This is a genomic window from Candidatus Omnitrophota bacterium (assembly GCA_028693815.1).
Lineage (GTDB): Bacteria > Omnitrophota > Gorgyraeia > Zapsychrales > Aceulaceae > Aceula.
In genome coordinates, this window is sequence record JAQUUP010000005.1 from 1 (window position 1) to 81,070 (window position 81,070).

Genomic DNA, 81,070 nt, shown 5'->3' on the forward strand with positions numbered 1-81,070 from the left:
TTTGGGCAAGACGGTCGACGCGCGAAACAATGTGATCAAGATTTCTTCGAATGGACCATTAAAAGATAAAGCAGATTATGATCTTGTTTCAACAATGAGAGGATCGTTTTGCGTTTTAGGTCCTTTCGTATCAAGGCTGAGACGAGCAAAAGTTTCTTTGCCGGGAGGCTGTGTCATTGGGGTCAGGCCTGTTGATTTGCATCTCAAGGGACTTAAAGCACTGAATGTTAAAATTAAAATTGAAAATGGTTATGTTTTTGCCAAAGCAAAGAATTTAAAAGGTGCGCGTATTTATTTGGGTGGGGTTTTTGGATCGTCGGTTTTAGCAACAGCAAACATTATGATGGCAGCGGTGATGGCTGAAGGAAAAACAATTATTGAGTCTGCTGCTTGTGAGCCAGAAATTGAAGACTTAGCAGATTTCTTGATTAAAATGGGCGCAAAAATAAAAGGACAGGGAACACCACGGCTTATGATCACTGGCGTTAAGAAGCTTCATGGGGCTGACCATCGCATCATTCCTGATCGCATCGAGGCAGGGACGTTTATTCTTTTGGCTGTCGCAACGAGAAGCGATATTGTTGTTCGGGGAGCTTGTTCAAATCATTTGTTAGCTTTGATTGATACTTTGGAAGAGGCGGGTGTTCAGTTTAGTTATACTGACGATGTGATTCGTGTTAAAGCAAAATGCGCCATAACGCCTGTGAGTGTTACAACGTATCCTTACCCTGGTTTTCCAACGGATTTGCAGGCGCAATTTATGGCGCTGATGACACTGACACCGGGTGTCAGTGTCATTACCGATAAAGTGTATCCTGATCGTTTTATCCATATTGCAGAGCTTAATCGCATGGGGGCAAACATTCGTCGAGAAGGCATTAACGGGATTGTCCAAGGGGTTAAGTGTATTTATGGAGCGCCAGTTATGGCCTCTGACTTAAGAGCATCAGCAGCGCTTGTCATTGCTGGATTAGCCGCTAAAGGAAAAACAGAAATTCATCGTATTTATCATCTTGAGAGAGGATATGAGGATTTGGAGAAGAAGCTAGCACAGCTCGGTGCAAGAATTTCACGACAAAAAGAGTAAAAATGATTTTAATGATTGATAATTATGATTCCTTTACTTATAACTTAGTTCAGTATTTTTCAGAATTAGGAGCAGATCTAAAAGTTTTTCGAAACGATAAAATTACGCTTGATCAGATAAAGAAAATGAACCCAAGTCGAATTGTCATTTCTCCGGGGCCAGGCCGACCAGAAGTTGCAGGCATATCTGTTGATTTAATCAAAGAATTTTCATCCCAAATTCCTATTCTTGGTGTTTGCTTAGGTCATCAAGCGATTGGGTTTGCTTTTGGTGGTAAAATTAAGCATGCCAAAAAATTGATGCATGGTAAAACATCTCTTGTTTATCATGACGAAAAAGAAATTTTTAAAGGATTAACTAATCCTTTTGAGGCAACACGATATCATTCTTTGGTGATTGATTCTAAGACGCTTCCAAAGTGCTTAGAGATAACAGCTAAGACACAGGACAAGGAAATCATGGGCATACGGCATAAAAAGTTTCCTCTTTGGGGTGTTCAGTTTCATCCAGAATCAATTTTGACAAAACAAGGCAAGGCTTTGCTCAATAATTTTCTTACTATTTAAATCTATGTACGATTACATTAATAAAATTCAATGCAAGCAAGACTTAACGTCTGAAGAGATGTCCGGCGTGATGCGACGCATTATGACAGGAAATGTTCCCCGGGAAGAATTGTTGGCTTTCTTGTTTGCCTTACGCGAAAAAGGCGCAGGGATTAATGAAATCACAGGCGCGGCAAGGATCATGCGTGAGTTTGCTATTTCGGTTGATACGGACAAGGATGTCGTTTTAGATACCTGCGGAACCGGTGGCGATCGTGCGGGTACCTTTAATATTTCCACCGTCGCGGCGTTTGTGGTGGCAGGCACAGGGTGCGTTGTGGCCAAACATGGCAATCGATCGGTTTCAAGTAAATGCGGTAGCGCGGATGTTCTAGAATATCTTGGAGTCGATATTAATATGAGAGTGGATCGTTTGGCCGAATGTCTTCAAAAGGTGGGCATCGCTTTTTTATTCGCGCAAAATCTTCATCCAGCGATGCGTTATGCCGCTGCGGTGCGTAAGGAGCTCGGCGTTGAAACCATTTTTAATGTCTTGGGTCCATTAACCAATCCGTCAAAAACTACGCATCAAATGATGGGTGTTTATAGCAAAGATTTAGTGGAACCGATGGCATATGTCTTAAAAAATTTAGGACTTAAAAAAGCATTGGTTGTTCATGGAGTTGATGGTCTTGATGAAATTACTACAACTGCCAAAACTTTTGCTAGCGAATTTAATGGAACAGAAGTTGTCAGCTATGTCATTTCTCCGGAAAAATATGGCATTCCATATGCTTCTCTAAAAGATGTTCTCGGTGGCGATCTTGATGTTAACGCCCAAATTCTTCAAGATGTCTTAGGTGGAAAAAATGGTTTTAAACGAGATATTGTTGTCTTAAACGCAGCGCATGCGCTTTATGTTGGTGAAGTAGCTGATTGTGTGGAGCAAGGCATTGAACTTGCCAAGCATTCCATTGATTCAGGTAAAGCTTTAGAGAAGCTAGAGCTTTTAAAGCAGTACACTAATCAATAATGAATGATTTTCTTAGTAAAATTTTATTGCATAAAAAAGAATTGATCTTAAAAAAGAAAGATTTCTTTAATGCTCTTAAAAATAAATTAAAAGATAAAGAGCATTCATGTTATTCTCTTTTTGAAAAAGCGATTTCTTCTCCTGGAAAAATTAGTCTGATCGCTGAAATAAAAAAAGCTTCGCCATCGAGAGGCCTGATTTGCAAAGAATTTAGTGTTTCTGGTCTTGCAAGAAAATATGTTAAAAGTGGCGCTGCGGCAATATCAGTTTTGACAGAAGAAAAATTCTTCTTAGGAAAACCGTCTTATGTTCGAGAGGTCTCTGATCATTTTGCCATTCCTGTTTTAGCCAAAGATTTCTTTATTGATGAATTGCAAGTTTATGAGGCGTTTGCTCAAGGGGCAAGCGCTATTCTTTTGATTGTAGCTATTCTAAAGGATGAAGAGATTACGCATTTGATGAAAATCGCTCACAATCTCGATATGGATTCTCTTGTTGAAGTTCATGATGAAGAGGATCTTAAGCGGGCAGTTGATTTAGGCGCTAAAATTATAGGCGTTAATAATCGCAATCTTAAAACGTTTGAGGTTGATTTTAAGAATTGTGAAACACTTGTTCCAAGAATTCCAAAAGACAGAATCATTGTTGCGGAAAGTGGCATTAAAACGCACGAGGAAATAGAAATATTAAAAGCCTTAAGGGTCGATGCCGTTTTGATTGGAGAAACATTTTTGCGATCGGCTGATGTTGAGACAAAAATTAAGGAGATTATGAATGGGTAGGGTCAAGATTTGCGGCATAACAAATAAAAGAGATGCGCTTTGTGCCAGTTCGTTGGACGCATGGGCATTAGGATTTATTTTTTATAAAAAAAGTTCACGTTATATCAGTCCTCAGGATGCTCAGAACATTATTGAGGCTTTGCCAAAGAATGTTCTGTCGGTTGGTGTCTTTGTTGATGCGCAAAAAGAAGAAATTGACGCTGTTATTAAAGATTGCAGGTTAAAAGTTGTCCAGTTTCATGGCAACGAAACACCTTTGTTTTGTTCTCAATTTAAAGCTGTTAAGACGATTAAGGCTATTCGCATTAAGAGCAAAGAGGATCTTGTAAAAGCTTTAAAATACAAAACAGATTATTTGCTTTTTGATACTTTTCAAAAAGATGCTTTTGGTGGCACAGGCAAAGTTTTTGACTGGGAGATTCTTAAGAGTTCAAAATTAAAGGGAAGAAAGATTGTTCTTTCTGGAGGCCTGAATCCAAAGAATATTGCTGGGGCAATTTCTTCGGTGAAAGCTTATGCGTTTGATGCTTCAAGCGGGGTGGAACGTAGGCCTGGCAAGAAGTGTCAGAGGTTGTTAAAGAAATTTTTTTCAGAAGTAAATATAAAAAATAAACAATAAAAAACTAACAAATTCCCAGCAATATTCAATGCGCTGGGCTTTGTTTATTTTGCATTGTAAATTCTTGAGAGGAGTTGAAAGAATGAGCAAGATCGTTTTTGATATTGAGACTTTTGGACAGGATTTTGATTCTTTAGATGAGAAATCGCAAGAATATTTCTTGAGGTTTGCAAAGACCGATCAAGAAGCTGAGGACGCAAAAAATAGCCTTTCGTTTTATCCTGTGACAGCTCAAATTATTACAATTGGCATGTTGGATGTGGATACCAATAAGAGCTTTGTTTTTTTTCAAAATGACGGAAAAACTCAGAAGATTCAAGAGGATAATGTTGTTTATATTTCGGGAAGCGAAAAAGAAATCTTAGAGCATTTTTGGAAGCTGATGGACAAGGCTAATATTTTTATTACGTTTAATGGGCGCACGTTTGATTGTCCGTTTGTCATGATTCGTTCGGCTATCAACTCTGTGCGGGCGACAAAGGATTTGATGCCGTATCGCTATAAGCAAGGACCGCATGTTGATCTGATGGATCAGCTTACTTTTTATGATGCAATGCGAAGAAAGTTTAGCCTTGATATGTGGTGCAAGGCTTTTGGTATTCAAAGCCCAAAAGAAAAGGGGATAACTGGTCTTGAAGTTAAAGATTTCTTTAAAGATGGCCGCTATATGGATATTGCGCGTTATTGCGCCAGAGATCTTTTGGCGACCAAAGAACTATATATGTATTGGGATAAATACTTAAAGGTATAGGTGTATTTAGATTTTTTCTTTTTCCGATCTTTCCTTGCCTACCTTGTTATTTGCCAAACCATATGCTATATTTTAATTGAGCCGATAAAGGTAAACTCGGGGAAACCCGAGGGCACAAAACCACAGACCTAAGTTGTCTGAAGCACTTTGCGCCCTTTGTCCGGAGTGGCAGAAGGGTAATCGAACCGATTGGGTAGACGTGGATGGCAAGAGGGTGGCTGGGTTACCGAAGAGTAGTAGAATAGAGGAGAAATCCTAGCTTTTGTCGGCTCTTTTTTCTTAAAACTCGCAATTTCCTATAAATGGCGAGATTTTTTATTTTTAGAGCTAAAACTCTCTATAATTCAATAGGTATATCGCAATAATTTTATGCTCAAGACTTGAAATTCTCTTAAAATATGCTATATTTGATACGAAATTCAGTAAGCTATATAAGTTTTTATTCTATTTCATTTATTCTCGCCACGGAAAAAAGTGTAACCTGTTTTTTAAAAATACGGTATAAATTTTTTTCAACTTATGGCCCTTGCGGCAAGCTAATCTAATGAGGAGAAAACCCATGATTGTGTATTTCGAAAAGTCTCAAAAAAGTCTTGCGTCTAAAATTGTATCTATTTTTATTGCTGTTTGTTTTCTTTTAAGCTCTATCGCGCCTAGCTACGCCCAGAGTCTGTCTGCGCTTCCTGTGCCAGGGACGATTGTTAGCCCAACACCCGGATTCTTTCCTGTGTTGGTCAGAGCTTTAGAGATCAACCCAGAGAATCCTTTGCAATTTGGCTTTATTGTAGACAACGGAGACACTGAGTTTCAAGGAGAAGACCTTACCGAAGAAGCCAAGAAGCTGATTCGCTATTTTCTTGCCTGTCTGACAACTCCTGAAGAAGATATGTGGGTCAACCTTTCTCCTTATGAAGAAAACCGTATTGTTTCTGATAATCTCGGCAAAACTCAAATGGGCCGCGACCTTTTAGCTCAAGACTATATTCTAAAGCAATTGACCGCTTCTCTGATTTATCCAGAGGACGAGCTTGGAAAGAAGTTTTGGGACAAGATCTACAAAACAGTTTATGAGAAGTTCGGTACCACAGACATTCCTCTTAATACCTTTAATAAGGTCTGGATTGTCCCAAAGACAGCTAAAGTTTATGAGCATGATAATAGAGTTTTTGTGATTGATAGCAAGCTTGAAGTTATGATGGAAGAGGATTTCCTCGCGCTATCGCGCTCGCGTGAAATGTTAAAAGTGAAAAGTGAAGCGCACGATTCACGCTTCACGAGCGACGCTTCACAAAACAAATTGGCCTCAGATATTGTCCGCGAAATCCTTATTCCAGAGATTGAAAAAGAAGTCAATTCTGGCAAAAACTTTGCTAATCTTCGTCAGATCTATAATGCTATGATCTTAGCGGCTTGGTACAAGAATAACCTTAAAGAGAGCCTTCTAGGCCAGATCTATGTGGATCAGGGAAAGACCAAGGGTATTGAGATTAAAGATACAGATGCCACCCAAAAAATCTACGATCAATACATCGAATCTTTCAAAAAAGGTGTCTACGACTATATAAAGGTAGAGCATGATGCCCAAACAGGCAAAAATATCCCAAGAAAATACTTTTCTGGTGGTGCCACGGCTTTTTCTTCAAGCGGCATTCCGTTAAGAGGTATGGTTCAGAATGTTGTGCCAGCGAGAAGCGATATGGATGCAAATGGTGTCCATGGCCGAAAAGGTGGCGATTTTACAAAAATTGATATTGGGCTTGGTGAGATTGGGGATGTGGAAGGTCAATCCAGCTCCGGCATTGGAAAGCCATCAAGAAAAGATATTGCCGAAAGCGTTGAGAAAGGGATAACGTTTGTTCTCGAAGAAATAGATGCCGGAGGAGAAGTTGATTTATCTGAGACATTGCGTGGAATGGGATTTGCGACATCATCTGATGCGGAGAGCCTGAGATTTTTTTTGGAAAACCGCTGGACGGTTTCTTTGGGTTCCTGGGAGATGATGGATATTGATCAGACTACTGGTCACATGGTTGTTAATTTAGTAAAGGCTAGTTTTGCCAGCTCGGGTATTCTGACTGTTGATGATTTTATGAATGATATCATTTCAATTATTGGATCTGCAATGTCAGATTTAGAAGGAGTGCATCGTATTTATATTTCTCCAAAAGGAAGCGGCTCTGGGTGGAATTTCTTATCTGTTGAAGAATTTAAAAAGGTAATGGCAAAAGATTTTTCTGGGGTTGGAAATGTTTTAAGTTTGATGTCTAGCCTTGATGTTGGTTTGCTATACGGAAAATCAATTTTTGTTCAATTATCAGAAGGTGAGAATAGATACTTAGCTTCTTATAATGGCAAGAAAATGCCTGGAGATGTAACAATCCAAGAAGCACTTAACAAAAAAGTTCAAGACCTTAACAATCTTCGCAAGTTGGGAGTTGAAGTGACTCAAACCCCACCCACCGCTGCAGCGATCTCATTGCTAAAAACTCCTAGTGATGTTGTAGCATCTGCGGTTGAAGAATATGGCATGTTTCTGCAGAATACTTCAGGAAGATTTGAGGGAGACGATCAAAATACCCCATATCGTGATACTGATGAAAAAATTCGATGGCCTGAAGGTAAATGGCCTTTGTACATTTTCTTAGGGGATTTAACGGCCAATGGGTTGGGGCTTCGTCTTAATGACGAAAAGACAGCTTATGTGGGTGTTCAGTTGGGATCTTATGGAACGTGGACAGATAATTTTCAGGATATTTTCATTCCAGTTGAGATTAAAGTCGTGTCTTCAGGGCTAAAAACTTATCACGATGTCGTAAGTTATTTAAGTGGGCAAGAAGGGGTAAACTTTGATAATATTTTCGGAAAATTTGGTGACGAGAAGATCCCTTATAAGGATTGGGGATCTTATAGTTCTCAGTTGCCATCGGAAATCTTTGCGATTGGAAGAGAGGGCTACGTGTTTCAAAAAGGTCCTGATGGGTATGAGCCAACAGATAGCCCAGGTGATTTCGATGAGCCGGCTGATCCCCTTAAGCAATTGCCAACGGCTACTAGAGCCTCTTCAGACATAAAGACTGATACTAAGCCTTTTGGAGGTGGAAAAATTTTATTTAGCCGTTTTGATCCTCGAGCAAAGGAAACGGTTCATGAGTTTGGGTTTCCTGGCCATGATCCTGATTGGACGTTTAAAGAGTCTGGAAACACTGTTTATGACTCTTCTGCTGAGATTATAGATAGAAGAAACGCATTATTAGGAGGAAAAAAATCCAGCTCAAATGTTACCAATCGTTTGCAACTCGAGAACGCCATTAGACAATTTATCGTTACAGTTGTCAGAAAAGCATCAATTGATTCAATTAGTCAGATTCATATTGATAAAACACCAGTAGGAAATGGTGTGGAGCCTGGGGATTTTATATGGATTCAATCTCGTGTCGAGGAAGCTTATGGAGTTTCTGTTGGCGAGGAGTTTTCAATTTTACCAGTAAGAAATCTTGTTGATTTTGTTGAGAAAGAAAGCCCGATCCTTATTTCTCAAAGAATCATTGAAGATCCTTCTGTTCAGGTTCGCATGATCGATGCTAAAAGGCCACTTGATACAGACCAGATTGAAAAATTGGCATTTGGTGGACAGATTACAAGCCTTTATTCTCCTAAAGAGGAAAAGACATTGCATATTTTGGTTCAAGGAGTTGGAGGGACTCGTGGCGTTGTAAGAGCGTATGTAGAAAACGGGAATACTGTAGACTCTAATGTTACGCTGTATAATCCATCTGAAGACGCAATTCTTCTTAGAGGTTTTAGAGTCTTTGAAGAGATTCGTTTTGCTTTAGTGAAAAATGGACTTGGTGATGCGATGATGGGAAAACATTATCCTAATAATCAAGTTTCGTCAAATACTGGTGGTATTAATCTTGATGCTGGGCTTTTGGATCTTCAAATTGAACGCGATGGAAACGGTATGCCTTTGCCATTTGCGCAACAACCGCTTGGAATAATGAATATCCAAGGATTTTCATTTTATATTATGAGTGTCACAAATGTTCCGAGCATGCTTTTGATTTCAGGGTTGGTGCCTAATAATCAGGATGAGAAAACCGTCTCAGCTGAAAGCACGTTTGAACAAGCGTTGGTTGAAAAGAAGTTCCGATTTGTAGCAGATGACCCACGCAGAATATGTGCTTAACCAAATTCAACCTACGAGGTTGAACGCGGCATCATATTAAGCAGGTATTTATTGAATATTTGTTACCCACGAAGAGTTAGTTTTCTAAGCTAACGGGTAGTAGGTGTAAGAGGGGCCCCCGAAAATTCGGGGGCCCTTTTTTTTGGCTCAACAAGGCAAGTTATGCTAATAAACCAAATTCAACCTACGAGGTTGAATGCGGTTATTCTAAGGTTTTAGCCTAAAAATAAATTTGGCTAGATATCCTTTTATGATATAATGCCATTCATGAGCGAGAAATTAATTCGTATTTATAAGAAATTTCATGTTGATGAAGTCAAAGAGCATGTATTGGTTTGTGGTGATTTGTCGGCTAATTGTTCAAAATGCAATGCCGTTGGCATTAAGACTAACGCAGACAAATGTCCTGAATGTGCAACAAAGTTTAAGTATGTGACCTTCCGAAATGTTAGAGGCAATATGCCAAAGATTCATAAGCTGATTGATGAAAGATCAGATCTAGTTTTTATTGATTATGATGATTTTAATCGTGCGACAGGATCTTTAAAGATCGAAGGATTATTTAATGACTAAACTGATTCAGGCAACCGAATTCAACCTACGAGGTTGAACGCGGTTAAAAAAGATAATATGATGACACATGACAACATTACGTAAAAATCCTTTAGTTAAAGGGAAGATTTATCATATTTTTAATCGAAGCATTGCTAAGTTTGTTATTTTTAATGATGAAAAGGAATTTGCGCGCATGCTTGAAACAGTAAAATATTATCAGTCAAAAGACTGCGGGGACAGTTTGTCACATTTTATAAAAATGAAAGAGTCCGAAGCTGTTAATCGTCAGAATAAAATAAAAATTAAGTTGCTTTCTGATAAGCTTGTCGATATTATAGCTTTTTGTTTAATGCCAACCCATGTCCATTTTGTTTTAAAGCAGCTTAAAGATGGTGGTATTTCAATTTTTATGAGCAATATCCAAAATAGCTATACTCGATTCTTTAATCTTAGACATCAGCGAAAAGGTCCACTCTGGGAAGGAAGATTTAAGAGTGTTTTAGTTGAAGATGATGAGCAGCTGCTTCATTTAACGCGATATGTTCATCTTAATCCGGTTACAGCCGGCTTGGTCGAAAAGCCAAAGGATTGGTTTGCGTCCTCTTATAAGCAATATTTAAAACAAGGCGTGGCAGATTTCTCAATGTGCAACTTTTCTGATATTTTGGATATTGATTCGGGCAGCTATCAAGAATTTGTTAATGACCAAATTTCCTATCAAAGGGATTTGGCAGGAATTAAACATTTAGTTTTTGATTAGAAAGATCGAATTCAACCTACGAGGTTAAACGCGGTTTAAGTATGGCTTAAAAGACCGAATTCAACCTACGAGGTTAAATGCGGTTATAAGCAAGAAAATGGTAAATAATTATGATCGATAAAAAACGCCTAATTAAGTTGACTCAAGAAGTCTTGCAGATTAATTCTGAAAATCCTCCGGGAAATGAGCTTGCCCTTTCAAAATTTATTGAAAAAGATATGCGGTCTTTGGGTCTTAGCGTGAAAACTTATACATTTGCAAAGGCACGTCCAAATGTTGTGGCTATTTTAAAAGGAAAAAATCGCAAACTTGCGGCAAAAAGATCTATTTTGATTACGCCGCATTTTGATACTGTGCCTGCTGGCAAGGGATGGAAATTTGGTCCGTTTTCAGGACAAATTAAAAACGGACGCATTTATGGGCGAGGCGCTTCGGATGACAAAGGAAACTTAGCCTGTGCGATGGAAGCGATGCGTAGCTTGGTTGAGGATAAAGTTAGTTTTAATTATGATATTATTTTTGCAGCAACAGTTGACGAAGAAACTGGTAGCAAAAAAGGCATTATTCCGCTTATTGAAAAAGGTATCATAAAACCAGAAGTGGCGCTCGTGCTTGATTCGGATGAATTTTATTCTATTGTGGCGCAAAAGGGATTGATGCATATGCTTATTCAAGTTTTTGGAAAGAAAGCACACGGAGCTTATAATTGGCGTGGGATCAATGCCATCGAGATTGCCTCAAAAATTATTCAAGATTTAAAAGCACTAGAGTTTCGCTATAAAAAGCATGAATTTTTGCGGCCGCCAACGATTAATATTGGGACAATTCAGGGTGGAGATAAGGTGAACATGGTTGCTGATTTTTGTGAATTTTCTTGTGATTTTCGTTTTTTGCCAGGAATGAAGCATCAAGAAATTCTTAAAGATGTTAAATCTATTGTCTCGCATCATGCAAAAAGATCAAAGATGATTATTGATGATCTTCAGATGCCGTATGAGATCGATCCAAATCATGACTTAGTTAAGCTTTATAGTCAAAGTTGCAAAAAAATGAAAAGGCCTGCAATTCTAAAAGGGAGCGAAGGCGCGACGGTAATTACGTTTTTTCAGAAAAAAAAGATTCCTGCGATTGCGACAGGATATGGAAGTACTAAGACCGCCCATTCGACCGATGAATATGCCGAAGTCAAAAAACTCTACGATGGAGCAAGGGTGTTAGAACAATTTTTAAAGGATTTTGATACGCGATGAAAAAAATAATTATTTTTTTAATTTTATTTGTCATGTGCGCTGTATCTGCTTTTGCGCAAGCATCAGATTCTTCTTATGATCAATTTAACGGAGAACAGATCACCTATTGGATCAAAAGTTTGGGTGTCAACCAAGGGGATGCGACGCTTTCGTTTGATGGAACCGCGACGATTAATGGGCAGGAAGTCTATCTTTTGACATTCAAGGCTACAGCGAGGAATTTCTTGGATGTTGAAAAGATTTATGCTGATAAAAAAGATTTTTATCCGGTTCGTGTTGAACGTGATCTTAATATTTGGGGTTCGAAAGAAAAGATAACAGAATCTTATGATCAGACAAAATTTATTGTTACTGTTGAAAAGAGAACAGAAAGCAGTCCTAATCCAGAAAAGACGGTGATTAAAAAAGAAGGAAGGATTGACAACATCTATTGTTTTATTTATCGATTTCGAAAAAACAAGATTTTTGATATTGGAAATTCGTTTAAAATGAATTTGCCGACAAAGGATGTTTCGATTAAAATAGCAAAGAAAACAAATCTTAAAATTGATGGAAAAAGTTACGAGACGTATTATTTGCACACTGTTCCGACACAGTATCAGCTTTGGTTTGACACTTTAGATGATGTGATTCCGCTTAGGATCGACAAGCCAGCCGTGTTCGGAGGAACATCAATGGTGATGACGGGATATAAGAAAAACTAGAGTTTATAGAGTTTATAGGGTTAGTAGCGTTTATGGTATTAACGCAACAAACCCAACAAACCCAACAAACTAACAAATACAACAAACTTGTTTTATTATGATACAACCTAATAAAAGCGGACATTTTGAGGAGTTTGGAGGACGCTTTGTTCCTGAGACGTTAATGTCGTTAGTTGTGGATTTAGAAAAGACATTGAATGCTCTTCGAAAAGATAAGAAATTCAAGAAAGAATTTGATTTTTATCTTACGAATTATGCAGGCCGGCCAACCAATTTATATTTTGCTTCTCGCTTAAGCGAAAAACTAAAACCATTAAAAGTTTATCTGAAGCGTGAAGATCTTCTTCATACGGGCGCTCATAAAATAAACAACACTCTTGGGCAGATCTTAGTCGCACGGTCTATGAAAAAAACGCGCATTATTGCCGAGACCGGAGCCGGTCAGCATGGAGTGGCTACGGCGACAGCTGCGGCCCTTTTTGGTTTGAAGTGTGATGTGTATATGGGCGCAAAAGATGTTGAGCGTCAGGCCTTAAACGTTTTTCGAATGAAACTTTTAGGAGCAAATGTTATTCCAGTAACAAGCGGAACGCAAACTCTTAAAGATGCGATGAATGAAGCTATTCGTGATTGGGTGACGAATGTTGAAAATACTTTTTATATTATCGGTTCTGTGGCAGGGCCTCATCCGTATCCTACGATGGTGCGTGAATTTCAGAAAATTATTGGTGTTGAGGCACGTAAGCAATTTTTGGCTAAAGAGAAAAAACTTCCTGATTATTTGCTTGCTTGTGTTGGCGGTGGCTCTAATGCGATGGGACTTTTTTATCCATTCTTTGATGATCAAAAAGTGAAGATGATTGGTGTTGAGGCAGCAGGTTTGGGGCTAAATACTGATAAGCATTCTGCTGCTGTTATCAAAGGGGAGATCGGGGTTTTGCATGGAAGTAAAAGCAAGCTTTTGCAAACGCCTGACGGACAAATTCGAGAAGTTCACTCGATTGCCGCTGGCCTTGATTATCCTGGCGTTGGCCCTGAGCATGCTTATTATAAGAAAATAGGACGTGCTGAGTATGTTGGTGTTGATGATAAGCAAGCAATTAAGGGATTGAAATTACTTTGTGAAACAGAGGGTATTATTCCAGCGCTTGAAAGCGCACATGCCATTGGATATTTAGAAAAATTAGCCAAGAAGGTCAAACGTAAGTCAAGTGTGGTTGTTTGTTTGTCTGGGCGTGGGGATAAGGACGTACACGAGCTCAAGGGAATTATTTGAAGAAACCCCACGTCGCTGAGAATCGCCCCTGGGGTAATAGTCAAGAATCAAGACAATTGAAACCCCGATGCCCTTCGGGCACGGGGTAAATTCGCGCTAGATGACTTGACGCTCCTTTTAGTCGCGCAAGTCATGCGCTCATTTAAAGATGTTCATGAGTTGAGGGAAATAATTTGAGAAAATTAATGTCGCTAAAAGATGTTTCTAGGGATTGTGAAAAACCGCGTTTAACCCCGCGGGTTAAACGCGGTTACTAGCGCTTATGTAAAATTGGAGCTCACTTATGAATCGTATTGATCAAAAATTTAAAAGTTTAAGTAAGCAGAAGAAAAAAGCGTTTATTGCTTTTATTACGGCAGGAGATCCAAACTTAAAAACAACCGAAGAGTTGGTGTTGGCTTTTGAAAAATCTGGAGTTGATATCGTTGAGCTTGGGGTGCCGTTTTCTGATCCTTTGGCAGATGGGCCAACCATTCAAGAAGCTTCTTATCGGGCGCTTAAAAATAAGGTCAGCATTATAAAAATTCTTGATTCGGTTAAAAGGATTCGAAAAGTTTCTGAGATTCCAATTTGTTTAATGACGTATTATAATCCTGTATTTCATTTTGGGGATACAAAATTTGTCGCGCAGGCAAAAGCGGCAGGTGTTGATGGTGTTATTATTCCTGATCTTCCGCCGGAGGAGGCCTCTGAATTGATTCAAGAGGCGCGAAAAAAGGATTTTTCAACAATCTTCTTTTTATCACCAACAACAAAAAAAGAGCGTATCAGCATTATCGAAAAAGCTTCGAGTGGGTTTATTTATTATGTTTCGATCGCAGGGGTGACTGGCGCACGCAAGGCTTTGCCTAAGAATTTAAAAGAAAATTTAAAGAAAATAAAGCGTTCAATCAAAAAGCCACTATGCGTTGGGTTTGGCATTTCTAACGCACAACAAGCAAAAGAAATTTCAAAGTGCTGTGATGGTGTTATTGTCGGAAGCGCGATCATCAAAGAGATTATAAAGAATAAGGGCAAAAAGAATTTAGTTTCAAATGTTACCCGTTTTGTGAGTAGCCTTTCTGCAGCTATTAAATAGTATTCGATAGCGTAAAAAAATCATTGAACAAATCAATAAAGGATTAATTAAAATGTATAAACGAACAGATTTAAAGAATAAGTTGAGAGTGATCACACACGAGATGAAAGATCGAAATAGTGTTACTATCGGTCTTTGGGCAGGGGTTGGTGGTCGCTATGAGCACGACGAGAACAAAGGGGCAGCACATTTTTTAGAACACATTCTTTTTAAGGGAACAAAGAATTATCGATGCGAAGCCATTAAAGAAGAGATTGAAGGCATTGGCGGAAGCCTCAATGCGTTTACTTCTGAGGAATGCACATGTTATTTTGCTAAAGTTCCATCTAAAAATGCTGTTAAGACGTTTGATGTTTTATCAGATATGATGATTCAGCCTTTGATTCAAAAAAAGGATGTTGACAAAGAACGCGGTGTTATCTTAGAAGAAATTAAAATGTATCATGATCTTCCTCAGCATTTGGTTCAAGATCTTTTAGATGCGCTTCTTTGGCCAGGTCATCCATTGGGACAAAATATTGCAGGAAGTCTTAAATCTGTGGGGGCGATGAGTTATCAGGATTTAAGGGATTTTCACAAGAATTATTATATTTCATCAAATATTGTTGTCTCTGTGTGTGGCGATATGACGCATAGCAAGGTTCTTAAGTTAGTTGAAAAGAAGTTTGAAGGCGTAATTCGAAGTGGAAATATCTTGTGTCAGAAGGTAAAAAAAACAGAGACAGGGCCAAAGGTAAAGTTTTTTAAAAAAGATATTGAGCAGATGCATCTTGCGCTTGGTGTTTTAGGCTTTGAGCGTGAGCATAAGGATCGATATGCTCTGGGTGTTTTGAATGTGATTTTAGGTGGCAATATGTCGAGTCGTCTTTTTAATGAAGTGCGTGAAAAAAGAGGGCTTGCATATTCAATTTCTTCTGGAGCTAAGTTCTTAAAAGATACGGGTGCCTTTATTGTGCGTGGTGGTGTTCACAACGAAAAGATTGTTGATGCTGTGGATGTTATCTTAAGGGAATTGAAAAAAATTAGTTTAAAAAAAATTGGTACTAGCGAGTTTAAGCGGGCGAAAGATTATCTTTTAGGCCAAACTCTTTTGAGCCTTGAAGATACAGCCGAACATATGTTCTGGTTAGGAGAATCTATTGTTTCAACAAATAAGGTTGAGACTTTGGAAGGTGCGATTAAAAGAGTAAAAAGCGTTACCATGGAAGATGTGCAAAGAGTCGCAAAGACTCTTTTTAAGAAAAATCGCATGAATTTGGCTATTGTTGGGCCGATCAGAAAAGATCAAGAGCAAAAAATTCAGTCTTTGCTTGGAATCTAAATCTTTAGACTTTTTAAAGTGTTTTTTTCCTAAAAATGTTGACTAATCCATAAGTTATCCATCTGCAATGACTTACATCTCAAGGAAAACTCTCAAAAAGTAGTTTTTTTTGATTCATATGCTATACTCTATCCAAGTTAATACGAAAATCTCATAAATTTAATATTTACAAATGGTTCAGAAAATTAAATCAAAAAGACTAAGATCCTTTTTTAGGGGCGCGTCTATTTTCGTGCTTGTGTGCTTTGTGCAGACTTGCATTGTGCCTTTTGGCATTCCGCAGGCTCATGCGCAAGGGCTTTTGAGTCTTCCTGTGCCTGGCGCTAGTGTGTCTTTGACGCCTGCATTTTCTCCTGCTACTTTGATTGGTCTAAAAATTCATCCTGAAAATCCATTAAGAGTTGATTTTGTGGTAGATAGCGGAGATTTTGGGCTTTCCAATCAAGCATTTAAGAGCGAGACCGAAAAATTGATTAAGTATTTCTTGGCAGCACTCACAATTCCAGAAAAAGATCTCTGGGTCAATCTTTCTCCCTATGAGGAAAATCGAATCGTTGCAGACAATTTTGCTCAGACAGAAATGGGCAGAGACTTGCTTGCCCAGGATTATATCTTAAAGCAGATTACGGCGTCATTGATTTATCCAGACGACGAACTTGGAAAAGAGTTTTGGAAACGCATCTATCAAAAGGCTTATGAAGAGTATGGAACAGCGAATATCCCTGTTGATGCGTTTAATAAGGTATGGATTGTGCCCAAAAAGGCTGTTGTTTATGAAAATGGGGATAGGGTTTTTGTGGCGGAATCGTCTCTATCCGTTATGGTGGAGCAAGACTATTTAGCCATGACAAAGCATAGTCAAGGTAGCTCCGACGTTTCAGTCGGAGTCCCGACATCCGACGTTGGTTATAAATCAGGTAAGGAAGTCGGATCGTCGGGAAAGGTGATGCTGGAAACGGACTATGTTGCTTTGCAAGCAAAGCAACAAGTATCTAGTGAAGAGCATCTAGTATATGGTGATAATCAGCAACCAAATACCATATCCCAAATACCAAATACGGATAATAAATTAGCTTCCGACATTGTCCGCGAAATCATCATTCCTGCCCTTGAAAAGGAAGTCAATCAGGGCAAAAACTTTGCCCAGTTACGTCAAATCTATAATGCCGTTATTTTAGCCGCATGGTTTAAAACAAATCTAAAAAATGCTTTGCTCAACGAAGTTTATTCTGATCAATCAAAAGTTTCAGGTGTTGACGTTGAAGACAAAAAGATTACGGATAAAATTTATCAAAGATATCTAGAGGCTTTCAAAAAAGGTGTATGTAATTTTGTCAAAGTCGAATACGACGAGAATGAGCATAAAAATGTTCCGAGAAAATATTTCTCAGGGGGAACGGACTTGGCTCTTTCTTCTAGCGGAATTTTAGAGAAGACGAATCAATCGTCTTCGGTCATTCCAAGCGGGAAGTGTGCTCTTGTTGAGCAGAATTTTAGTGTTTTTTCTTCTACTGTTGTTGAGAAAATTAAGATTAAAGAGGAAGAGCCGTTTTCTGATATTTTAAAGGATGTATCTGATAATGAGCTTTTTATTTTAAAAGATATTCTTCGTAATCTTAATGTTCATTTTGCAGAAAGTGAATCAGATTTGATTAACGTTGAAAAGTTTTCTTTTAAAAATATTATTCTTAAGCTTAAGAAAATTCTGGATAAACATGGTGATGAAAAGAATAAACTAGATCTCCAAGATCCTAGATCTGAAGCATTGATTGGAAGCATTAAGCTTCAGGATGATGGCATTATTTCTATTGTGCACCCGATGTTTACAACTAGTGGTGTTCATGTTGAAAATTATCCTATTGTTGTTTTTGCACAAAATATAGCCGCTGCAAATTATGAGCAAGTACGGATTCGTCATTGGATCAATTTTTTTAGAGAGCACGATAAGAATTTAGATATAGCTATTAAAGATGGAAGATTTGGTACAATAATAAAATTTTGGATTGAAGGCAGCGATGCTCTTGGTTTAAAGAGGCCAAAAGTTGTTGCCAAGCGAAAAGAAGCATATCGAGCAAAGGTATTAGAATTTAAACAGATAGGGGCCTCTGGCAGAAATGGTTCGGGATCAAAGAATTTTAATGCTTTTCAGAGTAATGGAAAGCGGGATATCGATTTTGAGTACGATGATGAATTTGTTGTTAACTCTATTTTAGACATTTCTCCACAAGAACTTGGCAAAGTTTCTCGTGAACAATTGATTCAAAAGCTTGCTTCTTTAATGGCTATGTTAGCGGGAAAAGGTAGTCAGGAGATGGAGCTTTCAACATCAAAGGACAAAGAGCCTTTGTGGCTAGATTTTCGAACGGAATCAGCTATTGAGAGGAATTTTTCATCATTTGAACTTTTTCTTGAAGAAGTTTTTGGGCAGGAAGGAGACAAGGAAAAGATTTCTCCTTACAAAGCTTACTTTTTTTCAAAAGGACATAGAAAAAATGGTTCTAATGGTAAAAGTTTCTTTACTCCTCGAAAAATTGTTTTAACAATTGATAGAAAGCTCTTAAAGAATTTTATTATGAAATATAAAGAAAAACATGCTGGAGAAGGTAACGAGTCTGACCGCGTCTATATAGATGAAGATAATTTGAGAAAATATTATATTCTTTCGCTCTGGCTTGATCGAATGATTGAGCTTTTTGAGAAAGAAAGAGTTGTTGAGCGTTATGGTCGTATTGTTGTTGATAAAGAAAAGTTTGTTGGCGGTCGAGCTTATTCGGAAGACTTTAAATCTTTTGTTGAATTAAAGTCTGAAAAGAATATTTTTATTAATCTGGATGGAACAATTGCTGTTTATGATAGAGAAAGCGATCAGAAAGGTTATCGTTTTTATGATGATGCCGATAAGCTTTATGATGAGCTTAAAACTTTAAAGGACAATGGATTTAATATTATTCTTTGGAGTTCAAATTATGAGTGGTTTATTCGTCATAATTTTGTTCGAGAGTCTAGACATAAAAAATGGATAGACCTCTTTAGTTTTATAATCACTCAGGAAAATTATCGTGCACCAACAGATGTGGAGCTATCTGAAACTTATTTATCAGAAGAGTTTGCGGATGCTAAAAAACTTTATGGAATTTTTGACTCTTTTAAGGATGTCTCTATGTTCGGTCCTTTAAACCGTTTAATCTTAAGGTCAGAACCAATTTATTCGGAGCAGCGAACAGCTATAGAATCAAGGGTTGGTGATAGCACTTGTGTGATTGGTTATCGTGGAGAGGGAATTGATGGTATGGCCCAAAGAATCTTAAGTGAGGTTTTAACTGAGGCAGAAAAGACTCAGATAGAAAAAGCAAAAAAAGAGAAATTAGAAAAAATTGAGAAGGAAAAGGCTGAGCGAGAGCGAGTGGAGAAGGCGAGATTAGAGAAAATTGTGAAAGAAAAGGAGCAGCAAGCGAAGATCGCTGCAGAAAAGAAAGCTCAACGAGATGCAAAAAAGAAAGAAAGAGAAGAAAAAGAGCTAAAAATCAGAGCTTTTTCAAAGGATTATATAAAAGAGGCAGCAGCTGCAGAAATAATTTTAGAGAACATACTTCATAAGTACCCTCAGATGATGTTTGCGATTAGACTTTTTTCAAATGTTTATGAAAAAGCAGTAGGATTAGAGGAAAGTGATGACAATAATCAAATTGTAAGCGTGATTTCTGCTTTTTTTGCGATGCAAATAAAACGTCTTGCTTATAGGTCAGGAAAAACTTTAGATGAATATTTAGAGATCATATCTGGCAATGTCATTGACTCAGAAGGAAAAGTGACGCAACGAGAGGAAGTTGAAGAAATCAAGATTCTTTTGAGAGATATTTTAATTCATGAACTAATTAATGATGAGACGGATGAGTTAATGATTGAAAAGAAAGAAAAGGAATCAATGAGTGGTGACTTGATAATTAAAAAGATGCTAGACAATGGGATTCCGAAAGCTTTGGGAACTTCAGCGATAAATATTGAAGGATTATTAAGCGCATCTCAGGGAAGCGGTCAGGAAAAGAAAGTATCGCTGAACAAACAAGCAGCTCAAGCTGTCTCTTCGCTTCTGGATCAAATTTTTGATGATAAGTTTGATTTAGATGGCATAGAAAATCAGGAAAAACTTAAGAAGGAGATGGACCGCATTGGCTTGTTGATTTTAAGAGATTCGCAGCGAGATATATCTTCTAAAATAAAACATTGGGCGAAAGAGTTTCAAGGGTTTTCACAGGAAACAATTTTAAGTCGGTGGGCGAAATATAAAGAATCACAATTAAAGAATAAAAAAGATCTTTTGAAGTTTCATGTAACTCTTGCTGATGCGCAAAAAGGGTATTTGACGATTGAAGTAGTGCTTAAGCTTATCGAGCAGATGCAAGATATTTATAAAAAACTTGATGCAAAAGAAAGAAAAGAATTTTCTTTTCAAGAATGGATTGATCTTTGGGATATCAAAATTGATTCTTTTGTTGATAATCTTTTTGATTGTTATCGTTTGGCTGATGGGACTTTTTATTTTTCTAAATTGCCAAATTCGCTGCATCCATATTTTGTTAAAACTGGTAATAATTTATATGAATTAAAAGAAGCTTCTCATGGTAATCAGGTTAATTATTTTGACATTTGGTCCAAGTGGGTTTTTCCGGTTTTTCATAATTTTGAATCTGTTCCTGAAGCAAAAGTCCCTGGCATGCTCAATGCTGATGTGACGTTTTTCATGAATGATCCGAAAAGATTGGACAGTACTTTTTATACTTATAATGTGTTTCGCATGTTTGAGAAATTTCTAGCGAATATTTCAGTTGATAAGTTTTTTATTTTTAATGTTGATCATGGAAAAGAAAAGCTTCCAGCACAAGCAACTGGTATTGTGCGTTATAAGAAAGATGGGACGAGGGATTTGGTGGGTCAGACAAAGGATTTTAAAGATAAAATAATAAAACTGTTATCAGAGAAGAGATTTTTACAAAACGCGGATTTAAATGGCTTACTGCTTGCTCTTTATGTTCTAGCTGACGAGACGGATGTTGATCTTTTGCAATGGTATGGACAATATAAAATTGTCGAAGATCTCTTTGAGGGGGACAGGAGTGGAAATGGCCTTAGTTCTGAGAATAATATCGCACGTGCACGTCATTTTGATCGCGGTGTACGCACGTTAGCATTTTATATCTTAGATAAGCTTGCTGGTGGTTTTGAAAAGTTTACAGAAGATTCCTTTGTTGACATAAATAAGATTCAGAGCTCGGATGTTGTTATTTTTAAGGAGATAATTCTTCCGTCCGAATATTATAATCAGACAAAGTTCCCTGTTCTTGAGATGGTGGAGGGTGGATATATAACTTCTGGTGTAGCTGCTCAGATGATACAAATAGAATCTATGTTTTCTCTTGAGCCGCGTGCGTTTAATATTCTTAAGTTAATTCACGGCTTAGGGCAATCGCTTATTATGGAACCATCTCTTGATCGTAGCGTTTATGTTTTGGGTGATCAAATTCGGGCTGCAAGCAAAGGGTTTCATCCTGCTCATTTTGCTGAAGATGCACACCGTTACGTGGATTCTGACGGAGTTGTTTTTACACTAGAAGAGGTTGCGCAGAAGAAAAAAACAAAAGAAGAATTCGTAGCAACTAATACTGATTCAATGGATCTGATCGATTTATCATTAGATGAATATGCTAGGGTTTTTGAGAATTTAACAAGCAAGATTGATTTATCTGTTTTGATTAATTTGACATTAGAGAAGTATGCTGAGACGCTTACTATGGCTGTAAATTTCTCAGTGCAAAGATATTTGCCTTTGATCAAGAAAGTTATTGAAATACGTAATGAATATTTTGAACGATATCAACAATATCCTGCGATTTCTATTGTCAGTAATCGTGATCAAGTTCCAAATGATGCTTTTATTGAGCCAAAAGAAATGAACAATAGGGATATCGCAAATAAAATTTTAGGTACAGGACTTCCTGACATTATCCCTCTTAATGGTCAATTGGTCGAAAATTTAGCCGTAGAGCATATTGAGAGCTTGTTATCTTCTGGGGATGACACACAAGTTTTAAAGCCAGTTGATTCGAATGATAATCGACTTTTTCCTGCGCTGGCCGCAGATCAACTACTCCAAATTTTTGGGATCATCAATGCTTCAAGCAAATCAATGGCAATGATTAATCATATTGCTCGTCAGTTTCAGACGAAAGAAGATCTTGAAGATCTTTTGGCTTGTGTTTTGGGTAATTTTTCTTCCAAGCTTTCTTATCGATCTTCTTTGACCGCTAATTTTATTGTACAAAAAGGTTTTGCCACAAATGAGCAGATGTCAATGGCCTTTGGGCCGGCCTATCGTTATGACTCCTTTAATCCGTATTATTCTTTAGACAATATTCATTTCTTTGATATTCCAGAATACGGAGTTCCTCAGAATATTAATTTTTCATATTATTTTGATTCAAATGAAAAGGCAATTCTTTATCAAATAGCGGAGAATAAGGGTGGGCATGAATTTGTCCGCTATGAATATTCTGGATCTAAGAGGATTAGTAAAGATTTTGTCCGAGATAGAAAAGAAGATCTTAATTCTGATATTGCAGAGGTTTTAATTGCTTTGGATCGTTTGGCAAATAAAACTCTTGATTTTGCAGATAAGAAATATGGGGATTTTAAATTAGATGTAGAAAAAGAATTTGGAGCAAAGATTGATGATAGCAATAAATATTTGTTTCTTGAAAAATTGCTTGATGCTGTGCTTGATGCTTTGCAAGAAACAGAAATATCTAATGATGGTGAGTTTCTTGACATGCTTTTAAAGGTAGAAAGGGGTGTTGTTTTAGCAAAAACATTAATTGAGACACGAAATAGTATGGACGAGCTATATCCGTTTGCTTTAGAAAATCGGGTCGAGAATTTTGAATATATTGAGAAGCGTATTGAAGAATCTAAAGAAGATCAAAAAATAAATATGTATATTGAGCAGAGATTTGCTGGTGCGATTTCAGAGAATTTTCGCGCTTTGATTGAGGGGCTTCTCCAGTCTAGTCCAAGGATTAAGGTGGATCTTTATATTTTGAGTGATGATCCAAATTATGATTTTGTTCCAAGGAATGGAAATCAAATTGTCGATCCTTATCAAGGATTTACGACTACGGTTGTTCGCAGTTTAGATGAGCTTGAAGTAATCAAAAAACAAGATTGTCTTCATGTTGGATTGAATTATGATGATTTTGAAAATCCTCAAGACGAAAATATTTTTGTTGTGGATCTTGCGCATAATGTTCAAGGGGAACTTGATTTTTCACTGAAACGCCAAGAATTATCAACGAGACTCAATCTTGATCTAGATGATCCTTCTGGATCTATTCCGATCAATCCAGCTTTATTGAAACGAAAAAAGATTCGTAACGAAATTTGGTCTTTAGATGATCTCCTGAGACGCAGAGGCGCATTTTTAGATAAAATTTTAACTTCTAAGCAGTTGGAAGTATTGCAATCGAGCGTAGATGCGTTGCCGGACGGCAAAAGCGTTTTTAATGTTAACATGTCTGTTTTGTCATATATGTCACCAAGTAATCTAGAAAAGTTTCTAGAAGAGATGAGTATCTTAAGATCAGCTATTCTTGATGATGATTTGAATGATATTTTTATTAGCGCTGGAGAGGAGCACGGTAAGCAGATTGTTCTTCTTTGGGAGGATTCAGGGTACGTAGCCGAGAGGCTTGATCTTAAGAAGTTAACAGATGACATTGGGATTACAGTTATTGACCAAGCTGGAGAGGTTTATCCCGGATTAAAAGAAAAAAGAATTCCTGTAACAATTATTCGCTGTCATGAGTTGAGTGAAAAACAAAGAAAAGAACTCTTTTCTGAATTGGCTGGAACGGCGAAAATAGTAGAAAAAGATTTGGGTAATGGAAAAGGAAAGAGTAGATTCTTTGTTGATTTCCCGATTTATATTTCTGGTATGTCTTCGAAATTTTTTAATTTATTATCCACAGGGTCGATGTTTATTCACGATAATTTTGTGATCAAGACTGGTGAAATGAAATCTTATCTTCAAAATATTCTTAGAAGGGCTTTTGCTTTTGAATCGAAGGATCGGAATAATGGCCCAGCAATTCATAAAGCAGAAATCCTTGTGCCTGATATGATCATGGGAGGCCAGGCAAAGAATTCTAGGATAGTGATTCAGAAAGGATCTCATAACAACGAAATAAAGACTGCTGCCACATTTGGGCCAATGTTTGCTTTGGGGAAATATTCTGATCTTGTTGGTAGAACACTGCATTCGCAATCGATTGCTGAAACTTTTTCTAATTTTTCAGCTGTTGAAGATTTGCTCTGCGGGATTGCTGGAAGGATTATTGAAGCAGAGGATGTTCCTAATAAATCATCTGTTTTTATTAAATCAAAAGCAGATTCTGATCAATTGGGCAGTGCAGCACAACCCAAAGAACAGCCTTCGTCTTCAACTAAGAAATTTTTTCCCCCGAAAGAACATTCTCTTTATGCAGGGTTTATGTGGTTGCAACAAAATAGTCCGGAATATTTTAATCTTTTTATCAAAAAAGCAAAGAATCCTAATATGGTTATTAAGGATAAAAGTTTTATTGCTGCTGTTACGGATTGCGGGTTGTGGAACGGCAAGGATGGAGAAGCCGGAGATATTTTGCCAGAAGCAAGGCAATTTGTATTGGACAGCATTAAGGCGTCCGAAGATGAGGCAGGTAACTTTGATGAAGGGGCCGATGTATCAAGTAGTGCCATTAGCGATCATTTTAAGGTTGATGATCAAGGACATATAAAATATGTTGATGAAAATTTTAAAGAAAATCCTACTATCAAACTTGATTTTGAAATGATTGGTTTTCGTCATATGATTACGTTTGCGAATGAACAAGGAATTCTGCAAGGGGGGCCTAGTAACGGTGAAGATAATAAGCTAAGTGAAGAAGGAAAAAGGCAGGCCACAGAGGATTTAGCTCCAGCACTTTATGCAATGCTTAAAGAAAAAATTGAGCAAGGAAAGAAAATAGTGATTGCTCTTAGTGAGGCAGACAGGACGATTGAAAGTATTCAGCCCTTTATTAATTTTGTTAAGGAAACACTCGGCATTGATTTAGAGGTTAAGGTCTATCCTCAGTCCAACGAAAGATCTTTTGGCAACTATGAAGGGAAAACATTGAGCGAGTTTCAGGAAAGTGATTCGGAGACTTACATAAAGGTTATTAAAAAGTTTGATTCTACAGCTAAAATAGGAGGAGGCGAAAGCGATATCGATGCTCTCAGCCGTTCTTATGATTTTCTTCAAGCGCTGAAAAAAGAGTATGATAACACGGACACAACCGTTGTCCTTGTAAATCATGGAATGTTTCTTCTTGCTTGCTTGGCTAATTTGGGACACAATCGGGTTGCGGATGAAAACGAAAATATTAATTTCTGGAAATTTGATGGTACATTTCCTGGTCATGGCGAAATTATTAATCTTTCTGACCCTAAGAGCGATTATGAAAAAAAATCTGGCATAATTTCTGCATATGATCCGAAAGCAAGCACAGGCGGTATTGATTTTAGTTCTGATAAACTTGATTTGGAAACTAGAGGCCAGGGGATTGATTTTACGATTCCAGATGAATTGCGTAATATCGATTGGGCGGACGTTGATGGGCTTGTTCCTATGATTATTGAGATTATTCCATTGGTCAATTTCCAGGGATTTGTGCGGGGAGAAGATGAGGCTGAGTTTCTTAAGGAACAAGATTTAGCTTATTTTGATTTGACAAAGTCATAAATATTCGATAAACTCTATACACTTAATTCAGTAAACTAACGAAAGGAGTTTCCATGGAAGAGTTATCTTTCTACGATGTAAAAACAAAGGCAAAATTCAACTCTAGCGAATATGAGGTTAGAGAAAAAAGTGGTCGTTTTTTTGCTGTTACAAAATCACAGCAAGGAACACATGAATGCTGGAGAGTTCTTTCTAAAGATCAAGCAGCAAAATTAAAGAAGTAATCCGGTAAAACGAATTTATTGATCACATGCATAAATTTTTTTACGGGCAAAAGCGTACATTAGGCTCGGTTAAGATTTGACAAAAAAATCTTCTGTTACAAGTAAAAAACCCCAGCGGACCTCAAAGAAAACCATTCAATTGATTGCGGAGCTTGCCTTAAGCAAGAAAGCAGAAGATTTGGTTGTACTTGATATTCGGAAAGTCGCAAATTTTTGTGATTATTTTATTATTTGCTCTGGAAATTCTGATCGTCAGGTTAAAGCCATTGCTGATGGGATGCGTGAGGGCCTTAGTGAACAAGGTACTTTTGTGGCTCGTCCACAAGGTTACCGCGATGCTAAGTGGATTATTATTGATATTGGAGATGTCGTGGTTCATGTTTTCGAAAAACAAGCGCGGGAGTTTTACGGGTTAGAGTATCTCTGGCAAGGCGGAAAAAAAATTGATTGGCAAAAGTAAATTCGCTTATGCTAGTAAATTTCAAGATCCAATTAGAAGATTTCATTAAAAAGTCACTCGAAGGAGCCACCCAAGGCTCCTTTGAGCTTCCTTCCATTGAGTTAGAAAAACCAAAAGAAAAAACGCATGGTGATTTTTCATCTAACGTTGCTTTACGTTGTGCCAAAATTTTCAAAAAAAGTCCTATGGCTATTGCCGAAGAATTTAAAGGGCTTATTATCCAGTCTATTGAAAATTCTCCCTTAAAGAGCAAAATTAAATCTGTTGAAGTTAGCCCGCCAGGATTTATTAATTTCTTTTTATCTGATAAAGTATTCTGCGATATCCTTGAAGATATTTTGCGATTAGGTTCTCAGTTTGGAAAATCAAGTATTGGTAAGGGGCAGAAAATTCAGATTGAATTTGTTTCGGCTAATCCTACAGGGCCTCTGACCGTTGCTCATGCACGTCAAGCTGCCGTCGGAGATGTGCTGGGTAATATTTTAGGATTCTTAGGTTTTGAGGTAAAAAAAGAATATTATATTAATGACGAGGGAAATCAGATTAAGATTTTGGGTCAATCGATTCGGCTTAGAGCACGCGAAATTTTAGGTGATACTATTGAGTTTCCGGAAGATCATTATCAGGGAAGTTACATTAAAGATATTGCCAATGATTTCTTAAGGGAAAATCAAATTAAGGATATCGTTGGGCTTGAAAAGAAAAAAGAAAAAGATTTTGAAGAATTTGGCGTTATATATCTTTTAGACCGAATCAAAAATGATTTAAAAGATTTTGGTGTTCAGTTTGACACTTGGACATCGCAAGCTAAAGTTGCTAATCCAGAGAGCGTTAAAAAAGCTTTGGAGTCGATTGCTGCAAAAGGGCATATTTATACTGAAGAGGGTGCGACATGGTTTCGCACAACCGCATTGGGTGATGACAAAGATCGCGTTGTTAAAAAGTCTGATGGTCAATATACGTATTTGGCGCCGGACATTGCCTATCATAAAAATAAATTTGAGCGGGGATTTAATCGTGTTATTGATATTTTGGGTCCGGACCATCATGGATACGTGGCTCGACTTAAGGCAGCTGTCCAAGCCCTTGGTTATGATTCAAGGAATTTGGATGTTTTGATTGTTCAGCTAGCTACGCTTTATCGAGATGGCAAACCTTTGTCAATGTCAACGCGCAAAGGAGAATTTATCAGTTTGCGCGAAGTTATCGATGAGGTGGGCGTTGATGCGGCTCGATTTTTCTTTTTGATGAGACATATTAAAATTCATTTGGATTTTGATTTAGAACTTGCCAAAGAACAATCTCCAGAAAATCCTGTTTATTATATTCAGTATGCGCATGCGCGCATTAAAAGTATTTTCGCGAAAGCAAAGGAACAAAAATTTAAACCTTCAAAGAAAAACTTCTCATCTTTTCAGGAACCTGAAGAGATTGATTTAATCCAAAAAATGGCAGCATTTGAAGATGCGCTTGCAATCTGTTTGGTTCAGCTTGATCCGTTTGGTATGGTTTCGTATCTTATGGACTTAGCAGGTTGTTTTCATAAGTTTTATGATAAGCATAAAGTGATTGGGGATGACCCAAAATTGTCTTCAGACCGTCTTGTTTTAATTGAGGCGGCGCGCATTGTATTTGCTAATGGATTAAATCTTTTAGGTGTAAGCGTTCCGGAAAAGATGTAGTCATGCCCAAGAAGTGGTTTATTAAAACTCCCAATCCTCACCTGCAAGTTCAGTTAAGCAATGTTCTTAAAATCCATCCGATTGTTTCTCAACTTTTAGTGAATCGTGGTGTCAAAACTCCTGAAGAAGCAAAGCAATTTCTGTTTAGCGATTTTAAAGATTTACACGATCCTTTTTTGCTTAAAGATATGGATAAGGCTGTTAATCGTATCAGGCAAGCAAAAGATAACGGGGAAGTTGTCCTTGTTTTTGGGGACTATGATGTTGACGGAGTGACTTCTTCTGCGATTCTAACAAAGGCGCTAAAGAAATTGGGAATCAAGGTCATTAATCATATTCCGCATCGTTTAACTGATGGGTATGGATTAAATCATGAGATTGCAAAAGAAGCAAAAGAAAAAGGTGTGAGCCTTTTGATTTCTGTTGATTGTGGCATTAGTGCAATCGAAGAGGCTAAGACATTAAAAGATAATGGAATTGATGTGATTATTGTTGATCATCATGAGCCTTTGAAAGAAAACGTTCCAGACGCTGTTGCTGTCATTGATCCAAAGCGCAAAGATTGTCCGTATCCGTTTGGAGGGTTGGCTGCTGTTGCTTTGGCCTTTAAGCTGGCGCAAGCTTTGCATGGAACGCAATATATCGAAGATCTTGATTTGGTAGCCTTGGGAACGATTGCAGATGTTGTTCCTCTTTATGGAGAAAATCGAATTTTTGTAAAATCAGGATTGCCGGCCATTGAAAAAACAAAGAATTTTGGACTTAGGGCTCTTATGGATGGCGCACGGATCAAAAAGAAATTAACGCCGCGCCATGTTGGATTTATTTTAGGGCCTCGTATTAATGCCATGGGTCGCATTGATTCAGCCGAAAAATCTCTGCAACTTCTTTTAAGTGAGAGCGCTGATGAGGCAAGAGGCATTGCGCAGGTTTTAGAGGATCACAATAAGCAACGTCAAAAAATGCAAACTGAAATTATTGATGCGGCGCTTAAAAAAGTAGAGCAAGAAGTGAATTTTAAGACAGATCGAGTTATTGTTGTTGGAGAACAAGGATGGCACAGAGGAGTTGTTGGCATTGTTGCTGCAAGGATTATGGATACTTATTATCGGCCTACCATTGTTCTTTCAATTGAAGAGGGCATAGCTGTAGGATCGGCTAGATCGATTCAAGGATTTCATCTTTTTGATGCGCTTAGCCAATGCTCGTCTTTGTTGGAAAATTATGGTGGACATAAATATGCAGCTGGCTTGACGGTTCGGGAAGAAAATATTTCGGGTCTTCGAGAGAAGATGAACAGAATTGCTTGTGATACTCTTTGTGCAGAAGATCTTATTCCGAGCCTTTCGATTGATTGTGAGATTGCTCTTTCGGATGTTAATATGAATTTGGTTAATCTGGTTAATAAGCTTGAGCCTTATGGGGAAGGAAATCCAGAGCCTATTTTTTGCTCGAGAGCGGTAACCGTGAAAAGTCCGGCTGTTGTGTTGGGTAGAGGGACACTAAAATTTTGGGTTACAGATGGCATTAATGTTTTTTCTGCAGTTGGATTTGGAATGGAAAGTTATCGCAACGTTGTTGAGCAGGGTAAGAAAGTAGATCTTGCCTATAAAGTTTCAATCGATGATTGGAATAAAGAGCCAACAGTCCAATTAGAGTTAAAGGATATCAAGGAAGCTTAAGTTTGCGGAAGCCAAGCGACGCAAATTTTAGCTGATGTTATCCCGAATTTTTTAATGAGGGATTAAAGAAAATTTATAGTGTTCGTAGAGTTTTTGGCGCTTGTAGAGTTTTAGCTCTGTAAGCTCAAAGAATTAAAGAAATTGTTTAGGCTGCTTTTGTAATTTTTCCAGCTTTGATACACTTTGTGCAGACAGAAGTTCTTTTGGTAGAGTTCTTTAAAACAATTTTAACGCTTTGCAGATTTGGGCTAAATCGTCTTGGAGATTTTCCGACAATTTTTTGACCTGCACCGCCTTTTCGGACAGCCATACCACGCCTTTTGTATTTACGTCCAGCGATCGAGGTTTTTCCACATATTTCGCATGATTTTGCCATAATTTTTTCCTTAAATGAGGCCGAAACTTATGGAATTTTTATGATATAAGTTTTTTGGCCGAATTTACCTCATGCCCGAAGGGCATTGGGGTTTCAATTATTTTGATTCTTGAACGTTACCCCATGCCCGAAAGGCATTGGGTTGAAATAGAAGTATACTAAAAAATGGCGTTTTGTCAAGTAGGAAATTGATCGAAAGACACTGCAAAACTAAGGTTTTTTTATTTTAAGATATCTGTTATAATGCCATTTAGAAATTTCAAATAGAAAATTCAAGATAGAGGAGAATATGAAAAGAAAAGTTATTTGGATTTTAATTGGTTTGATTATTATTGGAACGGTTTCAGCGCTTTTGGTTATGCGTTCAATGTGCATGTCAACATGCATTGCAAGCTTTGAAGGAGCTTATCCTGAGATTGCTTGTAAGTATGAATGCGCTATTCTTGATAAATTTAAGAAACCATCAAGATAAGCACTAGTTATGCCTAACGAGATTGCCTCAAAGCTCAATCCTGAGCAAAAAAAATCTGTAATGCATGGCGATGGGCCACTTTTGATTATTGCCGGAGCAGGTACCGGCAAGACAACGGTTATTACGCGTCGCATTGCACATCTGATTGTGGATGAAAAAGTTAAGCCGAGTGAAATATTGGCGCTGACTTTTACAGATAAAGCGGCTTATCAGATGCAGGAAAAAGTCGATATCTTGGTCCCGTATGGTTTTACGGATACATGGATTTCAACGTTTCATTCATTTGGAGATCGGGTTTTAAGAGAAAATGCTTTAGAGATTGGACTTGATCCAGATTTTAAAGTTTTGACTCGACCGCAAGCGGCTGTTTTTTTTCAGGAAAATCTTTTTAAATTTCAACTTAATCATTTTCGTCCGCTAGGAAATCCTATTAAATTTGTTGATGCGATGATTTCTCTTTTTTCAAGAGCGCTCGATGAAGATGTTTCTCCGGAAGAATATCTAAAACATGCAGAAAGCCTTAAAAAGGAGTCTGCGGAAAATCCAAAAGACGATGCTCTCAAACAAGAATCAGAGTGTCAGATGGAACTTGCGATTTGCTATAAGCAGTATCAGGATCTTCTTTTAAAAGAGGGGAAACTTGATTTTGCAAATCAATTTTATTTATCTTTAAAGTTGTTGCGTGAGCATCCGCGTGTTCTAAAGAGATATCAAAATCAGTTTCGTTATATTTTGGTTGATGAGTTTCAGGATACCAATTATGCGCAATTCGAGCTTGTGAAGATTTTGTTATCACAAAACAATAATTTGACTGTTGTTGCGGATGACGATCAATCGATTTATAAATGGCGTGGAGCTGCTGTGAGCAATATTATGAATTTTGTTCAACTGTATCCTGATAGCGAAAAAATTGCGCTGACACAAAATTATCGATCAACACAAAATATCTTGGATGCCTCGTATCGCTTGATTCAAAATAATAATCCTGATCGTTTTGAGGTGCAAGCCAAGATCGATAAAAAGCTAATTTCTCAGAATAAAAAAGGACAGGATCCAAAACATATCCATTTTGATACGTTGTCTTCTGAGGCCGATTGGGTATCTGAATATATTAGCGAGTGCATCGATCAAAAGAAATATGTATATAACGATTTTGCTATTCTTGTCCGATCTAATGCTACAGCGGATCCTTTTATTCGCGCATTAAATATGCGCGGCATTCCATGGCAGTTTAGTGGCAACCAAGGATTGTATTCTCTTAAAGAAGTCCGGCTGTGTATTCATTTTTTGCGCATGATTGCTAATCCTGGTGATTCATTAAGCTTGTTTTATTTGGCGACGTCAAGTATTTATCAGATTCCAGCAGTCGAATTAACGCAAATGATGCATCATGCCAAGAGAAGACAATGGGATTTATTTTATACGTTAAAGCATATAGACCAAATTCAAGAGTTTTTGGAGTTGTCTGATGAATTTCTTGAAAAAAAGGATCAGTTTCTCAAGGATGTCGAGAAGTATATCGATTGGGCAAAAGATTATACAACAGGAAGATTGCTTTATACGTTTTTGACTGACACAGGTTTTATTGCGGGTCTTGTTAGAGAACAAAATATCGAAAACGAAGATACGTTAAGAAATATTGCAAAGTTTTTTGATGTTGTTAAGAATTTCGAACATGTGACTAATGAAGATCGTGTTTTATATTTTATTCAGTATTTGGATATGATGATTAATGTCGGAGATGATCCTGCGGTTGCAGAGGCGGATATTGATACGTCTGCGGTTAATGTAATGACAATACATAAAGCTAAAGGATTAGAGTTTCCAGTTGTTTTTATGGTTAGCTTGATTGAAAAGAAATTTCCGTGGCCAAGGCGGAGTGATCCGATTGAACTCCCTTCTGAGCTTATCAAAGACATTTTACCTTTAGGTGATTTTCATATTCAAGAGGAGAGAAGACTTTTTTATGTTGGAATGACGCGTGCCAAGGAAGAATTGTTTTTGACATCTGCGGTTGATTACGGGACAAAACAGCCTAGGAAAGTAAGCCGTTTTGTTGTTGAATCTGTTGAAGAGAAAAGAGATGCCTATACGATTAAGACAACGGCACTGCAAGCTATTGAGCGAAATGCTCCTAGTGCAGTACCGTTTGTTTCTGCAAAGAAAATTATTGATGACAAAGAGATTCTAAAGTTAAGTTATTATCAGATTGATGATTATTTGACCTGTCCGTTAAAATACAAATATATTCATATTCTTCGCGTGCCGATTATGACGCATCATACGGTTGCCTATGGAAAAGCACTTCATGATGCCGTTCAGCTTTATCATCAGAGAAAGATGGATGGCAAGGATGTTTCTTTGGATGACGTTGTTCAAGCGTTTGAACGTTCATTTCAAAAGCAGGGATTTTTGTCCAGAGAACATATTGAGCTTCGTATTCAAGGAGCGAAGCAGGCGCTGGAAGAGTTCTATTTACAACAAGAGCGACTAAAAATTATTCCGTCGTTTGTTGAAAAAGAATTTTCATTTATGATTGAAAATAATCGCATGGTTGGCCGATGGGACCGTGTCGATGTTGTTGATGGAGTGGCAACTGTTATTGATTTTAAATCGTCGGAAATTAAAAAGCAGGTTGATGCGGATAAAAAAGCAAAAGCAAACTTACAGCTTAATCTTTATAGCCTTGCGTATGAAAAAATGACTGGAACACTTCCTGCTTTTAAGGAGCTTCATTTTCTAGAGACAGGATTGGTTGGGCGTGCAGAAGTTACTCAAAAGGATATTGATAAAATTTTAGCGGCTATCAAAGACGCTTCTGATGGTATTCGAAAGGGAACATTTGACCCTAAACCAGATTTTTTAGCTTGTTCCTATTGCGCATATAATCAAATTTGTCCAAAAGTTAAAATTAATTTGGCATAAATTAATGAAACAGAATTTAGATTTATTTTATTATCATCAGCTGCAAGAAAAGCAGTATCAAGCATGGGAAAATAAGTGCCTTAATTGCGGCGCATGTTGTGGATTGCAAGATGGAGATCCTTGTGAGCATTTAAGGATGAGTACAGAAGGAAAGTCTTCGTGCGATATTTATGAAAATCGTTTTGGGCTTCATAAGACACAGCAGGGCAGAGAATTTCGTTGCGTTCCTATTAGGGATATTTTGCATAAAAGTTGGCCAGGAGACTGTGGCTGCGCCTATAAATATAAAACGGACCCATCTTGACAGAAGGCTATTATCGCCTTAGAATAAGTTTCAATATTATTTAGTTATTTATAACAGGGGGCGAAATACATGTATCGGGAGCAAATTAAAGTTTTAGATTGTACGATCCGCGATGGGGGATTGATTAATAATCATGATTTTGATATTAAGTTTGTCCGTGAAGTCTATAAGGCTGTTTCTCAGTCTGGGGCTGATTATATTGAGCTTGGGTACAAGAACTCTAAACATCTTTTTTCTGAAAAAGAATATGGGCTATGGAAATTTTGTGAAGATGATGTAATCCATCAGGTTGTTGATGGTATCGAATCTAATGCCAAGGTTTCGGTTATGGTTGATATTGGACGTGTTAATATTGATGATGTGAAGCCTGCGGCGGACAGTCCTGTGGATATGGTGAGAGTTGCTTGTTATGTTAAAGATATTGATAAAGCCATTGCTATGGTTAATGATTTTCATGGGAAAGGTTATGAAACAACCATCAATATTATGGCTATTTCACGTGATCAGGGGCCAGAACTTACGCAAGCTTTGCGTCAAGTTGAAAAAGAATGTCAAGCTAAGGCGATTTATATTGTTGATAGTTTTGGCGCTCTTTATCAGGAATCTGTTGAAGATTTAGTCAAGCAGTTTAAAGATATTTTAAAGACAAAAGAGGTTGGATTTCATGGACATAATAATCAGCAGCTTGGATTTGGAAACACTATTGAGGCGATTATTCATGGAGCAAATTTTTTGGATGCGACTGTTTATGGGATTGGGCGTGCGGCAGGCAATTGTCCCTTGGAGCTTTTGCTAGGATTTTTGAAAAATCCAAAATTTGATATTCGTCCACTTTTAGATTTAATTTCTAAAGAATTTATTCCATTGCGTAATAAAATTGAATGGGGATATATTATTCCTTATGCGATTGCTGGCATGCTTAATGAGCATCCTAAGCTTGCGATGGCGTTGCGTGAAAGTGAGCATAAAGAAAATTATCGTGAGTTTTACGAAAGCTTAGTAAGCACGGAAACAGAATAATCTAAAAAACAACGGAGGTTTTCATGCCTGGGAAAAAAGTTGTTATTTTTGATGATGAAATAGACATGTTGACAGTAACGGAAACAATACTGACAAGTCGTGGTTTTGATGTTATAACATTTAGCTCGTCAAAGGATGCGATTAAGGATATTAAGAGAGAAAAGCCAGATTTAATTCTTTTGGATATTAACATGCCTCACAAAGATGGGTATCAGGTGTGTGATGAAGTTAGATGTGACGAAGAAATTAAACATATTCCGATTATTGTTTTTACAGCACAAACGATTGAAAAAGATTTGATTGATAAAGCTCATGCGTTTTATGGGGCCGATGATTATGTGATTAAGCCTTTTGAGGCGAATGATTTAGTTGATAAAATTAATAAAAATATTTTAAAGCATAGTTGATGGACGGAGGAAGGTATGCATAAAATTTTGATTGTTGAGGATGATGTTGACCTTGCGACTGTTTTACAGATGAATCTTGTATCAAAAGGATTTGAAGTTTTTGTGGCACATGATGCGATTCAGGGTACAAGTTTAGCGCATAACAAAAATCCTGATTTGATTATTTTAGATATTAATTTGCCTGCGGGTGGAGGATTAGCGATATTAAGAAATGTTAAGATGTCGATCAATACTAAATTGATTCCGGTTATTATTCTTTCAGGCACAGAAGATGAGCAGCTTATTCATGAAGTTTTGCATGGGGGAGTCGAAGATTATATTAAAAAACCTTATGACCTTGAAGATCTGTGCAAGAGAATTAACCATATTTTGCATGCTACCGAATAGTTTTTTATTAGACGCATCATGTTAAAAAAACTTAAACTAAGACCTAAATTTTTTCTCTCCTTAATTATTATTTCGATTGTCCCTCTTGTTATTATCAGTTTGTTTAACTATCTCTATACAAAATCGGAAATTAAAGAAAGAACTGTTGGGAATTTGCGCGCCCTTAACGATTCGCGCGTTGCGCATATTAATCAATTTATTCGGCTTCGTCAGGAGCAGGCTAAGGCGCTTGCGGGTACCTTTACGATACGTCAGCTTGACCCTCAGGGAGCTAATTCACCTCGAACGGTTCAGATGGTTCAGGCTGATATTGAATCTGTTTATAGTGAAATTAAAAAAACACCTCGAAGCGATTATCGAGATATTGATCTTGCTTCATCGATTGCCAATATAAGTGTTTGGGATATTCATGGCAATATTATCGCAAATACAAATCGTTTTTTAGTCGGAAAAAAAATGCCGTTTAAGTTTTTGCATATTTTATATAGCAAAGGGACTTATTTTATGGGATTTGAAAAGGACTCTTTGACGGATGAAAAATTCTTAACAATTCTAGAAGGCGTTCGAAATTGGGAATCGGGAGAGTATTCTGGTGTTGTTTTTTTAAGAAGCGATGCTAACGTTCTTGATGAGATTACGGCCGCACGCAAAGGTTTGGGAAGAACCGGGGAGACATATATTGTTAACAAGTCAAGGCTGATGATCACTGAATCCCGGTTTGTTAAAGATGCTATTTTAAATTTAGAGGTAAATACACGGGCCGTTGATGCATGTTTTGATTCTGACAAAACAAAAAGTCCAGAAATTTATAAGAATTACAGAGGGGACATGGTTTTAGGCGTTCAAAGATATCTGCCGGATCAGCAATGGTGCGTTATAACAGAAACAGCCACAGAAGAAGCTTTTGATCCAGTGACGGCATTTCGCAATCGTATTCTTGTTATTGGTGGATGTTTAATTCTTTTGATTTTATTTTTAGTGCATGTTGCAGGACTAGCTTTTGTTCGTCCTATTTTACAAATTCGAGATGCGTCTTTAAAAGTGGCAAGAGGTAATTATGATGTAACAACAAAGGTTGATAGCGAGGATGAATTGCATGATCTTTCTCGCTCGTTTAATCAAATGACCAAGGTTTTGGCAAGCACAACGGCACAACTTCATGAAAAGAATAAAATTCTAGAACAGCAAAAAGAAGAGCTTAAAAAACTCAATGAATTAAAATCAGAATTTGTTTCAATGGTTTCACACGAACTTCGAACGCCGATGTCGATTATCAGAGGAAGTCTTTCACAGCTCGCCGATGAAACGGTAGTAAATACCAAAGAAATAAGTCAGCGATTAATTAATATTTCTTTAAACAATATTAAGCGTTTAACAGAAATGATCAATAACTTATTGGATTTATCAAAGATTGAAGCTGGAAAGATTGAATTGCATAAGGAAGATATCGATATTGTTGGTGTTCTTAAAGAAATATGTCAAACATTTGAGCTAAAAGCCAAAGATCATCAAATTCAAATGCGATATCGTTCTTCTTCTGAGAGCATTATAGTTAACGTGGATCGTGATAAAATTATTCAAATATTTTTTAATTTAACGGGCAATTCAATGAAATTTGTGGAAAAAGGTTTTATTGAAGTTTCGGCAGAGGATAAGGGCGATCATATTCTTTGCATGGTTGAAGATTCTGGCCCTGGAATTTCTAAAGAAAGCTTGGACAAGGTATTTAGCAAGTTTCAGCAGCTTGGCCATAAAGCCATTAATGATCCTGGGACAAAGGGAACAGGATTGGGTCTTTCGATTTCAAAAGGTTTAGTTGAGCTTCATGGCGGAACGATTTGGCTCGAGAGTGAAATTGGCGTCGGAACAAAGTTTATATTTACCTTGCCGAAGCAGAATGTTGATTCTGGCGATAGCCAAGAATAAGAATGATTTAAAAAAATGAGTGTGGTAGGCATGCTTTTTTCTTATCTGCGATTTTCTTCTGCATTTAGATTTCTCTTGTAAAAGAAAATAGAATATAGATAATATAAGGATACTTTTTAAAAAGGATTGTCCTATGAATGATATTGTTGCAAATATTAAAAAACTTAAAAAAGAACGCAACGCGGTTATTCTTGTGCATAATTATCAGTTGCCTGAGGTTCAGGATATTGCTGATTTTACAGGGGATTCCTTAGGCTTGAGCATTGAAGCCTCAAAAACAAGCGCTGACGTGATTGTTTTTTGTGGAGTTCATTTTATGGCTGAGACTGCTAAGATTTTGTCTCCACAAAAAACTGTTTTGATTCCAGATTCCAGCGCAGGTTGTCCGATGGCGGATATGATCACTCGAGAACAATTGCAGGATCTAAAGAAAAAGCATCCTAAAGCAAAAGTGATTTGTTATGTGAACACATCGGCGGAGGTAAAGGCAGAATGTGATTATTGTTGTACGTCTGCTAATGCTGTTGAAATGCTTGAAAAAGCATTTGATGAAGATGATGAAATCTTATTTGTTCCTGATAAATATTTAGCTTCCTATGCGGCATCTCAAACAAATCGTAATGTTATTATTTGGCAAGGATATTGCCCGACGCATGCACGAATATTAGCAGAGCATATTATTGATCTTAAAAAGCTTCATCTGAATGCCAAGGTGATGGTTCACCCAGAATGCAGTGGCCCTGTGATCAGGGAAGCGGACGAAGTTTTATCGACATCGGGAATGTTGCGTTATGCTAAAGAATCGGATGCGAAAGAGTTTATCGTTGGAACAGAAGTTGAAATGGTTTATCCGTTAAGCAAGGAAAATCCAAACAAGATTTTTTATCCTGTAACAGAGTTAGCCGTATGTCCGAATATGAAAAAAACAACATTAGAAAAAGTTGAGATTTCTTTAAGGAATATGGTTTATGAAGTTATTTTATCGCAAGAAATTATCAAGGGTGCTAAAAAACCAATTGATAATATGATTAAATTTCGACAGAATGCACAGTTAACAAAGAAATGAAAAATCCAAAAATTTATTTAGATAACAATGCCACAACACCGCTTCATCCGGAGGTCAAGAAAGCTTTGGTTGAGGCAATGGAAGTTTTTGGTAATCCTTCTAGCATGCACGAGTTTGGGAGGGAAGCAAAAACGTTATTGGATAGTGCGAGAGAAAAGGTTTCTTCTTTTATTGGGGCCAATATTGATGAGGTTGTTTTTGTTGGAAGCGGGTCAGAAGCTAACAATACAGTTCTTTCGATGTTGGCTTGTCCGTCAAAACATTGCTGCAGTTTTCAGAGTGCATCGAAAAAAATTATTACAACTAAGATCGAGCATCCGTGCGTTTTTGAGACAGCAAAGTGTTTGCGCGATCGTGGCATTGAGGTCGATTTTTTAGATGTGGACGAATATGGGAAAATAAATATTGAGCAATATAAGGAAATTCTTTTAAGAGGCGGCGTTTCTTTAGTTTCGATTATGACAGCTAATAATGAAATCGGGACAATCCAGGACATCAAAATGTTGTGTCATTTGGCTCATAAGCATGGATCTTTGTTCCATACGGATGCTGTACAGGCTGTTGGCAAAATACCTATTGATGTTAATGATTTGAATGTTGATTTTCTAACACTTTCTGGACACAAAATATACGGGCCCAAGGGTATCGGAGCGTTATATGTAAAGAAGGGAATTAGTTTTTGTCCGCTGATTCGAGGTGGCCATCAAGAAAAAGGACGTCGCGCCGGAACAGAAAATGTATTAGGTATCATTGGCCTTGGAAAAGCTGTTGAGATGCGTTCAAAAGAAATGGCGGAAGAAGAAAAACGTCTTTTACGCTTAAAGAATTTGTTGAAACATGGGATTGAAAAAAGTATTCCTGATATTCATTTTAATGGCCATCCTGATGATTGTTTGGCTGGAACATTAAATGTTTCTTTTTCTGGAGCCGAAGGAGAAGCGATTTTGCTTTATCTTGACATGGAAGGCATCAGTGTTTCAACCGGATCGGCATGTTCCTCAGGATCTCTTGATCCGTCTCATGTTTTGCTCGCAACTGGGGTGGGAGCTGAGCAAGCGCATGGCTCTATCCGTATAAGCCTTGGGCGCGAAACAACACAAAAAGAAATTGAATATTTGCTAGAGGTATTTCCTAAGATAATTAATAAGATACGCGAAATGTCAACGGCATACGTAAGGAAAGATAAATAATGGAATCTAATTGGGTCTATACCGATAAAGTTAAAGAGCATTTTATGCATCCAAAAAATGTTTTAAAGGATGATGAGGGTTTTAAGCCGGATGGTGAAGGAATGGTTGGAAATATTAAATGTGGCGATCAAATGATGATGATGATTAAAGTTAAGGATGATATGATTATTGATTGTCGATGGAAGACATACGGATGCGCATCGGCGATTGCAAGCACATCGGTTCTTTCTGAGATGATTAAAGGAATGAGTCTTAAAAAAGCATTTAAATTAACGCCAAAAGAAATTATGCAGCAATTAGGGTCTCTTCCAGAGCATAAAATTCATTGCTCGGTTTTGGGAGATAAAGCGCTACGTGCTGCGATTAATGATTATTATCAAAAAAATGGCATGACTGATAAGGTTTGCAAGGAAGAGGCAAAGATTATTTGTCAATGTATGAATGTTACTGATCACGAAATAGAAGATGCTGTTTTAGAAGGTGCTCGAACGTATTATGAGCTTCAAGAGCGGACAAAGCTTGGGACGGTTTGTGGTCAGTGTGAAACAGAAGCAAAAGTGATTTTGGAAAAATACATTAAAGAACATTTTAAATAAGAGCGTAACTTAGAGAACTTAGTGAGATAAGTTGTTTGCTTGAATTTATCCTTGACCATCAAAATGTAAAAGGTCAAGGATTTAGCTTATAGCAATTTTAACACAGGAGGGCATATGGCAAAGTTTGATGCGAAAGCTTTTGGAATTAGTTGTGGAGTTGTTTGGGGTGTTGGTATGTTTTTTCTTGGAATTTTCGATATTTTTTCAACGTGGGGTTGCGGGATAACCAAAATGATGTCAACGCTTTATATCGGGTATCAGCCTACAATTTTAGGAAGCGTTATTGGCGCCCTTTGGGGATTTGTGGATGCTGGCATTGGTGGTTTTGTTTTCGCACTTTTGTATAACAAATTAGCGAAATAAAGTAGAGCATAGGTTTAGATGGGCGGCCTTTAAAAAAAAGGCCGCCCATTTTTATTTATTCAATCATTAAAACTTAAGACTTTTTTTGTTAAGTAGCAAAGATTTATGTTATAATCACATATCATTTTTTGTATTTTAAAATAAGGAGATTAGTTTGTCTAAAAAACCAAGAATGACGTCTTTTGAGAAATCATCCTTGATTTCTCAATTTAATATTTTTTTTGTTTTATTTTCTGTGATCCCTTTGGGGGTTCTTTATTATTTTTATCGTCAACTTACTGACTCTGGAAAGATTGAAATTACGATTGAAGATTTTAGGGCAACGCTGACTTTGGTTGTTCTTGGGATTGCGGTTGGTTATTTTGCAATGAATATGGTTTTTAGAAAATTATTGCGTTTAATCAAAAGTAATCAAAGTGCTTTGCAAAATTTCTTAGACGATGACAAGATGGGGGAAATTCAGTCAAATAATAATGAGGTTGCTGTTTTAACGAAAACATTTAGTGAGATTCGTTCTAAATTAGAGCAAAATGTTGAAAAACTTGAGATGGCCAAAAATACCTTGCAGTCTGTTTTGGCTAAAGTTGGAGAAGGGATTTCTTCTGTTCAAAATATTGATGCATTTTTAGAGCTTATTGTCGAAACGCTTGTTGATGCTGTTGGAGCAAAATCTGGTGCATTGCTTTTTTTAGATTCGGAAGCTACAGAGCTGAATGTTCGAACGGTATTAGGGGAGAATTTAAAAATTAAGAGAAATGCCTGCTTTAAGGTTTCTGAATCTATTTTTAAGTCGGTTATTGAATCAAGAGAAAACTTGATTATTTCTCAAAGGGATTCCGCTGCATTTAAGTTGACTGCTAAACACGATTATTTCGAATTTCCGCTGGTGTGCGCACCTCTTTTAGTCCACGATAAAGTGCTGGGTATCATTGTTATCTGCGGACGAAAATTCGATACAAATTTTACACATGATGATGCGTCGCTTTTGACAAGCATTGCAACGCAAACGGCAATAGCGGTTGAAAACGATCAGCTTAATCTTGATGCGGAAAAAACATACTTTGATATCATTTCAGCTTTAGCTTTAGCTGTTGAGGCAAAAGATCCGTATTCTCGCGGGCATTTGGATCGAGTTTCTGATTATTCTTTGAAGATTGCAGAAAAATTTGGCCTGACTGATGATGAAAAGAAATTGTTGCGAGATGCCGCACGATTGCATGATCTTGGAAAGATTGGAATCACAGACGATATCCTTTGTAAAAACGGCCCATTAACAGAGCAAGAATGGGTTGTTATGAGAAACCATCCCGAAATTGGTGAGGGCATTGTAAAATCAGTCAAGTCGCTTTCTGGGCTTTGCGATATTGTTCGTCATCATCACGAGAAGCTTGACGGAACAGGTTATCCAGATGGTCTCAAGGGTGACGAGATAAGTTTGCTGGTGCGCATTTTAGCGGTTGCAGATATCTGTGATGCTTTAATGACTAATCGTCCTTATCGAAGAGCCTTAAGCGCTGAAGAGACAAAGAAAACGTTAAAAGAGATGGGCGATAAAGTTGACCAAAAAATTGTTGATGCGCTTGCTTCAATTCTTTAGGATATCCCTTTTTAAAAATATTTACTACCTTGTAAGGAGTTAGAATGGAAATAGGAATCGTTGGGCTTCCTAATGTAGGAAAGTCAACACTTTTTAACGCATTAACTGGCGCAGGCGTTGCCGCCGAAAATTTTCCGTTTACAACAATTGAGCCAAACATTGGAATTGTGCCTCTGGCAGATGAGAGGTTGATGCATCTGGCTAAAGAATTTCAGAGTGCGAAAATCACACCTAGTGGAATTCGATTTGTTGATATTGCTGGTATTGTCAAAGGGGCAAGCCAAGGAGAAGGTTTAGGAAATAAGTTTTTGGGTAATATTCGCAGCGTGGATGCAATATGTCATGTGGTTCGCTGTTTTCATGATGAGAATATTGTCAACGCTACCGGAGATTTGAATCCAATTCATGCAGCAGAAACGATTGAAACTGAGCTATTGCTGGCAGATTTGCAACAAGCAGAGAAGGCTTATCAGCGATTGATTAAGGTAGCAAAATCTGGAGATCAAAACGCGAAAGATAAGGTGGAAGCTTTAGATATTGCAATTAAAGGTTTCAATGATGGACAATCGGCGCGTTCGCTTAATCTTCCTGATGATGTTATTGGAGAGTTTCAATTTCTAACGATGAAGCCAATTTTATATGTAGCTAATACATCCGAAGGAGATCCTTGCGATGATATGCTTAAGCCTTTAAGAGAATTGGCAGAAAAGGAAAAGACGCAAGTCATTGTTTTGTCAACAAAGCTTGAAGCCGAAATTTTAGAGTTGCCACAAGAAGAGCGAGAGAGTTATTATGAAGATGCCGGTATCACATCGCCGGGATTGGCAAAGCTTGCAAAGGCAGGCCAAGAACTTCTTGATTTGATTTGTTTTTTTACAGCGGGAGAAAAAGAATCGCGGGCTTGGTTAGTTTCTGAGGGGACTAAGGCGCCGCAAGCTGCTGGAAAAATTCATACTGACATTGAGCGAGGTTTTATTCGTGCAGAAATTTTCAAATATGATGATTTAAAACGCGAAGGTAATTATGAAACGGTTAAGCAAAAAAATCTTGTTACTTTGGAAGGTAAAGAATACGTTATGAAAGATGGGGATGTGGCTCATTTTCGGTTTAGCGTATAACTTAAGGAAATCCCGATACCCTTTGGGTACGGGATAAATTCGGACTAATAATTTACGAGCGCTTCGCTCTACAAATTATGTCCTCATTTAGGAGGGAAAGATGAAAAAGATTTTATTAATTTCTGTTATATTTGTTTTTTGTGCGTTTTCTTTAGCGCAGGCTCAGACTGTAACAAAATCTACTATCGATGATCAAATAGGCGTTGAGGTGACGGTTTATAATTCAAACGTTGGGCTTGTTAAAGATACGCGTAAAGTTAATCTTTCAACCGGAAAAGAAAACGAACTTCAGTTTATGGATGTGGCGGCTTCTATTATGCCGGTGACGGTTCATGCTAAATCTCTAAACGCACCGGACAAGTTTATGGTTTTAGAGCAGAATTATGAATACGATTTGATGAATAGCACAAAGCTTTTGGATAAATTTGTTGGTAAGAAAATTAAGCTGATGGAAAATAATCAGTATCAGGATCGTAAGAGCATTGTTGAGGCAACACTTTTGAGTAATAACAACGGTCAGATTTATAAAGTCGGCGATGAAATTTATTTGGGTTATCCTGGCTATCAAGTATTGCCAAAAATTCCAGAAAATCTTATTGCCAAGCCAACTCTAACGTGGATGTATGCTTCTAGCGTGAGGGCTCACGATCTTCAGGTTTCTTATTTGACAAATCAGATTAATTGGAAAGCAGACTATGTTTTGATTCTCGATAAAGCTGATGTAAAAGCAGATCTCTCGGGCTGGGTAACCATCGACAATAAAAGCGGCACTGCTTATAATAATGCTAAGCTCAAGCTTGTTGCTGGTGATGTTAATCGCGTTCAGCAAAATCAGGGGCGTGGAATGCGATATAAAAACGAAGCATTAATGATGGATTCTATTATGGAAGCACCGCAATTTCAAGAACAGGCATTTTTTGAATATCATATTTATGATTTGCAGCGGCAAACCGATATTAAGGATAATCAAACAAAACAAATTAGTTTGTTGGAAGCCAATGGGTTTAACATTACGAAAGAGTTTTTAGTTTATGGTGAGCAAGGATATTACACGCGTCAATATCGAGAAGAGATTCCAAAACAGAAAGCCAAGGTTTTTGTAAAATTTAAGAATGAAGAAAAGAACAATCTTGGGCTTCCGTTGCCCGCTGGAATAATGCGCCTTTATAAGCAAGACGATAAAGGTTCTTTGCAATTTATTGGTGAAGATCGCATTGATCATATGCCGAAAGATGAAGAAGTTAAAATTAAAGTTGGAGAGGCATTTGATGTTGTTGTTGAGCGTAAACAGATCGACTACAAACAGATTACGAGAACGCTTTATGAAACAGAATGGGAAATCACCGTTCGTAATCATAAAAAAGAAGAGATAACCGTTGGGCTTATTGAGCCGCTTTATGGTAACTGGACGATGCTTTCAAGTAGCCATCAATACGAGAAGATAGGAGCCTTTACGGCACGTTTTGATGTTAGAGTTCCTAAAGACGGCGAAGTTACTGTTAAATATCGGATTCGCGTTGGAATTTAATAGAGGTTTTTCGTCTTTAAGGAGTTATTTATAGCGAGGAAGATTTATGAAAAAATTTAAGATTTTTTTTAATTGGCAGGTTTGGTTTGGTATTAGCCTTTTGATGTTTTCGGCTTTCGTTTATTATATTCATTATCTGATTTTTCATGATGCGCATCATATTTTTATTTATTTGATCGGCGATATTGCGTTTGTTTTTATTGAGGTTTTGCTTGTTACGCTTATTTTGCATCAAGTTTTAAGCCGAAGAGAAAAACGTTTGATGCTTAATAAGCTAAACATGTTGATTGGAATATTTTTTAGCGAAGTTGGCACAGAGCTTTTGAGAAAATTTATAGCGCTAGACAAAGAGTCTCAAGAAATAAGTGATAAGCTTTCTTCTGCAAGCAACCGGACGCTTAAGGAGTTTTCTTTAGCGGTTGATAATTTAAAGCACTGCCATCACGACATCGATATAACAACAGAGAGCTTAGTTGAAATAAAAAAACTTTTGGCCTCCAAACGTGATTTTTTGGCAAATCTCTTGGCTAACCCCAATATGTTAGAACATGATGCATTTACAGGTCTTTTGTGGTCTGTTTTTCATTTAATGGAAGAATTGTTGCAGCGAAAAGATCTTGCATTGTTGCCAAAGGCAGATTATGCGCATATTGCGTCTGACATTGACCGCGTGTATCGTTATTTAGTTTCTGAGTGGATTGAGTACATGAAGCATCTTAAAAAATCGTATCCATACTTGTTTTCATTGGCGTTAAGAGCGAATCCATTTGATCCAAATCCATGCGTTGAAATAACATAGAATACAGATGGAAATTATTTCTGTTAAAATTATATTTCTTGACAGATATCTTTAAAAAGAGGTAGAATAAATTTGCCACGGGGGATAAAAAATGTGTAAAATACCACTAGAAGAACTTTTAAAAGATAAAAGAGTTGTCGAGGAAATTCAACGCCATCAATGGTTTGAGAGTGAAAAGAAGGGGCGCGATATTGGATTTAATGCGGCCGCCAAAGATTGGCATAAGCGATTTGCTCAAGAATGGCTTAGATATCACGATTTAGAGATCCCTGCGTAATTTTCAGGTCCTGTTTTGTTTTTCACTTATACCCCTCAAAATAATTTGAAGAAAATTTAGTAAAAGCCATTTTTTATACGCAATGGTTCAATATCCATATTAGTATTAATAATTATAAAGGAATTAAAATGTCATTGAAACTAGAAAAGCTTAAGAAATTTAAAGGACGCCCAGGGCCTCTTTTGTTTATTATTATGGATGGTGTTGGAATTGGAAAACAAGATGAAACGGATGGTGTTTTTAGCGCAAAAACACCATGTTTGGATCAGCTTTTTAAGAGTGATCTTTTTACGACACTTCAGGCTCATGGAACTGCCGTAGGACTTCCAACGGATGATGATATGGGAAATAGTGAAGTTGGTCATAATGCGCTTGGTGCAGGCAGAGTGTTTGAGCAGGGAGCAAAATTGGTTGATGCGTCTATTGAAACAGGAGAAATCTTTAAAACTCCTATTTGGGAGAAATTGACAAAGAATCCATCTGAGGATAAGAGCACAATTCATCTTGTTGGCCTTCTTTCCGACGGTAATGTGCATTCTCACATCAAGCATTTTTTTGCGTTAATTAAGCAATGTGCAAAACAGAATGTTAAAAAGCTTCGATTGCATATTTTGTTGGATGGGCGTGATGTTGGAGAAAAAACCGCATTGGGATATGTTCAGAAAACCGAAGAGCTTTTAAGAACAATTAATGATGAATTTGGGTTTGATTATTGCATCGCCTCTGGCGGAGGACGGATGATTACAACAATGGATCGTTATGCTGCTGATTGGAGCGTTGTTAAAAGAGGGTGGGATGCCCATGTGCTCGGTAAAGCTCGTATGTTTGAATCAGCGACTCAAGCTATTCAGACGTATTATGATGAGGATCCAAAAATTACGGATCAGTATTTAGAGTCATTTGTTGTTGCAAAAGACGGGAATCCAGTTGGGAAAATTAATGATGGAGATTCAGTTGTATTTTTAAATTTTAGAGGAGATAGAGCTATTGAGCTGTCGCGTGCTTTTGATGAAAAAGATTTTAGCGAATTTGATCGAGAATATTATCCGAATGTGATATTTGCTGGAATGATGGAATATGATGGAGATCTCAAAGTTCCCAAGAATTATTTGGTGAATCCTCCTAAAATTGATCGAACGATTGGCGAATATCTTTGTGATGAAGGTATCAAATCTTTTGCGCTTTCAGAAACGCAAAAGTATGGTCATGTGACATATTTTTGGAATGGAAATAAATCTGGATATATCAATGAGCAAATGGAGAAATATATCGAGATTCCATCTGATAAAGTTCGCTTTGAGCAAGCGCCTAAAATGAAAGTTTATGAAATCACTGAAAAAGCGATCGAGCTTTTGAAAAGCGGTGAATATAAGTTTGGACGTATTAATTTTCCAAATGGAGATATGGTCGGACACACGGGTGTCGTTGATGCCATCAAGGTGTCAATGGAAGCTTTAGATGAATGTGTTTGTAAGCTTATCAAGACCGTGAGTTCTCTTGGTGGGATCACGGTTGTATCCGCCGATCACGGGAATGCAGACGAGATGTTTACGGAAAAAAATGGAAAGCACTCTGTTAAGACTGCGCACACATTAAATCCTGTGCCATTTATTATCGTTGATTCTGCATATGACGGTGAATATAAGATGGCAGATCTTGATAAGCGGGGACTGTCAAATGTGGCGGCAACACTGCTTAATTTTCTTGGGTTTAATGCGCCAAAGGACTATGATTCGTCTTTGATTTCGGTTGAATAGTGCTATGCGATAAATTTAATAATTCTCTTTAAACAGCGCCAGTATAAATATATACTAGAAATAAATGCATTACACCTATTATGACTAAAAAGAAGCCTGAACTTCATGATGAGAAATTTCGATTAATTTTTGAGCATTCTCCAGTCTCAATTTGGGAAGAAGATTTTTCGTGTTTTATTGAGTTACGAGATCAACTCAAAGAGCAAGGTGTTGTTAATTATCATAAATATTTAAGTCAACATCCCAGCGTTGCCGCTAAGGCATTTCAGAGTATCAAAGTTTGTGATGCTAACAGGGCCGCGCTTAAGCTTCATGGTTCTAAGAGCAAAGAGGAGCTTATTAAGCATTTTGGGCAAACATTTACTAGGGATGACATAAAAGTTTTAATTGAACAATTTGTTTCTTTGATTAGCGGCGAGAGGATTTTTGAATCGGAGTTTTCGACCAAGGCAGCGAATGGAAAACGCCGCGATTTATGGCTGCGGGCTGCTGTTCCTAATGAGTATGAAGAAACTTTGTCTAGAGTCATTATTACAATTGAAGATATTACAGCGCGCAAAAAGAAAGAAAATTATTTAAAGCGTATTGCGCAAGAAGATAGTTTGACAGGTTTGTTGAATCATAAAACGATTACAAAGCGTGTTGATGAAGAGCTTAATCGATGCCGTCGCTATAATGCGCCAATGGCTTGTTTGATGGTTGACATTGATCATTTTAAGCCCATTAATGATAATTTTGGACATCAAATCGGGGATCGTATGCTTAAGCAGATTGCAGGTTTTCTAAATAAGCTTTTACGAAATACGGATCTTTTGGGCAGGTACGGAGGAGATGAATTTTTAATTATTTTAACAGGAACAGAGCAATCCGGGGCCATTGTGGCCGCAGAGCGCATTAGAGAGACAATTGCTAATAAGCAGTTTAAGCTTAACATTAAGAGTTCAATTAAGACGACTTTAAGTATTGGAGCAACATCTTATCCTGCTAATCAAGCAAAAACGACTAAAGAATTTATTCATTGTGCTGATAAAGCATTGTATCAGGCTAAGGCAGATGGCCGAAATTGTGTTCATTTTTCATAAATATTCAATATTTCAAGGATTTATATAAAACTTGACTATTATATATATAAATAGTATAATGTCCAAAATTTACGTCAGTTGATAATAACGAAGAAGGAGGAAAAGGAATTGGTTTTATTGAAAGAAAAGAAAACAGAGGTAATTGATAATTTTAAAGTTCATGCGAAAGATACAGGATCTTCAGTGGTTCAGGTCGCAATCTTAACTGAAAGAATTAATGATCTTGCAGAGCATTTAAAAGTTCATAAAAAAGATTTTCATTCTCGCCGTGGTCTTTTGGTTATGATTGGTGCCAGAAGACGCCATTTGGCTTATTTAAAGAAAAAAAATCCCCTAAAATACGAAGAAACAATAAAGAAGCTTAATTTACGTAAGTGAGGTTAGTTAATGAATATTGAACGCATTGAGGTTCCTTTTGGGGATCAAAATATTATTATTGAGACTGGAAAATTAGCGAAACAGGCTAACGGAGCTGTTACGGTGACATGCGGAGGAACCGTTGTTTTAGTTACGGCATGTATGGCAAAAGAAGCCCAAGAAGGCGCAGGTTTTTTTCCATTAACAGTTGAGTACAAAGAAAAGACATATGCTGCTGGACGAATTCCAGGAGGATTTTTTAAGCGAGAAGGACGTCCATCAGAAAGCGAGATTTTAATTTCTCGAATTATTGATAGGCCGATTCGACCGCTTTTCCCAAAAGGATTTTTTAACTGTGTTCAGGTTGTTGCTTTAGTTTTAAGTAGCGATTGTGAAAATGCACCAGACATTCTTGCCTTAATGGGAGCTTCTGTGGCTTTATCTATTTCGGATATTCCATTTGAAGGGCCGATTGGCGCTGTTCGTGTTGGATTAGTTGACGATGAATTTATCTTGAATCCAACAAATACGCAAAGAGAAGGTAGTCCTTTGGATTTACTGATTGTTGGATCAGATGATGGTATTGTCATGATTGAAGGCGAGTCCTCAGAAGTTGCTGAGGATGTTGTTGTTAAAGGCATCGCTTTTGGTGCCGAGAAGCTAAAGAACTTGATTGCTGTCCAAAAGGAATTGGTTCGTAATATTGGAATGCCAAAAGCAGAGGTTGTTCTTCAAGAAGTCAATCCTGGATTAGTTAAAAAGGTCAAAGAGCTTGCTTCAAAGAAGATTTCTGAGATTTATAAAATTGCAGAAAAAGAGGACCGTCAAACAGGTATTGATGCTTTAGCGAAAGAGTTGACTAAAGATTTGTCGATTTTTGATGAGTTTAAACCTGAGAAAAAGAACGAAGTTTCTATTTCTGATATTAAAATGGCGCTTGAGCAAATCGAAGAAGAAGAATTGAGACGTATTGCTCTAGAAGAAAACAGGCGAATTGATGGACGCGCTATGGACGAAGTTAGGCCGATTGATTGCGAAGTTACGATTATGCCTCGTACGCACGGTTCAGCATTGTTTACTAGAGGTCAAACTCAAAGCTTATCAATCGCAACGCTTGGGACGCGTAGTGATGAGCAGATGATTGATGCGCTAGAAGGAAAGACTAATAAATCATTTATGTTGCATTATAATTTTCCTTCGTTTAGTGTTGGTGAAACTCGTCCAATGCGTGGACCGGGTCGCCGAGAGATTGGTCATGGCGCCTTAGCTGAGAAAGCATTGTGCGCGATTATGCCAACAAAAGAAGAATTTCCTTATACTGTCCGCGTTGTTTCTGAGGTTCTTGAATCTAATGGTTCTTCTAGTATGGCGACTGTTTGTGCTGGAACGCTTTGTTTGATGGATGCAGGTGTTCCGATTAAAGATCCGGTTGCTGGAATTTCCGTTGGACTTATTACAGGTCAGGGTAAAGAAGTTTTACTAACTGATATTCTTGGTGTTGAAGATCATTTTGGGGATATGGATTTTAAAGTTGCAGGTACACGTAAAGGTGTTACAGCGATTCAACTTGATCTTAAGATCAAAGGAATTAGCGTTGAACTTTTATCAAAAGCGGTTGAGCAATCAAAAAAAGCTCGTTTTGAAATTCTCGATAAAATGCATGCGGCATTGCCATCTCCTAGAGAAGCTGTTTCTGAATATGCTCCTCAGATTATTGAGCTGCATATTGATCCTTCGAAGATTGGTGAAGTTATTGGACCTGGAGGAAGAGTTATTAAGAAAATTATTGCAGATACTGAAGCAGCGATTGATATTGATGATACAGGCACTGTTTTGGTTTCATCGCCAAACAAAGCTGCTTGTGATAAAGCCGTTGCTATTATCAAAGGTATTGTAGAAGAACCTGAAATAGGAAGAATCTACGATGCTGAAGTTAAGAAAATTATGAATTTTGGTGTTTTCTGTGAATTTATGCCTGGCAAGGATGGCTTGGTTCATGTTTCTGAGTTGTCGAGTGAATACATCAAAGACATTGAGTCAGCTGTTAAGGTTGGCGATAAGTTCAAGGTTAAAGTTATTAAAATAGATGAACAGAAGCGTGTAAATTTAAGCAAAAAACAAGCTGAATGAAATCTCAGTATGTTAACGAGATAAAAGGTGTTGTCATTCTGGCTATGGCGTTAATTCTCCTGGCCAGTTTGATTTCTTTCGATCCTGCGGATCTTCCGTGGTATACATCTCATCCGAACGTTCCCGTTCACAATCTTATTCAAATTTTTGGTGCGTATTTAGCCGGAGCATTACTATTTGTTATTGGTTATAGTGCATATTTTATCGCGATTTTTTTATTTTTTTGGAGTTGGAATAAATTTGCAAATCGTGAAATGCAATTTTCAGCTTCAAAGTTAATTAGTTTTGGCGTTATTTTTGTTGTCTTGAGCTCTTTGTTCAGTCTTATCGGTGCACAAGCGCAAGATATGCGTTTTGCACGTTCTGGTATTACTGGTATTTTTGTTTCGAATTTTCTTGTAAAATATTTTGGTTTGGTTGGTTCTTATATTATTTTGGGCGCCCTTACGGTTTTGACTTCTATTGTGATTGGAGAGTTTTTAATCTATCCATTTATTTTAAAAGTAATTGAGGGGGGTAAAGAGGCGTTTGCATTTTTAAAAGAAAGACGTCAGGCAAAAAAAGAAGAAAAAGAAGAAAGTCTGACAACCCGTCTTCGAGAAAAAGCAAAAGAAAAAATGCTTCAAGCTAAAAAAGCGCTTATAAAGGCTGAATCGAAAAAACAAAACAATGATGAAGAACTAGAAGATGATAAGGAAGGCTTATCAATAGCTCAGAAGCCAAGAATTCGCATTGCGAAACCAGAACCTTCAAAGGCAGCTGTTGTAGCTGTGCAGGAGCCTCGTCATGTTGGTGAATATAATTTGCCAAGTGTAGATTTGTTAAAAGATCCACCGGCTATTTCGTCTCAAAAGCAAGAGGAAGATTTGTCAGGCGGGGCAAAAGTTTTAGAAGAAACGCTTGCTCAGTTTGGTGTTTCTGTTCGGGTTGTTGATATTGAGCAAGGGCCGGTGATTACGCGTTACGAACTTGAGCCTTCACCAGGCGTTAAGGTGCAAAAGATCACAACGCTTTCTGACGATATTTCGCTTGCTATGAAAGCGCCTTCGATTCGCATTTTAGCTCCAATTCCAGGAAAAAATCGTGTTGGGATTGAAATTCCAAATATTTCTTCAGCTACTGTATATTTGAAGGAAGTTTTGTCGCAACAAAACTTTATTTCATCGAAACATCGCTTAACGCTTGCGCTTGGAAAAGATACAGCTGGAAAGTCTATGGTTGCAGATTTAGCTGACATGCCGCATCTTTTGATTGCGGGAACAACCGGGTCTGGTAAAACAGTTTGTTTAAATAGTATTATTTTATCAATGCTTTATAAATATGGGCCTGATCAAATAAAATTTTTAATGGTTGATCCAAAAATGGTTGAGTTAAGCCAGTATAATCCTATTCCTCATTGTTTGTGCCCAGCTGTGACAAATCCGAAGAAAGTAACTGCAGCGCTTCATTGGGTTGTTGGTGAGATGGAGACGCGTTATTCGCAGCTTTCAAAAACAGGGTCACGTAATATTGTTGATTATCATAAAAAAGGCAATGGTATGCCGTATATCATTGTTGTTATTGATGAGCTTGCGGATTTGATGCAGATTTGCCCAAAAGAAGTCGAGAGTGCGATTACACGGTTGGCGCAATTGTCACGGGCGGTCGGGATTCATTTAATTTTGGCGACTCAGAGGCCGTCGGTGGATGTTATTACGGGCGTTATTAAAGCAAATTTTCCAGCGCGCATTTCTTTTAAGGTTGCATCAAAGATTGATTCGCGGACTGTTTTAGATATGAATGGAGCTGAGAGCTTAATTGGAAAAGGAGACATGCTTTTTTTAAAGCCTGGCGAAGCAAAACCCATTCGAGGACAATGCTGCTATGTTTCAGATGATGAGATTTCAAATGTTATTGATTTTATTAAAGTTCAGCAAGAGCCTGTTTATGATGACAGTATTATTGCGAAGCAAAAAACTTCTGCAACGGGTGCATCAGAACAGAAAGATGAGCTTTATGATGAGGCTGTGCGTTTGGTGATTGAAACAAATCAAGCATCTGTTTCAATTTTGCAGCGACGTATGCGTTTAGGATATACACGGGCGGCAAGATTAATTGATATGATGGAACAAGAGGGAATTGTCGGCCCATATTGTGGAAGCAAGCCTCGAGAGATTCTTGTGAATCGTGAGGACTGGTTAATGAAAGACATGGAAGAAAATACGGAGAGTGATAATGGATGATCGTGCCCAAAAAGGTTTGATTTTAAAAGAAGCGAGAGAGTCAAGAGGGATTGCTATTGAGACAGTCCATGAAGCAACAAAGGTCCCCTTAGATGCGCTTAAAGCTATTGAAGAGGGGTATCGTGTTCGAAGCATGACAGATTTTTATTATCGAGCATTTATTAAGCTTTATGCGAATTATTTAGGAATTGATATTAGGAGAATTTTAGAGGATTATCATCCTGAAAAAATTCCAGAACCGACATCCTTTCATCGAGGAAAGAATTTCTGGGAAGGAGAAGAGTCAAATATTTTTACACCGAATGTTATTCGCAACATTGTTAAAACTGTTGTTGTTATTTTTGGACTTTTTGTTGTTTTTCGCATTGGAGGCTGTATTTTTAATCGAAAACCTCAAGTGGATTCTAAAAAGACAACAAAGGAAAGAGTTGTTAAGAAAAAACCGGTGGTGGCTGTTGCCTCGAAACCTGTTGTTGATAAAGTTAATCCAGAAGAAAAGGTTTCTAGCGTTTCTGAAAAAAAAGTTAATTTGGTCGTTCGTGCTAAAAAGAAGACGTGGTTGCGCGTATCAGCAGATGGAAGCGAAGTTTTTCGATCTTCATTGTCGAAGGGTGCTGTTGAGTCTTGGAATGCGAAAGAAAGAATTGAATTATCTGGAAAAAATTTGCTAGGTCTTGAATTAGAACTAAACGGAAAAGCAATCAGTTCTTTAACTGATGGCAATCGAGGAATTAATAAAATTATCATAACGCCTAGTGGTTTTACGGTTGAAGAATAATATCTAATCTAATCGTGCAATTTTCAAAAATCCCAATTGTTAATCAAATCCCAAAGTCTTCTAGTGTACGGCTTATTAATTTGGGCTGTGCGCGGAATTTAGTCGATTCCCAGATTATATTAGGCCGGCTTAAGAAAAAAAATCATGCGATTGTCCATAGCCAAAAAGCAGATGTTGTTATTTTAAACACATGTGCTTTTATTGAAACGGCAAAAAAAGAAACAATTGATTTAATCTTAGAGCTCATTGATTTAAAGAAAAGCGGCATTATTAAAAGAATTGCCGTTGTTGGATGTTTTCCAGAGCGTTATCCAAAGCAAATGCGTAAAGAGTTTAAGGAAGTAGATTTCATCGACGGTGTATTGAGTTTGGAGAAAGAGGAGAATGAAAAGAAGGTTGTTCTGACACCAAAATCTTATGTGTATTTGAAAATTTGTGAAAGTTGTTATAATCTTTGCCATTTTTGTGTGATTCCTAAAATTAAAGGAAAGTTTGTTTCGCGTTCGATAGAATCAATCACAAGAGAAGCAAAACGGCTTGATCGAAAAAAGATCAAAGAAATAAATATTATTGGCCAAGATATTACTGCCTATGGGCTTGATCTATACAAACACAAAGCCCTTGTTGACTTGCTTAAGAGTTTGTTAAAAAATACAAGTCAGATTAAATGGTTTCGGCTGTTGTATGCATATCCTTCGCATGTCACAGATGAGTTGCTTGATTTGATGCAGAGCCAAAAGCGTATTTGTCAATATCTAGATATTCCTTTGCAGCATGTAAATGATAAAATTTTACGAGACATGAATCGGCATTTCTTTAAAAAAGAAATTATTGCTTTGATCAAGAAAATTCGTAATAAAATGCCTGAATGTTGCTTGCGAACTTCTTTTATTGTTGGCTATCCGGGCGAGACTGAGGCTCAGTTTAAGGAATTATGCGCATTTGTTCGAAAGTTTCAGTTTGATCGATTAGGTGTCTTCATGTATTCAAGAGAAGAGGGCACTAAAGCTGCTTGTTTGCCAAATCAGATTTCAGAGGATGTCAAACAAAGACGATATGACACCTTGATGAAAATTCAGCAGGGGATTTCAACGTCTAAGCTCAGGCGTTTTATCGGCAAGAAACTTTTTGTTGTTGTTGACGAAGAAATAAAGAATGAAAAGGGATTATATGTCGGTCGTAGTCAATATGATGCGCCTGAAGTCGATGGTGTTATTTATATTGAGACGCGAAAGAAGCTAAAATCTGGTGATTTTTTTAAGGTTGAAATAATAGACAGTTATGAGTATGATTTATTAGGGAAGCCTTGCTAGAGAGTAAAATTTTTAGTAAAACAAATAGTGGCAAGACTTAGGAGTAAAATAAATGAACCTTGCAAACAAAATAACGATATCACGTATTTTTCTAACATTTTTGTTTATTTTTTTTATCGGGCAGGAAAGTTTAATTTTTGCTATTTTGGCAACGGTGACATTTGCTTTGGCATCGCTGACGGATTATTATGATGGGTATGTTGCTAAGAAGTATAATCTAGTTAGCGATTTTGGAAAATTAATGGATCCGATTGCAGATAAATTCTTGATGTTAGCTGCTTTTCTTGCTTTTGTTCGTATGAATATTGTCATTGATTGGATGGTTGTTTTAATTTTGGGTCGAGAAATTCTTGTGACTGGATTAAGAATTTTTGCTTTAACGAAGCAAAAAGTGTTGGCTGCGGAAAGAGGGGGAAAGCACAAAACGGTTTCGCAAGTAGTTGCTATTTTTATTATTTTAGGATTTATTATTTTTAAACGATTGGTTACTATTATTTCTGGCTGGTCTGAAGATATTGAATTTTGGTGGAAGGTTGGAATCAACATCTCGATGCTCATCACGGTTGCATTAACGTTGATTTCTGGACTTTCTTATTTTTGGCGAAACCGTAATTTAATAAAAACACAATGAAAAATATATTGATAAAGACAGTTTCAACTTTCTTTGGGATTGGCTATGTTCCTGTTGCTCCAGGGAGCGCTGCTAGCGTAGTCGCTGGTGTTATGTGTTTTTTGCTTTTTAATAATATGTATCTTTATATTTTTGTTTTTTTTGTTGTGACTATTTGCGGTTTTCTCATTTCTGGAAAAATGGAGGATATTGTTAAGGAAAAAGATCCTTCTTGTGTTGTGATCGATGAGGTTTCTGGAATGATGATTACTTTTTTTATGTTGCCTAGAACTTGGCCTGTGTTGATTACGGCATTTTTTCTGTTTCGTGCATTTGATATGTTTAAAATTTATCCTGTGAGTTATTTTGAGAAAAAACCAGGCGGTATTGGTATTATGATGGATGATGTTGCCGCAGGGCTTTATGCAAATATTGTTATGCAAATCTCTTTGTTTATTTTTAGGTCAAATTAATTTTTAGTAATTTTTAAGGAAGTCCTGACGCGCTTTCACGCGCGGGATAAAGTTCAAGAATCTAAACGTTCAATATCCCGACGCGCTTTCACGCTCGGGATAAATTCGCCCCTGATGCTTTGTTTTGCAAGCAAAGTGAAGCAAAAAAGCAGAGGCTCATTTAAGGAGGTATTATGAGACGATCATCAAATCCAACATTAAATCCAGCTGTATTTTCGAAGCTTCAAGCTGCAGAAGGGGATGGTGTTATGACGGTTCAGGGAGCGGTTAACAAGGTTTTTGCGCTTCTTTTTTTAGTTATGATTACAGCTTCTTGGTCTTGGGGGAAAATTTTTCAGCCTGCTTCAACCCTTGGCTTAAATCAGGAAGGTGTACCGATTTCTAGTACATCGATGGGTCTTGTTATGGTTTGCGCTATTGTTGGCTTTATAATTGCGCTTATAACTATTTTTAAGAAACAATGGTCACCGCTTACTGCTCCTGGCTATGCGTTATGCGAAGGTATTGTTTTAGGCGGGTTTTCGGCAATTTTTGAAATGCAGTATCCTGGCATTGTTCTTCAGGCCGTTTGTCTTACTTTTGGGGTTTTGTTTTCTCTGCTGTTAATTTATAAATCTGGCTTGATAAAGGTGACTGAAAAGTTTCGTATGGGCGTTGTTGCTGCAACTGCAGGAATCGCTGTTGTTTACATTCTAAATTTTGTTTTAGGATTTTTCGGAATACAGTTACCTTTTATTTACGGAGCAAATACCTTTGGAATTGTTTTTAGCTTATTTGTTGTTGGAATTGCCTCATTAAATCTTGTCTTAGATTTTGATTTTATTGACCAGGGTGCTGCACATCGTTTACCAAGATATATGGAATGGTATTCTGCTTTTGGCATTATGGTTACTTTGATTTGGCTTTATATTGAAATCCTTCGGCTACTTTCAAAGCTTCGAAGACGTTAGTAAATAGTTACTCAGACTTACTCAAGATTACTCTTAATATATTATAGATCTATATTCATATATTCCCAGCTTATTATAGAAATAGCTTAGACTTACCCAAACTTACTTTAATTACTATATATCATTACCTAGAATATTATTATTGTATTAATAGAATGATTTTATAGTATTAAATACTTACTCAAACTTACTTATCAATATGTTACTATGCAGATAGATTCATATTTAACAGTATCGAATCATATATATTCATTTTAATACTTTAGAGTAAAGCTTGAGATTTCCTGATAAATTGGACCTGTTTGAGAGAGAGTGGTTTTGAAGAGGGTCAGCGAATTGATGTTCTTTTTGATTTCTTTGTTAAAGTCAAAATCCTGAATATCTTTCTTTAGCTGATCCATCTTTTTTAGGTTTTTAATTCGCCCTAATGTGATATGGGCAGAAAATTCTCTTTCTCTAAGAAATCCAACTTTAGCTAAGGAGATGCTTATGTCATCCGCAAGATTCTTAAGATTGTTTTCTTTTTTGTTGATTCCAAGAGAGATAATCTTTGGGCTTTGCGCAGGAAACATTTCAATTCTGGTTGTTTTGATAAGAAAGGGATGATGATTCTTGGAAATGTTCGTAATAGTTTTTGAAATAATTTCAATTTGACTTTGATCGATGTTTCCTAGAAATTGAAGTGTGATGTGAGTATTCTCTAGGTTAACCCATTTGATATTAGCGTGATATTCTTTGAGTTTATCCTGAGCCTTTAGGATAAGGGATTTTATTTGTTTATTAAATTTAATTGCGATGAAGGCGCGTATTCTTTGGTTATTCATAAAGAAGAACAAAAAGAAGTTCAAGAGCTTTTTTGCAGATTTTTGATTTGATTGCTAGACGAGATCCTTTGAATTGACACTGAATGCAGATGTCTTGTTTTTTTGAACTTCCTGCAATAAAAACAAGACCTACAGGTTTGTTTTTTGTTCCTCCTGTTGGGCCGGCAATTCCTGTGATTCCTATGCCGTAGTCAGCGTTGAGTGCTTGGCGTGCGCCATTTGCCATTTTTATTGCGACTTGGGAGCTAACAGCACCATAAGTTTTAATTAAGCCAGAAGGGACTTTTAAGAATTTTATTTTGGCTTCGTTCGAATAAGCAACAATTCCTGTTTTTAGGAATTTGGAACTTCCGCTGATATTTGTTAAACGATTTGAGAGAAGTCCGCCAGTACAAGATTCTGCAAGAGACAATGTCTTTTTATTTTTGATAAGAATTTTCGCTATTTTTTGTTCTATAGGCATATATCCATTATAGGGAACAGTAAATCGTTTGACAACATAAACATCTTGAATTTTTAGTCAAAAAGACTTATAATTCGTGTTATTCTTTCGAATAACTAATATATATATTTAGATTAATAATAAAAAAGGACGGAGTATTATGAGCAATTCAATAGAGGAAATTATCAAGGATCTTCAACAGGGTAAGATAATTATTGTTATTGATGATGAGGGTCGCGAAAATGAAGGTGACCTTTTGATTGCGGCGGAATTTGTTAGTGCTGAGGATATTAATTTTATGGCAAGAGAAGCCAGGGGACTTATTTGTATGCCAATGGAAGGAAAAAGGTTGGACGAACTTCGGCTTCATCCAATGGTTTCCGCTGGTAGCGATTGGCAGGATGAGGGCAATACTGGGTGGACCGTTTCGGTTGACGCGGCCAATAATTCAACAACTGGAATTTCAGCTGCTGATAGAGCGCAAACGGTAAAAGTTTTAATTGATCCGAAAACAACTCCAAAGGATCTTATTAGGCCAGGACATTTATTTCCATTAAAGGCAAGAGAAGGTGGTGTTTTAGTTCGCGCAGGGCATACGGAAGCAACTGTTGATTTGATGAAGATTTCTGGACTTTATCCAGCTGGGGTTATTTGTGAGATTATGAAACCAGATGGAACGATGGCAAGAACTTCTGAGCTTAAAGAATTTGCAAAAAAACATAATTTAAAAATTTGTACTATTGATAGTATTATTGAATATCGAAGAAAAAAAGATAAGTTGATTGAGAAGTCAGGAGAGGCAAAGCTTCCAACAATACATGGCGATTTTCAAATGATTGGATATGATTCAACTGTTGATGGAGTTACTCACGTTGCGCTCGTAAAAGGAAACGTTTCGGATGGAAAACCTGTTTTGGTTCGCGTGCAATCTGAATGTTTAACTGGCGATGTTTTTGGATCAAGGCGATGCGATTGTCGTGAGCAGTTAGATGCAGCTTTAGAGGCGATTAAAAAAGAAGGTTCTGGTGTTATGCTTTATATGCGACAAGAAGGTCGAGGCATTGGATTGCAAAATAAAATTAAGGCGTATCATCTTCAGGACCAGGGTATGGATACTGTTGAGGCAAATGAAGCATTAGGGTTTGGTGCTGATTTACGTGATTATGGAATTGGCGCTCAAATTTTAGTTGATCTAGGCGTTAAGGAAATTAGACTTTTAACGAACAACCCAAAGAAAATTGTTGGACTTGAGGGTTATGGTCTTAAAGTTTCTGAGCGCGTTCCTATCGTTGTTCCTCATAACGAAAAGAATAAGAATTATCTAAAAACTAAAAAAGAAAAGCTAGGTCATTTTCTAGAGTCTTTGAGATTTTAATATGGCAAAAATAATTAAAGGGGATTTGAAAGGAAAAGGTATCAAGCTGGGCGTTGTTGTTTCCCAGTTTAATGATTTTATTACATCTAAGCTTTTAGATGGATGTCTTGAAGAGCTGTCTAAGAATGGTGTTAAGAAAACTGATGCTACTGTTGTTTTCGTTCCGGGGGCGTGGGAGATTCCTGTTGTTGCTCTTCAATTAGCTAAAAATAAAAATATTGATGGAGTCATTTGTCTTGGCGCTGTGATTCGTGGAGAGACAGCACATTTTGATTTTGTTGCGCGAGGTGCGTGTGATGGTATTCAGAAAGTCGCACTTTCAACAGGCAAGCCCGTAGTTTTAGGTGTTCTAACGACAGATACAATAGATCAAGCGTATAAGCGCTCTAACGAGAATAACAATAAAGGGTGCGATGTTGCAAAAGCAGTTCTCGAAATGGTTGATGTCTTTAAGAAGTTAAAGAAAATATAATCTTAGGTCTTTGATTAGAATTGGATTCTATAAATGCGAAAACGAACATTAGCTCGTGAATTAGTTTTAAAAGTTCTTTATCAGGCTGATATAAGAAAAGAGTCTATGTCACTACTCGCCAAAAGCTTTTCTGACCTTTCTGAAATTAATGATAGCGAAATTAAAGATTTCGCTTCTGTCCTCATCTCAGGTATCGAAAAAAATTTAAAAGACATTGATGCAAAAATTTTTAAATACGCATCTAATTGGGATATAAGCCGCATGGCTTTTATTGATCGCAATGTTTTAAGAATGGGTATTTTTGAATTGCTCTATATGCCGGATGTTCCATCGAAAGTTTCTATTAATGAAGCGATTGAGCTTGTTAAAAAGTATGGGGATATTGAATCTAGCAAGTTTGTAAATGGAATTCTAGATAAAGCACACAAAGAGAATCCCGTTGTGAAAGATAAAAAATCGTGACGTTGTTTGCTGATCTTCATATACATACAAATTATTCGGATAGTAGTTTAACGCCCGAGGAAGTTGTTCAAGAATCTTTGAATGCTGATTTAAAGTGTATTGCCATCACAGATCACGATACCTTTGAGGGTGTGGCTCCTGCTCAAAAGGCAGCTGACTCGAAGAATCTTGAAATTATTTCAGGTATTGAATTTTCTTCGGAGCTAGATGGCAAAGATATCCACATTCTTGGATATTGTCTGGATTGTAAAAATAAAACGCTTTTGGATAAAATTGAAGAAATGCAAAATACGCGAGTTGCTCGTATTGAGAAAATGATTGAGAAGTTAAAAGGTGTTGGTATTGACAATATTTCTTTGGACGAAGTCTGTTCTTTGACAAAAACAAAATCAGTAGGACGTCCTCATTTAGCGTTTGTTTTAAAAGAGAAGAAATGGGTATCTTCAATCAGAGAAGCTTTTGATCGGTTTTTGGCTGACGATGCTGTGGCATATGTAAAAAAGTATAAGCAGACGCCCGTTGAAGCAATTAATCTTATTCGACTATCTGGAGGAGTTGCTGTCTTAGCTCATCCTATGAGTACGCGTTGTGATGAAATAATTCCTGGGCTCGTTAAAGCAGGACTTCAAGGATTAGAAGTGTATTATCCGAATTGGTCTAGGTCTGTAATTGAGTATTACGAAAAGATTGGAAAGAAAAATAATTTAATTTTAACAGGTGGGTCGGATGCGCATGGAGAAGGAAAAGATAATACGTTTATTGGAAAAGCAAAAGTGCCCTATGAAGTTGTCGAGCAGCTAAAGGCAATGGCGGGAAAATAAAATGAAATTAAATTCTGATACAACTTATATGAAAATGGCATTAAATTTTGCGCTTAAGGCGAAAGGTCAGACTTCGCCTAATCCTATGGTTGGGGCTCTGATCGTTAAGAATAATCGTATTATTGCTAAAGGATATCATCGGCGTTGTGGGGCTGATCATGCAGAAATTGAAGCTTTAAAGAAAGCTGGACGTTTTTCTAAAGGGGCAAAGCTGTATGTTACTCTTGAGCCATGTGGGCATTTTGGACGAACGCCGCCTTGTGTTGATGCAATTATTAACAGCGGTATTAAAGAAGTTGTGATTGGGACAGAAGATCCAAATATAAAGAATAACGGAAAATCAATTCAAAAGTTAAATAGAGCTGGCGTTAAGACAAAAGTTGGGATTTTGGCTGATGAGCTTTTTCAGATGAATGAGGCTTTTTTTAAATATATTAAAAAAGGGATGCCGTTTGTTGTTGTTAAATGTGCTCAGACAATGGATGGAAAGATTGCAACATCTAACGGGCATTCAAAGTGGATTACGAGCGAAGAAACGAGAAAATTAGCGCATGAGTTGCGTAATGATTTTGATGCAATTTTAGTTGGAATTAATACTGTTGTTAAGGATAACCCTTTTTTGAATGCAACGAAAGAATCAAAAGAGTTAAAAAAGATTATTGTTGATTCGTCTTTGAGGATTTCTTTAGGTGCGAATTTGTTTAAAAAAACAAATTCTCACAATATTTATATTGCAACAACTGAATCTGCAAGCATAAAGAAAATTGAAAATTTTAGAAAAAAAGGGATCAATGTTTTTGTTTGTTCATCCAAGGACGGACGCGTTGATTTAAAGAAATTCTTTAAAATTTTAGCAGGTCATGAGATTACAAGTATTCTTGTTGAAGGCGGAGCAACTATCGTGGGCAGCGTTTTAAAGCAAGGGCTTGCAGATAAAATGTGGATATTTATTGCACCAAAAATTATTGGAGATCAAGAGGCGAAAAGTGCAATTACTGGGCTTGGAATAAAAAATGTGAATCGTTCTTTAAAATTAGGCGATATGCGTTTAAAATACATGAAAAGTGATATTTTTATTGAGGCTTATATAAAGTAGCTGTTAGGGAAAGGAATTTAATGTTTTCAGGAATCGTTGAAGAAAAAGGCATTGTTCAAAAGATTGAGCGAAAAGAAAATCTTATTGTCTTATCGGTTAAAGCTAAAAAAGTTTTAAAAGGAATTAAAATTGGTGACAGTATCTCGACTGATGGAGTTTGTCTTACTGTTGCGAAGTTAAAGAAAGATGTCTTTACTTTTGATATTATGAAAGAAACAATGGATAAGACGACTTTAAAATATTTAGAAGTCGGAAGCAGGGTTAATCTTGAGGGCGCGCTTCGTGTTAATGATCGATTGGGAGGTCATTTTGTATCGGGTCACATTGATGGAGTTGGGACAATTAAGAAAAGAATATCTTTGCCGAATTATGAAGAATTTCAAATTCTGATTCCAAAGAGTCTTGCACGTTATTTGGCTCCTAAAGGCTCTGTTTGTATTGATGGGATTAGTCTAACGATTGGCGAAGTTAAAGGGAACATGTTTTTTGTTTATATTATTCCGCACACTCTTAAGGTGACAACCTTGGGTTCTAAAAAAGATAATGATAAAGTGAATATTGAAACAGATCTTTTAGCAAAATATATTTTATCTGCACGCGAACAAGATCTTGTTATTGGAAAGTAACAAATAAAATGAAAAAAAGAGTTCTTATTACTGGATTGGGTGTTTTATCAAGCATTGGCAAAGGCCGTGCGGAATATTGGAAATCTCTTAAAGCCGGAAAGCCAGGCTGGGCCCCAGCGACTTTATTTGACACATCTGATCTTTCGGTTCATGAAGTTGGAGAAGTTAAGGATTTTGATCCAAAGGTGTATATGGGTCAAAAAGGTTTGCGATCTCTTGACCGTAGCACAAAATTGCTGGTTTCTGCCGCAAAACTTGCTATTGAGGACAGTCAATTTACAATTACAGAAGAAAATACTGATAGTTTAGGCGTGTCTGTTGGAACAACGCTAGGAAGCGTAAAAAGTATTAGTGATTTCCAGGAAGTCACATTGCGCGAAGGCCCGCGCTATACTAATCCAGCTCTTTTTCCAAATACGGTTATCAATTCTCCAGCAAGTCAGGTTTCAATTTGGCACAATATTAAAGGATTTAACACAACTATTTCAACCGGATTTACAGCTAGTCTTGATGCTATGAAATATGCTTATGATTTTATTCAGCTTAATAGGGTTAAGCTAGTGTATGCGGGTGGAGTTGAGGAAATGTGTAAGCAAACATTTCTCGGTTTTCATGCGCTTAAATTTCTTTCCGGATCAATAGAAAATAGTCAGTTTATTAGCTGTCCTTTTGATAAGAGGCGTAACGGTATTGTTTTTTCCGAGGGTTCATGTTTGTTAGCGATGGAGGAGCATAGTCATGCGATGAAACGAAAGGCACCTGTTTTAGGCGAAGTTTTAGGGTTTGGAACAAGTTTTGATCCGTATCGAATCAATAAGTATAATCCAAAAGCAGAGGGTCTAAGGCGTTCGATTCAATTTGCTTTAAAGGAAGCTAATCTTAAAACAACGGATATTGATTTTATTGTGTCTAATGCAAATTCAACGCCTTCAGCAGATCGAGTTGAGACCTTTGCTATTAAAGAAGTTTTTCAAAGTCATGCTTATAAAATTCCTATTAGTGCGCCGAAATCAATGACAGGTGAATCTTTTAGCGTTTCCGGTGCACTTTCTGTATCAGCTGCTTTATCTGTTTTTGAGGATGATTTTATTTTTCCAACGATTAATTATAAAGAAAAAGATTCTGATTGTGATTTAGATTACGTTGTTAACAAGTCGCGAAAAGCAAGGATTAACAATGTTCTTGTGATTATTTCATCACCGAGTGGAAATAATACATGTATGGTGCTAAGGAGATTTTTAGAATGAATTTAATCAAAGATAAAGTTGCAATCGTAACCGGTGGCTCTCGAGGAATTGGCCGCGCGATTTGCTTGATGTTAGCAAAGCAGGGATGTCATGTTGCCTTTAGCTATGTGAAAAGTATAAAAGATGCTTCTGCGCTTGAAAAAGAAATTAAAAGCTTTGGTGTTAAGTGCAAGGCATCACAGGTTGATATTAAGGATTTTGATAAAGTTAAAGAATGGACCGAGAATATCAAAAAAGAATTCGGCACATTTCATATTTTAATTAATAATGCTGGCATTATTATCGATAAGGCATTGATGCTTATGGCGCAGGAAGATTGGCAGAAAGTTATTGATACAAATTTGACAGGGGTTTTTAATATCACGCGTTGCTGTATTACTACTTTGTTAAAGCAAAAAGACGGTAATATTATCAACATTTCTTCTATTAGTGGAAAAATTGGTCTTCCAAGACAAGTTAATTATTCAGCAAGCAAGGGAGGCTTAGATGCTTTTACAAAAGCTTTAGCCAAAGAAGTTGCTGCGTATAATGTACGTGTTAATAGTGTTGCACCAGGATTTATCGAGACCGATATCTTAAAAGAATTTTCGCCAGAAGATCGCGAGAATATTGATAAGTTAATTCCAATGGGAAGAGCTGGGACACCTGAGGATGTGGCCGGGTGTGTTAAATTCTTGTTGAGTTTAGAGGCGCAATATATTATTGGAGAAAACATTCAGATGGATGGCGGATTGGCCATTCGTTAAAGGAGAGATTTTATGCAATTAAATATTCAAGAAATTAAGAAAATTATTCCTCATCGTTTTCCATTTTTACTTATCGATCGCGTGATTGATCTTGTTCCCAATGAAAAATTGATTGCGATTAAGAATGTTACTATTAATGAACATTTCTTTGAGGGCCATTTTCCAAATGAAAAGGTGATGCCAGGAGTTCTCATTCTAGAGGCGATGGCTCAAGCCGGATGTATTTATTTTTATTATAGCCGCAATCTTCAAGGAAAAAATCTTTATTACTATCTTGGCAAGGCAACTGTTAAATATTTTGCGCCTGTTGTTCCAGGAGATCAGCTTAAAATAGAAGTCACCACTATAAAATTCTTAAAGAATACAGGTATTGTTAGGACCAAAGCTTTTGTGGGAGAAAAACTTGTAACCGAAGCTGAGATTGTTTTTTCAACCAAAGAAGCATAAAACTTCTTTAAATTCCTCGATTGACTTGCCTTTCCTTAAATGATAAACTATTTCAAAACATCGTTATTGTTAACTTCGTGAACATAAAATTGATAAAAACGGGGAGTAGCGCAGTCTGGCTAGCGCGCAACGTTCGGGACGTTGAGGTCGTGGGTTCAAGTCCCACCTTCCCGACTTAATTTAGTTATGGTGCAAGCAAATATTTTTTATTCTGGAATGGTTCAGGGTGTTGGTTTTCGTTATACAACACAAAGAATTGCATTGGATTTAAATTTAAGCGGATGGGTTAGAAATCTTTCGGATGGCCGAGTAGAGGTTTTGGTTGAGGGTCCTAAGGATAAGATCGAGCAGTTAATGGCTGCATTGCAGGAACATTTTTTACAATATATAAAAAACCAACAAGTTAATTATTATTCTGCTACAGGAAAATCGTATAGTTTTTCTGTTGCTCCAACGCTATAGATATATTTAACTGGGTTATTTATGAGATATGCTATTTTTTCCGATATTCACGGAAACCTTGAAGCACTCAATGCTGTTTTAAAAGACCTTCAAGGTCAGCAGATTGATGATTATTTTTGTTGCGGGGATATTGTTGGTTATGGAGCTGACCCTTCAAAATGTATTCAAAGAATTCAAGAGATTAAAGCCGCCAATGTTGCTGGTAATCATGATTGGGCCGTTGCCCAGAAAAGTCAGTCGACTCGTTTGAATGCTTTTGCACGAGAATCTATCCTCTGGACGATTGGAATGATTTCTGATGAGGAAAAGAAATTTTTATCAGAATCAAATTTGGTTCTCAAAAATGATGACTTTGTTTTGGTCCACGGGACTTTGAATAATCCCGAGATGTTTCACTATCTTCTTAGCCTTTTTCATGTTCAGTTAACATTTTCTTTGTTAGATCGATTAGTTTGTTTTGTTGGGCATTCACATGTTCAAGAAGTTTTTGTTGAAAAAGAAGATACGGTTGACCGGATTGATTCGTATTCAATTGATCTTGATCCAGAATGTCGGTATCTTGTAAATGTAGGAAGTGTTGGACAACCTCGGGATAGGCATCCTGATGCAGCATATTGTGTTTATGACACAAAAGAGAAAACGATTGAGCTTAAGCGTGTTTCGTATGATATTAAAAAAGCTCAAGATAAAATTATTGCCGCTGGTCTTCCAGAGGTTTTGGCTTCCCGTTTATTTTTAGGGTTATAGTTATGAGTGATCAAAAAAGAAAAGAAATCGAGCAGTTACGCAAAGATCTTGAATATCATAATTATCGATATTATGTTTTAAGCGATCCTATTATTTCAGATAAAGAGTATGATGATTTGCTTAAAAGTTTGCTTGATTTAGAAAAGAAATCTCCCCAATATTTCTCTAAGAATTCTCCTACTCAGCGTGTTGGCGTTAAAATGGAGTCTTCGGGCGGAGGCGTCACGCATAGTTCAAAAATGTATTCTTTGGATAATACATATTCTATTGATGAGTTACTTGAATGGAAAGCAAGAGTTGAGAAAAATTGTCCCAATCAAAAGATTCAATATACAGTTGAGCTCAAAATCGACGGTGTTAGTGCTTCTTTGAGATATCGGGAAGGACAGTTTGTTCTTGGCGCAACACGTGGTGATGGAGTGATAGGAGAGGACATAACGGCAAACTTAAGAACCATTCGCTCTGTTCCTTTGCAAATTTTATCAGGTGATTTGAAGAGTATTCCAAAGAATTTTGAAGTGCGTGCCGAAATTTATATGACGAAATCTGACTTTGAAAAACTTAATGAGCAGAGGAAAAAAGAAGGGGAACCAATTTTTGCAAATGCCCGTAATGCCACAAGCGGATCGGTAAAACTTTTAGATTCAACGGTCACTGCTAAACGGCGGCTAAGTTCTTTTGTTCACTCTAGGGGAGTTTTTGAAGATAATTTAGAGGTGGCATCTCAGTGGGATTTTTTGAATTTAATGAAAACTTGCGGGTTTTGTGTTGATCCTAATAGCCGATTGTGTAAAAGTTTTGAAGAAGTTGTTTCGTATTGTAAGGAATTTGAGAGCAAGCGAAATAAGATTCCGTATGAAGTTGATGGAGTTGTGATCAAGGTCAATTCTTTTCGTCAGCAGGAAAGCTTGGGCGCGACTTCAAAAAGTCCACGATGGGCTGTTGCGTATAAATTTCTAGCACAGCAAGCGACCACAACAATCAAAGATATTGTTGTTCAGGTTGGCCGCACTGGAGTTTTGACGCCTGTTGCTGAGCTTGAACCTGTGGAATGTGCTGGGGTTACAATTTCTCGTGCAACGCTTCACAATTTTGATGAGATTGAACGACTTGGCGTGCAGCAGGGTGATCGTGTTTTGCTTGAGCGTGCCGGTGATGTTATTCCTAAGATTATTAAGGTCATTGATTTCTCGAAAAAAGAGAGTCGGTTACCGTTTTCTGTGCCTAAAAAATGTCCTGAGTGTGAAAGTGCGGTTATTAGAGAAAATGATGACGAAGTCGCGTATCGTTGTGTTAATTTGTCTTGTCCAAAGCAAGTTGAGCGCAGGCTTATTCATTTTGCATCGCGTAACGCAATGGATATCGAAGGGCTAGGCGAGTCTGTTGTTAAGGAGTTGTTGGAAAAGAAATTAGTTCAAAGTTTTTCAGATATTTATATATTAAAAAAGAAAGACCTTTTAACTTTAAATTTATTTAAAGAAAAGAAAGCAGATAATCTTCTTAAGGCAATCGAAAAGAGTAAGAAACAGCCTCTTGCGCGATTATTGTTTGCGTTAGGTATCGAGCATATTGGCGAAAAAGCAGCCTATGTTTTAGCGACTAAATTCTTGAATATGGAGAATATTTGTAACGCAAGATTCGACGATTTCACTTCTATTGCAGAGATTGGCGACGTGATGGCGGAGTCGTTGATACGTTTTTTAAAACAAGGCGTAACAAAAAAGCTTATATCGCAGTTAAGAAACTTTGGTGTGAATATGGCGCAGCCAGAAGAAAAAGAAAAAGGGACTGTTTTAAGTGGAAAGAAGTTTGTTTTAACAGGTGAGTTGAAGCAATGGACTCGAAATGAGGTAACGGCTATTATAAAAAAATTAGGAGGAGATATTGTTGGATCGGTGAGCAAAAACACAACTTTTGTTTTAACTGGGGAGAATCCTGGATCAAAATACCAGAAAGCCTTGAAGTTAGGCGTTTCTATTTTAAGTGAAACTAAATTTAAGGAGATGATTGATGCGTAAAATAAAAATGAAAAATGTCGGTGTTACTGTTCTTTTGTGGGTACTTGTTTGTTCTATTTTGGTTTCTGGATGTGAGCCACTTAGAAAGAAGTTTACTCGAACAAAAAAGACGAGCGTAGAAAGCTCAGAATTTGAACCGATTTTAAGTCCTATCGAATATCCAGAAAGGGTTTATGATCCTGTTGCAGATTACAAGTATCGTCTTTCGCTTTTTCGCGTTTGGCAAAAAGAATTTATTTCTGGCATTCAAGATAATACGCATACTAAACGGCTTCAGTATTTAATGAATAGCATTCTGACTCAAGTGGAAGAAATGCAAAAGCTTTTAGTTGGCAACAAAGCCGTTGAGTTAGGCAAGGAAATTAAAGTTCTCAAAGAATGCCAGGATGGATTGAATAAGCCAGAAGCTTTTCAGGATTTGCAGGCTATGGAAAGAAAGATGAAAACAGTTTCAAAATCGATTATTGCTAATTTTTCGTTTAAATCTGTGGAAGGTGATATTAAAAAATAAGTATTTCTTATGAAAGAGTATCTTCAGGAGTTTCTTAATCATTTATTTGTTGAGCGCGGATTAGCTAAAAATACAATCATGGCTTATCAGCGTGATCTTATGCAATATATTCAGTATTTCTCTCGCCGAGGTATTAAAGATCCAGATGCCATAAAAAGAAGCGATATTACAGGGTATATGGAAAAACAGAAGATAAGGGGTCTTTCGGCTAGCTCGATTTGCCGTAGTTTGGCGGCAACAAGAATGTTTCATCGTTTTTTGGTTCGAGAGCGATTAGCTAAAGAGGATCCGACACATCTTTTAGAGACACCAAAGATGTGGCAGCGAGTTCCAGACGTTTTAACGTCAAACGAAATTGAAGAGATTATCAAAACTTCTCAGGGACGTAAGTGGCAGCAGATTAGGGATAATGCTATTTTGGAGCTTTTGTATGCAAGCGGTATGCGCGTTTCTGAACTTGTTGATTTAAAGGTGGAGAGTATTAACACAGAAATTGGCTATGTTCGATGTATTGGAAAAGGTCAAAAAGAACGCATTGTTCCCATCGGACGAAAGGCGAGAGATTCTATTATCAAGTATTTAGAAAAAGTTCGAGGCAAGCTTCTCAAAACAGAGTTTAGCTCGTCTTTGTTTGTTAGCCGTTTGGGAAAAAAGATAAGTCGTCAGAGTATTTGGAAGATTATCAAACATTATGCAAAGCTTGCGAACATCAAAAAAGAAATCAAGACGCACACCCTTCGTCATTCTTTTGCGACCCATCTTTTGGAGCATGGTGCTGACTTGAGGTCCGTCCAAGAAATGTTAGGACATTCAGATATATCAACAACTCAAATTTATACTCATGTTGACAGGGAGCGATTAAAAACGGTTCATAAGCAATTTCACCCAAGGCCTTAAGATGACAAAGATTTTATTTCAGAGCTTACCAGATCATATTTTAAAGTTAATTAAGAGCATTGGGGCATACGCTGATCAAAGAAATGTCTCTGCTTATCTTGTTGGTGGAATTGTACGAGATTTAATTTTAGGAAAAGAAAATCTTGATATTGATATTGTTTTAGAAGTGAATGCGATCGATTTTGCAAAAACTTTTGCCAAGGAAAACGGTTTTTCTTTTGTTGCGCATTCAAAATTCATGACCGCATCAATGCATCAAGAAAATAATATTCGAATTGATTTTACAACGGCTCGCAAAGAGAGCTATTCTTCCTCTGGTGCACTTCCAGATGTTTCGCCGGCAACAATTCAAGCAGATCTTTTTCGAAGAGATTTTACCATGAACGCTATTGCTGTTTCTATTAATAAGGGCAAATTTGGCGAAATTGTTGATTTTTATGATGGTCAAGGTGATTTAGAGCAAAGGAAAATTAGAGTATTTCACGATAAGAGTTTTATTGACGACCCAACTCGAATTTTAAGAGCGATTCGTTTTGAGCAGCGTTTTGATTTTGAATTAGACGTAGATACAATGAATATTTTGAAAGATACTCTTGAGCAAGATATTATTTATAACGTGACTCTAGGGAGATATTTTGAGGAGTTTAAGAAAATTTGCGAAGAACAAAGCCCTGCTAAATGTTTAAGGCGATTGTTTAGCCTTAAAATATTGCAAAAAATTTTTCCTGATTTTTCTTTGGATGAAGATCGATTGAAGCTAATTGAATCAATCGAAATATATTTGAGCGTCTCGAAATTAGAGAATTTTCCTGTATCCCGATGGCTTGTCTATTTTATGGCATTTGTTGATGATCTTTCGCTGAAGGATACAAAAAATTTATTAGACAAATTCTTGATTCCAAAAAAGGATCAGAAGAAAATTATTTCACTAAAGACGCAGCGTGAAATTATCGAGCGATTGTGCTATGAAAAAATGAGGCCAAGTCAAATTCAAAAGGTTTTAAGTGATCTAAGTAACGAAGAGATTATCTTTTTTTCTTGTAGAAATAATAATCCATCTGTTAGTAAGTGTATTGACAATTTTCTAGATCACTATCGATGGGCGACACTATCGATAAGTGGTGAGGATTTAAAGGAAATTGGTTTTAAAGATGGCAAAAGGATTGGAGTTATTCTAGAGTATTTATTGGCTAAGAAAATCGATGGTAAAATTAAAACAAAGAAAGATGAGCTTCGAGAAGCGGAAAAGGAATTTTACACTCGTAGCTTGTGAGGGGGTTTTATGGAACGAATTGATCGTGTTAATCAAATGATTAAAAGGGAAGTTTCTAACATTATTCAGCGTGAACTAGAAGATCCTAGGTTGCATCTTGTTTCGATTAGCCGAATCGAGGTTAGCAAAGATTTGCATCATGCGAAGGTATATTTTACTGTTTTAGGTGAAGAAGAAAGAATTGAGAAGGCGCAAAGTGCTTTTGATAGTGCACGCAGCCTTATTCGAAAGCGCGTTGCGCAAAGGGTTCGTTTAAAATTTATTCCGGAATTAGATTTTTATTATGATAAATCGTTAGAATTTAACATTGAACTTACGAAGGAAGCGGAAAGGTTAAACGATGAACATTAAGAGAATCTCTAGCGCAATCAGGAAGTCGCAACGAATTTTAATCACAGCTCATGTTAGTCCAGACTTGGATGCGTTGTGTTGCGAGCTTGTTATGACTGATTATTTAAAATCTATTGGCAAGAAAGTTTTGATTGCTAATGCTGATGGTTTGCCAGATATGTATCAATTTTTAAAAGGTGGTAAACAAATTAAGAAAGTACAGAAAATATCTCGTCAATATGATTTGGTCATTATTTTTGATTGTGGAGATTTAAACCGCATAGGAAGCATCAAAGATATTTTGCCAAAGAATGTTCCGATTGTTAATATTGATCATCATGTGACAAATAAATTATTTGGCACATATAATTTGGTTAAGCCTAAGGCTTCTTCAAGCGCAGAGGTTTTATTTGAGTTTTTAATGAAAGAGAAATTCGCACTTACTAAAAATATAGCGGAACTTCTTTATTTAGGAATTTTAACGGATACAGGTTCTTTTCGCTATCAGACAACAACCGCCTATACGCATGAGATTGCCGCAAGGCTCTTAGAATTTAAGCTCCCGGTTTATCCTTTGTATAATCAGGTTTACGAGAATCTTAGTGAAAGCGATTTAAAGATTTTTTTGGAAGCGGTGAAAAATTTTACGTCTATTGAGAAGGGAAAGATTTTATGCGTTGAATTAAAGAAAAGAATTTTATTAAAGGCAGGGGAAAGATTTGATTTGAGAGATAAGATTTTTTCATTTCTTAGAATGATTAAAAATAATGAAGTGATTGTTATTTTTACAGAAGTTTCTTCTTTATTAACAAAAGTAAACTTTCGATCTTCTGGGAGAATTAATGTGGCATCAATCGCAAGTCAATATGCAGGTGGGGGCCATAAGGCGGCTAGCGGGTGTCGATATCCAGGAAACTTAAAGAGTGCTAAAAAAAATGTGTTAGCGCTTTTAAGAAAACAATTTTAAATGATAAAAAAAGATAGCAGTCCAATCAACGGTATTTTGGTTATTAACAAGCCTTCTGATATGACATCTCATGATGTTGTCGATGTTGTGCGCCGAAAATTTAAAATGAAGCGAGTTGGTCATGCGGGAACTCTGGATCCTTTAGCGACCGGTGTTTTAGTTATGCTGCTTGGAAAAGCAACAAAGCGTTTTGTTGAATTTTCTTCTTTTGACAAAGCTTATTTTGCTACGATGGTTCTTGGGCTAACAACGGATACAGCTGACGTCAGGGGAAAAGTGATTGATAAAAAGTCCTTTGATCATGTGAGCGAGAAATCTTTTAGGGAGGCATTAGCGCATTTTACTGGAGACATTGATCAAATTCCGCCGATGGTTTCTGCGCTTAAGCATAACGGGAAACGATTATATCAGCTGGCGAGAGAAGGCATCAAGGTTGATCTTAAAGCTCGCCGCATACGAATTTCTTTGCTGGAACTTGTTGATTTTTCTCTTCCTAATGCAAAGATTTTCTTGGAGTGTTCCAAAGGGACTTATGTTCGAAAAATTGCTGAAGATATTGGAGAATTTCTAGGTTGCGGTGCTTGTATTACGCAGATCCATCGAACAAAAGTCGGGCCTTTTGATATCAAAGAGGCGAAAGATTTGAATGACGTTTCGATTGATGATGTTCGAAAAATTAATGAAAATGATAAAATCTGTTTGTAAGTTATGAAAATTCTAAATCATTTACCTAAAACAAAAATAAAAAAACCTGTTATTGCTATTGGTGTTTTTGATGGTCTTCATTTAGGTCATCAGGCGCTCATCAAGAAAACTATTAAAAAAGCTCGCGCAATTAATGGCACACCGATTGTCATGACTTTCTTTCCTCACCCTGTTCAGGTTCTTAATAAAAATATGGATGTCTCACTTTTAGTTTCTTTAAAGCATCGATTGCAGCTTATTGAAGATTTAGGGGTTCTTGTTTGCGTGGTTATTCGTTTTACAAAGAAATTTTCTTTGTTAAGGCCAGAGGAATTTGTTGAGAAATATTTGTTTGATTCATTTAAGTCTGTTGAAATATTTGTTGGGGATGATTTTCATTTTGGGAAGGAAGGACTTAGTGGCGGAAAAGCTTTAAAGAAAATTGCAAATGCATTTGGTATTCGAGTTACGATTGTTCGATCTGTTGAGTTTAATAAAAAAAGAATCAGTAGTTCGCTTTTGCGAAAATTAATTGTTCGCGGAAAATTAAAAGAGTCAGAAAAGCTTTTAGGCAGAAGAGTCTCCACCTTGGGCAAAGTTGTGCACGGGGATCGTCGAGGTGCTCGCATCGGAACGCCGACAGCCAACATTAATCCTGGGCGAGAAATTTTACCTCCCTCGGGGGTTTATCTTGCGCAAGTTCGATCAGAAAATCAGATTTTTAATGCGATTGCCAATATTGGCCGGAGGCCTTCGTTTAAAAAAGAAAGTAAAATAAATTTAGAAGTTCATATCTTTGATTTTAAAAAAAGAATTTATGGTAAAGAGATTGAGGTTTTATTTTTACAGAAGATCCGTGATGAGCAAAAATTTAAAACAACAAAGTTATTGATTGAACAAATCGAGAAGGATAAGAAAAAAGCTCTCCGCTATTTTTCGCAAAAGAAGTTTTGATAAGATTCACTCCACTTTTTTAAAGTTTACATAAAACGTACATTCCCAGATAGCCCTATTTTTTTTGTCCAAAATACTACAATATTTAGAATATTAGTTGATAGTTCATACAACTTGTTGTGGTGCATAAAAATACAATAATTATGTATTGACATGTCCACGTACATTCTATATACTCATAAATGTGGAACAGAGTGGAGCAAAGTGGAGGAAATGAAAAATGTTTTATGGTGAACATACACATGGAATAGACCGAAAGGGTCGCCTTATTTTGCCTGCTCGTTTTCGAGATGTTGCTAAAGAAAACGGGATCGACCGTTTTTTCCTTACTCGCGGCTTAGATAAATGTATTTTTATGTTTACAGAATATGAATGGGCTGCTCAAGAACAAAAATTTAAAGGCATGTCTTTTACAAAGCGGGAGAGTCGTAGTTTTAATCGCATGTTTTTCTCCGGCGCTGTTGACGTTTCTCCTGACAAACAAGGTCGTTTTATTATTCCAGTATATTTAAAAGATTTTGCTCAAATCAAAAAAGACGTTATCGTGATTGGCGTTTCCAATCGTATCGAAATTTGGGATCAAAAGGTCTGGAAAGATTTTTATAGTGATTCACAAAGTTCTTTTGAGCAGACCGCAGAAAACATATTGGACATTTAACTATGGTTACTATGGCAAACGATATTAAACATATTCCAGTTATGATGAAAGAGATTCTTCAGCACCTAAATTTCTCTGAGGGTGCGTGTGTCTTGGATTGCACGCTTGGATTGGGGGGTCACAGCAGGGAAATCGCAAAAAAAATAGGACCTCAGGGTCTTTTGATCGGGATTGATCGTGATGAAGATTCAATTGCGTTAGCTCAGCAAAATTTAGAAGATTTTTCCGGTAGATGCGCTTTTGTCCAAAAAGATTTCAGAGATTTAGATGTAGCGCTGGATGGTTTAGGCATTAGTCAGGTTGATGGAATTTTGTTTGATTTAGGTGTTTCTAGCTATCAGATGGATACAGCGGAAAGAGGATTTAGTATTCGCTCAGTTGGGCCTTTGGATATGCGCATGGATCGAAATAGTTTTATTTCAGCATATGATTTGATTAACTCATTATCAAGTAAAGAAATTTCTTTAATTTTAAAGAATTTTGGAGAAGAGAGGTGGCATGATCGTATTGCGGATCATTTGGTTAAGAGCCGTGTTAAGCACCCTATTCAATCAACGGAAGAGCTTACGGAAATTATTTTAAAGGCTATTCCACGCCGCTTTCAAGATCACCATATTCATCCGGCAACGCGAACATTCCAGGCATTTCGCATTGCTGTTAATCGTGAATTAGAGGCAATTGAGATTGCTCTTAAGAAGGCGATTCGATATTTGCGTCCAGGAGGAGCGATTTGTGTGATCTCATTTCATTCACTGGAAGACCGTATTGTTAAAGAAAAGTTTAAATATTTTGCTAAAGAACAGATGCTGGAAATCATTACAAAAAAACCGCTTCGCCCAACCGATGAAGAGATCGAACGCAATGCTCGCTCGCGATCTGCTCGCTTGCGTGTTGCGCGGCGAATTAAGAAATAGAAAAGGAAAATAAATGAATTTTAAAAAGTTTTTAACTGCTATTTTATGTGTCACAGCTGTTGCGTTAATTTATATTCAAATGCAGGTAAAAATTTATGATTTTGCTTACCAGGGTAAAAACAAAGAAAAGGAAATCTTTAAACTTATTGATGACAACGGTCATGTCGTTTATAATATTGCTAAGCTTAAGTCATCAAGTTCTTTGAGTGAGCGGTTTCTGGCGAAGAATTCGGATATTGATTTCTTAGATTCTCAACATATTGTTCATTTGAACGTACCAACTCAGCTTGCTGCCAATAAGTCTTCGGATCAGAATTCAGTATTCAAAAGAACAACTGGTCTTTTAGCCAGCGTTTTTTCATTGAAATCTGTAGCAGAAGCAAAACCAATACGATAAACCAATATAATAAAATCTGTGTATTTTAAAAGACACTCACTTCGTTTTGTTTTTTTATTCCTCTTTTTTTTCTGTTTATTAATATTCTTTTTTATTAAGCTTATTTTTATCCAAGTCTTTAAGTCAGAATATCTTTCTGGGCTTGCTGATCGTCAGCATAGTCATATCTTGCGTTTGGAGCCTAAAAGAGGGACGATTTATGACCGAAAATTTAGGCCATTAGCCTTAAATGTTGCGGCATACTCTCTGTATGCCTCGCCACGCTCTATGAGTATTGAGCAAAAGGCAAAAGCTATTAAAGCTATCCATGAAACGCTTGGGCTTGAGGAAAGTTTTTTAAAAGATCGAATGAGTCGCGACAAAAGCTTTGTTTGGATTTCGCGCAAGTTATCACCTGATCAAGCTGATAAAATAAAGGCACTTGATTTTAAAGGTTTGAATTTTATTAAGGAAAGCCGGCGTTATTATCCTGGTCAAACGTTAGCCGCGCATGTGATTGGGTTTGCTGGCATTGATAATTATGGATTGGAAGGCCTAGAGCTAGAATACAATGACTCTTTGTCTGGGCAGTTTGGGATGGCGCAAATTTTACGGGATGCCAAGCAGCAGGAGCTTTTGATTCAAGAAAGTTTTTTACTTCCTAAGCATGGGTTTGATTTAGTTTTGACTATTGATGAGACAATTCAGTATTTTGCTGAACAGGCTTTGGAGAAGGCTTTTGAGAAGCATCATGCGAAATCTGCTAGTATTATTGTGATGGATCCAAAAACAGGTGAAATTTTAGCGCTTGCTAATCGACCTACTTATAATTTAAGTGATTTAGAATCGAGTTCTGTTGATAACCGACGGAATCGGGCTATAAGTGATATGTATGAGCCTGGATCTGTTTTTAAGATTGTAACTGCGTGTGCTGCAATAGAAGAAGAGGCGTTTAGCGAGGATGATAAAATTTTTTGCGAGAACGGAGAATATAAGGTCGCTAATCATGTTTTGCATGATCATCACCCGCAAGGAATGTTAACTTTTAAAGGAGTTATTGAACAGTCAAGCAATATTGGGACAGTTAAAGTTGCTCAAAAAATTGGAGGAGAAGCGGTCAATCATTATGCTCGATTATTTCAATTTGGAAAAGCGACCGGTGTTAATTTGCCAGGGGAAGTTTCAGGCGTTTTAAAGCCTGTTTCGCGGTGGTCTGGAACTTCAATTGGGGCTGTTCCTATTGGTCATGAAATAGGGGTAACGGCATTACAGCTTGTATGTGCTGTTTCAGCTATTGCCAATAACGGTATCTATATGAAGCCGTTTATTGTTCAATATATTAGAGATCAAAACGGAGACGTAGTTGAAGGTTTTTTTCCTCAGCCAATCACGGAAGTTACTAGCCCTGAGACTGCGATGCGGGTTAAAGATATTTTGGTCGGAGTTGTCGATAATGGAACTGGTAAAAGAGCTCAAATTAAAGGCGTGAAAGTTGCTGGTAAAACAGGGACGGCTCAGAAGATTGTTGATGGCCTTTATTCTCACAGTAAGTTTTATGCAACATTTATTGGGTTTGCACCAGCGGATGACCCCAAGATTGCGATGGTGGTCTTTTTTGATGAGCCTCATCCTGATCATTATGGCGGAACAGTTTCGGCACCAGTTTTTAAGGAAGTTGCAGAAAATGTGTTAAAATACTTAAAGGCAAATGAAGAAAATTAAGGGTAGAGAAAATGAAGTTAAAAGATTTAATTAAAGATATTTATCAGAAAGAGATTGAAGAGCATTTTTTACTTTATGATGTTCAATCTATTTCATGTGATTCTCGAAAAGTTGATCAAGGTGGGCTCTTTGTTGCGATCAAGGGAGCTCGAAAAGATGGTACGGATTACATTGAAGAAGCTGTGGCAAAAGGTGCGGTTGTTGTTGCTGTTGACGGCGAGCAATCGATTGACCTTTTAAATAAAAATATTTGTATTCTAAAAGTTGAGGATACGAGAAAGTTTTTGGCGGATGCAACAAATCGAATTTATGACTTTCCTTCAAAAAAAGTGCAATGTCTTGGAATTACCGGCACAAATGGAAAAACAACAATTTCTTATCTTATTGAAGCAATTTTAAAGACTGCTCGACAGAAATGCGGCGTTATAGGAACGATCAACTGTCGCTACGGGGAACATATTGTCCCAATTGAAAACACGACGCCGAGCATTGTTGATATTTGTCATTATTTAACCGACATGAATGAGAATGGTTTTTCATATTGCGCTATGGAGGTTTCGTCTCATGCTCTTGATCAGGGCAGAGTTTCTGGAATTGATTTTAAAGCTGGCATTTTTACAAATTTAACACAAGATCACCTTGATTATCATCAGAGCATGGAAAGTTATTTTTTGGCAAAATCAAAGATGTTTTCTTCTCTTTTATTAGATTCTTTTGCCATTGTTAATATTGATGATTTTTGGGGTCAAAAGATAATTGAGCGAACAAAAGCCAAGGTTGTTTCCTATGGCGTTGAAAACAAAGCTGACATGATGGCCTTGAATATTGAATCAACGTTGTTTGGGTCAAAATTTATATTAAAATTAGGTCAGAATGAAACTGAAATCGAGACAACGCTTATTGGAAAGCATAATGTTTATAATATTTTAGCTGCGGCAGCGACTTGTTCCTGTATTGGTGTTCAACTGGAAGATATTCGATATGGTGTTGAGCATCTTAATTGTGTTCCTGGAAGGCTTGAGCCTGTTATTGCAGGGCAAGATTTTTTTGTTTTTGTGGATTATGCTCATACAGATGACGCTTTGAAAAATGTTTTGACAAGTCTTCGATCGGTTACGAAGGGGAAGCTTGTTGTTGTCTTTGGCTGTGGCGGGGATCGCGATAAGGAAAAAAGGGTTAAAATGGGAAGTGTGGTAAGCAGTCTTGCCGATTTTTCCATTATTACAAATGATAATCCGCGCAGTGAAAACCCTGAAGATATTGCACATAAAATTGTATCAGGATTTGACCATGATCGTTATTTGATTATTCTAGATCGTCGTCAAGCAATCCAAAAAGCATTTTCTATGGTTGAAAAGAACGACATCGTTTTAATTGCTGGCAAAGGACACGAAAATTATCAAATTTTAAAGAATGAAACAATTTCCTTTGACGATCGAAAAGTTGTTCGAGAATGTTTATCATGATGAATGTTAAAGAAATTATTAAAGCAACAGGTGGACATCTCGTGTATGGAGACCTTAATCAAAAAATTAATGGTGTGTCCACGGATTCTAGAACAGTTCTTAGAAGGAATCTTTTTATTGCTTTAAAGGGGAAGAAGTTTGATGGGCATCGTTTTTTATCTTCCGTTGTTCAGAAAAAGGTAAACGTTCTCTTGGTTTCTCAAAAACCAAAGAAATCTTTTTTAGGCGTTTCAGTTATTGTTGTTAAAGATACCGCCGTTGCCCTGGAGTGCCTTGCTCAATTTCACCGATTAAAATTTCCTATCCCGATTATCGCCATTACTGGAAGCTCTGGAAAAACAACAACTAAAGAGCTGATAGCGTCTGTTTTAAAAAAGAAATTTAATGTTCTCAAAAGTGTAGCAACAGAGAATAATTTTATCGGTGTTTCAAAAACATTATTAAATCTTCGCTCGAAACATGACATTGCAATTTTAGAATTTGGGACAAATCATTTTGGTGAGATTGAAAATTTAACTCGTATCGCTCATCCTACTATTTCTATTTTGACAAATATTGGAGAGTCTCACCTCGAATTTCTAAAAACACCAGCTGGTGTTTTTAAGGAGAAAAAGGCAATTTATAAAAATTTAAATCGAGAGGGAGTAGTGATTTTTAACGAGGATGATCTTTTTTTAAGAAAGATACGCTTTGAATGTATTAAG

At 37.1% G+C, this 81,070-nt stretch carries 73 protein-coding genes, 1 tRNA gene and 1 riboswitch; of the genes, 71 read left to right on the plus strand and 3 right to left on the minus strand.

The window, feature by feature from the left end:
• From murA to recJ, 19 genes are all read left to right on the plus strand, one after another.
• The coding region (gene murA, locus PHY73_02620; protein ID MDD3374600.1) for a UDP-N-acetylglucosamine 1-carboxyvinyltransferase at nt 1-1,087 on the plus strand (1,087 nt) is incomplete at its 5' end.
• A gap of 2 nt (nt 1,088-1,089) precedes the next feature.
• Nucleotides 1,090-1,653: an aminodeoxychorismate/anthranilate synthase component II gene (locus PHY73_02625; protein MDD3374601.1), complete on the plus strand. Its 564-nt coding sequence runs from the start codon at nt 1,090-1,092 to the stop codon at nt 1,651-1,653.
• Nucleotides 1,654-1,657: 4 nt separating this feature from the next.
• Nucleotides 1,658-2,665 carry an anthranilate phosphoribosyltransferase gene (gene trpD, locus PHY73_02630; protein MDD3374602.1) on the plus strand — a complete coding sequence of 336 codons (1,008 nt, stop codon included), beginning with the start codon at nt 1,658-1,660 and terminating at the stop codon, nt 2,663-2,665.
• Entirely contained in the window at nt 2,665-3,447 is a 783-nt protein-coding gene (gene trpC, locus PHY73_02635) for an indole-3-glycerol phosphate synthase TrpC (GenBank protein MDD3374603.1), read from the plus strand. The genes trpD and trpC overlap by 1 nt, the downstream gene beginning before the upstream one ends.
• The gene (locus PHY73_02640; GenBank protein MDD3374604.1) at nt 3,440-4,066 is read left to right on the plus strand and encodes a phosphoribosylanthranilate isomerase; all 627 of its coding nucleotides are present in this window, start codon (nt 3,440-3,442) and stop codon (nt 4,064-4,066) included. Before trpC ends, PHY73_02640 begins: the two co-directional genes overlap by 8 nt.
• Nucleotides 4,067-4,148: 82 nt before the next feature.
• The gene (locus PHY73_02645; GenBank protein ID MDD3374605.1) at nt 4,149-4,817 is read left to right on the plus strand and encodes a ribonuclease H-like domain-containing protein; all 669 of its coding nucleotides are present in this window, start codon (nt 4,149-4,151) and stop codon (nt 4,815-4,817) included.
• A 79-nt stretch (nt 4,818-4,896) separates the two neighbouring features.
• Nucleotides 4,897-5,048: riboswitch (cyclic di-GMP riboswitch) on the plus strand.
• A 328-nt stretch (nt 5,049-5,376) separates the two neighbouring features.
• The gene (locus tag PHY73_02650) at nt 5,377-9,003 is read left to right on the plus strand and encodes a hypothetical protein (GenBank protein ID MDD3374606.1); all 3,627 of its coding nucleotides are present in this window, start codon (nt 5,377-5,379) and stop codon (nt 9,001-9,003) included.
• 267 nt (nt 9,004-9,270) lie between these two features.
• Nucleotides 9,271-9,576, plus strand: coding sequence for a hypothetical protein (locus PHY73_02655; protein MDD3374607.1), 306 nt, complete (start codon nt 9,271-9,273; stop codon nt 9,574-9,576).
• A gap of 67 nt (nt 9,577-9,643) precedes the next feature.
• On the plus strand, nt 9,644-10,318 hold the full coding sequence (locus PHY73_02660) for a transposase (GenBank protein ID MDD3374608.1): 675 nt from the start codon (nt 9,644-9,646) through the stop codon (nt 10,316-10,318).
• A gap of 110 nt (nt 10,319-10,428) precedes the next feature.
• Nucleotides 10,429-11,568 (plus strand): M20 family metallopeptidase, encoded by a 1,140-nt coding sequence (locus PHY73_02665; GenBank protein MDD3374609.1) that lies wholly within the window; start codon nt 10,429-10,431, stop codon nt 11,566-11,568.
• Entirely contained in the window at nt 11,565-12,272 is a 708-nt protein-coding gene (locus tag PHY73_02670) for a DUF3108 domain-containing protein (GenBank protein ID MDD3374610.1), read from the plus strand. Before PHY73_02665 ends, PHY73_02670 begins: the two co-directional genes overlap by 4 nt.
• Before the next feature lie 97 nt (nt 12,273-12,369).
• Nucleotides 12,370-13,548, plus strand: coding sequence for a tryptophan synthase subunit beta (gene trpB, locus PHY73_02675; GenBank protein MDD3374611.1), 1,179 nt, complete (start codon nt 12,370-12,372; stop codon nt 13,546-13,548).
• Nucleotides 13,549-13,831: 283 nt separating this feature from the next.
• Complete coding sequence (gene trpA, locus PHY73_02680) at nt 13,832-14,626, plus strand: tryptophan synthase subunit alpha (GenBank protein ID MDD3374612.1); 795 nt, start codon at nt 13,832-13,834, stop codon at nt 14,624-14,626.
• Between the two features lie 52 nt (nt 14,627-14,678).
• Nucleotides 14,679-15,947, plus strand: coding sequence for a pitrilysin family protein (locus tag PHY73_02685; protein MDD3374613.1), 1,269 nt, complete (start codon nt 14,679-14,681; stop codon nt 15,945-15,947).
• Nucleotides 15,948-16,194: 247 nt separating this feature from the next.
• Entirely contained in the window at nt 16,195-25,758 is a 9,564-nt protein-coding gene (locus PHY73_02690) for a phosphoglycerate mutase family protein (protein ID MDD3374614.1), read from the plus strand.
• 53 nt (nt 25,759-25,811) lie between these two features.
• The gene (locus tag PHY73_02695) at nt 25,812-25,982 is read left to right on the plus strand and encodes a hypothetical protein (protein ID MDD3374615.1); all 171 of its coding nucleotides are present in this window, start codon (nt 25,812-25,814) and stop codon (nt 25,980-25,982) included.
• Nucleotides 25,983-26,058: 76 nt separating this feature from the next.
• Complete coding sequence (gene rsfS / locus PHY73_02700) at nt 26,059-26,442, plus strand: ribosome silencing factor (GenBank protein MDD3374616.1); 384 nt, start codon at nt 26,059-26,061, stop codon at nt 26,440-26,442.
• 8 nt (nt 26,443-26,450) lie between these two features.
• The gene (gene argS / locus PHY73_02705) at nt 26,451-28,124 is read left to right on the plus strand and encodes an arginine--tRNA ligase (protein MDD3374617.1); all 1,674 of its coding nucleotides are present in this window, start codon (nt 26,451-26,453) and stop codon (nt 28,122-28,124) included.
• Nucleotides 28,125-28,126: 2 nt separating this feature from the next.
• Complete coding sequence (gene recJ, locus PHY73_02710) at nt 28,127-29,806, plus strand: single-stranded-DNA-specific exonuclease RecJ (protein ID MDD3374618.1); 1,680 nt, start codon at nt 28,127-28,129, stop codon at nt 29,804-29,806.
• A gap of 145 nt (nt 29,807-29,951) precedes the next feature.
• On the opposite strand, the gene rpmB is transcribed toward recJ, so the two are convergent.
• Nucleotides 29,952-30,182 carry a 50S ribosomal protein L28 gene (gene rpmB / locus PHY73_02715; protein ID MDD3374619.1) on the minus strand — a complete coding sequence of 77 codons (231 nt, stop codon included), beginning with the start codon at nt 30,180-30,182 and terminating at the stop codon, nt 29,952-29,954.
• Between the two features lie 289 nt (nt 30,183-30,471).
• Between rpmB and PHY73_02720 the strand changes: the two genes are divergently transcribed.
• The 26 genes from PHY73_02720 (at nt 30,472) to PHY73_02845 (ending at nt 57,829) form a co-directional block, all read left to right on the plus strand.
• Entirely contained in the window at nt 30,472-30,654 is a 183-nt protein-coding gene (locus tag PHY73_02720; GenBank protein MDD3374620.1) for a hypothetical protein, read from the plus strand.
• Nucleotides 30,655-30,663: 9 nt separating this feature from the next.
• Nucleotides 30,664-33,579 carry a UvrD-helicase domain-containing protein gene (locus PHY73_02725; GenBank protein MDD3374621.1) on the plus strand — a complete coding sequence of 972 codons (2,916 nt, stop codon included), beginning with the start codon at nt 30,664-30,666 and terminating at the stop codon, nt 33,577-33,579.
• A 4-nt stretch (nt 33,580-33,583) separates the two neighbouring features.
• The gene (locus tag PHY73_02730) at nt 33,584-33,883 is read left to right on the plus strand and encodes a hypothetical protein (GenBank protein ID MDD3374622.1); all 300 of its coding nucleotides are present in this window, start codon (nt 33,584-33,586) and stop codon (nt 33,881-33,883) included.
• 69 nt (nt 33,884-33,952) lie between these two features.
• The gene (locus PHY73_02735; GenBank protein ID MDD3374623.1) at nt 33,953-34,903 is read left to right on the plus strand and encodes an aldolase catalytic domain-containing protein; all 951 of its coding nucleotides are present in this window, start codon (nt 33,953-33,955) and stop codon (nt 34,901-34,903) included.
• Between the two features lie 23 nt (nt 34,904-34,926).
• Nucleotides 34,927-35,310 (plus strand): response regulator, encoded by a 384-nt coding sequence (locus PHY73_02740; protein ID MDD3374624.1) that lies wholly within the window; start codon nt 34,927-34,929, stop codon nt 35,308-35,310.
• 15 nt (nt 35,311-35,325) lie between these two features.
• Nucleotides 35,326-35,697 (plus strand): response regulator transcription factor, encoded by a 372-nt coding sequence (locus PHY73_02745; protein MDD3374625.1) that lies wholly within the window; start codon nt 35,326-35,328, stop codon nt 35,695-35,697.
• An 18-nt stretch (nt 35,698-35,715) separates the two neighbouring features.
• Complete coding sequence (locus PHY73_02750; protein ID MDD3374626.1) at nt 35,716-37,623, plus strand: sensor histidine kinase; 1,908 nt, start codon at nt 35,716-35,718, stop codon at nt 37,621-37,623.
• Nucleotides 37,624-37,756: 133 nt separating this feature from the next.
• Nucleotides 37,757-38,689 carry a quinolinate synthase NadA gene (gene nadA / locus PHY73_02755; GenBank protein MDD3374627.1) on the plus strand — a complete coding sequence of 311 codons (933 nt, stop codon included), beginning with the start codon at nt 37,757-37,759 and terminating at the stop codon, nt 38,687-38,689.
• Nucleotides 38,686-39,879: an IscS subfamily cysteine desulfurase gene (locus tag PHY73_02760; protein MDD3374628.1), complete on the plus strand. Its 1,194-nt coding sequence runs from the start codon at nt 38,686-38,688 to the stop codon at nt 39,877-39,879. The genes nadA and PHY73_02760 overlap by 4 nt, the downstream gene beginning before the upstream one ends.
• A complete protein-coding gene (locus tag PHY73_02765) occupies nt 39,879-40,475 on the plus strand; it encodes an iron-sulfur cluster assembly scaffold protein (GenBank protein MDD3374629.1) in 597 nt (198 codons plus the stop codon). Before PHY73_02760 ends, PHY73_02765 begins: the two co-directional genes overlap by 1 nt.
• Nucleotides 40,476-40,589: 114 nt before the next feature.
• Nucleotides 40,590-40,838, plus strand: coding sequence for a bacteriophage holin (locus PHY73_02770; GenBank protein ID MDD3374630.1), 249 nt, complete (start codon nt 40,590-40,592; stop codon nt 40,836-40,838).
• 154 nt (nt 40,839-40,992) lie between these two features.
• Entirely contained in the window at nt 40,993-42,435 is a 1,443-nt protein-coding gene (locus tag PHY73_02775) for an HD domain-containing protein (protein ID MDD3374631.1), read from the plus strand.
• 44 nt (nt 42,436-42,479) lie between these two features.
• On the plus strand, nt 42,480-43,553 hold the full coding sequence (ychF, locus tag PHY73_02780) for a redox-regulated ATPase YchF (GenBank protein MDD3374632.1): 1,074 nt from the start codon (nt 42,480-42,482) through the stop codon (nt 43,551-43,553).
• Between the two features lie 100 nt (nt 43,554-43,653).
• Nucleotides 43,654-45,081 carry a DUF4139 domain-containing protein gene (locus PHY73_02785; protein MDD3374633.1) on the plus strand — a complete coding sequence of 476 codons (1,428 nt, stop codon included), beginning with the start codon at nt 43,654-43,656 and terminating at the stop codon, nt 45,079-45,081.
• Nucleotides 45,082-45,127: 46 nt separating this feature from the next.
• On the plus strand, nt 45,128-45,880 hold the full coding sequence (locus tag PHY73_02790; protein ID MDD3374634.1) for a hypothetical protein: 753 nt from the start codon (nt 45,128-45,130) through the stop codon (nt 45,878-45,880).
• Nucleotides 45,881-45,971: 91 nt separating this feature from the next.
• Nucleotides 45,972-46,157: a DUF4032 domain-containing protein gene (locus PHY73_02795; protein ID MDD3374635.1), complete on the plus strand. Its 186-nt coding sequence runs from the start codon at nt 45,972-45,974 to the stop codon at nt 46,155-46,157.
• A 128-nt stretch (nt 46,158-46,285) separates the two neighbouring features.
• Complete coding sequence (gene gpmI, locus PHY73_02800; protein ID MDD3374636.1) at nt 46,286-47,914, plus strand: 2,3-bisphosphoglycerate-independent phosphoglycerate mutase; 1,629 nt, start codon at nt 46,286-46,288, stop codon at nt 47,912-47,914.
• Between the two features lie 80 nt (nt 47,915-47,994).
• Entirely contained in the window at nt 47,995-48,996 is a 1,002-nt protein-coding gene (locus PHY73_02805; protein ID MDD3374637.1) for a sensor domain-containing diguanylate cyclase, read from the plus strand.
• Nucleotides 48,997-49,104: 108 nt separating this feature from the next.
• Nucleotides 49,105-49,374: a 30S ribosomal protein S15 gene (rpsO, locus tag PHY73_02810; GenBank protein ID MDD3374638.1), complete on the plus strand. Its 270-nt coding sequence runs from the start codon at nt 49,105-49,107 to the stop codon at nt 49,372-49,374.
• Nucleotides 49,375-49,383: 9 nt separating this feature from the next.
• Nucleotides 49,384-51,483 carry a polyribonucleotide nucleotidyltransferase gene (pnp, locus tag PHY73_02815; protein ID MDD3374639.1) on the plus strand — a complete coding sequence of 700 codons (2,100 nt, stop codon included), beginning with the start codon at nt 49,384-49,386 and terminating at the stop codon, nt 51,481-51,483.
• On the plus strand, nt 51,480-53,705 hold the full coding sequence (locus PHY73_02820; GenBank protein ID MDD3374640.1) for a DNA translocase FtsK: 2,226 nt from the start codon (nt 51,480-51,482) through the stop codon (nt 53,703-53,705). Before pnp ends, PHY73_02820 begins: the two co-directional genes overlap by 4 nt.
• The gene (locus PHY73_02825) at nt 53,698-54,483 is read left to right on the plus strand and encodes a DUF4115 domain-containing protein (GenBank protein MDD3374641.1); all 786 of its coding nucleotides are present in this window, start codon (nt 53,698-53,700) and stop codon (nt 54,481-54,483) included. The genes PHY73_02820 and PHY73_02825 overlap by 8 nt, the downstream gene beginning before the upstream one ends.
• 14 nt (nt 54,484-54,497) lie before the next feature.
• Complete coding sequence (gene rimO, locus PHY73_02830) at nt 54,498-55,796, plus strand: 30S ribosomal protein S12 methylthiotransferase RimO (GenBank protein MDD3374642.1); 1,299 nt, start codon at nt 54,498-54,500, stop codon at nt 55,794-55,796.
• A gap of 52 nt (nt 55,797-55,848) precedes the next feature.
• Complete coding sequence (gene pgsA / locus PHY73_02835) at nt 55,849-56,427, plus strand: CDP-diacylglycerol--glycerol-3-phosphate 3-phosphatidyltransferase (GenBank protein MDD3374643.1); 579 nt, start codon at nt 55,849-55,851, stop codon at nt 56,425-56,427.
• On the plus strand, nt 56,424-56,879 hold the full coding sequence (locus PHY73_02840) for a phosphatidylglycerophosphatase A (protein MDD3374644.1): 456 nt from the start codon (nt 56,424-56,426) through the stop codon (nt 56,877-56,879). The genes pgsA and PHY73_02840 overlap by 4 nt, the downstream gene beginning before the upstream one ends.
• Nucleotides 56,880-57,052: 173 nt before the next feature.
• Nucleotides 57,053-57,829, plus strand: coding sequence for a Bax inhibitor-1/YccA family protein (locus tag PHY73_02845; GenBank protein MDD3374645.1), 777 nt, complete (start codon nt 57,053-57,055; stop codon nt 57,827-57,829).
• A gap of 254 nt (nt 57,830-58,083) precedes the next feature.
• Here PHY73_02845 and thpR read toward each other — a convergent pair whose 3' ends face one another.
• Nucleotides 58,084-58,653: an RNA 2',3'-cyclic phosphodiesterase gene (thpR, locus tag PHY73_02850; GenBank protein ID MDD3374646.1), complete on the minus strand. Its 570-nt coding sequence runs from the start codon at nt 58,651-58,653 to the stop codon at nt 58,084-58,086.
• On the minus strand, nt 58,646-59,116 hold the full coding sequence (locus PHY73_02855; GenBank protein MDD3374647.1) for a CinA family protein: 471 nt from the start codon (nt 59,114-59,116) through the stop codon (nt 58,646-58,648). The genes thpR and PHY73_02855 overlap by 8 nt, the downstream gene beginning before the upstream one ends.
• 139 nt (nt 59,117-59,255) lie before the next feature.
• Between PHY73_02855 and PHY73_02860 the strand changes: the two genes are divergently transcribed.
• From PHY73_02860 to PHY73_02985, 26 genes are all read left to right on the plus strand, one after another.
• Nucleotides 59,256-60,470: a bifunctional 3,4-dihydroxy-2-butanone-4-phosphate synthase/GTP cyclohydrolase II gene (locus tag PHY73_02860; protein MDD3374648.1), complete on the plus strand. Its 1,215-nt coding sequence runs from the start codon at nt 59,256-59,258 to the stop codon at nt 60,468-60,470.
• A 1-nt stretch (nt 60,471) separates the two neighbouring features.
• Entirely contained in the window at nt 60,472-60,942 is a 471-nt protein-coding gene (gene ribH / locus PHY73_02865) for a 6,7-dimethyl-8-ribityllumazine synthase (GenBank protein ID MDD3374649.1), read from the plus strand.
• Nucleotides 60,943-60,975: 33 nt separating this feature from the next.
• Nucleotides 60,976-61,404, plus strand: a complete 429-nt coding sequence (gene nusB / locus PHY73_02870; protein ID MDD3374650.1) for a transcription antitermination factor NusB — start codon at nt 60,976-60,978, stop codon at nt 61,402-61,404.
• Entirely contained in the window at nt 61,401-62,225 is an 825-nt protein-coding gene (locus PHY73_02875; protein MDD3374651.1) for a PHP domain-containing protein, read from the plus strand. Before nusB ends, PHY73_02875 begins: the two co-directional genes overlap by 4 nt.
• Before the next feature lies 1 nt (nt 62,226).
• Nucleotides 62,227-63,321 carry a bifunctional diaminohydroxyphosphoribosylaminopyrimidine deaminase/5-amino-6-(5-phosphoribosylamino)uracil reductase RibD gene (gene ribD / locus PHY73_02880; GenBank protein ID MDD3374652.1) on the plus strand — a complete coding sequence of 365 codons (1,095 nt, stop codon included), beginning with the start codon at nt 62,227-62,229 and terminating at the stop codon, nt 63,319-63,321.
• A 20-nt stretch (nt 63,322-63,341) separates the two neighbouring features.
• A complete protein-coding gene (locus PHY73_02885; GenBank protein MDD3374653.1) occupies nt 63,342-63,947 on the plus strand; it encodes a riboflavin synthase in 606 nt (201 codons plus the stop codon).
• An 8-nt stretch (nt 63,948-63,955) separates the two neighbouring features.
• Complete coding sequence (locus tag PHY73_02890) at nt 63,956-65,194, plus strand: beta-ketoacyl-[acyl-carrier-protein] synthase family protein (GenBank protein MDD3374654.1); 1,239 nt, start codon at nt 63,956-63,958, stop codon at nt 65,192-65,194.
• Nucleotides 65,191-65,940, plus strand: a complete 750-nt coding sequence (locus tag PHY73_02895; protein MDD3374655.1) for a 3-oxoacyl-ACP reductase FabG — start codon at nt 65,191-65,193, stop codon at nt 65,938-65,940. Before PHY73_02890 ends, PHY73_02895 begins: the two co-directional genes overlap by 4 nt.
• A 12-nt stretch (nt 65,941-65,952) precedes the next feature.
• Nucleotides 65,953-66,387 carry a 3-hydroxyacyl-ACP dehydratase FabZ gene (gene fabZ, locus PHY73_02900; GenBank protein MDD3374656.1) on the plus strand — a complete coding sequence of 145 codons (435 nt, stop codon included), beginning with the start codon at nt 65,953-65,955 and terminating at the stop codon, nt 66,385-66,387.
• Between the two features lie 99 nt (nt 66,388-66,486).
• A tRNA-Pro gene (locus tag PHY73_02905) sits at nt 66,487-66,561 on the plus strand.
• 12 nt (nt 66,562-66,573) lie between these two features.
• Nucleotides 66,574-66,849 carry an acylphosphatase gene (locus PHY73_02910; protein ID MDD3374657.1) on the plus strand — a complete coding sequence of 92 codons (276 nt, stop codon included), beginning with the start codon at nt 66,574-66,576 and terminating at the stop codon, nt 66,847-66,849.
• A gap of 21 nt (nt 66,850-66,870) precedes the next feature.
• Nucleotides 66,871-67,596: a metallophosphoesterase family protein gene (locus tag PHY73_02915; protein ID MDD3374658.1), complete on the plus strand. Its 726-nt coding sequence runs from the start codon at nt 66,871-66,873 to the stop codon at nt 67,594-67,596.
• Between the two features lie 2 nt (nt 67,597-67,598).
• On the plus strand, nt 67,599-69,614 hold the full coding sequence (ligA, locus tag PHY73_02920; GenBank protein MDD3374659.1) for an NAD-dependent DNA ligase LigA: 2,016 nt from the start codon (nt 67,599-67,601) through the stop codon (nt 69,612-69,614).
• Complete coding sequence (locus tag PHY73_02925) at nt 69,607-70,125, plus strand: hypothetical protein (protein MDD3374660.1); 519 nt, start codon at nt 69,607-69,609, stop codon at nt 70,123-70,125. The genes ligA and PHY73_02925 overlap by 8 nt, the downstream gene beginning before the upstream one ends.
• Before the next feature lie 9 nt (nt 70,126-70,134).
• Nucleotides 70,135-71,022, plus strand: a complete 888-nt coding sequence (gene xerD / locus PHY73_02930) for a site-specific tyrosine recombinase XerD (protein ID MDD3374661.1) — start codon at nt 70,135-70,137, stop codon at nt 71,020-71,022.
• A gap of 1 nt (nt 71,023) precedes the next feature.
• Nucleotides 71,024-72,295 carry a CCA tRNA nucleotidyltransferase gene (locus PHY73_02935; protein MDD3374662.1) on the plus strand — a complete coding sequence of 424 codons (1,272 nt, stop codon included), beginning with the start codon at nt 71,024-71,026 and terminating at the stop codon, nt 72,293-72,295.
• Nucleotides 72,296-72,304: 9 nt separating this feature from the next.
• Nucleotides 72,305-72,646 carry a 30S ribosome-binding factor RbfA gene (rbfA, locus tag PHY73_02940; protein MDD3374663.1) on the plus strand — a complete coding sequence of 114 codons (342 nt, stop codon included), beginning with the start codon at nt 72,305-72,307 and terminating at the stop codon, nt 72,644-72,646.
• Entirely contained in the window at nt 72,636-73,592 is a 957-nt protein-coding gene (locus tag PHY73_02945; GenBank protein ID MDD3374664.1) for a bifunctional oligoribonuclease/PAP phosphatase NrnA, read from the plus strand. Before rbfA ends, PHY73_02945 begins: the two co-directional genes overlap by 11 nt.
• Entirely contained in the window at nt 73,593-74,297 is a 705-nt protein-coding gene (gene truB, locus PHY73_02950; protein MDD3374665.1) for a tRNA pseudouridine(55) synthase TruB, read from the plus strand.
• 3 nt (nt 74,298-74,300) lie between these two features.
• Entirely contained in the window at nt 74,301-75,230 is a 930-nt protein-coding gene (locus tag PHY73_02955) for a bifunctional riboflavin kinase/FAD synthetase (protein ID MDD3374666.1), read from the plus strand.
• A 220-nt stretch (nt 75,231-75,450) separates the two neighbouring features.
• Nucleotides 75,451-75,888 (plus strand): division/cell wall cluster transcriptional repressor MraZ, encoded by a 438-nt coding sequence (gene mraZ, locus PHY73_02960; GenBank protein MDD3374667.1) that lies wholly within the window; start codon nt 75,451-75,453, stop codon nt 75,886-75,888.
• A gap of 11 nt (nt 75,889-75,899) precedes the next feature.
• Nucleotides 75,900-76,802, plus strand: a complete 903-nt coding sequence (gene rsmH / locus PHY73_02965) for a 16S rRNA (cytosine(1402)-N(4))-methyltransferase RsmH (protein MDD3374668.1) — start codon at nt 75,900-75,902, stop codon at nt 76,800-76,802.
• 13 nt (nt 76,803-76,815) lie between these two features.
• Nucleotides 76,816-77,199 (plus strand): hypothetical protein, encoded by a 384-nt coding sequence (locus PHY73_02970; protein MDD3374669.1) that lies wholly within the window; start codon nt 76,816-76,818, stop codon nt 77,197-77,199.
• Between the two features lie 18 nt (nt 77,200-77,217).
• The gene (locus tag PHY73_02975) at nt 77,218-78,900 is read left to right on the plus strand and encodes a penicillin-binding transpeptidase domain-containing protein (GenBank protein ID MDD3374670.1); all 1,683 of its coding nucleotides are present in this window, start codon (nt 77,218-77,220) and stop codon (nt 78,898-78,900) included.
• 11 nt (nt 78,901-78,911) lie between these two features.
• Nucleotides 78,912-80,366, plus strand: a complete 1,455-nt coding sequence (locus PHY73_02980) for a UDP-N-acetylmuramoyl-L-alanyl-D-glutamate--2,6-diaminopimelate ligase (protein ID MDD3374671.1) — start codon at nt 78,912-78,914, stop codon at nt 80,364-80,366.
• On the plus strand, nt 80,363-81,070 hold a 708-nt coding region (locus PHY73_02985; GenBank protein MDD3374672.1), incomplete at its 3' end, for a UDP-N-acetylmuramoyl-tripeptide--D-alanyl-D-alanine ligase. The genes PHY73_02980 and PHY73_02985, both read left to right, overlap by 4 nt.

Coding starts and splice junctions, on each gene's coding strand:
- PHY73_02625 (MDD3374601.1), top strand. CDS start 1,090: ATGATTTTAATGATTGATAATTATGATTCCTTTACTTATAACTTAGTT.
- trpD (MDD3374602.1), top strand. CDS start 1,658: ATGTACGATTACATTAATAAAATTCAATGCAAGCAAGACTTAACGTCT.
- trpC (MDD3374603.1), top strand. CDS start 2,665: ATGAATGATTTTCTTAGTAAAATTTTATTGCATAAAAAAGAATTGATC.
- PHY73_02640 (MDD3374604.1), top strand. CDS start 3,440: ATGGGTAGGGTCAAGATTTGCGGCATAACAAATAAAAGAGATGCGCTT.
- PHY73_02645 (MDD3374605.1), top strand. CDS start 4,149: ATGAGCAAGATCGTTTTTGATATTGAGACTTTTGGACAGGATTTTGAT.
- PHY73_02650 (MDD3374606.1), top strand. CDS start 5,377: ATGATTGTGTATTTCGAAAAGTCTCAAAAAAGTCTTGCGTCTAAAATT.
- PHY73_02655 (MDD3374607.1), top strand. CDS start 9,271: ATGAGCGAGAAATTAATTCGTATTTATAAGAAATTTCATGTTGATGAA.
- PHY73_02660 (MDD3374608.1), top strand. CDS start 9,644: ATGACAACATTACGTAAAAATCCTTTAGTTAAAGGGAAGATTTATCAT.
- PHY73_02665 (MDD3374609.1), top strand. CDS start 10,429: ATGATCGATAAAAAACGCCTAATTAAGTTGACTCAAGAAGTCTTGCAG.
- PHY73_02670 (MDD3374610.1), top strand. CDS start 11,565: ATGAAAAAAATAATTATTTTTTTAATTTTATTTGTCATGTGCGCTGTA.
- trpB (MDD3374611.1), top strand. CDS start 12,370: ATGATACAACCTAATAAAAGCGGACATTTTGAGGAGTTTGGAGGACGC.
- trpA (MDD3374612.1), top strand. CDS start 13,832: ATGAATCGTATTGATCAAAAATTTAAAAGTTTAAGTAAGCAGAAGAAA.
- PHY73_02685 (MDD3374613.1), top strand. CDS start 14,679: ATGTATAAACGAACAGATTTAAAGAATAAGTTGAGAGTGATCACACAC.
- PHY73_02695 (MDD3374615.1), top strand. CDS start 25,812: ATGGAAGAGTTATCTTTCTACGATGTAAAAACAAAGGCAAAATTCAAC.
- argS (MDD3374617.1), top strand. CDS start 26,451: ATGCTAGTAAATTTCAAGATCCAATTAGAAGATTTCATTAAAAAGTCA.
- recJ (MDD3374618.1), top strand. CDS start 28,127: ATGCCCAAGAAGTGGTTTATTAAAACTCCCAATCCTCACCTGCAAGTT.
- rpmB (MDD3374619.1), bottom strand. CDS start 30,182: ATGGCAAAATCATGCGAAATATGTGGAAAAACCTCGATCGCTGGACGT.
- PHY73_02720 (MDD3374620.1), top strand. CDS start 30,472: ATGAAAAGAAAAGTTATTTGGATTTTAATTGGTTTGATTATTATTGGA.
- PHY73_02725 (MDD3374621.1), top strand. CDS start 30,664: ATGCCTAACGAGATTGCCTCAAAGCTCAATCCTGAGCAAAAAAAATCT.
- PHY73_02730 (MDD3374622.1), top strand. CDS start 33,584: ATGAAACAGAATTTAGATTTATTTTATTATCATCAGCTGCAAGAAAAG.
- PHY73_02735 (MDD3374623.1), top strand. CDS start 33,953: ATGTATCGGGAGCAAATTAAAGTTTTAGATTGTACGATCCGCGATGGG.
- PHY73_02740 (MDD3374624.1), top strand. CDS start 34,927: ATGCCTGGGAAAAAAGTTGTTATTTTTGATGATGAAATAGACATGTTG.
- PHY73_02745 (MDD3374625.1), top strand. CDS start 35,326: ATGCATAAAATTTTGATTGTTGAGGATGATGTTGACCTTGCGACTGTT.
- PHY73_02750 (MDD3374626.1), top strand. CDS start 35,716: ATGTTAAAAAAACTTAAACTAAGACCTAAATTTTTTCTCTCCTTAATT.
- nadA (MDD3374627.1), top strand. CDS start 37,757: ATGAATGATATTGTTGCAAATATTAAAAAACTTAAAAAAGAACGCAAC.
- PHY73_02760 (MDD3374628.1), top strand. CDS start 38,686: ATGAAAAATCCAAAAATTTATTTAGATAACAATGCCACAACACCGCTT.
- PHY73_02765 (MDD3374629.1), top strand. CDS start 39,879: ATGGAATCTAATTGGGTCTATACCGATAAAGTTAAAGAGCATTTTATG.
- PHY73_02770 (MDD3374630.1), top strand. CDS start 40,590: ATGGCAAAGTTTGATGCGAAAGCTTTTGGAATTAGTTGTGGAGTTGTT.
- ychF (MDD3374632.1), top strand. CDS start 42,480: ATGGAAATAGGAATCGTTGGGCTTCCTAATGTAGGAAAGTCAACACTT.
- PHY73_02785 (MDD3374633.1), top strand. CDS start 43,654: ATGAAAAAGATTTTATTAATTTCTGTTATATTTGTTTTTTGTGCGTTT.
- PHY73_02790 (MDD3374634.1), top strand. CDS start 45,128: ATGAAAAAATTTAAGATTTTTTTTAATTGGCAGGTTTGGTTTGGTATT.
- PHY73_02795 (MDD3374635.1), top strand. CDS start 45,972: ATGTGTAAAATACCACTAGAAGAACTTTTAAAAGATAAAAGAGTTGTC.
- gpmI (MDD3374636.1), top strand. CDS start 46,286: ATGTCATTGAAACTAGAAAAGCTTAAGAAATTTAAAGGACGCCCAGGG.
- PHY73_02805 (MDD3374637.1), top strand. CDS start 47,995: ATGACTAAAAAGAAGCCTGAACTTCATGATGAGAAATTTCGATTAATT.
- pnp (MDD3374639.1), top strand. CDS start 49,384: ATGAATATTGAACGCATTGAGGTTCCTTTTGGGGATCAAAATATTATT.
- PHY73_02820 (MDD3374640.1), top strand. CDS start 51,480: ATGAAATCTCAGTATGTTAACGAGATAAAAGGTGTTGTCATTCTGGCT.
- PHY73_02825 (MDD3374641.1), top strand. CDS start 53,698: ATGGATGATCGTGCCCAAAAAGGTTTGATTTTAAAAGAAGCGAGAGAG.
- pgsA (MDD3374643.1), top strand. CDS start 55,849: ATGAACCTTGCAAACAAAATAACGATATCACGTATTTTTCTAACATTT.
- PHY73_02840 (MDD3374644.1), top strand. CDS start 56,424: ATGAAAAATATATTGATAAAGACAGTTTCAACTTTCTTTGGGATTGGC.
- PHY73_02845 (MDD3374645.1), top strand. CDS start 57,053: ATGAGACGATCATCAAATCCAACATTAAATCCAGCTGTATTTTCGAAG.
- thpR (MDD3374646.1), bottom strand. CDS start 58,653: ATGAATAACCAAAGAATACGCGCCTTCATCGCAATTAAATTTAATAAA.
- PHY73_02855 (MDD3374647.1), bottom strand. CDS start 59,116: ATGCCTATAGAACAAAAAATAGCGAAAATTCTTATCAAAAATAAAAAG.
- PHY73_02860 (MDD3374648.1), top strand. CDS start 59,256: ATGAGCAATTCAATAGAGGAAATTATCAAGGATCTTCAACAGGGTAAG.
- ribH (MDD3374649.1), top strand. CDS start 60,472: ATGGCAAAAATAATTAAAGGGGATTTGAAAGGAAAAGGTATCAAGCTG.
- nusB (MDD3374650.1), top strand. CDS start 60,976: ATGCGAAAACGAACATTAGCTCGTGAATTAGTTTTAAAAGTTCTTTAT.
- ribD (MDD3374652.1), top strand. CDS start 62,227: ATGAAATTAAATTCTGATACAACTTATATGAAAATGGCATTAAATTTT.
- PHY73_02885 (MDD3374653.1), top strand. CDS start 63,342: ATGTTTTCAGGAATCGTTGAAGAAAAAGGCATTGTTCAAAAGATTGAG.
- PHY73_02890 (MDD3374654.1), top strand. CDS start 63,956: ATGAAAAAAAGAGTTCTTATTACTGGATTGGGTGTTTTATCAAGCATT.
- PHY73_02895 (MDD3374655.1), top strand. CDS start 65,191: ATGAATTTAATCAAAGATAAAGTTGCAATCGTAACCGGTGGCTCTCGA.
- fabZ (MDD3374656.1), top strand. CDS start 65,953: ATGCAATTAAATATTCAAGAAATTAAGAAAATTATTCCTCATCGTTTT.
- PHY73_02910 (MDD3374657.1), top strand. CDS start 66,574: ATGGTGCAAGCAAATATTTTTTATTCTGGAATGGTTCAGGGTGTTGGT.
- PHY73_02915 (MDD3374658.1), top strand. CDS start 66,871: ATGAGATATGCTATTTTTTCCGATATTCACGGAAACCTTGAAGCACTC.
- ligA (MDD3374659.1), top strand. CDS start 67,599: ATGAGTGATCAAAAAAGAAAAGAAATCGAGCAGTTACGCAAAGATCTT.
- PHY73_02925 (MDD3374660.1), top strand. CDS start 69,607: ATGCGTAAAATAAAAATGAAAAATGTCGGTGTTACTGTTCTTTTGTGG.
- xerD (MDD3374661.1), top strand. CDS start 70,135: ATGAAAGAGTATCTTCAGGAGTTTCTTAATCATTTATTTGTTGAGCGC.
- PHY73_02935 (MDD3374662.1), top strand. CDS start 71,024: ATGACAAAGATTTTATTTCAGAGCTTACCAGATCATATTTTAAAGTTA.
- rbfA (MDD3374663.1), top strand. CDS start 72,305: ATGGAACGAATTGATCGTGTTAATCAAATGATTAAAAGGGAAGTTTCT.
- PHY73_02945 (MDD3374664.1), top strand. CDS start 72,636: ATGAACATTAAGAGAATCTCTAGCGCAATCAGGAAGTCGCAACGAATT.
- truB (MDD3374665.1), top strand. CDS start 73,593: ATGATAAAAAAAGATAGCAGTCCAATCAACGGTATTTTGGTTATTAAC.
- PHY73_02955 (MDD3374666.1), top strand. CDS start 74,301: ATGAAAATTCTAAATCATTTACCTAAAACAAAAATAAAAAAACCTGTT.
- mraZ (MDD3374667.1), top strand. CDS start 75,451: ATGTTTTATGGTGAACATACACATGGAATAGACCGAAAGGGTCGCCTT.
- rsmH (MDD3374668.1), top strand. CDS start 75,900: ATGGCAAACGATATTAAACATATTCCAGTTATGATGAAAGAGATTCTT.
- PHY73_02970 (MDD3374669.1), top strand. CDS start 76,816: ATGAATTTTAAAAAGTTTTTAACTGCTATTTTATGTGTCACAGCTGTT.
- PHY73_02980 (MDD3374671.1), top strand. CDS start 78,912: ATGAAGTTAAAAGATTTAATTAAAGATATTTATCAGAAAGAGATTGAA.